This window comes from Pseudomonas sp. BNK-45, from assembly GCF_047456255.1.
Taxonomy (GTDB): Bacteria; Pseudomonadota; Gammaproteobacteria; order Pseudomonadales; family Pseudomonadaceae; genus Aquipseudomonas.
This window is the reverse complement of the sequence record NZ_CP179909.1, coordinates 2957501-3072843: the sequence shown is the minus strand read 5'-3', so window position 1 is coordinate 3072843 and position 115343 is coordinate 2957501. Positions and strand designations below refer to the sequence as shown.

At 65.5% G+C, this 115343-nt stretch carries 71 protein-coding genes, 2 tRNA genes, 3 rRNA genes and 1 pseudogene (2 of these 77 running past the window's edge); 35 read left to right on the top strand and 42 right to left on the bottom strand.

Annotated features, from left to right (window positions below; translation table 11 throughout):
* From ACMGG8_RS14240 to ACMGG8_RS14230, 3 genes are all read right to left on the bottom strand, one after another.
* Positions 1-1673, bottom strand: the 5' portion of a protein-coding gene (locus ACMGG8_RS14240) for a TonB-dependent receptor (RefSeq protein ID WP_414159771.1). It extends 496 nt beyond the left edge of the window; the window shows 1673 of its 2169 coding nt (coding positions 1-1673); its start codon is at positions 1671-1673; its stop codon lies off the left edge, out of view.
* A gap of 115 nt (positions 1674-1788) precedes the next feature.
* Complete coding sequence (locus tag ACMGG8_RS14235) at positions 1789-2175, bottom strand: DUF2946 domain-containing protein (RefSeq protein ID WP_060840257.1); 387 nt, start codon at positions 2173-2175, stop codon at positions 1789-1791.
* Between the two features lie 856 nt (positions 2176-3031).
* Positions 3032-3427 carry a DUF6124 family protein gene (locus tag ACMGG8_RS14230; protein WP_414159770.1) on the bottom strand — a complete coding sequence of 132 codons (396 nt, stop codon included), beginning with the start codon at positions 3425-3427 and terminating at the stop codon, positions 3032-3034.
* Positions 3428-4154: 727 nt separating this feature from the next.
* On the opposite strand from ACMGG8_RS14230, the gene ACMGG8_RS14225 reads away from it, so the two are divergent.
* Both ACMGG8_RS14225 and ACMGG8_RS14220 read left to right on the top strand, forming a co-directional pair.
* Positions 4155-12845 carry a GH36-type glycosyl hydrolase domain-containing protein gene (locus ACMGG8_RS14225; RefSeq protein ID WP_414159769.1) on the top strand — a complete coding sequence of 2897 codons (8691 nt, stop codon included), beginning with the start codon at positions 4155-4157 and terminating at the stop codon, positions 12843-12845.
* Between the two features lie 68 nt (positions 12846-12913).
* Positions 12914-13651, top strand: coding sequence for a Crp/Fnr family transcriptional regulator (locus ACMGG8_RS14220; RefSeq protein ID WP_108546284.1), 738 nt, complete (start codon positions 12914-12916; stop codon positions 13649-13651).
* Positions 13652-13683: 32 nt separating this feature from the next.
* On the opposite strand, the gene ACMGG8_RS14215 is transcribed toward ACMGG8_RS14220, so the two are convergent.
* The 3 genes from ACMGG8_RS14215 to ACMGG8_RS14205 all read right to left on the bottom strand — a co-directional run bounded on the left by ACMGG8_RS14215 (position 13684) and on the right by ACMGG8_RS14205 (position 17024).
* A complete protein-coding gene (locus ACMGG8_RS14215) occupies positions 13684-14595 on the bottom strand; it encodes a universal stress protein (RefSeq protein ID WP_060844181.1) in 912 nt (303 codons plus the stop codon).
* A gap of 89 nt (positions 14596-14684) precedes the next feature.
* Positions 14685-15758, bottom strand: a complete 1074-nt coding sequence (locus ACMGG8_RS14210) for an NAD(P)-dependent alcohol dehydrogenase (protein WP_060840261.1) — start codon at positions 15756-15758, stop codon at positions 14685-14687.
* A gap of 132 nt (positions 15759-15890) precedes the next feature.
* Positions 15891-17024, bottom strand: coding sequence for an MFS transporter (locus ACMGG8_RS14205; RefSeq protein ID WP_060840262.1), 1134 nt, complete (start codon positions 17022-17024; stop codon positions 15891-15893).
* 96 nt (positions 17025-17120) lie between these two features.
* Here ACMGG8_RS14205 and ACMGG8_RS14200 point away from each other — a divergent pair, with 96 nt between their 5' ends.
* On the top strand, positions 17121-17885 hold the full coding sequence (locus ACMGG8_RS14200) for an AraC family transcriptional regulator (protein WP_060840263.1): 765 nt from the start codon (positions 17121-17123) through the stop codon (positions 17883-17885).
* A 149-nt stretch (positions 17886-18034) separates the two neighbouring features.
* On the opposite strand, the gene ACMGG8_RS14195 is transcribed toward ACMGG8_RS14200, so the two are convergent.
* The 3 genes from ACMGG8_RS14195 to ACMGG8_RS14185 all read right to left on the bottom strand — a co-directional run bounded on the left by ACMGG8_RS14195 (position 18035) and on the right by ACMGG8_RS14185 (position 21374).
* On the bottom strand, positions 18035-19477 hold the full coding sequence (locus ACMGG8_RS14195; RefSeq protein ID WP_060840264.1) for a mechanosensitive ion channel family protein: 1443 nt from the start codon (positions 19475-19477) through the stop codon (positions 18035-18037).
* 248 nt (positions 19478-19725) lie between these two features.
* On the bottom strand, positions 19726-20352 hold the full coding sequence (gene ycaC / locus ACMGG8_RS14190; protein WP_060840265.1) for an isochorismate family cysteine hydrolase YcaC: 627 nt from the start codon (positions 20350-20352) through the stop codon (positions 19726-19728).
* A 146-nt stretch (positions 20353-20498) separates the two neighbouring features.
* Positions 20499-21374, bottom strand: coding sequence for a pirin family protein (locus ACMGG8_RS14185; protein WP_060840266.1), 876 nt, complete (start codon positions 21372-21374; stop codon positions 20499-20501).
* Between the two features lie 97 nt (positions 21375-21471).
* Between ACMGG8_RS14185 and ACMGG8_RS14180 the strand changes: the two genes are divergently transcribed.
* Positions 21472-22380 (top strand): LysR family transcriptional regulator, encoded by a 909-nt coding sequence (locus ACMGG8_RS14180; protein WP_060840267.1) that lies wholly within the window; start codon positions 21472-21474, stop codon positions 22378-22380.
* Between the two features lie 92 nt (positions 22381-22472).
* Here ACMGG8_RS14180 and ACMGG8_RS14175 read toward each other — a convergent pair whose 3' ends face one another.
* The 5 genes from ACMGG8_RS14175 to ACMGG8_RS14155 all read right to left on the bottom strand — a co-directional run bounded on the left by ACMGG8_RS14175 (position 22473) and on the right by ACMGG8_RS14155 (position 29621).
* The gene (locus ACMGG8_RS14175; RefSeq protein ID WP_060840268.1) at positions 22473-22928 is read right to left on the bottom strand and encodes a response regulator; all 456 of its coding nucleotides are present in this window, start codon (positions 22926-22928) and stop codon (positions 22473-22475) included.
* A gap of 324 nt (positions 22929-23252) precedes the next feature.
* Complete coding sequence (locus tag ACMGG8_RS14170; RefSeq protein ID WP_414159768.1) at positions 23253-23969, bottom strand: MgtC/SapB family protein; 717 nt, start codon at positions 23967-23969, stop codon at positions 23253-23255.
* Positions 23970-24210: 241 nt separating this feature from the next.
* The gene (gene mgtA, locus ACMGG8_RS14165; RefSeq protein WP_060840271.1) at positions 24211-26976 is read right to left on the bottom strand and encodes a magnesium-translocating P-type ATPase; all 2766 of its coding nucleotides are present in this window, start codon (positions 26974-26976) and stop codon (positions 24211-24213) included.
* A 679-nt stretch (positions 26977-27655) separates the two neighbouring features.
* Positions 27656-28993, bottom strand: coding sequence for a lysine N(6)-hydroxylase/L-ornithine N(5)-oxygenase family protein (locus ACMGG8_RS14160; RefSeq protein ID WP_108546278.1), 1338 nt, complete (start codon positions 28991-28993; stop codon positions 27656-27658).
* A 148-nt stretch (positions 28994-29141) separates the two neighbouring features.
* Complete coding sequence (locus ACMGG8_RS14155; RefSeq protein ID WP_414159767.1) at positions 29142-29621, bottom strand: sigma-70 family RNA polymerase sigma factor; 480 nt, start codon at positions 29619-29621, stop codon at positions 29142-29144.
* Between the two features lie 330 nt (positions 29622-29951).
* Between ACMGG8_RS14155 and ACMGG8_RS14150 the strand changes: the two genes are divergently transcribed.
* The 5 genes from ACMGG8_RS14150 to ACMGG8_RS14130 all read left to right on the top strand — a co-directional run bounded on the left by ACMGG8_RS14150 (position 29952) and on the right by ACMGG8_RS14130 (position 35379).
* Complete coding sequence (locus ACMGG8_RS14150) at positions 29952-31124, top strand: efflux RND transporter periplasmic adaptor subunit (protein WP_060840274.1); 1173 nt, start codon at positions 29952-29954, stop codon at positions 31122-31124.
* Complete coding sequence (locus tag ACMGG8_RS14145) at positions 31125-33098, top strand: MacB family efflux pump subunit (protein WP_414159766.1); 1974 nt, start codon at positions 31125-31127, stop codon at positions 33096-33098.
* Between the two features lie 7 nt (positions 33099-33105).
* A complete protein-coding gene (locus ACMGG8_RS14140) occupies positions 33106-34497 on the top strand; it encodes an efflux transporter outer membrane subunit (protein ID WP_414159765.1) in 1392 nt (463 codons plus the stop codon).
* Positions 34498-34613: 116 nt separating this feature from the next.
* Positions 34614-34913, top strand: a complete 300-nt coding sequence (locus ACMGG8_RS14135) for a DUF3349 domain-containing protein (protein ID WP_414159764.1) — start codon at positions 34614-34616, stop codon at positions 34911-34913.
* Between the two features lie 28 nt (positions 34914-34941).
* Entirely contained in the window at positions 34942-35379 is a 438-nt protein-coding gene (locus ACMGG8_RS14130) for an SMI1/KNR4 family protein (protein ID WP_414159763.1), read from the top strand.
* A 50-nt stretch (positions 35380-35429) separates the two neighbouring features.
* On the opposite strand, the gene ACMGG8_RS14125 is transcribed toward ACMGG8_RS14130, so the two are convergent.
* Complete coding sequence (locus ACMGG8_RS14125; protein ID WP_414159762.1) at positions 35430-37058, bottom strand: PvdJ/PvdD/PvdP-like protein; 1629 nt, start codon at positions 37056-37058, stop codon at positions 35430-35432.
* A 173-nt stretch (positions 37059-37231) separates the two neighbouring features.
* On the opposite strand from ACMGG8_RS14125, the gene pvdM reads away from it, so the two are divergent.
* From pvdM to ACMGG8_RS14095, 6 genes are all read left to right on the top strand, one after another.
* Positions 37232-38581: a pyoverdine-tailoring dipeptidase-like protein PvdM gene (gene pvdM / locus ACMGG8_RS14120; RefSeq protein ID WP_414159761.1), complete on the top strand. Its 1350-nt coding sequence runs from the start codon at positions 37232-37234 to the stop codon at positions 38579-38581.
* Between the two features lie 32 nt (positions 38582-38613).
* A complete protein-coding gene (locus ACMGG8_RS14115; protein WP_414159760.1) occupies positions 38614-39900 on the top strand; it encodes an aminotransferase class V-fold PLP-dependent enzyme in 1287 nt (428 codons plus the stop codon).
* A 47-nt stretch (positions 39901-39947) separates the two neighbouring features.
* Complete coding sequence (locus ACMGG8_RS14110; RefSeq protein WP_414159759.1) at positions 39948-40838, top strand: formylglycine-generating enzyme family protein; 891 nt, start codon at positions 39948-39950, stop codon at positions 40836-40838.
* A gap of 32 nt (positions 40839-40870) precedes the next feature.
* Positions 40871-41890, top strand: a complete 1020-nt coding sequence (locus tag ACMGG8_RS14105; protein ID WP_060840282.1) for a GNAT family N-acetyltransferase — start codon at positions 40871-40873, stop codon at positions 41888-41890.
* A 324-nt stretch (positions 41891-42214) separates the two neighbouring features.
* A complete protein-coding gene (locus ACMGG8_RS14100) occupies positions 42215-43870 on the top strand; it encodes a cyclic peptide export ABC transporter (RefSeq protein ID WP_060840283.1) in 1656 nt (551 codons plus the stop codon).
* Positions 43871-43982: 112 nt separating this feature from the next.
* The gene (locus ACMGG8_RS14095; protein ID WP_159426431.1) at positions 43983-46460 is read left to right on the top strand and encodes a TonB-dependent siderophore receptor; all 2478 of its coding nucleotides are present in this window, start codon (positions 43983-43985) and stop codon (positions 46458-46460) included.
* A 665-nt stretch (positions 46461-47125) separates the two neighbouring features.
* On the opposite strand, the gene ACMGG8_RS14090 is transcribed toward ACMGG8_RS14095, so the two are convergent.
* From ACMGG8_RS14090 to ACMGG8_RS14065, 6 genes are all read right to left on the bottom strand, one after another.
* Positions 47126-56131, bottom strand: coding sequence for an amino acid adenylation domain-containing protein (locus ACMGG8_RS14090; protein ID WP_414159758.1), 9006 nt, complete (start codon positions 56129-56131; stop codon positions 47126-47128).
* A complete protein-coding gene (locus ACMGG8_RS14085; protein ID WP_414159757.1) occupies positions 56083-57693 on the bottom strand; it encodes a condensation domain-containing protein in 1611 nt (536 codons plus the stop codon). Before ACMGG8_RS14085 ends, ACMGG8_RS14090 begins: the two co-directional genes overlap by 49 nt.
* Entirely contained in the window at positions 57693-57989 is a 297-nt protein-coding gene (locus tag ACMGG8_RS14080; RefSeq protein ID WP_414159756.1) for a phosphopantetheine-binding protein, read from the bottom strand. The genes ACMGG8_RS14085 and ACMGG8_RS14080 overlap by 1 nt, the downstream gene beginning before the upstream one ends.
* A gap of 62 nt (positions 57990-58051) precedes the next feature.
* On the bottom strand, positions 58052-60763 hold the full coding sequence (locus tag ACMGG8_RS14075; protein WP_414159755.1) for a non-ribosomal peptide synthetase: 2712 nt from the start codon (positions 60761-60763) through the stop codon (positions 58052-58054).
* Positions 60764-60773: 10 nt separating this feature from the next.
* Complete coding sequence (locus ACMGG8_RS14070; RefSeq protein WP_414159754.1) at positions 60774-61832, bottom strand: TauD/TfdA family dioxygenase; 1059 nt, start codon at positions 61830-61832, stop codon at positions 60774-60776.
* A 68-nt stretch (positions 61833-61900) separates the two neighbouring features.
* A complete protein-coding gene (locus ACMGG8_RS14065) occupies positions 61901-71197 on the bottom strand; it encodes an amino acid adenylation domain-containing protein (protein WP_414159753.1) in 9297 nt (3098 codons plus the stop codon).
* A gap of 175 nt (positions 71198-71372) precedes the next feature.
* Between ACMGG8_RS14065 and ACMGG8_RS14060 the strand changes: the two genes are divergently transcribed.
* The gene (locus tag ACMGG8_RS14060; protein ID WP_060840289.1) at positions 71373-72341 is read left to right on the top strand and encodes a siderophore-interacting protein; all 969 of its coding nucleotides are present in this window, start codon (positions 71373-71375) and stop codon (positions 72339-72341) included.
* A gap of 177 nt (positions 72342-72518) precedes the next feature.
* Here ACMGG8_RS14060 and ACMGG8_RS14055 read toward each other — a convergent pair whose 3' ends face one another.
* Positions 72519-73259, bottom strand: a complete 741-nt coding sequence (locus ACMGG8_RS14055) for a thioesterase II family protein (RefSeq protein WP_060844208.1) — start codon at positions 73257-73259, stop codon at positions 72519-72521.
* Positions 73260-73331: 72 nt separating this feature from the next.
* Entirely contained in the window at positions 73332-74504 is a 1173-nt protein-coding gene (locus ACMGG8_RS14050) for an MFS transporter (protein ID WP_414159752.1), read from the bottom strand.
* A 134-nt stretch (positions 74505-74638) separates the two neighbouring features.
* On the opposite strand from ACMGG8_RS14050, the gene ACMGG8_RS14045 reads away from it, so the two are divergent.
* The 9 genes from ACMGG8_RS14045 (at position 74639) to ACMGG8_RS14005 (ending at position 82637) form a co-directional block, all read left to right on the top strand.
* Complete coding sequence (locus tag ACMGG8_RS14045) at positions 74639-75226, top strand: TetR/AcrR family transcriptional regulator (protein ID WP_414159751.1); 588 nt, start codon at positions 74639-74641, stop codon at positions 75224-75226.
* Between the two features lie 142 nt (positions 75227-75368).
* Positions 75369-75737, top strand: coding sequence for a VOC family protein (locus ACMGG8_RS14040; RefSeq protein WP_414159750.1), 369 nt, complete (start codon positions 75369-75371; stop codon positions 75735-75737).
* A 57-nt stretch (positions 75738-75794) separates the two neighbouring features.
* Positions 75795-76256, top strand: a complete 462-nt coding sequence (locus ACMGG8_RS14035) for a cysteine hydrolase family protein (protein WP_414159749.1) — start codon at positions 75795-75797, stop codon at positions 76254-76256.
* Between the two features lie 83 nt (positions 76257-76339).
* The gene (locus ACMGG8_RS14030; RefSeq protein ID WP_414159748.1) at positions 76340-76726 is read left to right on the top strand and encodes a hypothetical protein; all 387 of its coding nucleotides are present in this window, start codon (positions 76340-76342) and stop codon (positions 76724-76726) included.
* A gap of 33 nt (positions 76727-76759) precedes the next feature.
* Entirely contained in the window at positions 76760-77212 is a 453-nt protein-coding gene (locus tag ACMGG8_RS14025; protein WP_060840296.1) for a hypothetical protein, read from the top strand.
* A gap of 57 nt (positions 77213-77269) precedes the next feature.
* A complete protein-coding gene (locus tag ACMGG8_RS14020) occupies positions 77270-78175 on the top strand; it encodes an alpha/beta fold hydrolase (RefSeq protein WP_414159747.1) in 906 nt (301 codons plus the stop codon).
* Between the two features lie 77 nt (positions 78176-78252).
* Entirely contained in the window at positions 78253-78726 is a 474-nt protein-coding gene (locus ACMGG8_RS14015; protein ID WP_060844214.1) for a hypothetical protein, read from the top strand.
* Between the two features lie 15 nt (positions 78727-78741).
* Complete coding sequence (locus ACMGG8_RS14010) at positions 78742-80184, top strand: TIGR01777 family oxidoreductase (RefSeq protein WP_060840299.1); 1443 nt, start codon at positions 78742-78744, stop codon at positions 80182-80184.
* 14 nt (positions 80185-80198) lie between these two features.
* Entirely contained in the window at positions 80199-82637 is a 2439-nt protein-coding gene (locus ACMGG8_RS14005) for an alpha/beta hydrolase (protein ID WP_414159746.1), read from the top strand.
* Positions 82638-82653: 16 nt separating this feature from the next.
* On the opposite strand, the gene ACMGG8_RS14000 is transcribed toward ACMGG8_RS14005, so the two are convergent.
* Positions 82654-83637, bottom strand: a complete 984-nt coding sequence (locus tag ACMGG8_RS14000) for a GlxA family transcriptional regulator (protein ID WP_060840301.1) — start codon at positions 83635-83637, stop codon at positions 82654-82656.
* 92 nt (positions 83638-83729) lie between these two features.
* Here ACMGG8_RS14000 and inhA point away from each other — a divergent pair, with 92 nt between their 5' ends.
* Entirely contained in the window at positions 83730-84416 is a 687-nt protein-coding gene (inhA, locus tag ACMGG8_RS13995) for an isonitrile hydratase (RefSeq protein WP_414159745.1), read from the top strand.
* A gap of 15 nt (positions 84417-84431) precedes the next feature.
* Here inhA and ACMGG8_RS13990 read toward each other — a convergent pair whose 3' ends face one another.
* The gene (locus ACMGG8_RS13990) at positions 84432-84776 is read right to left on the bottom strand and encodes an antibiotic biosynthesis monooxygenase family protein (RefSeq protein WP_414159744.1); all 345 of its coding nucleotides are present in this window, start codon (positions 84774-84776) and stop codon (positions 84432-84434) included.
* 27 nt (positions 84777-84803) lie between these two features.
* Positions 84804-85436 carry a LysE family translocator gene (locus ACMGG8_RS13985; protein ID WP_414159743.1) on the bottom strand — a complete coding sequence of 211 codons (633 nt, stop codon included), beginning with the start codon at positions 85434-85436 and terminating at the stop codon, positions 84804-84806.
* A gap of 89 nt (positions 85437-85525) precedes the next feature.
* Here ACMGG8_RS13985 and ACMGG8_RS13980 point away from each other — a divergent pair, with 89 nt between their 5' ends.
* Entirely contained in the window at positions 85526-86851 is a 1326-nt protein-coding gene (locus ACMGG8_RS13980) for a PLP-dependent aminotransferase family protein (RefSeq protein ID WP_060840305.1), read from the top strand.
* 233 nt (positions 86852-87084) lie between these two features.
* On the opposite strand, the gene ACMGG8_RS13975 is transcribed toward ACMGG8_RS13980, so the two are convergent.
* A complete protein-coding gene (locus ACMGG8_RS13975; RefSeq protein ID WP_414159742.1) occupies positions 87085-87888 on the bottom strand; it encodes an aminoglycoside phosphotransferase family protein in 804 nt (267 codons plus the stop codon).
* Between the two features lie 143 nt (positions 87889-88031).
* Positions 88032-88490 carry an SRPBCC family protein gene (locus ACMGG8_RS13970; protein ID WP_060840307.1) on the bottom strand — a complete coding sequence of 153 codons (459 nt, stop codon included), beginning with the start codon at positions 88488-88490 and terminating at the stop codon, positions 88032-88034.
* Between the two features lie 133 nt (positions 88491-88623).
* Here ACMGG8_RS13970 and ACMGG8_RS13965 point away from each other — a divergent pair.
* The 3 genes and pseudogenes from ACMGG8_RS13965 to ACMGG8_RS13955 form a co-directional block, all read left to right on the top strand.
* Positions 88624-89538 (top strand): annotated as a pseudogene (locus ACMGG8_RS13965) (ADP-ribosylglycohydrolase family protein); the annotation flags it as partial.
* Between the two features lie 36 nt (positions 89539-89574).
* Positions 89575-89946, top strand: coding sequence for a GFA family protein (locus ACMGG8_RS13960; RefSeq protein WP_414159939.1), 372 nt, complete (start codon positions 89575-89577; stop codon positions 89944-89946).
* 39 nt (positions 89947-89985) lie between these two features.
* On the top strand, positions 89986-90387 hold the full coding sequence (locus ACMGG8_RS13955) for a lysozyme inhibitor LprI family protein (protein ID WP_414159741.1): 402 nt from the start codon (positions 89986-89988) through the stop codon (positions 90385-90387).
* A gap of 639 nt (positions 90388-91026) precedes the next feature.
* Here ACMGG8_RS13955 and peaD read toward each other — a convergent pair.
* From peaD to peaA, 4 genes are all read right to left on the bottom strand, one after another.
* Entirely contained in the window at positions 91027-92145 is a 1119-nt protein-coding gene (peaD, locus tag ACMGG8_RS13950) for a quinohemoprotein amine dehydrogenase subunit beta (RefSeq protein ID WP_414159740.1), read from the bottom strand.
* 23 nt (positions 92146-92168) lie between these two features.
* Positions 92169-92492, bottom strand: a complete 324-nt coding sequence (gene qhpC / locus ACMGG8_RS13945) for a quinohemoprotein amine dehydrogenase subunit gamma (protein ID WP_060840310.1) — start codon at positions 92490-92492, stop codon at positions 92169-92171.
* A gap of 1 nt (position 92493) precedes the next feature.
* On the bottom strand, positions 92494-93927 hold the full coding sequence (gene peaB, locus ACMGG8_RS13940) for a quinohemoprotein amine dehydrogenase maturation protein (RefSeq protein ID WP_235759809.1): 1434 nt from the start codon (positions 93925-93927) through the stop codon (positions 92494-92496).
* A 79-nt stretch (positions 93928-94006) separates the two neighbouring features.
* Positions 94007-95587, bottom strand: coding sequence for a quinohemoprotein amine dehydrogenase subunit alpha (peaA, locus tag ACMGG8_RS13935; protein ID WP_414159739.1), 1581 nt, complete (start codon positions 95585-95587; stop codon positions 94007-94009).
* 413 nt (positions 95588-96000) lie between these two features.
* On the opposite strand from peaA, the gene ACMGG8_RS13930 reads away from it, so the two are divergent.
* The 5 genes from ACMGG8_RS13930 (at position 96001) to ACMGG8_RS13910 (ending at position 103324) form a co-directional block, all read left to right on the top strand.
* Complete coding sequence (locus ACMGG8_RS13930) at positions 96001-97656, top strand: WG repeat-containing protein (RefSeq protein ID WP_060844222.1); 1656 nt, start codon at positions 96001-96003, stop codon at positions 97654-97656.
* A 101-nt stretch (positions 97657-97757) separates the two neighbouring features.
* Positions 97758-98423 carry an HAD family hydrolase gene (locus ACMGG8_RS13925; RefSeq protein ID WP_060844223.1) on the top strand — a complete coding sequence of 222 codons (666 nt, stop codon included), beginning with the start codon at positions 97758-97760 and terminating at the stop codon, positions 98421-98423.
* A gap of 523 nt (positions 98424-98946) precedes the next feature.
* On the top strand, positions 98947-99525 hold the full coding sequence (locus tag ACMGG8_RS13920) for a DUF4337 domain-containing protein (protein WP_060840315.1): 579 nt from the start codon (positions 98947-98949) through the stop codon (positions 99523-99525).
* Positions 99526-99727: 202 nt separating this feature from the next.
* Positions 99728-101218: an aldehyde dehydrogenase family protein gene (locus ACMGG8_RS13915; protein ID WP_414159738.1), complete on the top strand. Its 1491-nt coding sequence runs from the start codon at positions 99728-99730 to the stop codon at positions 101216-101218.
* A 186-nt stretch (positions 101219-101404) separates the two neighbouring features.
* Positions 101405-103324, top strand: coding sequence for an amidohydrolase (locus ACMGG8_RS13910; protein ID WP_414159737.1), 1920 nt, complete (start codon positions 101405-101407; stop codon positions 103322-103324).
* Positions 103325-103469: 145 nt separating this feature from the next.
* On the opposite strand, the gene ACMGG8_RS13905 is transcribed toward ACMGG8_RS13910, so the two are convergent.
* The 10 genes from ACMGG8_RS13905 to ACMGG8_RS13860 form a co-directional block, all read right to left on the bottom strand.
* On the bottom strand, positions 103470-104789 hold the full coding sequence (locus tag ACMGG8_RS13905) for an NAD(P)/FAD-dependent oxidoreductase (RefSeq protein ID WP_414159736.1): 1320 nt from the start codon (positions 104787-104789) through the stop codon (positions 103470-103472).
* Positions 104774-105457, bottom strand: coding sequence for a S8/S53 family peptidase (locus ACMGG8_RS13900; RefSeq protein ID WP_414159735.1), 684 nt, complete (start codon positions 105455-105457; stop codon positions 104774-104776). The genes ACMGG8_RS13905 and ACMGG8_RS13900 overlap by 16 nt, the downstream gene beginning before the upstream one ends.
* Positions 105447-107165: an ABC transporter ATP-binding protein gene (locus tag ACMGG8_RS13895; RefSeq protein WP_414159734.1), complete on the bottom strand. Its 1719-nt coding sequence runs from the start codon at positions 107163-107165 to the stop codon at positions 105447-105449. The genes ACMGG8_RS13900 and ACMGG8_RS13895 overlap by 11 nt, the downstream gene beginning before the upstream one ends.
* Positions 107165-109069, bottom strand: coding sequence for a sigma-54-dependent Fis family transcriptional regulator (locus tag ACMGG8_RS13890; RefSeq protein WP_060840320.1), 1905 nt, complete (start codon positions 109067-109069; stop codon positions 107165-107167). Before ACMGG8_RS13890 ends, ACMGG8_RS13895 begins: the two co-directional genes overlap by 1 nt.
* 332 nt (positions 109070-109401) lie before the next feature.
* Positions 109402-111294 carry a penicillin-binding protein 2 gene (mrdA, locus tag ACMGG8_RS13885; protein ID WP_414159733.1) on the bottom strand — a complete coding sequence of 631 codons (1893 nt, stop codon included), beginning with the start codon at positions 111292-111294 and terminating at the stop codon, positions 109402-109404.
* A 328-nt stretch (positions 111295-111622) separates the two neighbouring features.
* A 5S ribosomal RNA gene (gene rrf / locus ACMGG8_RS13880) occupies positions 111623-111738 on the bottom strand.
* A 138-nt stretch (positions 111739-111876) separates the two neighbouring features.
* Positions 111877-114768, bottom strand: a 23S ribosomal RNA gene (locus ACMGG8_RS13875).
* 221 nt (positions 114769-114989) lie between these two features.
* Positions 114990-115065 (bottom strand) — tRNA-Ala (locus tag ACMGG8_RS13870).
* 10 nt (positions 115066-115075) lie between these two features.
* Positions 115076-115152 (bottom strand) — tRNA-Ile (locus tag ACMGG8_RS13865).
* 123 nt (positions 115153-115275) lie between these two features.
* Positions 115276-115343, bottom strand: a 16S ribosomal RNA gene (locus ACMGG8_RS13860); it runs 1471 nt beyond the window's last position.
* The 16S, 23S and 5S rRNA genes sit together here with 2 tRNA genes alongside, the layout of an rRNA operon.

Here is a 115343-nt window from a genome sequence, read left to right as displayed (position 1 = left end):
GACAGGTTCTTGCGTTCGATGCGGTAGGCAGCCAGGGTCGCCGAGCCACGGCCGTCGAGGAAGTCCAGCTTGCTGCCGATCTCCCACTGGTTGCCGGTGCTGAGATCAAAGTCGCGCACCTGCCCATAGCTGGCGGTGGTGAGGATCCCGGCGGGCGGGTCGGCAGCGGTGCTGTATTGCACGTAGACGTTGGCCGCCGGGGTCAACTCGTACACCAGCCCCAGGCGCCCGGTGGTGGGCCGGTATTTGCGCTGGAAGAACGCCGGGTTGGCTTCGGTGACGGCGCGGTAGTTGGTCACTTGCAGATCGATCTGGTCATGGCGCAGGCCGCTGAGCAGGGACAGGCGATCGGTCAGTTGCAGGCGGTTTTCCAGGAACAGCGCCCAGGTGTCCACCTGGTTGCGGCGGTTCTTTTCGAAACCGCGCCGCATGCCCGGCAGGTCCCAGAAACTGCCCGGGTCGAAGTCGCCCGGAGCAACACCGGGCAGCGAGCCCGACACCGAGCGCGGGTAGTTGCTCATCACGTTGTGGCTGTAGTCGAGGCCCGCCGACCACTGGCTGTCCAGACCGAACAGCGTGTTGTGGTGCAGCAGTTCGAAGCGATTGCCATTGAGCTCCTGGGCGTGACGCTGGAGCAGGATGCCGGAGCGCACCACCTGACTGTTGTCACTGTTGTAGGCGTAGTTTTCCAGGTTGCGGTATTCGCGATCGGCGTTGTAGTGGTACAGGGTGTTGCGCAGCGACGTGCGCTCGTCGACCTGATAATCGATGATCGAACGCAGCCACTGCACCCGCTGCTCATAGCGGCCGTCGCTGACGTTGTAGTTCTCGAAGCGCCGACTCTTGTCCACCTCCATCTTGCCCCCCAGCGGGTTCAGCGCCGGGGTGCCCCAGTAAGGGCTGTCGACGCTTTCGTTCTGGTACTCGTAGGCCAGGGTGTGGGACAGCTGGTCGTTGAAATCCGTCAACAGGGAAAACGCCGTGGTCCAGGCATCGCGCTGCTCGCGGTCGACATAACCGTTGCTGGTGGTGTGGCTGACATCGAAGCGCGCGTAGTGCCGCGGCCCGGCGCCCTCGTTCAGTGCATGGTTGAAACCGAAGGAAGTTTCGCGGCTGTCGAAGGAGCCATAGCTGACTCGCCCTTCATTGAACGACTCGGTGCGCGAAGGCAGCTTGGTGATGTAGTTGATCGAACCGCCCACCGCGCCGGTGCCATAAAGGAAGCTCGACGGCCCGCCCACCGCCTCGACCCGGTCGTAGATCCAGCTGTCCACCGGGCGCGCGGCAATGGAGTCGTATTGCACGCTGATGCCGTTGAACAACTGGGTGATCTGCGGCCCGGAGAAGCCGCGGTAGGAGACGAACCCCGGGATGCCCGGCGATGCCGCGGCGTTCATCCCCGGCACGCTGGCCAGTATGTCCTGGGTGTTGGCAGCGCCGCGCTGCTCGATCTGCTGGCGGTTGACCACATTGACCGACGCCGGGGTTTCCCGCGGGGTCAGGCCCAGGCGCGAGCCGGTGCTGGTCTGGGTATCCAGTTGCAGGCCGGGTTGAGGCAAATCGTCGGCGCTGATGCGCATCTGCGGCAATTGCAGCGGAGCATCGGCCAGGGCATTGAACGACAGCGCACAGCACAGCGCCGCGCAGCTGGAGGAGCGATAAGGGAACGTCATGGACTCGGACTCGAAAAAATCATCGAACAGCCCCCGGCCGCCGTCGCCATCGCGACCGCAGGAAAGTACCAGGGGATGAAAATGACGCGACGGCCAGGGCCGTCGCGCAGCAGCGCTAGGCGCTCAGAGGGGGAGCCCGAGGATTGAGTGACGGCCAGGAATAACGCGGTGGTGCCTTGCTGCGCTGCTCGACCCGGACTCGCGCCTGACGCCGCCCCAGCAGCAGCCAGGCCAGGCAGAACAGCAGCCCCAGGCCCAGGCTCACCGCCGAGCACAGGGGACAGACAAAGGCGCCCATGGCGCCGGGGGCGGTCTTGTCGCTGGGGCCTTCATCCAGGGTCGAGGCCGATTCGCCCAGGGCGTGACAGAACTGCCCGCCCACGCCGATGATTTCCAGCGCCGCCATCTGTCCATGACCCAGACCGCAGACGAACACGTTGAACAGCACGCAGAAATACAGCGTCCAGGCAATGTGAGGGCGATGTGAGGGGGCTTGGGTCATGGCGGCAAGATTAACAGTGAAAAAAGCACTGGAAAATCACCAAAGCATGGCGAGCAAAACTCAGGGCGCCGCCAGCGGTGAGGTTGTGCCGAGCTTTATAGCCGAAGCCCTAAGGGCCGAGGATCGGACCAGAACTAAAGTGCGGGCGCTTGGTTTTCGCAGCGGGTTGAAGATGCAGGCAGATCAAGCGCGACGGCGGCCTTGCGGCCGGTCCGCCGCTGAAGCGGTGTCTCCCTCCGTAGGAGCTGGCTTGCCAGCGAAGGCGTCAGCCCAGACGACGCACGCCTTGCGGGCCTCTTCGCCGGCAAGCCGGCTCCTGCAGCGGGTGTGCGGCAGTTGGTCCTCCGTAGGAGCTGGCTTGCCAGCGAAGGCGTCGGCCCAGACGACGCACGCCTTGCGGGCCTCTTCGCCGGCAAGCCGGCTCCTGCAGCGGGTGTGCGGCAGTTAGTCCTCCGTAGGAGCTGGCTTGCCAGCGAAGGCGTCAGTCCAGACGACGCATGCCTTGCGGGCCTCTTCGCCGGCAAGCCGGCTCCTACAGTGGGTGTGCGGCAGCTGGTCCTCCGTAGGAGCTGGCTTGCCAGCGAAGGCATCAGCCCAGACGACGCAGGCCTTGCGGGCCTCTTCGCCGGCAAGCCGGCTCCTACAGCGGGTGTGCGGCAGTTGGTCCTCCGTAGGAGCTGGCTTGCCAGCGAAGGCGTCAGCCCAGACGACGCACGCCTTGCGGGCCTCTTCGCCGGCAAGCCGGCTCCTACAGCGGGTGTGCGGCAGTTGGTCCTCCGTAGGAGCTGGCTTGCCAGCGAAGGCGTCGGCCCAGACGACGCACGCCTTGCGGGCCTCTTCGCCGGCAAGCCGGCTCCTACAAGCGGCCGGTTTCTTCCGAGATCGCGTGCTCCAGAGCGCCTCGCGGGCGGGCGTCCAGCAACGCCTCCACCACCGCCCGGGCCATCTCCACGGAATGCACCATGGACCAGATCAGCCCGCGCTCGATGCCGCTGCCCTGCTGGGTGATTTCATCGCAGACCTCTTCGGCGCATTTGAGCAACAACGCCACATGCACCAACGCCTCTTCAGCACTGACGCCTGGGCGCACGCTGAACAGCGAGTCGGCAGAAACAGGTTTGGCTTGGGTGTTGCGCTGGAACAGCGCGGGGTCCTGCGGTTGCCGGGCCAGAGCCACGCGCAAGGTGGCGTTGGCGACCTTGAGTTCAGGATCACGATAGGAAGTGGGTGGATCGGGGACGAGCTTTTTCATGGTCTAACTCCTTGCAGATAAAAGGAGCCAACACCGTTCACTTGCACACGAATAAGGTGGCAGCCGTACGCAGGTGTGCAAGACCGAGTCTGCAAGGACACCCGGCAGATCCGAAGATCTCCCACGCACGGCCGCCATAACGCAGCGGACATGAAAACGCCCCATCAGTGCAGATCGTTTGTGCGCCTTTGCAGAGTTCGGACTTGCACATCCGAGCCATCGATTGAGCGATGGCTCCAGCACCCTAGCCCGCTCACCCGGCGCATTCAAGCGGCCGGCAGTTTCTCGGATTTGCCTTACAAAAGACAGCGAATCGGCGTAGTTCCAAGCACCTTTTCAGCACTCTCTGAAACAGCCACGGCTCTGTGGCGAGGCTGTTTGTTCCCCCGGGTTAGCCTGTCAGCAACCTGCCCGCTCACCATCGCGCCGCCCTGTCTTCGTATCAGCGCTGTACCTGATGTACCGCGCCGACTGGCCGGGCGATGCTCGCCCGTTCGCAGCCTTCGGCAATGCCTACAGGCAGGCACACCCCATCCAGCCAAAAGGCAGATCGTGCGCCTATGTGCCCCAGCGCACAGACACCCTCCCCCCTGCCCGCCATCGTCAAGGTTGCAGCTTTTTGCCTGAAACGTTCGTCGCGACGGTGCATCGATTTGACCGCACGCCCCGCTCCCGGCCCTCCCTCGCACCCCGTGCCGAGGGACGGCTCTGTTATGCCAAGGAAAACATGGACAGTCATTGGACCCACGCATTCCTGAGGTTCTGGCAGCTGCCCGCCGCCAGATACGGCCAATGGAAGGCCTCGCGCAACAGCGTCGAATACCAGGCGCCGCTGCGCTCGGAACTGTTCAGCAGTGAGCAGATGGCCAGCCACGGCACCCTGCTGGCGCAACAGCACCGCCTGAGTCGCAGCCGCAACCCGGACTGGCTGCTGGCACGCCTGGCGGACAACGCCGGCGCCCTGGCCAGTTGCTGCAAGAGCCTGACCGCCGCCACCGGCAACTCGCCCCGGGCCACCCCCGCCGCCGAGTGGCTGCTGGACAACTACTACCTGCTGGAAGAGCAGATCCGCATCACCCGCACCCACCTGCCCCGGGGCTACAGCCGGCAGTTGCCGCGCCTGGCCAACGGTCAGTCGGCGGGCCTGCCCCGGGTCTACGACATTGCCCTGGAAACCATTTCCCACGGCGACGGCCGGGTCGACAGCGAAAGCCTGGGGCGTTTCGTCGACAGCTACCAGAGCGTCACCCCGCTGATGCTCGGCGAGCTGTGGGCGATCCCGATCATGCTGCGCCTGGCCCTGATCGAAAACCTGCGCCGGGTGGCCTTCCGGGTCATGGCCAACTGGAGCGAGCGCAATCTGGCCAACGACTGGGCCGACCGCCTGATGGAAACCGCCGAGCAGGACGCCAAGAGCGTGGTGCTGGCGGTGGCCGACATGGCCCGCTCGGCGCCGCCCATGAGTGCCGCCTTCGTCGCCGAACTGGCGCGCCGCCTGCAAGGGCAGAACGCCGCCCTGGTGCTGCCCCTGGCCTGGATCGAGCAACTGCTGGGGGAAACCGGGCTGAACATTGAGCGCCTGGTGCAGCTCGACGCCCAGCAGCAGGCCGCCGACCAGGTGTCCATCAGCAACAGCATTTCCAGCCTGCGCCTGCTCTCGGCCAGCAACTGGCGCGAGTTCGTCGAGCTGATGAGCCGGGTCGAACAGGAACTGCAGGAGGACCCGGCCAAGGTCTACCGGCGCATGGATTTTGCCACCCGCGACCATTACCGGCATGTGCTCGAACGCCTGGCCCGCCACTGTCCCCTGAGCGAACAGCAGGTGGCCCGGCAGTGCATCGAACTGGCCCGGGCCCACTACCGCGCCGAGGCTCCGGAAGCCGTGGCCGGCCATGTCGGGCATTACCTGATCGGCGCCGGACGCCGCACGCTTGAACAACAGATCCAGGCTCGGGTGCCCCTGGCCGAACGGGGCCGGCGCCTGCTGACCCAGGCGCCCCTGGGCTTTTTCCTGGGGCCGGTGATGCTGCTCTCGGCGCTGTTCGCCTGGCCGTTTCTCGACGCCCTGTACCAGGAAGCCGCCCCCGGCCATTACTGGCTGGCACTGTGGGCCGTGCCGGCGTTGCTGCTCTCCAGCCGCCTGGCCATCGGCCTGATCAACGGCCTGGTGACCCTGACCGTGGCCCCGGGCATTCTGCCGCGTCTGGACTACAGCGAAGGCATCGACCCTCGCGCCCGGACCCTGGTGGCCGTGCCCTGCCTGTTCGGCAGCACGGCGGATGTCGAAGAGCTGGTGGAAGGCCTGGAAGTGCGCTTTCTGGCCAACCGCGATGCCCAGCTGTACTTCGCCCTGCTCAGCGACTTTCTCGACGCCCCCAGCGAAACCCAGGACGGCGACACCGCCTTGCTGGCGCTGGCCCGACAAGGCATCGAGGCGCTGAACCTGAAGTACCCCGAAGAGGCGGTGGATCGCTTTTACCTGCTGCACCGGCCACGCCTGTGGAACCCCGGCGAACACTGCTGGATGGGCCACGAACGCAAGCGCGGCAAGCTCGAAGACCTCAACGCCCTGCTGCGGGGCCGTGGCCACCAGCGTTTCCTGCTGATCGTCGGCGATATCCAGGCGCTGCCCGAGATCACCTACGTGATCACCCTGGACAGCGACACCCAACTGCCCCGGGACGTGGCCCAGCAATGCGTGGGCGCCATGGACCACCCGCTGAACCGCCCGCAGACCGACCCGCTCAGCGGGCGCATCGTCAGTGGCTACGGGATTCTCCAGCCACGGGTCGGCATCAGCCTGTCGAGCACCGCGCGCAGCGCCTATTCCCGGCTGTTCGCCAGTGACGCCGGGATCGACCCCTATACCCGCGCGGTGTCGGACGTCTACCAGGACCTGTTTCAGGAAGGCTCCTTCGTCGGCAAGGGCATCTATGCCCTGGACACCTTCGAGCAGACCCTGGGCGGGCGCTTCGCCGACAACCGGATTCTCAGCCACGACCTGATCGAGGGCTGCTATGCCCGCTCCGGCCTGCTCAGCGATGTGCAGCTGTTCGAAGAGTACCCGGCGCGCTACAGCGCCGACGTCAAGCGCCGCCAGCGCTGGATCCGTGGCGACTGGCAACTGCTGCCCTGGCTCCTGCCCTGGTCGCCCAGGGCCGCCGGCGGCCTGGAAAGCAATCGCCTGAGCCCCCTGGCGCGCTGGAAGATCCTCGACAACCTGCGCCGCAGCCTGGAGCCCCTGGCCCTGCTGAGCATGCTGCTGTGGGGCTGGCTGGGCTCCACCCAGCCCCTGGCCTGGACCCTGGCGGTGCTGATTGTGCTGCTGGTGCTGCCGCTGTCGGCGGCCTTGCGCGAGCTGCTGCACAACACCCCGGAAGTGCCGTTGCTGCAACAACTGAACGCGGCCCTGAGCAGCGCCGGCCAGCACCTGTCCCGGGCCCTGCTGCCCCTGGCCTGGCTGCCCTATGAGGCCGCCTACAGCCTGGATGCCATGGCCCGCGCGCTGTGGCGCATGGGCATCAGCAAACGGCACCGCCTGCAATGGCAGCCCTCGCGGGAAGCCGAGCGCGGCCCGGACGACAGCCTGCTGCAGCTGTACCGGCGAATGTGGGTCGGTCCGCTGCTGGCGCTGTTGCTGACGGGGCTGCTGTGGCCGCGGCTGCAACTGCTGATGGCCGCGCCCCTGCTCCTGGCCTGGCTGGCCGGGCCGGCCCTGGCCTGGTGGCTGAGCCGCCCCGCAAGCCCGGTGGCCTTCGTCCCCAGCGCCGGCCAGCGGCGTTTTCTGCAGAGCCTGGCCCGCCGCACCTGGGGCTTCTTCGACCAGTACGTCGGCCCCGAGGACAACTGGCTGGCCCCGGACAACCTGCAGGAACAGCCCCAGCGCCGCATCGCCCATCGCACCTCGCCGACCAACCTCGGGCTGGCCCTGCTGGCGCACCTGACGGCCCACGACTTCGGCTACCTGAGCAGCCGCCGGCTGCTGCAACGCCTGGAGCAGATGCTGGCCAGCATGGGTCGCCTGGAACGCTACCGCGGGCACTTCTACAACTGGTACGACACCCAGAGCCTGCAACCTCTGCCGCCGCGCTATGTGTCCACCGTGGACAGCGGCAACCTGGCGGGCCTGCTGCTGACCCTGCGCCCCGGCCTGCAGGCGCTGGTGGACAACCCGCCGCACCTGCCGCAGATCGCCAACGGCCTGCTGGACAGCCTCGACGTGTTCCAGGACGCCCTCACCGCGGCCGGCCAGGACACCACGCCGGTGCTGCGCTGGCGCCTGGAAACCCGCGCCGTGCAGGAGCACCTGAGCCTGCACGCGGACGTTGCCCCGGATGCCTTGCTCGGGCTGCTGCAACGGATTGCCCAAGGCGCGGCCCAGGCCCCGGGTCAGAGCGCGGACGATGTCGACTACTGGCGCGCGGCACTGGCCGCGCAATGCCAGGACCTGCATGACGAACTGCAATGGCGCTGCCTGCCGCCCATGGCCGACGGCCGCCGCTTCGGCACCCTGGGCTGGCGCCAGTTGGCGCAACTGGCCGCGGAAGACTGGCCGCCGCCGCACCGCGAGCGCATCAACGCGGTGCGCGAACTGGCGCTGGAACGCGTCACCTGCGCCGACCGCCTGCAGGACAGCGTGGCCAGCATGGCGCAGATGGATTTCGGCTTTCTCTACGACACCCGGCGCCATTTGCTGGTGATCGGCTACAACGCCGAAGAGCACCGCCTGGATGCCGGCTACTACGACCTCTTGGCCTCGGAGGTGCGCCTGACCCACTTTGTCGCCATCGCCCAGGGACAACTGCCCCAGGAAAGCTGGTTCGCCCTCGGCCGCCTGCTCACCAGCAGCGCCGGAACCCCGGTGCTGCTGTCCTGGACCGGCTCGATGTTCGAGTACCTGATGCCGATGCTGGTGATGCCCAGCTACCAGGGCACCCTGCTGGACCAGACCTGCCGCGCCGCGGTGGCCCTGCAGATCGAGTACGGCCAGCAACAGGGCCTGCCCTGGGGCGTGTCCGAGTCGGGCTACAACACCCTCGACAGCCAGTTCAACTACCAGTACCGGGCGTTCGGCGTGCCGGGTCTGGGGCTCAAGCGCGGCCTCGGCGCGGAACGGGTGGTGGCGCCCTACGCCAGCGTCCTGGCGCTGATGGTGGCGCCCCAGGCGGCCTGCCAGAACCTGCAACGCCTGGCCCAGCTGGGGCTGGCGGGACGCTTTGGCCTGTATGAAGCCGTGGACTACACCGAGTCGCGCCTGCCCCGGGGCCAGGATCACGCCGTGGTGCAGTCGTTCATGGCCCACCACCAGGGCATGAGCCTGCTGGCCCTGGCCTGGTTGCTGCTGGAGCAGCCCATGCAACGGCGCTTCGAATCCGATCCGCAGTTCCAGGCCATCGCCCTGCTGCTGCAGGAACGGGTGCCGAAAACCGCCGCCCAGTACCTGCACGCCGCCGGAGCACCTGCGGCCGACGAAGCGGCCCGGGCCCACGAGAACAAACTGCGGGTGTTCGCCGACCCGGACCGCAAGCGCCCGGCGGTGCAGTTGCTGTCCAACGGTCATTACCACGTCATGCTCAGCAGCGCCGGTGGTGGCTACAGCCGCTGCAACGAACTGGCGGTGACCCGCTGGCACGAAGACCCGACCCGGGATCACTGGGGCCAGTTCTGCTACCTGCGGGACGTGGCCAGCGGCGACTTCTGGTCCGCCGCCTACCAGCCGACCCGCCGCCGGCCGCAGGGTTTCGAGGCGATCTTCACCGATGCCCGGGCCGAATTCCGGGTGCGCGAGCGGGACTTCGACAGCCACACGGAAATCGTCGTGTCCCCCGAGGACCCCATCGAACTGCGCCGCCTGCACCTGTGCAACCGGGCCCGGGTACGGCGCAGCATCGAGCTCACCAGCTACGCCGAAGTGGTCCTGGCCACGGCCCAGAGCGACGCGTCCCACCCGGCCTTCAGCAACCTGTTCATCGAGACCGAACTGCTGCCGGAGTTGCAGGCCATTGTCTGCAGCCGCCGACCGCGTTCCCAGGAACAGCCGGTGCCGTGGCTGTGCCACCTGCTGGCGGCCCACGGTGTGGACATCGACGCTATTTCCTATGAAACCGACCGCGCGCGCTTCATCGGCCGGGGCCGCGATCTGGCCGCGCCCCTGGCCCTGGACCCACAGGTCGAACGGCTGTCGGGCAGCGCCGGACCGGTGCTCGACCCGATCGTGGCGATCCGCTGCCGGATCACCCTCGAACCCGGCCAGAGCGCCACCATCGATCTGGTGACCGGAGTCGCCGACAGCCGCGAACAGTGCCTGCAACTGATCCACAAATACCGCGACCGGCACCTGGCGGACCGGGTCTTCGACCTGGCCTGGACCCACAGCCAGGTGTTGTTGCGCCAGCTCAACGCGTCCCTGGCCGAAGCCCGGCTGTACCAGCAGATGGCCGCCTCGCTGCTGTACGCCAACGCCAGCCTGCGCGCCGACAGCAGCCTACTGCTGGGCAACCGCCGCAGCCAGTCCGGGCTCTGGGGCCAGGGCATTTCCGGCGACCTGCCGATCGTCCTGCTGCAGGTGGGCGATCTGGCCAACATCGCCCTGGTGCAGCAACTGATCAAGGCCCACGCCTACTGGCGCCAGAAAGGCCTGGCTGTGGACCTGGTGATCTGGAACGAGGATCAGGTCGGTTACCGCCAGCAACTCCAGGACCTGATCATGGGCCTGGTGACCTCCGGCAGCGAAGCTAGCCTGATCGACCGCCCGGGGGGCATTTTCGTGCGCCCGGCCCAGCAGCTGTCCGGCGAAGACCGCGTGCTGATGCTGGCGGTGGCGCGCCTGGTGATCAGCGACAGCCGCGGCAGCCTCGCCGAGCAGGTCCACCGGCGCCGCGCCGATCCCTCGCTGCCACGCCTGGAGGCGCCCCTGGTGCGCCTGCCGCAACCGGCCGGCAGTGCCCCGGCAGCCGCACAACCGGAACTGATTCTGCAAACGCCCTACGGCGGTTTCAGCAGCGACGGCCGCGAGTACCTGATCACCCTCAACCCCGGGCAGCCGACCCCGGCGCCCTGGGCCAACGTCCTGGCCAACCCGCTGTTCGGCACGGTGATCTCGGAAAGCGGCGGCGCCTACAGCTGGCGCGAAAACGCCCACGAATACCGCCTCAGCCCCTGGCACGACGACCCGGTCAGCGACCCCAGCGGCGAAGCCCTGTACCTGCGCGACGAAGACAGCGGCCAGGTCTGGTCACCGACCCCGCAGCCGTGTCCCGGCAGCGGCAGCTATCGCACCCGCCACGGCTTCGGCTACAGCGTGTTCGAGCACGAGGAGAACGGCATCCACAGCGAGCTGACGGTGTATGTCGCGGTGGACGCGCCGATCAAGTTCTCGCGGCTGAAAATCGGCAACCGCAGCGGCCGGCCACGGCGCCTGACGGTCACCAGCTACGTGGAATGGGTGCTGGGGGAATTGCGCGGCCGCTCGGCCATGCACGTGGTCACTGAAAGTGATCCGGTCAGTGGCGCGCTGTTCGCCCGCAACCCTTACAACATGGAGTTCTCCGGGCATGTGGCGTTTCTCGACACCGACTCGGCGGTGCGCAGTTTTACCGGCGACCGCAGCGAGTTCATCGGCCGCAACGGCAGCCTCGCGGCACCGGCGGCCTTGACCCGGGAGCGCCTGTCCGGGCGTTCCGGCGCCGGTTTCGATCCGTGCGCGGCGATGCAGGTGGCGTTGGAGTTGGCCGACGGCCAGAGCCAGGAAGTGTTGTTCCGCCTGGGGGCCGAAACCGACGCCAAGGCAGCGACCCGCCGGGTCCTGCAATACCGCGGCAGCCAAATGGCCCAGAGCGAGCTGGCGGCGGTGCACCGGCACTGGCGACGCAGCCTGGACTGCATCCAGGTGCGCACCCCGGAACCGGCGATCGACGTCATGGCCAACGGCTGGCTGATGTACCAGACCATCGCCTGCCGCTTCTGGGCGCGCAGCGGTTTCTACCAGTCCGGCGGCGCCATCGGCTTTCGCGACCAGTTGCAGGACAGCATGGCGATGATCCACGCCGAGCCGGCCCTGGCCCGGGAACACCTGCTGCTGTGCGCCGCCCATCAATACCCCGAGGGCGACGTTCAGCACTGGTGGCACCCGCCGCAGAATCGCGGGGTGCGCACCGGCTGCTCCGACGACTTCCTCTGGCTGCCCCTGGCCACCAGCCGCTACGTGCAGATCACCGGCGATCGCAGCGTGCTGGAGGTCGAGGTGGGTTACCTGGAAGGTCGCCTGCTCAATCCCGGAGAAGAGTCCTACTACGACCTGCCGCAAACCTGCGGGCTGCGGGAGAGCCTTTACCAGCACTGCCGGCGAGCCATCGAGCACGGCAGCCGGCGCGGCGTCCACGGGCTGCCGCTGATGGGCACCGGCGACTGGAACGACGGCATGAACCGGGTCGGCGAGCGCGGCCTGGGGGAAAGCGTGTGGCTGGGGTTCTTCAGCCACCAGGTGCTGCAGCGTTTCGCCGTCACCGCCGAACAGCACGACGATCCGGACTTCGCCCGGACCTGCCGCGAGCAGGCCCTGGCCTTGCGCACGGCCCTCGACAGCCAGGCCTGGGACGGACAGTGGTATCGCCGGGCCTGGTTCGACGACGGTCAGGCCCTGGGCAGCGCCGACAATCAGGAATGCCGCATCGACTCCATCGCCCAGAGCTGGTCGGTGCTGTCGGCCGCCGCCAGTGACGCCCGCCAGCGCCAGGCCATGGAATCCCTGGACCGGCACCTGGTGCGCCGCGACAGCGGCGTGGTGTTGCTGCTGGACCCACCGTTCGCCCACAGCCCGCTGGACCCGGGCTACATCAAGGGCTACGTGCCCGGTGTGCGGGAGAACGGCGGGCAATACACCCACGCGGCCATCTGGGCCTGCATGGCCTTCGCCCGCCTGGGGGACAGCGCCCGGGCCTGGGAGCTGCTGCGCATGATCAACCCGGCAAGCCGACGCAGTGCCGAGCAGGTGGCCACCTACCGGGTCGAGCCTTATGTGATGGCCGCCGACGTCTATGGCGTGGCGCCCCATACCGGGCGTGGCGGCTGGAGCTGGTACACCGGCTCGGCGGGCTGGATGTACCGGCTGATCGTCGAGTCGCTGCTGGGGCTGCGCCGCGAAGGCCAGCAGCTGTACATCGAACCGGTGATCCCGGCCCACTGGCCGGGCTACAGCCTGGACTACCGGTTTGGCGAAACCCTGTACCAGATCGAGGTGCGGCAGAACCCCGGGGCCATCCTCAGCCTGAGCCTGGACGGCCGGCCGCTGCCGGGGCTGGCCATCGCGCTGCTGGACGACGGCCGGGCGCACCGGGTGTTGCTGACCTGGCCCGCCAGCGCCGCGCCGCCACAGGCCGGGCATTCCCTGACAGCGGCCGTCAGCGAGCCGGCGCCATGACAGACAGCGGGCCATGCCCTGGACTACCCTGAGTGAGCGCTGACGCCTTGCCATCCGGTGGTTCTGAGATGTTCGACAACCTTGGGCTCGGGCCCAACCACTTGCTCAATGCACTGCCGGCCGTGGTGCAGGAGCGCCTGCTGCCCCATCTCAAGCCGGTGGCCCTGAGCCTGGGCCAGGTGCTCTACGAATCCGGGGATATCCCGCGTCATGTGTACTTCCCCACCGACGCGGTGGTGTCGCTGCTGTACCTGATGGAAAACGGCGCCTCGGCGGAAATCGCCGTGGTGGGCAACGAAGGGCTGGTGGGGGTGTCCCTGGTCATGGGCGGCGAGAGCACCACCAGCCGGGCCATCGTGCAAAGTGCCGGGCACGCCTTGCGCCTGCCCGGGCAGCGCCTCAAGGACGAGTTCAACCGCCACGGCGAGATGCTCCTGCTGATGCTGCGCTACACCCAGTCGCTGATCACCCAGATGGCCCAGACAGCAGTGTGCAACCGCCACCACTCCATCGATCAGCAACTGTGCCGCTGGCTGCTGCTGTCCCTGGACCGCCTGCCGGGCAACCAGTTGGTGATGACCCAGGAGCTGATCGCCAACATGCTCGGGGTGCGCCGCGAAGGGGTCACCGAGGCCGCCGGCAAACTGCAGCGCCAGGGCATCATCGAGTACAGCCGCGGACGCATCAATGTCCTCGACCGGCCACGCCTGGAACAGCACAGCTGCGAGTGCTACGCGGTGGTGCGCAAGGAAACCGCGCGCCTGCTGCCGTACCTGCCGGGCAGCCAGGGCGACGAGCCGGGCTGAGGCTCGCCGCAGGCGGGGTCAAGGCGGGGATTTCAGCTCGGGCTCAGCGCCTTCACCGCCAGGATGCTGCCCGGCATCGAGTACAGGGCGCGCTCGGTGGTGCTGCCGATCAAGCGGCCAAAGCCGGTGCGGTGCACGGTGCCCATGACCACCACGTCCACCAGGTACTCGTCGACGAACTGGGCGATGCCCGGCACCGGCGGGCCCATGATGAAGTGGCGAAATTCCTGGGGCACGTTGTACTGATCGCCCAGTCGTTCGAACTCCTTGTGCAGGGAGTCGCGCAGCTCGTCCAGGCAGTTGACGCTCCAGGCGGTGGACGCCACCGGCGCCACGCCGTCAAGCATCGGCATCAGGTCGTAGGCATACAGCAGGTGCAGCTGGGCATCGCATTGCAGGGCCAGGGCGTTGGCGGTCTGGATGATCAGAGCGTTGAGGCCGCTGATCTGGGTGTCGGACTGGGCCGGGTCGACGGCGGCGACGATGCGCCGGGGCAGTTTGTGCGGCGCCTCGTTGACCAGGTGCACCGGCACCGGCGCCTCGCGCAGCAGGTGGCAGTCCAGCGGGGTGACGAAGACTCGCTTGAGGGCCGATTCCAGGGTCACGTCCTTGATCAACAGGTCGGGCCGGAACTCGTCGATGTAGACCAGCATGTCCTTGAGCACCTGGGTGCTCCAGATCACCTGGGTGGTGACCTCGACGCCCTGCTCGCGCATCCATTCGGCCTCCACTTGCAACCAGCGCTCATGGCGTTGCAGGTAGGCCTGGCGTTCGCTGTCTTCCAGGTGTTCTTCCCACAGGTAGGTGCGCGCCGGCGGTTCGACGAACACCAGGGCATGCAGCGCTGCGCCACTGGCCTGGGCCAGGGCGGCGGCGCGACGAGCCGCGGGGGATTGGTGCTGCTGGGGGTCGGCAATCAGCAACAGGCGCTGGTACTGGCTCATGGTGAACCTCCTTGGACGGTGATGGCCGAAGTGTCGAGGCAGACGGGCCCGGGCGCCTTGATATGCATCAAGGCCACCCGGTGCGCGGGTCATGGCGTGATGGCGATCTTCATCACACCGTCGCGCTGGCTGGCGAACAGCTCGTAGGCGGCTTCGATGTCATCGAGCTTGAAGCGGTGGGTGACCAGCGGCTTGAGGTCCACCTGGCCACTGGCAACCACCTCCATCAGCCGGCGCATGCGCTCCTTGCCGCCGGGGCACAGGGTGCTGAGGATGCTCAGGTCGCCGAGGCCGGCGGCGTAGGCATCCAGGGGGATGCGCAGGTCGCTGGAGTAGACCCCCAGGCTCGACAGCTTGCCCCCCGGACGCAGCACCCGCAGCGCCGATTCGAAGGTGCCCTGGGTGCCCAGGGCCTCGATCGACACATCGACCCCGCGGCCGTCGGTCAGCTCCATGATCTGCTTGACCACGTCGCCCTGCTTGAAGTCCACCACGTGGGTGGCGCCCAGCCCGCGCGCCACGCTCATGCGCGCGGCCACGGTGTCGACGCCGATGATGGTGGTGGCGCCCTTGAGCCGGGCCCCGGCCACCGCGCACAGGCCGATGGGCCCCAGGGCGAACACCGCCACGCTGTCGCCGATATTGACCTCGGCACGCTCGGCGCCGGAGAAACCGGTGGACATGATGTCCGGGCACATCAGCACTTCTTCGTCGCTCAGGCCGTCGGGGATCGGGCACAGGTTGGCCAGGGCGTCCGGCACCCGCACGTATTCGGCCTGGCAGCCGTCGATGGTGTTGCCGAACTTCCAGCCGCCGGTGGCACGAAAGCCATGGCGGGTGTCCGGGCCGTCCTGGGAGCCGCAGCCACACAGGCAGGCATAGCTCTGGCCACTGGGGGTGATGGCCCCGGCGATCACCCGCTGGCCCTCATGGAAACCGCGGACCTGGGAACCCAGGCGCTCGATCACGCCCACCGGTTCGTGACCGATGGTCAGGCCCTTGGCCACCGGGTATTCGCCGCGCAGGATGTGCACGTCGGTGCCGCAGATCGTGGTGGTGGTGATGCGCACCAGGGCGTCCAGCGGACCGATTTCGGGGATGTCCTTGTCGTCCAGCACGATGCGGTTCTTTTCGACGAAAATCGCTGCTTTCATCTTGGCCATGTTCAAGTCCTCCAGTACCGGGAAAGGTTCTGCGTGGCTGCGCAAATCTGCTGACAGGCTGCGCGGATCATGCCGACGAGGGCTTGATCATGATCAAGCAATCGGCCATTGGCCCGCTCGCGGCCGGCCGTGTCAGCCACGCCCGGCGGCGCGCCACCAGGCCAGCATCAAGGCCGCGGCGGCACACAGGGCCAGGCTCGCAGCCAGGGCCTGGGCCCAGGCCACCAGCAGCAGGCCGGCCCCAATCAGCAGGTAGTAAAGTAGTCCGAACCAGGCCCCGGCGCTGCCCAGCCGGTCGCTGTAGGCGGCCAGCGCCGAGCCGAGGATGTTCGGTATCGCCAGGCCGAAGCCGAGCACCACGCCGAACATCGGCAGCACCAGCCACAGGCTGTGCTGCAAGGCCTGGACCCCGCCCGCGCCCAGCAAAACACCGAGCGCCGCCGCCACCAGCAAGCGCCGCGCGGACCAGCCCCGGGCCAGCAAGCGCCGATTGAGCCAGGCCCCCAGGCCCGACCCCAGGGCCAGCAGCGCGCCGCTGTAGCCGAACCACTGCTCGCCCTGCCCCAGCTCGCGGAACAGGAACGGCCCGAGGCTGTAGTAGCTGAGCAAGGCAATGTTGAACACCGCCACCAGCAGCGCCGAACGCCAGATGCCCGGATCGCCGAGCATCTGCCACAGGGTCGCGACCAGGGGCGCCAGGGGCTGGGCCGGCGGGCGGGTTTCCGGCAAGGCCCGGGCGCACCAGCCAAGCAGGGCCAGGGCCAGCAGCAGCAAGCCGACCAGGGCGCCCCGGTAACCCCAGGCCTGCACCAGGGCGGAACCGCTGAACAGGCCAATCGCCGGGCTCGCCGCCAGCAGCATGCCCACCAGGGAAAACACCCGCACCAGCTCGCTGCCGCGATACCGGTCGCGCAGCAGGGTCTGGGTCACCACCGAGCCCGCCGCCGCGCCCAGGGCCGCCAGGGCCTGGCACAGCAACAGCGCGCTGAAGCTCTGCACCTGCAGCTCCATGACCAGGGCCAGGACATACAGCCCCAGCCCCCCCAGCAAGGCCGGGCGCCGGCCCCAGCGATCGCTCAGGCGCCCCCACAGCAGCACCCCCGGGGCAAAGCCCAGGACAAACAGTGAAAGGCTCTGGGCCGCTTGCCCGGGGGCCACGCCAAAGGCCTGGCCGATATCGCCCAGGGCCGGGCTGTAGAGGGTCTGGGCGATCTGCGGGAACATCAGCAGGGCCAGGGCCAGGGGCAACAGGCAACGGTTATTCATCAGGCAGGCTCGGCAAAAAAACTGCCGACGATTCTAGGCAGCGGCGCCTGGCGTATTATCGCAACCCTGCCAATAACTATCGGAAATACGTCAACCATGGCTTGGCTCGAACCACAGGCACAGTTCGACCCGGATCGCTTCAGCGCGCCGCTGATCGGCATCGCCGCGACCCTCGGCGATCACGACTCCGGCCTGCACCGGCACCGCCGCGGGCAACTGCTGTACACCCGCCAGGGCTGCACCCGGATCACCCTGGCCGACCGCGTGTGCCTGCTGCCGCCATCGAGGGCGGCGTGGATTCCCGCCGGGGTGACGCACCGTGCGCAAATGCAGCAGAGCGTGGACTACCGCTCGCTGTACTTCTGCCCGGAGCTGAGCCCGCAACTGCCCGGGGAGGTGGCGGTGATCGAGGTCAGCCCGCTGCTTCGGGCGGTGCTGGAACCCATGGCCCAGGCCGCCTTCGACTGCGACTGGAGCCAGGGCCGCTACCCGCACCTGCTGGGCCTGTGCATCGAGGAAATCCGCCTGGCCCTGCGCCAGCCGCTGTCCTTGCCCCTGCCCCGGGACAAGCGCCTGCAACCGCTGCTGGCGGACCTGCAGTCACTGCCGCCGCCCTTGCAGGTGCTGGCCACCCGAGTCGGCGCCAGCAGCCGCACCATCGGCCGGATCTTCCAGCGCGAAACCGGCCTGAGCTATCAGCAATGGCGCCAGCAGTGGCGCCTGATGCGCGCCATCGAGCTGCTGGCCACCGGCCGCAGCATCGGCTACACCGCGTTCGAGCTGGGCTTTGCCAGCGACAGCATCTTCATCGCCTTCTTCAAGGCCATGACCGGCACCACGCCGCGGGCGTATTTCCGCTAAGGGGGTAAGGCTGTTCACTTAAGCGGCAGCACGAAGCATTTCGCAGGCAAGGGGCTTGTTGTGGTGACAAGGCCTGTTGCGGCAATGCTTTGCCAAGGGGGCTTTGCCCGGCCTCGCTGGCCGGGCCGAGGTTTGCTATCGCCGGTGCCTCAGGTGCGGCTGCGCAGCCATTGCAGAAAGCCTTTCTTGGCCACCGGCTTGGGGGTCGCCTGGGCCAGGGTCTGCGCCATGTGCCGGCGAAAATCCAGAAGGTTCTTCATCGCCTCGTTGATGTCATGGCGCGCGTCCAGGCACGGCTTGAGGAACTCATTGTCGATGCGGTACAGGCTGCAGAAGGTCTTGGCCGAGAACTCGGCGATCGTGGCCTGCTCGGCCACCACCCCGGCTTCGCCAATCACTTCCCCCGGCCCCATGCGCCCGGCCTCGAAGGGCTTGCCGTCACGCTGCATGGTCACCGTCACCACGCCGGACTCGATGATGAACAGGTGGTCGCTGACGTCCCCGGCGGCCAGGATGGTTTCGCCCGCGCGGAAGGTCTGCAGGTGCATGTTCTGGCTGAAGGTGTCCTTTTCCTCCTGGCGCAGCGTGGAAAAGATGCTCGACGCGTCCAGCAGTGCCCGGGGCCGCGACAAGGTCAGCGGCTGGCTGCTCTCGCCACTGGACAGCAGGCTGATGCCGCTGGCCTGCAGATGGCGGAAAGCCAGGTCAAACAGTTGGTTCCGCACCTCGCGCTTGTGCCCCATGCTAGCGACAAAAGCACTGATCTCGTATTCCGCGCCCGTGCTGCTGGTGCTTTTCATCGCCACGCTGGCAGCCGGCGTGTTCAACAGCAGGCGACAGCCGAGGGTGGCCCGCTCCAGGGCCTCGATGACCTTCTGCGGCCGCGCGTGGGGGCTGACCTGCACGCTCACCGACAGACCGTGGACGTCCACCGGCCGGCTGAAGTTGGTGATCTTGGCCTTGGACGCCAGGGAGTTGGGAATCACCACCATGCTGCCCTGGGAGGTCTGCAACCGGGTGGCGCGCCAATCGATATCCAGCACCCGCCCTTCGGTGCCGTCGATGGCGATCCAGTCATCGATCTGATAGGGCTTGGTGGTGTTGAGAACGATCCCGGAAAACAGATCGCTGAGGGTGCTCTGCAGCGCCAGGCCGACGATGATCGCCAAGGCGCCGGAGGTGGCCAGCACCCCCTTGACCGGCAGCTCAAGCACATAGGCCAGGGCGGCGATGATGGCGATCAGGAAGATCACCGCGCCCATCAGGTCCTGCAACAGGCGCCCGGTATGCCCGACCCGCTGCATCATCAGGGTGCCCAGCAGCACCGTCAGGGTCCGTGCGCCGAACAGCCACCAGCCGATTTCCAGGCCGGTGGCGGCCAGGTGCAGGGGCACGTCGTCGGGCCAGGGCGCGGCCTGCATCGGGTTCATGCCCTGGTTGAACAGCATCAGGCTGTAGAGGGAGAAGATCAGCACCCGCACCGCCAGCTTCCAGTAGTCGCCGCGGCTGCCGATCAGGCGCCAGAGCAGCACATCCAGGAACAACAGGAACAGCGCGGCCAACAACGGATGATCGCTGAACAGGGAAGACATCGAAGCACTCCGGCAAGACGGGGACGGCAAGATCGCACGAAAGCAGCAGGAGCAGGTATAGCTGGAAAAGTCGCCGATCGAAGAGGGCCAGGGCGCTGCGGAGCACGCACAGGGCCCTGGGGCCCCGGGCGCGGCCGGTGGCAGCGGCCGTTGCCATGAATCGGTGCAGCCACTGCCGGGGCGCCGAGCGAGCGCTGCACGCTCTTCAAGCGCGTGTCGCAGCCTGCGGCAGTGGCTACAGGGGGCGCTTACTTGCCCTGGGTCAGGGTGTTGTAGCTGGTCATCAGGTTGCGGTAGTCGGGGATGTGGTTGGAGAACAGGGTCGCCAGGCCCTCGACATCATTGCGCCAGTCACGGTGCAGTTCGCAGGCCAGGCCGAACCAGGTCATCAGTTGCGCGCCGGCGTTGGACATGCGGTTCCAGGCCGAGTCGCGGGTCAGGGCGTTGAAGGTGCCGGAAGCGTCGGTGACCACGAACACTTCAAAGCCTTCCTCCAGGGCCGAGAGCGCCGGGAACGCCACGCAGACCTCGGTGACCACCCCGGCGATGATCAGTTGCTTCTTGCCGGTGGCCTTGATTGCCTTGACGAAGTCCTCGTTGTCCCAGGCATTGATCTGGCCGGGCCGGGCGATGTAGGGCGCATCGGGAAACAGCGCCTTGAGCTCCGGCACCAGCGGGCCGTTGGGGCCGGTTTCGAAACTGGTGGTGAGGATGGTCGGCAGCTTGAAGTACTTGGCCAGGTCGGCCAGGGCCAGCACGTTGTTCTTGAAACGATCGGGCTCGATATCGCGGACCAGCGACAGCAGGCCGGCCTGGTGATCCACCAGCAGCACGGCGGCGTTTTCCTTGTCGAGACGTTTGTAGGCGTTAGTCATGGTGAGTCCTCGCTAATGATCGATGCCGGATCAACCGGCTGGAATGAAACCCGTGCTGCGCGCCCTCCGGGTCATGGCGGGCATCGGGGTGTAGCGCGCGACTGGCAAAGCCTAGTTGCCGATGCAAGCCGCGCCAGTGCAGCCGGTCAGTGACCGCCTGCGTCCATCCGGCCGAAGCGTCCCGACTGATAGTCGATGAAGGCCTGATGAATTTGCGCTTCGCTGTTCATCACGAACGGACCGTGGCCGACGATGGGTTCGTCGATGGGCTCGCCGCTGAGCAGCAGCACAATGGCGTCGCTGCCGGCTTGCAGGCTGATCAGCTCGCCGTCGCGTTCCAACAGCGCCAGTTGTCCTTGCTCCACCCGCTCCCGGCCATTGACCTGCACGGTGCCGCGCAGCACCACCAGGGCGGTATTGCGCCCTGCCTGCAGGGGCAGCTCCAGGTACTTGCCGGACTGCAGGCGCAGGTCCCAGACGTCGATCGGGGTGAACGTGCGGGCCGGCCCTCGCTGACCGTCATACTCACCGGCGATCAGGCGCAGGCTGCCGGCGTTGCCCGGCAGCGGGATCTGCGCAATGTCCGCCGCGAGGATGCTCTGGTAACCGGGGGCCGCGAGCTTGTCCTTCGCCGGCAGGTTGACCCACAGCTGGACCATTTCCAGGTTGCCGCCACGCCGGGCGAACTCGCTGGAGTGGAATTCCTCATGGATGATCCCCGAGGCCGCGGTCATCCACTGCACGTCGCCCGGGCCGATCTTGCCGCCGCTGCCGGTGGAGTCGCGATGCTCCACTTCACCGTCGTAGACGATGGTCACCGTCTCGAAACCGCGATGAGGGTGCTCGCCGACGCCACGGCGGGCGGTGGTGGGGCTGAATTGTGCGGGTCCGGCATGATCCAGCAGCAGGAACGGGCTGATGTGCTGGCCCAGGTTGTCGTAGGAAAACAGGGTGCGTACCGGGAAGCCGTCGCCGACCCAATGGGGCCGGGGAGCGGTGTAGATGCCAATGATGTTTTTCATGTCGCCCTCCAGAACTTTCTGATGGGCACACCTTAAAACTCGCACCTTTGCCGCGCTAGACTGCGAAAATCGCCCTTAGCGTTCTATCTGGAGAACGATCTTGGAAGACCTGAACACCCTCTACTACTTCACCCAGGTGGTGGAGCACCGGGGATTCGCCGCGGCCGGACGGGCCCTGGACATGCCCAAGTCCAAGCTCAGCCGGCGGATCGCCCAGTTGGAGGAGCGCCTCGGCGTGCGCCTGATCCAGCGCACCAGCCGCCATTGCTCCCTGACCGAGATCGGCCAGGAGTATTACCAGCGCTGCCTGGCCATGCGGGTGGAAGCCGAGGGCGCGGCGGAAGTCATCGAACGCAATCGCTCCGAACCCCAGGGGCTGGTGCGGGTGGCCTGTCCCACGGCTTTGCTCAATTCCTGGGTCGGGCCGATGCTCACCCGCTTCATGCTCAAGTACCCCCTGGTGGAGCTGTTCATCGAAAGCACCAACCGCCGGGTCGACCTGATCCACGAAGGTTTCGACATTGCCCTGCGGGTGCGCTTCCCGCCCCTGGAAAACACCGACCTGGTGATGAAGGTCCTGGGCAACAGCACCCAATGCCTGGTGGGGCATCCAGACTTTCTCCAACGCCTGTCGAGCCCGACGACACCGGCCGATCTCAGCGGCCTGCCCAGCCTGCACTGGGGAGCGGCGCAACGGGATTACCAATGGCAGCTGCTGGGGCCCGACGGCGCCGAGGCGCTGATTCGCCACCGGCCGCGGATGGTCACCGACGATCTGCTGGCGTTGCGACATGCGGTGCTGGCGGGCATCGGTATCGTCCACCTGCCCAAGGTGGTGGTCCGCGAAGACCTGGACGCCGGACGCCTGCAGGAACTGGTGCCCGGCTGGGCGCCGCGCTGCGGGATCGTGCACGCGATCTTCCCGTCACGCCGCGGCCTGCTGCCGTCGGTGCGTAGCCTGATCGACTTTCTTGGCGAGGAGTTCAGCCACAGCGACATGGCCTGAACCCGACGCCGCCTGCATCGGCGGCGCCTTGTCCGCAGCGCAACGTAAAACGGCATCCCTGGGGATGCCGTTTTGCATAGAGCGCGATTGAATCAATTGGCACTGGCACGCCAACCGCCGTGCTGCAGTTCCGGCAGCCACTGAATGCCGCCCGACCTGGAGGTCCGGAACACGGGCGGATCGATCTGCTGCATCAGACGCCGGATCGCCTCGCTGTCCGGCAACTCGGCGCGGCTGGCCTGGATCCGGTGCCGCAGGCTGCTGGGGATGGGTGGAAAGCGCTGGCTGTCATAGATCAGGGCGTGGCCGAGCTGGGGGTTGTCCAGGCAGAAGTCCAGCAGATCGAAACCGCTGTGGGTGGCCAGGGTGCCGTTGATGATCAGCAGATCGAACGGATCACAGGCATACTCCACCAGCGAAAGCAGTTCCTCCAATGTGTGCACGGGGGCAATGCGGTAGTAATTGAGTTGATTCAAGGTTCGTTCGATCTGCATCCGATGAAAATGTTGATCATCGGCAATCAGTATGCGCAGCGCTCTATTGGACATTTCTGGATCCTGCTTTTGAGACTACGACCGGCGACTGCCGGCCTTCCTCCTAGATCGGTAGAAGGCTAGGGAAGTGTCGGAGGGTTTTCTCTAGGATTAATCTGAAAACCACGCCCAGAACGGGCTTGCCGACGTTTTTTTCGGACAAGTCAGCTGTCACTCAGTTCCGATCGCCATCTCGGTAAAAGGTTGCCGACTACCTTAAATCGCCACCCGCTTTTTGCAGACGGGCAGGGTCTTGTTTTGATGTAAGGCTTTTCCTGTAAACCGGCACACGCCTCTGAAAACCGAGAAAGACCGCGTAAGGCCGTCAGCGGGCAACGCTCACTCGGTGGTGCTCGGGCTCCAGAACGCCTGCTGCACCAGGGCCGAGGTGGACAGCCGCGCCACCAGCGCATCCAGTTCTTCACCGTCCACCGAGGTGGTGGCCAGGGTCGCCTCGATCTCCACTTCATCGCTGCCAAAGGCATGCACGTCGACATCGCTGGCCGGGTAGTTGCTGCGTTCCAGCTCGGCTTCCAGCAAGGCGAACACGGCCTTCTGTTTCGAACGGTGGGCAATCACATAGACGATGTTGGTGACCTCGGCGGAGATCACGTCCAGCGGCTGGCGGTTGATGTTGTTGACGATGGGCCGCAACAGGGTATTGGCGGCCAGCACGAACAGGGTGCCCAGCAACGCCTCGAGGATCAGGTCGGCACCGGCGCAGGCCCCCACCGCCGCCGAAGCCCAGAGGGTAGCGGCGGTGTTCAGGCCGCGGACGTTGCCCTCCTCGCGCATGATCACCCCGGCCCCGAGAAAGCCGATGCCCGACACCACGTAGGCCACCACCCGCACCGCGCCGTCGGCACCGCCCAGACGGTTGGCCATGTCGACGAAGATCGCCGCGCCCACCGCCACCAGCACGTTGGTGCGCAAGCCCGCGGTGCGCTGCCGGTACTGGCGTTCGAAACCGATCAGGCCACCCAGGATGAAGGCCGCGCTGAGGCTGACCAGGGTATCGATCAGCGAGTCCAGGTTGATGTTGTTCAGGGCTTGCATGGCGACTGTCCTTGAGCGAAGGGCATGAATGGCACCAGAGGACTCTAGCAGCGGTCCATGAACGTCTCATGGCCTGCCGCGGACGCACGGGCGACCGTAGGAGCTGGCTTGCCAGCGAAGCGGCCCGTGAGGGCGCCTTCGCCAGCAGGGTAACTTTCGCGGGCAGAGACGCGTTCGCCTGCGGGGTAACTCTCGCTGGCAAGAAAGCCTTCGCCAGCAAGCTGGCTCCTACAGGGCAGCATTACTGCCAGCCGAAGCGGCGCACATAGAAGCCCTTCACCGCCTGGGTCAGGGTCATGTAGGCCAGCAGGATCAGTGGCAGGAACACGAAGTACAGCGACGGCAGCGCCTGCAGCTTGAAGTAGTGCGCCAAAGGCCCCATCGGCAGGAAGATCCCCACCGCCATGATGATCCCGGTCATCACCAGCAACGGCGTGGCCGCCCGGCTCTGCAGGAACGGAATCTTCGGTGTGCGGATCATGTGCACGATCAGGGTCTGGGTCAGCAGCCCCACCACGAACCAGCCGGACTGGAACAGGGTCTGGTGATCCGGGGTGTTGGCGTCGAACACGTACCACATCAAGGCAAAGGTGGTGATGTCGAAGATCGAGCTGATCGGCCCGAAGAACACCATGAAGCGCCCGACATCCGCCGGCTGCCAGCGCTGGGGTTGCTTGAGCATGTCCTCGTCGACGTTGTCGAAGGGAATGGCGATCTGGGAAATGTCATAGAGCAGGTTCTGCACCAGCAGGTGCATGGGCAGCATCGGCAGGAACGGGATGAAGGCGCTGGCCACCAGTACCGAGAACACGTTGCCGAAGTTCGAGCTGGCGGTCATCTTGATGTACTTGAGCATGTTGGCGAAGGTCCGGCGCCCTTCCAGCACGCCCTCCTCCAGCACCATCAGGCTCTTTTCCAGCAGGATGATGTCCGCCGCTTCCTTGGCGATGTCCACCGCGCTGTCCACCGAAATACCGATGTCGGCGGTGCGCAGCGCCGGCGCATCGTTGATCCCGTCGCCCATGAAGCCCACCACATGGCCGTTGGCCTTGAGCAGGCGGACGATCCGCTCCTTGTGGGTCGGGGTCAGCTTGGCGAAGACGTTGGTGGTTTCCACTGCCTTGGCCAGCTGCTCGTCGCTCATGCGTTCGATGTCGTTGCCCATCAACAGGCCCTGCTGCTCCAGGCCGACTTCACGGCAGATCTTCGCCGTCACCAGTTCGTTGTCGCCGGTCAGCACCTTGACCGCCACGCCATGCTCGGCCAGGGCCTTGAGGGCCGGGGCGGTGCTTTCCTTGGGCGGATCGAGGAACGCCACGTAACCGATCAGGGTCAGCTCGCGCTCGTCCGCCAGGCTGTAGGTGTCGCGCCCTTCGAGCATCGGCCGGGCCGCCACCGCCACCACCCGCAGGCCCTCTTCGTTGAGGTCGGCAGTGACCTGGCGAATCCGCGCCAGCAGGCTCTCGGTCAAGGCTTCCTCGGCCTCGCCATGGCGCACGTTGCGGCATACCGCCAGCACTTCTTCCACCGCGCCCTTGCAGATCAGCAGGTGCGGCCGATCCTTTTCCGCCACCACCACCGACATGCGCCGCCGGGTGAAGTCGAAGGGAATTTCATCGACCTTCTGGAACGCCGTCGCGACCTTGAGCTCGCGGTGCACCTCGACGTGCTCCAGCACCGCCACGTCCAGCAGGTTCTTCAGCCCGGTCTGGTAGTAGCTGTTGAGGTAGGCCATTTCCAGCACGTCGTCGGAGTCCTCGCCCCAGACGTCCACGTGCCGCGACAGGAAGATCTTGTCCTGGGTCAGGGTGCCGGTCTTGTCGGTACACAGCACGTCCATGGCGCCGAAGTTCTGGATCGCGTCCAGGCGCTTGACGATGACCTTCTTGCGCGAGAGGAACACCGCGCCCTTGGCCAGGGTCGAGGTGACGATCATCGGCAGCATTTCCGGGGTCAGGCCGACGGCGATCGACAGCGCGAACAGCAGCGCCTCCATCCAGTCGCCCTTGGTGAAGCCGTTGATGAACAGCACCAGCGGCGCCATGACGAACATGAAGCGGATCAGCAGCCAGCTGACCTTGTTGACCCCGCTCTGGAACGAAGTCGGGGCGCGGTCGGTGGCGCTCACCCGCTGGGCCAGGGCACCGAAATAGGTGCTGTTGCCGGTGGTCAGGATCACCGCCGTGGCCGAGCCCGAGACCACGTTGGTGCCCATGAACAGGATGTTGTCCAGGTCCAGGGGATTGCTGGTATCGGCGTCCTGCTGGCGCGGGAACTTCTCCACCGGCATGGATTCACCGGTCATCGCCGCCTGGCTGACAAACAGGTCCTTGGCGCTGAGCACCCGGCAGTCGGCGGGAATCATGTCGCCGGCCGAGAGCACGATCAGGTCGCCGGGCACCAGTTGCTTGATCGGCAGTTCGATCCGCTGTGCGCCCGTGGCCTCGGCAGCGGCTCCCAGCAGACGCCCGAGCATGGGCGCCGCCTGGGGCGCCGAACCGGGGCGCATCACCGTGGCGGTGTTGCTGACCATGGCCTTGAGGGCATCGGCGGCCTTGTTCGACTTGGCCTCCTGCCAGAACCGCAGCAGGGTCGAGAGCACCACCATGGAGAAAATCACCGTGGCCGCCTTCATGTCCTCGGTCAGCCAGGAGATCACCGCCAGCAGGGTCAGCAGCAGGTTGAAGGGGTTCTTGTAGCAGTGCCACAGGTGGGTCCACCAGGGCAGCGCCTGCTCGTGCTCCACCTCGTTGAGGCCATAGCGCTCACGCAGGGCTTCGGCCTCCTCGGTGCTCAGGCCATCGGTGTGGCTGCCGAGCTGGTCCAGCAGTTGCGCGGCGTCGCTGTTGGCCGCGGCCACCAGGGTCTGCCCCAGGGTCGGCGGCACATCGCGGCTGACGCTGGCGTCGCGAATACTGTCCAGCAGCGCCAGGCGGCGGAAATGCCGGGAAAAGTGCCGGGTACGGAGAAATCCGGCGAAAAATTCTTTCAACAGGCTGAGCTTCATGGTGATGACTCCTGCACAGACGTCCGGCCAGCGGCACGGGGACGTCAGTGATGCAACTAAACAGTCAGGGTAGTGGGCAAAGGCACGGGACAGGGCTCACGCCCGGGGCCATCGCACCGACAGGGACGGACGATGTTGCTGGCGATGATGACGCTGACTGATGTAACCCATGACGGCTCCCCCGCAAGGACGACACAGGACAACCACAGGCAGGTACTGCCGGGCCTGACGCAACGCTTCAAGCGTCCGCGCACGGCCAGCCCGCAGGTCGCAGGACCCACGCGTCGATGCCACCACGAGCGGCGCGAGGCCGAACCGGGGGCGAAACAGAGTCGTCAAGAAGGGACGTCGGGAAGCGGGCCACAAAGGGGCCGCGATCGGGATGCCGCCTCTCGCTGTACGGCGAGACAGCGGCAGGAAAAAGGCTGCGCGCTATCTTGCCGGGACTGCGCCGGTGGTCAAGACCGGCCGACTCCTGTCACTCGAACAAGTACCCACACTGGGCCTCCAATGGTTGAAAACGCGCGCAGCTTACGCCGCGCCCTATGCAGAGTAAACCGGGGAAAAACCCTGGCTCGGGGAAATGAAAAGTTCTTCAGCCAAGGTTCAGGAACAGGCAGAAAATGACGTTTTTGTGGCAGCGGCCGCCGCTGCCGACAGCAGCGGCAGCGGCGCGCCATCAGCTGGCGGTAGCCAGCAGCAGGTCCCGTACCGAACGGCTGTGGCCGCGGGTCTTGCCGTGTTCGTACAGCGAATCGGCGATCTCCTGGGCGCGGATCGGCAACACCGACAGCAGGGTATCGCTCAGGCCGTGGCTGGCCTGGCTGAAGCCCTGCATGTAGATGCCGGCTTTGCAGCGTTCGTCGCTGATCACCCGATAGTTGCGGTCCACTTCGAAATCGCCCAGGTACTCCTGCAGCGGTGCCAGCAGTTGGCGATGCATCTGCCGCTCGTAGCCGGTGGCCAGGACCACGGCATCGTAATGCCGCACTTCGCGCTCGCCCGTGGCGTTGTTGCGCAGGATCAGCTCGATGCCCAGGTCAGTGGCCGTGGCCTTCTCCACCGTGGTCATGGTGCGCAAGCTGTGGCGCGCCACACCGGAGACTTTCTGCCGGTAGAAGATGCCGTAGATGCGCTCGATCAGGTCGACATCCACCACCGAGTAATTGGTGTTGTGGTACTCGTTGACCAGACGCTCACGCTCGTTGCGGGTCTGCTGGAATACCAGGTCGGTGAAGGCCGGGGCGAACACTTCGTTGACGAACGGGCTGTCATCCGCCGGCTTGAGGGCCGAGCCACGCATGATGATGTCGGCCTGCGCCGAAGGAAAACTGTCGTTGAGGTCGATGAAGGCTTCCGCCGCGCTCTGCCCGCCGCCGATGATCGCGATGCGCATCGGCTGGCCATTGACACAGGGCTGGCTGGCCATGCGCTCCAGATACTGGGAATGGTGGAACACCCGCGCATCGTCCTTGAGCCCCTTGAAGGTCTCCGGAACCCGCGCCGTGCCGCCGGCGCTGACCACCACCGCACGACTGGTGCGCACCAACTCGGCGCCCTGGGCATCCCGGGAAATCACCCGCAATGCCTCGACTTGCTGGTTGTGCAGCAGCGGTTCGATGGCCAGCACCTCTTCACCGTAGCGGCTGTGCTCCTGGAAGTGGCCGGCCACCCAGCGCAGGTAGTCGTTGAACTCCATGCGGCACGGATAGAAGGTGCCCAGGTTGATGAAGTCCACCAGGCGCCCGTGATGCTTGAGGTAGTTGACGAAGGAATAGGGGCTGGTGGGATTGCGCAGGGTCACCAGGTCCTTGAGGAAGGAAATCTGCAGTTCGCTCTGGGTCACCAGGGTATTGCCATGCCAGCGATAGTCCGCCTGCTTGTCGAGAAACAGCGCATCCAGCGGACCGTGCTCCTGCCCGCGCTCTTCCAGCGCAATGGCCAGCGCCAGGTTCGAGGGGCCGAAACCGATACCGATCAAATCGTGAACGTGGGCCGATGCAATTGCCTGTGTCATTTCCAGTGTCCTCTGGATAAACCGCCTCAACGCGGGAGATAAAGTGTCACGGTGACCCGACTGGCCCATGCAGGACAGCGGATCGTCTGTTGAGTAGGGACGAGGACAATGAAAAAAAATTTAACTAAATGCGTCGCAATGGCAACGCCTATTGAGCGTCCCACTGCCGCAACCGCACCCGGCAATGCTTCATGGCATTGACGATGTGCTTCTCCACCAGACTGCGGGAAATGCCCAACTGCTCGGAGATCTGCGGATGGGACAGGCCTTCGAGCTTGCGCAGGAGAAAACTCTCGCGACACAGCCGCGGCAGTTCCGCCAGGGCCCGTTGCAGCATCTCCAGGCGCTGGCCGTGGTCGAGGCTGGTCTGCGGTGAAGGGTTGAAGTAGCGCTCCTCGTTGTCCAGCACCTCCAGGGGCTCGGACTGGCGCAGGGCATTGCGCCGATGGCCGTCGATCACCAGGTTCAGCGCCGTGCGATAGAGAAACGCCCGCGGCTGCTCGATGGGCGTATCGCTGGAGCGCTCCAGGACCCGCACATAAGCGTCGTGCACCACATCCTCGGCCACCTGGCGATTGCCCAGCTTGGCGTTGAGGAAGCACATCAGCTCGCGATAGTAGTTTTCCAACTGGGCTCCCGACCGCCCGGGGGGGCGATTCTGTCCTTGAACAAGGCCGTCAATGGCCACTTGCACCCGGTAATTCGTGATGGCTGTTTAGCAGCAGCGTAATTTATAGTAATTCTCATATAGATTTAAAGTGGCGCCGCGCCACAGCGGTTGATTTATCAGCCTGGCGACAGCTGTAACTCCATGTGTCGGCAGTTAAATTCCCCCTGTGGCAGCTCGTTTACCTGACAGCTCCCCGTCTTCGCCGTTCCCGCGGTGGCCGCAAGCCTTGCCGCCCGCCCCGCGGCCGGCTGCTGTGACGGGCCGATTTCCCCCTGGCCGGAACCCTGCATGAAACGTCCCCGACATACCCGGCGCGCCCTGCTGGCAGCGCTGTGCCTGATTCCCGTTGTCGCCATCAGCGCCTGGACCTTCATTCCCCCCGGACGCGACCAGCTCGCCACGGTACAAGTCAGCCGGGGCGATATCGAAAGCAGCGTCACCGCCCTGGGCACCCTGCAACCCAGACGCTATGTGGATGTCGGCGCCCAGGCTTCCGGGCAGATCCGCAAGATCCACGTCGAGGCCGGCGACACGGTCAAGGAAGGCCAACTGCTGGTGGAGATCGACCCCGCCACCCAGCAGGCCAAGCTCGACGCCAGCCGCTTCTCCATCGAAAACCTCCAGGCCCAGCTGCAAGAGCAATACGCCCAGAACCAGCTGGCCCGGCAGAAATACCAACGCCAGCAGCATCTCAACGCCGGCGGCGCCACCCGCGAAGAAGACGTGCAGACCGCCCTGGCCGAACTCAAGGCCACCCAGGCGCGCATCGACATGTACAAGGCGCAGATCCGCCAGGCCCAGGCCAGCCTGCGCAGCGACCAGGCCGAGCTGGGCTACACCCGCATCTATGCGCCGATGTCCGGCACCGTGGTGGCGGTAGACGCCCGCGAAGGCCAGACCCTCAACGCCCAGCAGCAGACCCCGCTGATCCTGCGCATCGCCAGACTTTCGCCGATGACCGTCTGGGCCGAAGTCTCGGAAGCCGACATCGGCCACGTCAAACCCGGCATGCAGGCCTACTTCACCACCTTGAGCGGCGGCAACCGGCGCTGGACCAGCACCGTGCGCCAGATCCTGCCGATCCCGCCCAAGCCGTTGAACGAAACCAGCCAGGGCGGAGGCAGCCCCACCAGCACCAGCAAGAGCGGCAGCGGCCGGGTGGTGCTGTACACCGTGCTGCTGGACGTGGACAACGCCGACAACGCGTTGATGGCGGAAATGACCACCCAGGTGTTCTTTGTCGCCAGCCAGGCGAAAAATGTCCTCACCGCGCCCATCGCCGCCCTGCAGGGCAGCAGCGAGCCGGACCGGCAGATTGCCCGGGTGGTGGCCAAGAACGGCTCGATCGACGAGCGCAAGGTCCGGGTCGGCATCAGCGACCGCCTGCGCATCCAGGTCCTGGACGGCCTGGACGAGGGCGAGCACCTGCTGATCGGCCCGGCCAACAGCAGCGGGGGTTGAATGCAGACCCCGCTGATCGACCTCAGAGACATCCGCAAATCCTACGGTGGCGGCGACAGCCCGCAAGTCGACGTCCTGCGCGGCATCGACCTGTCGATCCACGCCGGGGAATTCGTCGCCATCGTCGGCGCCTCCGGCTCCGGCAAGTCGACCCTGATGAACATCCTCGGCTGCCTGGACCGCCCGACGTCCGGGGAATACCTGTTCGCCGGGGAGAACGTCGCCCAACTGGACAGCGACGAACTGGCCTGGCTGCGCCGCGAAGCCTTTGGCTTCGTGTTCCAGGGCTACCACCTGATCCCCTCGGCCTCGGCCCAGGAAAACGTCGAGATGCCGGCCATCTACGCCGGCACCCCGACCGCCGAACGCCACGCCCGCGCCGCCGCCCTGCTGGAGCGCCTGGGCCTGGCCAGCCGCAGCGGCAACCGCCCGCATCAACTGTCCGGCGGCCAGCAGCAACGGGTGTCCATCGCCCGCGCGTTGATGAACGGCGGCCACATCATCCTCGCCGACGAACCCACCGGCGCCCTGGACAGCCAGAGCGGCGCCGAAGTCATGGCCCTGCTGGACGAACTGGCCGGCCAGGGCCACGTGGTGATCCTCATCACCCACGACCGCGAAGTGGCGGCCCGGGCCAAGCGCATCATCGAGATCCGCGACGGCGAGATCATCAGCGACACCGCCCAGCGCGACCCGTCGGTACAGACCAGCACCAACCCCGGCGCCCTGCAGGCGGTGGACCTGCGCCAGCGCCTGGCCGACGGCAGCGACGCCAGCGGCGCCTGGAAAGGCGAACTGCTGGATGCGGTGCAGGCCGCCTGGCGAGTGATGTGGATCAACCGCTTCCGCACCGCCCTGACCCTGCTGGGCATCGTCATCGGCGTGGCCTCGGTGGTGGTGATGCTGGCCGTGGGCGAAGGCAGCAAGCGCCAGGTGATGGCGCAGATGGGGGCGTTCGGTTCGAACATTCTTTATCTGAGCGGACACGCACCCAATCCCCGGGCGCCCCTGGGCATCATCACCCTGAGCGACGTCGCCGCCGTGGCCACCCTGCCCCAGGTCAAGCGCATCATGCCGGTCAACGGCGCCGAAGCCGTGGTGCGCTTCGGCAACGCCGATCACATGAGCTACGTGGGCGGCAACGACACCAACTTCCCGCACATCTTCAACTGGCCAGTGGTCGAAGGCAGCTACTTCACCGAGGCCGACGAACAGGCCGGCGCCGCGGTGGCGGTGATCGGCAAGAAGGTCCGGGAAAAACTCCTCAAGGACGTCGCCAACCCCATCGGCCAATACATCCTCATCGAAAACGCGCCGTTCCAGGTGGTCGGCGTGCTGATGGGCAAAGGCGCCAGCTCCGGCGACCAGGACAGCGACAATCGCATCGCCGTGCCCTACTCCGCCGCCAGCACCCGCCTGTTCGGCAGCCGCAATCCGGAGTACGTGGCCATCGCCGCGGCGGACGCGAGCAAGGTCAAGGAAACCGAACAAGCCATCGACCAACTGATGCTGCGCCTGCACAACGGCAAGCGCGACTATGAGCTGACCAACAACGCGGCGATGATCCAGGCCGAGGCCCGCACCCAGAACACCCTGTCCTTGATGCTTGGCGCCATTGCCGCGATCTCGCTGCTGGTGGGCGGTATCGGGGTGATGAACATCATGCTCATGACCGTGCGCGAACGCACCCGGGAGATCGGCATCCGCATGGCCACCGGTGCTCGCCAGCGCGACATCCTGCGCCAGTTCCTCACCGAAGCGGTGATGCTCTCGGTGGTCGGTGGCCTGACCGGCATCGCCCTGGCCCTGCTGATCGGCGGCGTGCTGATCCTCAGTGAAGTAGCGGTCGCCTTCTCCCTGGTCGCCGTCCTCGGCGCCTTCGGCTGCGCCCTGGTCACCGGCGTCATCTTCGGCTTCATGCCGGCCCGCAAAGCTGCCCGGCTCGACCCGGTCACGGCCCTTACCAGTGAATGATCGATCGATGAAAACACCCTTGAGCCTCCTGGCCGCCTGCCTCCTGCTGACCGCCTGCAACAGCCCCGCGCCACGCCCGGACAGCGGGCTGCAAGCCCCCGCCACCTGGCAAACCGCCGATACCCCCGCCGCCCAGGCCGACAACCGGCACTGGTGGAGCCAGTTCGCCAGCCCGGAGCTGGACCGTTTGATCGCCCAGGCCCGCGAGAGCAGCTTCGATCTGGCCGCAGCGGTGGCCCGGGTGCGCCAGGCCCAGGCCAGCGCGGTGATCGCCGGCGCGCCACTGCTGCCCGAGCTCAAGGGCGGGCTCAACGCCAACCGGCAGAAACTGCTGCGCGGCAAGGGCTACAGCCAGTTGGACGCCACCCGCGATAACCAGGCCGTGGACTATTTCGACGCCAGCCTCAGCGCCAGCTACGAGGTCGACTTCTGGGGCGGCCGGCGAGCCGCCCGCGACAGCGCCCTGCTGGGCGTCAAGGCCAGCGAGTTCGACCGCGCTACCGTGGAGCTGACCCTGCTCAGCGGCGTCGCCAACAGCTACACCCAGGCCCTGGCGCTGAGCGAACAAAGCCGCATCGCCCGGCTGAATCTGGACAACGCCCTGAACGTGCTCAAGCTGGTACAGACCCGCTACGACTCGGGCTCGGCCACGGCTCTGGAGCTGGCCCAGCAACGCAGCCTGGTCGCCGCCCAGCAACGCCAGTTGCCCCTGCTGCAACAACAGGCCGAGGAAGCCCGGATCACCCTCGCCGCCCTGCTCGGGCAACCGGTGCAGGGGCTCAACCTGGGCCAACAGGACTTCGCCCAACTGCAATGGCCGAGCATCAACGCCGGCGTCCCCAGCGACCTGCTGACCCGGCGCCCGGACATTGCCAGCGCCGAAGCCAGACTGGCCGCAGCCCAGGCCGACGTCAAAGTGGCGCGCGCAGCGATGCTGCCCAGCGTGACCCTGACCGCCAGCCTCGGCTCCGGCGCCAGCCACGCCCCGGACCTGCTGCGCAGTCCCTTCTACAACCTCGGCGCCGGGCTGGTGGCGCCGATCTTCAACGCCGGGCGCCTGAGCGCCGAACGGGACAAGGCCACGGCCCGCCAAGCAGAACTGCTGGAAAGCTATCGCGGGGCGATCATCAACGGTTTTGCCGACGTGGAAAAAGCCCTCAACAGCATTCGCGGCCTGGACCAGCAACGTCAGTGGCAGAGCGAGGAGTTGAACCAGGCGCAACGGGCCTTCGAGATCGCCCAGAGCCGCTACCAGGCCGGCGCCGAAGACCTGCTGACGGTGCTCGATACCCAACGCACCCTGTACGCCGCCCAGGATCAGCACGTGCAACTGCGGCTGGCGCGGCTGCAGTCGAGCATTGCCCTGTACAAGGCCCTGGGTGGCGGCTGGAATCACTGAATCACCAAAGGCTCGCATAGCCAGCGGCATCACCACTGGCCATCGTCGCAGCGACGGCCAGGGTCCTGATGACCTAGAATCGTGCGCCCACCAACGACGCGAGCAACACCCCTACCATGCCCATCGGAACCGAGCTGGACGCCGCCCTGGCAGACGTGCTGTCGATGCTGAAAAGAGCATTCCCGAACGGAGTCAGCCCAACCGATTACCGCCCTCTTCTGGCAGCGCTATATGAACATCTGTCAGATCGAAACCTGGCGAATGTCATCTCACAGCTCACCCACAAGGATCCGGATCTGGTCCTCAACGAGATCTACGAGGCCGTGACCAGCAAGAAACCGAAAGCTCAGGAGATAGCATCGCTAACTCGGCTCCTGAACCATCACGGAGCGTCTGAAACCCTGGCCGACACCTGATGCCTCGCCCCTCAAGAAGACCAGGACAATGAACTTCAGTGAATTTGAACAACTGCTGGATGCCAAGAAGAGCCTCCATCCGATCTGGTTTGAGATCCCTGCGGACAGGACTGCCACCGAGGAGGACATCATTGAGGCTCAAAATGACCTGGATCTGAGACTTCCTGCCGAGTACAGCCAGTTCCTGCAGAAGCATGGGGGCGGCTACTTTGCCTTGGGAATCGTTTACTCACTGGACAGAGACAGCGATTTCAACCTGGCCAGAATCAATCGACAACACCCACTGATTGGCAAGTGTCATCTGTTGTTTTCAGAAAACGGCTGCGGCGACTTCTACGGCTTCCGGATTGAAAATAACCAATGCCTGGCAGAGGTGTACTTTTTTGATCATGAAACCCAAGCATGGCAGCAGACCGGATACCCAGAACTGTTCAGCTTCCTGGCCGAAGTCGCCCTTTCGATCTGACCCCCTAGCAACGACCTCCAGATTCGAAGTTCACGATCAGTCCGGCGCCGCTATAGCAGCCGCTGCCTGACCTTCAAATGCCGCGCATACCAGGGCCGGCGCGGCACCTTGCGCAGCAGATCGGCCAGCTGCTTTTCATCCTCGATAAAGGTGATGCGCAGTGCCAGCTTCATGGTTTCCGGGTCCATCTCCACGGTCTTGCCGGTCTGCAATCCAGGGATAGTGCTGCAACCGTGAGTCACCGGCCCCAGCCAGGGATCGCCGGCCTCGACCCAGCGCCCCGGGGCGAACCAGGGCACACCGTTGACTTCCAGGCGCTTGAGTTCGCCGGGATGGAAACGCTCATGGGCGCGGAACCAGTCCTCCAGGCGGTCGTCGATCCAGCCATGAAAACGCCAGAACACCGGGCTGACATGGGAGGAGAACGGATCGCCGAGAAAGTCGTTTTCCGGCTGGTACCAGCGCGGGGAAAAGTCCGCCGGATCGCGGGCCATGGGCACCGGCGCACCGCTGGAAGGGTCCCGCGGCACCGAGGCCCAGCGCATGTGCAGCCAGTCGTGCAGGCCCAGTTCGATTTCCGAGCCGAACTGACCCAAGGTCAGCTTCGCCAGGTAGCGCGGGTCACGGTATTGCGATTCCCAGACCTGGAAGTTGCTGTGGTAGGTCTCGCCGGCCTTGATGTCGCTGACCCACTGGCTGTACTCGTCATCGTCATGGGCCAGCCAGGTCGGCGGCAGGGAGCCACCGTCATGGTTGTCGAAGTAGCGGGCGAACCCCGGGCGATCGCGCAGCAGTTCCGGCTGCGGCAGGGGGAAATGCTGCCAGGACGGCAAGTCCTGCATGGAGCGCGCGGTACCGAGCATGTGCCGGTGCATGAAGAAAAAATCGATGCCCGAGCCGTTGCGGTCCTTCTTCGGACCGCGCGCATCGCGCTCCTGGCCCCGGGGGCCGGGCTGCCAGCCGATGCCGCGCAGGGCGTCGCGCTTCTCTTCGGACAGCCGGTGCCACTTGTCCCGGGTCGCGTGCCATAGCTGGTGGAACAACCGATGCTCGGGGGACACCAGCCAGGCCAGCAAGGTGGGATTGAGGCCGATACGCTGGCGGGCCTCGGGAAACATCTGCTTGGTGGCGACAAAGCGATTGTCCAGGGCCGGCAGCGCCAGGGGCCGGTCCAAGCGCTCGACACGACCACTGAGGGTGCCGCTGCCGGCATTGGCGAAGTCGGCCCAGACCTCATCCAGGCTCATCTTGAATTCATAAGCGGCAGCACCGTCCAGCGCGCTGGCCGGGATCAGCCGCCAGTACAGTTCAGCCGGCTGCGGGTTCACCAGGTCGCCGACGATCCGATAGCGCGGCTCGGCCTCAGCACGCAGCGCCTCGGCACTATCCAGGTAGCCGCACAGGCCGCGACCGCGCTGGGCGACATCGAGGAACAGCTCCAGGCCCTGTGACGGCAAGCCGTCAAGCCCGGCATCGGCGCCCTCGAAGCGAATGCTCCAGATGCCCCGCAACTGGTCCGCCAAGCGTTGTCCGGCGGTATCCGCCAGGTCCACCGTGGCCTCGCCCGGGGTGACCGGGAATTCCTCGCGCGTCAACTCGCGATGCACGTAAAACGCCGCCGGCACCGCAGCGCCAGTCAGCGCCAGGCCCGCCATGAACCCTCGTCGAGAAATCGTCATTGCCCTACCTGTGTCAGCCCTGATGCAGGCTTTATCCAAGCTAGGACGTTTGTTGCCCAAGGAAATTTAGCGCCCGCGCGGGGCGGTTAAATTTCCTCGCCACTGGCTCGTCCTTCCCAGATAGCAAAGGCCCCCGTGCCTGCACCTTGACGGCGAATCCGACTGAGATGGCAATGACAAAACCACGTTCGAAGAAGGCTCTTTACATCGGCCTGCCGCTGGCACTGGCGATTGGCGCCGGCGCCGGCTTCCTGGCCTGGGACTATTGGTTCAGGGACAACCCGGGCTACCCGGTCAAGGTGATGAAACAGGCCGAAGAACTGCAGGAGCGCATCCTCTCCTTCGACAGCCACATCACCGTGCCCCTGGATTTCGGCAGCACCGGCAACGAGGCCGACAAGGACGGCAGCGGCCAGTTCGACCTGGCCAAGGCCGGACGCGGACGCCTGTCCGGCGCAGCCCTGACGATCTTCGGCTGGCCGGAAATCTGGAACGGGCCCAATGCCCCCCATCGCCCCACGGCGGGGTTTGTCGACGCCGCGCGCAACGAGCAGGAAGCGCGCTACAAGATCCTCACCGGCATGGTCCGCGACTTCCCCAACCAGGTGGGCATTGCCTATACCCCGGACGACTTCCGCCGCCTCAACGGTGAAGGCAAGTTCGCGGTGTTCCTCAGCATGCTCAACGCCTACCCCCTGGGCACCGATCTCGACCAGCTCGATCACTGGGCGGCCCGGGGCATGCGCATGTTCGGCTTCAGCTACGTGGGCAACAACGCCTGGTCCGACTCCTCGCGTCCACTGCCGTTCTTCAACGACACCCCGGACGCCCTCGGCGGCCTGTCCGAGCTGGGCCGGCAGGCCGTGCACCGACTCAACGACCTGGGGGTGATCATCGACGTCTCGCAGATGTCGACCCATGCCCTGGAGCAGGTCAGCCAACTCAGCCGCGCGCCCTTCGTCGCTTCGCACTCGGCGCCCCGGGCCCTGGTGGATATCCCGCGCAACCTCAGCGACAAGGAAATGCAGCTGATCAAGGACAGCGGCGGCGTGGTGCAGATCGTCGGTTTCCCCACCTACATCCGTCCCCTGAGCCAAGCGACCCGGGACAAGCTCAACGCCCTGCGCGCGCGTTTCGACCTGCAACCCTTGACCGGGCTGGAAATGGCCCTGATGCCCGGCGACGCCATCATCACCGTGTGGCCCGAACAGCGTTTCGGCGAATACGCCGGCGAGCTGTACAGCATTGTCGAAGCAGAACCCAAGGCCACCCTCAAGGACTTCGGCGACGCCATCGACTACGCCGTGAAGAAGATCGGCATCGACCACGTCGGCATCAGTTCGGACTTCAACGACGGGGGCGGCCTGGACGGCTGGAAGGATGTCAGCGAGGGCCGCAACGTCACCGCCGAACTGCTGCAGCGCGGCTACAGCGAAGCGGATATCGCCAAGCTCTGGGGCGGCAACTTCCTGCGGGTCTGGGAGCAGGTGCAGAAATCCGCCAAGCCCCTGGCCCATCGCTGATCCCCCCTTTTGCCAACCAGTGAAATGAGCTCATGACCGATCGCCGTACATTTCTCAAACAGGCCGGCATCCTCGCCGCCGGCCTGCCTCTGGGCGCCGGCGCCCTGGCCGCGTCCGGCACCAGCACTAGCGCCCCGTCCCCTGCGCCCAAGGACCCATGGGCGCAACTGCGCCTGCTGTTCGACCAGGACCCGGACTCCATTCACTTTTCCAACTTCCTGGTGACCTCGCACCCAAGGCCCGTGCGTGAAGCCATCGAACGGCATCGCGCCAATATCGACCGCAACCCGGGGCTGGCCATGGACTGGGACCTGCAGGAACCCTGGAAACGCGAGGCCGAGGTGCGTCGATGGGCGGGCCGCTACCTGCAAGCCAAGCCCGGCCAGATCGCCCTCACCGGCAGCACCAGCGAAGGCTTGGCGATGATTTACGGCGGCCTTCACGTGAGGCCCGATCAAGAGATCCTGACCACGGTCCACGAACACTACGCCACCGAATACAGCCTGAATTTCCGCGTGGCCAAACAAGGCACCCAGGTGCGCAAGATCAGCCTGTTCAAGGACCCGCACCGGGTGTCCAAGGATGAAATCCTGGGCTCGATCAAGCGCAGCATCCGCCCCAATACCCGAGTCCTGGGCATGACCTGGGTGCAGTCGGGCAGTGGCGTGAAGCTGCCGATCGGCGAGATCGGCCAGTTGGTGGATGAGTTCAACCGCAACCGCGACGACAAAGACCGAATCATCTATGTGGTGGATGGGGTCCACGGGTTTGGCGTGGACAACCTGGACTTCCCCGACATGCACTGCGACTACTTCATTTCCGGCACTCACAAGTGGATGTTCGGCCCTCGCGGCACCGGGATCATCTGCGCCCGCTCCGAAGAGCTCAAGGACGTTACCCCCAGCGTGCCGACCTTTTCCGAGGACAACAATTTCGCTACCAGCATGACCCCCGGCGGCTACCACGCCTTTGAACACCGCTGGGCCCTGGATGAAGCCTTCAAGCTGCACTTGCAACTGGGCAAGGCCCAGGTCCAGGCGCGCATCCACGCCCTCAACAGCTACCTCAAGCAACGTCTGCAGGAGCTGCCCCAAGTGGAGCTGGTCACCCCCCTGAGCCCCGAGCTGTCAGCGGGCTTCACCTTCTTCCGGATCAAGAATCAGGACTGCGACCAGTTCGCCGCCTACCTGATGGCCAATCGGGTGGTGGTCGACGCCGTGGAACGGGACGTCGGTCCGGTGATCCGTACCGCGCCTGGCCTGCTCAACGACGAACAACAGATCGATCGCTTCATGGACCTGCTGCGCAAAAAGGTCTGAAACCGCTCCTCCTTGCGCCCTGCGTCACTTTTAAAAAGAGAGTCATGATGAAACAGCATTCACTGAGCACCGCCCTCCGCCCGCCCCTGGCCAGCCTCTCCCTGGCCTTGCTGCTGAGCCTGTTGCTGCCGACCGCCGCCCAGGCCGCCGCCTCGCCCCAGCCGGGCAAGGTGTTCAAGGACTGCAAGGACTGTCCGGAAATGGTGGTGCTACCCGCCGGCACCTTCACCATGGGTACCCCCGCTGACGAGGTCGGCCGCCAGGAGGACGAAGGTCCGATGCATGAAGTGACCTTCGCCAAGTCATTCGCCATCGGACGCTTCCAGGTCCTGGCCGGCGAATGGGCCACCTACCTGAAGGAAACCGGCTACCAGATGCCCGACGGCGACACGCGCCCCGGTCGCGAATGCAAGGCCGGCAAACCCCGCTACCCAGTCGGCCCGCGCCAACCGGCGGTGTGCATGGACTTCAACGAAGCCCAGGCCTACACCGCCTGGCTGTCCAAGCGCACCGGCCAGCACTACTACATCGTCAGCGAAGCCATGCGCGAATACGCGGCCCGCGCCGGCAGCACCGGCCCCTTCCCCTTCCCTTTCGACGAGGGCAAGGAATACAGCATTGCCAAGCACGCCAACACCTACGGCCCGGAAGACGGCTTCAGCTTCACTTCGCCCGCCGGCTCCTTCCCCCCTAACGCCTTTGGCGTCTACGACATGCACGGCAATGTCTACGAGTTCACCCCCGACTGCTGGCATGACAGCTATGTCGGCGCCCCCACCGACGGTAGCGCCTGGACCGAGCCCAACTGCAGCGTCCTGCAGATGCGCGGCAACGACTGGACCGAAGCGCCGATTTTTTCCCGCTCAGGCAACCGCAACAACATCTACCCCACCGATCGTGGTGACTGGCTGGGGTTCCGGGTTGCCCGCGACCTTTGACCCTTCCCCTCATCGACTGACGGAGACACACCATGAAAGCAGCTTTGTTCACCCTGTCGCTGAGCGACGGTTCCACCGCCAGCGTGCATGACGCCGAAGAGAACCAGGGCAGCCTGCACACCGAGGGCTTCGCGGCACTGACCTTTCGCAGCGATGGCGAACTGATCGAGATCGCCGGCGAGATTGCCCCCAACTACCCGGCCAGCGCGCTGCTGGCCTTGTTGGGCGGGCATTTCTGCTACAAGAAAAAGTCCGCCCAGGTGCGGGTTCGCCTGCGTGCCAGCCGCGACTTTGCCGTGTCAGCCATCCGCCAGGGGGTCTTTGACACCTTGCTCGCCGTCGATGCCCACCAAGTGGAGCTACAGTGCCGACGCAGTACCTTCTGGCAGCACCCGCTGCCCTGGCTCAGCGCTCCGGCCAGCGCCCACACCGCGCCCTTCTACCAGTTCAGCGGCGAGAAACGTCACCCGCAACGCCCGCCACTGCCCCAGGGCGAGGTGTACCGCCGTCGTCTGCCGGGGCTCAACACCGAGTTCAGCCTGCGCACCATCGATCCGGACCGTGACCTGCAAGCCTTCAATCGCTGGATGAACCTGGAACAGGTGGCGTTCTTCTGGGAGCAGGCCGGCAGCCTCGACGAGCACGCCGCCTATCTGCAAGACATGCTCGCCGACCCGCGGGTCCATCCGCTGATCGGCTGCTACGACGACGAGCCCTTCGCCTACTTCGAAGTCTACTGGTGCAAGGAAGACCGCATCGCCCCCTACTACGACGTGCAGGACCACGACCGCGGCTGGCACGTGGTGGTGGGCGAGAACAAGCACCAGGGCATCGGCAAGCTCAAGGGCTGGTTCAATTCGCTGATGCACTACATGTTCCTGGATGATCCACGTACCCAGCGCATCCTTGGCGAACCGCGCATCGACCATGACCGGCAGATCGACTTCCTCAAGTCCCAGGGCTTCGGTCACTTGAAGGACATCCAACTGGCCCACAAGAAAGCCGCTCTGCTGCGCCTGGAACGCGAGTTCTTCTTCGATCGGCCACTTTGAGCTGATCCAGCGGTCGCTGCAGCCTCCCGGCAGCGACCGGCGCACGGCGCGACGCCGGGCCTGCGCTAAATCCCCCCAGTGCCACTTCGTCTTCTCTGCAACGGTCTTGAGTCAAGCCCCGTCCCGAACGCGACAGCCTCCTCAAGCCCGGCATTGCAGCGCACTGCACGCCGCGTCGCGCTGTGCACCCCGGACCCTTGCCCGTATGTCGATCCATTTCAGAGGAAGCGCACCAGATGAACCCGACGGCTGCACCCCGGCCCCCATGCCCCAACGCAAACCGCCTCTCACCCGCCCTTATCCGTGCTTGAACCAGGAGTCATCATGAACAGCCCTCCGCGTAGCCGCAGCGCCATCCGTGACCTGCTGGGCCTGCTCAAACCTTTCTGGCCCACCGTGGCCGTCTCGATCGTGCTGGGCATCATCGGCGGCCTGAGCATCACCGTCCTGCTGGCGACCATCAACCAGGCCCTGAACGGCGCCGACGGCCTCAGTCGCGGCGTGGTCCTGACCTTCGCCGGGCTGTGCCTGCTGGCGCTGCTGTGTTCGATACTGTCGGACATCGGCAGCAACTACGTCGGCCAGCACATCATCAGCAAGCTGCGCAAAGACCTGGGGGAAAAAGTCCTCAGCGCGCCCATCGAGCAGATCGAACGCTATCGCAGCCATCGCCTGATCCCGGTACTGACCCACGACATCGACACCATCAGCGACTTCGCCTTCGCCTTTGCGCCACTGGCCATTTCCCTGACCGTGACCCTGGGCTGCCTGGGTTACCTGGCCCTGCTCTCATGGCCGATGTTCCTGCTGATGCTGGTGGCCATCGTGATTGGTTGCAGCGTGCAGTTTGTTGCGCAAACCAAGGGCATCAAGGGCTTCATGGACGCCCGGGATGAAGAGGACAACCTGCAAAAGCACTACAACGCCATTGCCGACGGCGCCAAGGAACTGCGCATCCACCGGCCGCGCCGCAACCGCATGTTCAACCAGCGGATCAAGCACAGCGCCGAGCACATCTGCAACAAACAGATCGAGTCGGTGAACATTTTCATCGTCGCCAAGACCTTCGGCTCCATGCTGTTTTTCGTGGTCATCGGCCTGGCCCTGGCCCTGCAGTCCTTCTGGCCCAACAACGACCGCGCAGTGATGAGCGGCTTCGTCCTGGTGCTGCTGTACATGAAGGGCCCCCTGGAATTGCTGATCGGCAACCTGCCGATTGTCAGCCGCGCCCAGGTGGCCTTCCGCCGTATCGCCGAACTGTCCGAGCGCTTCTCCTCCCCCGAACCGCACCTGCTGCTCAGTGAAACCGCAAGCCAACCCCAGACCGTGCACAGCCTGGAACTGCACGATGTGCGCTACGCCTTCCCGGCCGTCGAAGGCAGCGCGCCCTTTGCCCTGGGCCCGGTGAACCTGCGGATCAAGCAGGGCGACATCGTCTTCATCGTTGGCGAGAACGGCTGCGGCAAGACCACCCTGATCAAGCTGCTACTGGGCCTGTACCGACCCCAGGAAGGCGAGATCCGCCTCAACGGCCGCCCTGTCACCGCCGAGACCCGCGACGACTATCGACAACTGTTCACCACCATCTTTGCCGACTACTACCTGTTCGATGACCTGGTCCAGGGTGGCGAACAACTGCCCGAAGAGGCCGAACAGTATCTGCGCCGCCTGGAGATCGGGCACAAGGTGAGCATCCGCGACGGGGCCTTCACCACCACCGATCTGTCCACCGGACAACGCAAGCGACTGGCGCTGGTCAACGCCTGGATCGAGGAACGCCCGGTGCTGGTGTTCGACGAATGGGCCGCCGACCAGGACCCGACCTTCCGGCGGATTTTCTACACCGAGCTGCTGCCGGACCTCAAACGCCTGGGCAAGACCATCATCGTCATCTCCCACGACGATCGCTATTTCGACATTGCCGACCAGTTGGTGCGCATGGAAGCGGGCAAGGTCAGTTGCGAACTCGAACCGGCCTGATTTTTTCGTATCGGCTTTCCGGTTTTCGGGAAGTCGAACGTCTCATAACAAGTTTGAGAAACATTCACATTTAAAACGAATTCCCATTGCCGCTTAATAAGAGCAAATGAACATGCCAGCACCTCTTGGACTCACCCCCCTGAAGAAAGCCCTGCTCATGCGCCATGCGCTGCGGCCGAGCTTGCGTCCCTATCTGCTTGGGGCCGTATTGGCGCTGCCCTGTGCCGCCCAGGTACAAGCCCAGCAAGCCAATTTCGATATTCCTGCACAGTCCCTGGGCAGCGCCTTGCAGACATTCGGCCAGCAAGCCGACCTGCAAGTGCTCTACAACCAGGACAGCGTCCAGGGCAAGCGCAGCACGGCGATCAAGGGCGCCTTGCAGCCCGACCAGGCCCTGTCGCAACTGCTGCGCGGGACCGGGGTGAGTTATCAGCGCCAAGGCAACACCGTGACCCTGGTGCAAAGCAGTGGGGCTGTGGAGCTGGGGACCATGAACATTTCCACTCAGGGGCTGGGGAGCACCACTGAGGGGACCGGTTCCTACACCACCGGGCAAAGCAACTCGGCCACGCGCATGGACCTGTCGCTGCGTGAAACGCCGCAGTCGGTGAGCGTCATCACCCGCCAGCAGATGGATGACCAAGGGTTGACCGAACTGGCGCACGTCATGCAGCAGACCCCCGGGATCACGGTCAACCGCGAGAGCTCCGAAGGCTACGTGTATTACTCGCGGGGCTTTGAAATCCAGAACTTCCAGTACGACGGCATTCCCAGCCTGGGCACCGACGGCGGCAACATCCGCGACAACTACAGCATCGGCAACACCCTGATCTACGACCGTATCGAAGTGCTCAAGGGCGCTACCGGCCTGGTCAACGGCATCGGCTATCCGTCCGGGGTGATCAACATGGTGCGCAAGCGCCCCACCCGGGAATTCCAGGGCCACGTCGCCGCCGGCGCCGGTTCCTGGGACCGCTACACCAGCGAAGTGGACGTTTCCGGCCCGCTGGTGGAAGGCGGTGCGATACGCGGACGGATGGTGGCCGGCACCGGCAAGCGCAACAGCTTCATCGACTACCAGAAAGGTGAACAGAACGTCTTCTACGGCATTCTCGAAGGCGACCTGAGCGATTCCACCACCCTCAGCGTCGGCTACGACTACCAGAAGAACAACAACGACGCCACGACCAACACCAGTTTGCCGGTGTTCTACAAGAACGGTAATCGGATCAAGTTCTCCCGTTCCACCAACCCGGCGGACAAGTTCGCCTACCGCAACCAGGAAACCCAGCACGCCTTTGTCGGCCTAGATCACCAGTTCGACAACGACTGGACCTTCAAGGCGACAGTCAATACGCGCAAGTACACCTCGCGGGAAATCATCGCCGGCATGTCCAGCGAGCACGTCAATCTCGACAACAGCCAGGACTATGGCTACCTGCCGCCGGGCGGCGTGGCCAACTTCGGCTCCAACAGCGACGAGAAATCCTTCGATGCCTACGCCAAGGGTCCGTTCGCGCTGTTTGGGCGCACCCACGAACTGGTGCTGGGCTACAACTATTCCCACGCCACCACCCGCTCCAAGCGTATCGACGGCACCACCACTGGAGTCATCGACGACGTGCTGAACTGGAACAACAGCATGCCCTACCCGACCGACTGGGCCTGGTGGTCGACCTTCGACATCAAGAGCACCCAGAAAGTCTCCTACGCAGCGGTGATCCTCAAGCCCACCGATGCCCTGAACTTCATACTCGGTGCCCGGGTCACCGACTACGACTGGCAGATCGATCGGGTCAACGCCCTGCGCCAACTGCCGAGCATCTCCACCACCAACTCCGGGGAAGTCATTCCCTATGCCGGCATCACCTATGACCTGGACGACTACCACACGGTCTACGCCAGCTACACCGACATCTTCAAACCGCAGCCCTACAGCCTGGACGTCAGCGGCAAGTCCCTGGAGCCGCTCACTGGTCAGAGCTACGAAGTGGGGGTCAAGGGTGAATACTTCGACCGTCGCCTGAACGCCAGCCTGGCGCTGTTCCAGCTCAAGCAGGACAACCTGGGCGAGAATACAGGCGTCATGGGCGTTGACGGCTTCGAGGCCATGCGCGCGATCAAGGGCGCCACCACCAACGGCGTCGAACTGGAAATGGCCGGTGAAGTACTGCCGGACTGGAACGTCAACGCCGGCTACGTCTACCAGGAGTCCTACGACGCCAAGAACAAGCGCGTGGCCACCACCCAGCCACAGCACTTGTTCAAGGTAGCCACCACCTATCGCCTGCCTGGCGAACTGAACAAAGTCACCGTAGGCGGCAACATGCAATGGCAGAGCTCGACCTCCTTCGTCGACAACAGCTTCGTCGATGCCGCCTACAACCAACTGCCCAGCCACAAATTCACCCGTGCCAGCTACGCCGTGGTGGGCCTGATGAGCAGCTACGACTTCAACCAGAACCTCAAGGCCACGGTCAACCTGAACAACGTCTTCGACCGCAACTACTACAGCGGTATCGGCACCTACAACTCGATCTACTACGGCGACCCGCGCAACGTCATGTTCAACGTCAAATACAGCTTCTGATTCCCCCTAGTTGAACCCCTCCCTGCCCCGGTCACCGGGGCGGGGATTTTTTTGCCCGAGGCGCCAGCATCGACCCGACGTTTCGCCCCCAGTCTTCGGCATTGCCATTGGATTTGCGCTCCGGCGAAGAGGCCCGCAAGCCATACAGCGCCCGAGCCAAAGCCTTGTTGGCAAGCCAGCTTCAGGGGGAATGAGTGCGCGCGTTCAGCTTCAGGCCGGCCGCAAGGCCGCCGTCTGGCTCTTGATTTTGATCTTGATCTGAACGCCCCGTTAACCACGATGGCCGAACGCAGGCATTGAGCCGTGGGTAACCCGGCAGGGATGCCGGGTTAGCCGCCACCCGGCCAGGGATGGCCGGTGGCGGCGGCCCACGGATCAATGCCGGAGTTCGGGCATGCCTCGCTATGCGAGGCACCGAGTGGAGGGGCAAAGCCCTTTGGTTACTTTGGGGCCCCAAAGTGACTCGCCGTAAGGGCGAAACCTCCATCCGCCGCACCCGCAGCAATGGATATGCCCCCTCCCAACCGCCAGCGGCCAGCCCCGCAGCAATGGAGCTGTACTCCAACCCACGCCGCAAAAGCCCAACCACCACCAGATTTCCCCCATCCAAAAAAAACGGGAGAACAGTCACCTGTCCTCCCGCCCATCACACCAATCAACGATACCTAAACCCCTAACAGCACCTCCCGCCTAACCGGCGTCCCGCCCTGCTGCGCCAACGCCAACACCTGCGCCAGCGACCGCACCGCCGAACCATCGGCCAACAGCCAGAGCATCTGCACCAACTGCAGATTCAGCGCCTCTACCGCCGCCTCGCTGAAGGCATTGAGACGATGGTCATAGTGGAACTGCAACTGCCCCTTGAGCTCGACATACAAAGTCAACGCCGAACTGGTCTGCTCGAAGCTGTGCATGCTCTCCAGACGCAAATCACCGACATCCCCACCCGCCGACGCCGCACTGACCGGATAGTTCTCGAACACGATCACCGTGTCGCTCAACTCCCCGCCCGGCAACCCGGCCCAGCGTTCGATATCGCTCAAGGCACTGTAGCCATGCTCACGCATCAGCAGGTTGCGTCCTTGCAGCGCCTGCAGCCAGTCACCCACGCTCTGCTCTGGCTCGATACTGGCCACCAGCGGCACATCGTTGATGTACAGCCCCAACTGCTGCTCGATGCCCTTGAGCTGTGGCGGGCGTCCGGCGATGGTGGCGCCGCAGGCCACCGTCGACTGACCGCAATGCACATGCAGGAGCAACAGCCAGGCCGCCTGCACCAGGGTGTTGGCGGTGATCTTCTGCTGCCGGGCGAAACGGGTCAGTTGCTCGGTCTGGGCCTCGTCGAACTCGAAGTAATGCTGACGATGCCCACCCCGCTGCCGATCGCCCTGGGCCATCGCGCAGGCACTGAGCAAGGTCGGCACCTTCAGTGGCTTGAGCTGTTCACGCCAGAAGCGTTCGTCGGCCTGCTGGTCACGGGCCTGCAGCCAGGCAATGTAGTCATGGTAGCCAGCCGGTCGGTGACTGATGGCCTGCCCGGTGTAGGCCGCCAACACATCGTTGAACAACTGGAACCCGCTCCAGCCGTCCAACAGGATGTGATGGTTGGTACAGATCAGCCGGTAGCGTCCCTCCCCCAGCTTGATCGCCTGCAGACGCAGCAACGGCGCCTGGGACAGGTCGAAGCCCTTGAGCCGGTCAGCCAGGGCCAGACGCTCCAGCGCAGCGCTACTCAACACAGTGCCGTCGAGCTCCTGGAACGGCACCTCGACCTGCTTGTGGACCACCTGCAGCGGCTGCACCAGGGACCCGCCCCAGACAAAACGGCTGCGCAGGATCTCATGGGTATCCATGGCCTGCTGCCAGGCCTGACGCAGTCGCTGCGGGTCGACGCCTTGCACATCCATGCACATCTGGTTGACGAAATCCCCCGCCTCATGGTCCTGCAACTCATACTGCAACAAGGCCTGCTGCATCGGCGCCAATGGGTAGATGTCCTCGATCTGCGCCGGCACCAGCGTCAGGGCGTCGAGCTGTTCCTGGGTCAGCCGCGCCAGCGGGAAGTCCGATGGCGTAACGCCGCCGCGGGCCTGGCAGCAATGCTCCACCAGTGCCTGCAGCGCCTGGACATAGTCCTGGGCCAAAGACTCGATCTGCGCACTGTCGAACATGCGCTGACTGAAGCTCCAGTCCAGGCGCAACTGGCCGTCGTACACCTTGCCGCTGATGGACAGCCAGTTGCCCAGGGGCGCATCGATGCTGGCATCCGCGCCATGGGCCTCGGGCGCCGGAATGAATAGCGCCTGAGGATCATCGAAACTGCCGTCGAACTGCCCCAGGTAGTTGAAGGTGACCCGAGGCTGGGCAAGCCCCTGCAACGCCTCGCGACTGGCGGTATCCCCCAGGTAACGCAGGGCACCGTAGCCGATCCCCTTGTTGGGAATGGCCCGCAGCTGTTCCTTGATCCGCTTGATCGAAGACTCGGCGCTATCCCCGGCGCTCAGGCGCACCGGGAACACCGAGGTGAACCAGCCCACGGTGCGGCTCAGGTCCAGGTCCTCGAAGAGTTGCTCACGCCCGTGGCCTTCCAGCTGGATCAGGGTCGAAGGCTGTCCGGTCCACTGCCCCATGACCTGGGCCAGGGCCGCCAGCAACAGGTCGTTGACCTGGGTCCGGTAGGCGGCTGGAGCGCGTTGCAGCAAGCGTTGGGTGGTCGCGGCATCGAGCTGGACCTGCACGCTGCCAGCGTCACGGCTCAAGGCCTGGGTGCCAGGTTCGACCCCAGGCAACGATGCCTGTGCGCCCGCAAGTTGCGCGCGCCAGTAGGCCAGTTCGGCCCGGGCCTCGGGCCCATGGGCATAGGCTTGCAGGCGTCGGCCAAAGGCCTGATAAGAACTGCTCTTGGCAGGCAACTGCAGCGCTTGCCCGGCCAGCGCCTGGGTGTAGGCGCTTTGCAGGTCCTCGAACAACAGGCGCCAGGACACGCCATCCACCACCAGGTGATGGGCCACCAGCAACAAGCGCTGAGTGGAGTCCGCCAGGGTCACCAACAGCGCCCGCAACAAAGGCCCGCGCTGCAGGTCGAGACTGCACTGGACCTTCTCGCAGAGCTGCTCCAGCTCGGCGGCGTTGGCGGCTTCGGCCTGCCACAACAGGTCCGGACCGGGCCCGGACTGATCCAGCGGACCATGGCTGGCACTCCAGCCTGCGCTCCCCTGCTGGAACTGCAGACGCAATCCGTCGTGATGTTCAAGCAAGGCTCGCAAGCCCTGCTTCAGGGCCAGCGGGTTCAAGGGCGTGGCCGGAATCAGCAGCACCGACTGATTGAAATGGTGCCGCTGGGGAATCGGCTCGGCAAAGAACAGACGCTGGATCGGCAGCAGCGGCATGTCGCCGCTCACCGGTCCCTGGTCGATGTCGTCCTGCACCCCGCACTGCGCCACCGCCGCCAGCCCTCCGATGGTCTGTTGCTCGAACAGGTCCTTGGGGGTAAAGCGGATCGAGGCCTGACGCGCTCGACTGACCAACTGCAGGGAGATGATCGAGTCCCCGCCCAGCTCGAAGAAGTTGTCGGTCAGACCGACCTGCGCCAGCTTCAGCACGTCCTGCCAGATCTGTGCGAGGCGCTTCTCCAGATCGCTGCGCGGCGCCACATAGGCGTGGCTGGCCTGGACCATTTCCGGCACGGGCAGCGCCTTGCGATCCAGCTTGCCATTGGGCGACAGCGGCAAGCGTTCGAGAAACAGCCAATAGGACGGCACCATGTAGTCGGGCAGGCAGGCCTTCAACGTCTGGCGCAGGGTTTCACGCAACCTTTCCTGGTCTTGCTCGTCCTCACGCGCGGTCGCGGCCGGCACCAGATAAGCCACCAGCCGCCGGCCATGGGCGGTGTCCTGGGCCAGAACCACCGCCTCGCTGACCTGTTCGTGGGCCATCAACCGCGCTTCGATTTCGCCCAGCTCGATGCGGAAGCCACGGATCTTCACCTGGTTGTCGATACGCCCCAGGTACTCGAACACCCCGTCACTGCCCTGGCGCACCACATCCCCGGTGCGATACAGACGTCCCCCCAAGGGGCTGTAGGGATCGGGAACAAAGCGTTCGGCGGTCTGCGCGAAACGCTGCAGATAACCTCGCGCCAAGCCATTGCCGCCGATGTACAGCTCTCCGGCGACCCCCACTGGCAAGGGATTGAGATCGGCATCCAGGACATAGGCGCTGCGCTCGCCGACGCAATGGCCGATGGGCGCATAAGCAGCCTTGCAAGGCTCACCGGCAGCGGTTTTCCACACCAGCGGCGTGACCACGGTTTCGGTGGGCCCGTAACCGTTGATCATGTACTGGGGACGCAACACCTGCTGGACCAGCTCGAAGCTGGCCTGCGGCATGGCATCGCCGCCAAAGCTGTAGAGGCGCATGGGCGGCGGGTTGCCGACCCGCTGCACATGTTCCGCCAACTGATGCAGGTACGCCGGAGGAAAACCGGCCATGGTCACGCCATGGCGGCGAATCGCTTCACAGGTCTGCTGCGGGGTCCACAGGCTGTCGTCACGCAGCAGCAGGCTGGCGCCGCAGACAAAGGCGGTCAGCCAGCGTTCATGAGCGCCGTCGAAGGAAAACGACAGGAAGTGCAGTTCACAGTCCTCGGGCGTCATGCCATAGCGTTCGCCGGTGGTGCGACAGTGCATCGCCAGCGGACCATGGGCCACGGTCACGCCCTTGGGCTGACCGGTGGAACCCGAGGTGTAGATCACATAGGCCAGGCTCTCTGGCGCCACTGTTACCGCAGGCGCGGTCAGCGGATGCTGCCCGACCTCCAGGCGCGACAGATCGAGCACCGCCAGACCGGCGGCCGAAGGCAGGCGCTGCAACGACTCGGTGTCACTGAGCAACAGGGCCATGCCGGAATCCGCCATGAGGTAGGCCAGGCGGTCGGCTGGGTAGCTCAGATCCAGCGGCACGAAGGCGCCGCCGGCCTTGAGCACCGCCAGCAAGGCCACCAGCAGCCCCTCGCCCCGGGGCAATGCCACGCCGACCCGGACCTCCTGGCCGACCCCGCGGGCTACCAGTTCATGGGCCAGGCGGTTGGCTCGCTGGTCCAGTTCTGCGTAAGTGAAGCGCTGCCCGGCAAACAGCACCGCCTGACGCTCCGGCCAGCGTTGTGCGAGGGCACCGATGCTCTCGTGTACCGCCGGCTCGATCCCCGGCGCGACGGGCGCTATGCATTGGCTCGCCGTCTCGGCCGGGGTCAGCAGCTCGATGGCGCCCAGTTGCAACTGGGGGTTATCAATCAGTTGCGCCAGCAGGTGTAGCAGATGGCCGTTGAGGCGCTCGATCACCGCCGCGCTGAAGGCCTCCCGGGCATAGCCGTAGCTGATGCTCAGGCGCTGCTCCAGCGCCACCGCCACCGACAACGGATAGTTGGTGCGTTCACGACTGTACACGGCACCGAAGCGCACGCTGGAAGCCTCCTCCTGCTCCAGGGCCTGGGCCACCGGGTAGTTGTCGAAGACCAGCAGGGTATCGAACAGCGCTTCACCGCTGCTGCCGGCCCAGCGCTGGATATCGTTGAGCGGCGTATGTTCGTATTCGCGCAGTTGCAGATTGTGCGCCTGCACCTGTTGCAGCCACTGCGCCACGCTCATCTGCGCATCGGGGGTGGCGATCACCGGCAAGGTATTGATGAACAGACCGATCTGCTGCTCGATCCCCGGCAGCTCCGAAGGACGCCCCGCCACCGTCGCGCCAAAGGCCACGGTGCTCTGTCCGGTATAGCGCTGCAACAGCAGGAGCCAGGCCGCCTGCAACAGGGTGTTGGCGGTGATTTTCTGCTGCCGGGCGAAGGCCACCAGGCGCTCGGTCCACGGCTGGGTCCAATCATGGTGGAGCTCGCCATGGCCGGCATCCGCGCCCGGGTTTTCCAGGGCGATGCTGCCTGCCAGCCGGGTCGGGGTCGACAAACGCCCCAGTTGCTCGCGCCAGAAACTTTCACAGGCGCTCAGATCCTGGCGTTGCAGCCACTGGATGTAGTCGCGATAACGCCCCGGAGCCTGTGGCGGCACCACCCCGGCGTAGCGTTGCAGGACCTCGTTCATCAACTGCGAACTGCTCCAGCCATCCATCAGGATGTGGTGGTTGGTGTAGATCAGTTGGTAGTCCTGGGCCGTGGTCTGCACCAGGCACAGACGCAACAACGGTGCACGGTCGAAATGCGCACACAGGCTGCGTTCTTCGCCGGCCAGCGCGTCAAGGGCAAGCTCGCTGGCCTGCCCGTCCGACCAGTCGAGCACCCGGAACGGCAGCACCAGCTGACGCTGGACAATCTGCACCGGTTGCTCCAGCTCCGCTTGCCAGTGGAAAGAGGTACGCAGGATGTCGTGGGCCTGCAGGGCATCTTCCCAGGCCCGGCGGAAACGCTGCGGGTCCAGGCCCTGCACCGACACCCGGAGCTGATTGACGTAATCGTCGCTGGCCTGCTCGTAGAGGGTGTGGAACAGCATGCCCTGCTGCATCGGCGACAAGGGGTACAAGTCGGCGATGGTACGTGGGGCCACCGGCAGCGCATCCAGCTGAGCCTGGTTCAACCCGGCCAGGGGGAAGTCCGATGGCGAGACGCCCGCCGAGGTATCCAGGGTGCAATGCTCGATCAGCGCCTGCAGTTCCAGCAGGTAATCATCGGCCAGGCGCTGAACCGTCTGCGGCTTGAACAACTGATGGCTGAAGCTCCAGCTCAGGGACAGTTCGCCCCCATAGACCTGGCTGTTGACCGTCAACCAATTGCTCAGTGGCGCCTCGTGGTGACGTTCGTCACCGGCCGCTTCCGGCGCCGGAGCCAAGAGTGACTGCGAGTCGAAGCTCTGGTCGAACTGCCCCAGGTAGTTGAAGGTGATCCTCGGCTGCGCAAGCCCCTGCAGGCGTTCGCGGACCGCGTCCGGCCCCAGGTAACGCAACGCGCCATAACCCAGGCCATTGGCCGGGACCCGACGCAAGTCCTCCTTGACCGCCTTGATCGAATCTGCGAGTAGCTGCGCCGGAGTCAGGCACAGCGGATAGAGACTGGTGAACCAGCCCACCGAACGCGACAGGTCGACATCGGCAAACAGTTCCTCGCGCCCGTGACCTTCCAACTGCACCAGCATCTGCGAATGCCCGGTCCAACGGCAGATCACGCGCGCCAGGGCGGCCAGCAACAGGTCGTTGATCTGTGTGCGATAGGCCTTGGGGACTTCCTGCAACAGCTGGCTGGTCAGCTCCCGAGGCAGCCGGGCATTGATCGCCGTGCCATGGCACGCCAGGTTCGCCCCGGCGGGATAGTCCAGGGGCAGGCCCTGAGGCGCCTGCTCCAGTTGCCGGCACCAGTAATCCAGTTCGTCGGTGTGCCCAAGGCGCTGCGCCCAGTCTTGCAGGTGCACGGCCCAATCCTGGAAAGCACTGGTCTTGGACGGCAGGACCGGCACCGCCCCCTCGGCCAACTGCCGATAAAGGCTTTGCAGATCCTCAAGCAGAATCCGCCAGGACACGCCGTCCACCACCAGGTGATGGATGACCAGCAGCAAACGCTGGCTGCCATCGTCCAGGTCCATCAGCACCGCGCGCAACAGCGGCCCCTGTTCCAGGTCGAGACTGCTCTGGGCCTGTTGGCCCAGTGCCTGAATAGCTGCGGCATCCGCCACCCACTGCCGCCAGAGGCTGACCGGCTCGGGATGCTCCTGGTGTTCGGCCTGCCAGAGGCCGGCGTGCTGTCGGTACCTCAGGCGCAACGCATCGTGCTGCACCAGCAGTTGGTTCAGGGCGCGCTCCAGCAGCGGCACCTGCAACGGCTCGCGAGGGGTCAGCAGCAGCGACTGGTTCCAGTGCCGGCGCTGGGGAATGTCGCTGGCAAAAAATACCTGCTGGATCGGCGTCAGCGGCATCGGGCCACGCACCGGCCCCTGATCGATGAACAAGGCCGTGCCTTGCTTGGCCACCGCTGCCAGCTCAAGAATGCTCTGGCTGCGGAACACGTCCCGGGAGGAAATCTGCAAGCCCGCCTGGCGTGCGCGGCTGACCATTTGGATGGCGATGATCGAGTCGCCACCGAGTTCGAAGAAGTTGTCGTTGATACCGATTCGCGGCTGGTTCAAGACCTCCTGCCAGATATCCACCAGTGTCTGTTGCACGGGGTTCTGTGCCGCACGGTAGAGGTCCTGCGGACGGCCCTGCTCAGGGCGCGGCAAAGCCTGGCGATCCAGCTTGCCGTTGGGGCTCAGGGGCAGCGCCGGCAGCAACAGCAGATGGCTGGGCACCTGATGGGCCGACAGGTGCGCGTTCATGTGCTGCTTGAGCCCTTCCTTGCACTGATCCGGGTCGAGCCCGGACTGGCACACCAGATAGGCCACCAACTGCTTGCCCTGGGGTCCATCCAGGGCCAGTACCGCACACTCGCGCACCCAGGGATGACTGTGCAGGCAGGCCTGGATTTCTCCCGGCTCGACCCGGAAGCCACGAATCTTGATCTGCTGGTCGATGCGCCCGCAGAACTCGATGCTGCCGTCGCGGCGGTAGCGCACCTGATCGCCAGTGCGGTACAGGCGGGCGCCGCCCTGCGGGTCGAAAGGATCGGGGATGAAGCTGGCAGCGGTCAGCTCAGGGCGCCGATGGTAATCACGGGCCAGTCCGGCACCGGCCAGATACAGTTCGCCCAGGCTGCCGACGGCGGCCGGCTGGCCTTCGCTGTCCAGCACATAGGCGCGGACATTGGCCAGTGGCCGGCCCAGGGGAATCGACGCAGCCTGGGACCAGTCGCCCTCCACGGCCTGGGTCAGGGCGCCCACGGTGCTTTCGGTCGGCCCGTAGTGGTTGACGATCCGGCACTGCGGCGCCAGGCGCTGGATGCGCTCAACCAGGCTCACCGGGCAGGCTTCGCCACCCAGCACCAGGCACTGACGTGGCAGCACCGCGCCATTGTCCTCACCCAACAGCGCCGCCAGGTGCGAGGGGACAATTTTCAGCACATCGATCTGTTGCTGTTGCAGGTACTGGCCCAGGCCCGCACCGTCCACCGCCAGATCGGCGCTGATCACATGCAGCGCCTGGCCGCCGCACAGGGCACCGAACAGCACCGTGTGCCCAAGGTCCGCCGCCGGCGTGGACACCAGCGCCATGCTGCGGGCCGACGCCAGCGGCAGACGCTGATGAATGGCCGCCACGTAGTTGGCCAGGGCGCCGTGGCTGATGGTCACGCCCTTGGCCCGACCCGTTGAGCCGGACGTGAAGATCACGTACGCCAGGTGTCCGGGAGCCGTCAGGGGTTCGAGGTTGTCGGCACTCAGGGCCTGGCGTGCCGGCGAATCCTCAAGGGGCTCGATACAGAGCCCGGGCAGATCGGCAAAACGCCCGATCAGCTGCTGTTGGGCCAGCAACTGGGTAATCCCGCTGTCCTCGATCATGCCGTTGAGGCGTTCCTGCGGGTATTCGGGGTCCAGAGGCACGTAGGCGCCGCCGGCCTTGAGCACCGCCAGCAGGCCCACGATCATCTCGATCGAGCGTTGCGCGGCAATGCCCACCAGCACATCCGGCCCCACGCCGCACTCGCGCAACTGACGCGCCAGGCGGTTGGCCTGCGCATTGAGCTGTTGATACGTCAGTTGCTGCCCGGCGCAGACCACGGCCAGCGCATCGGGGCTGCGCACTGCATGCGCCTCGACACAGGCCGGTACCGACAGGGGGGACGCTCAAAGGCGCTGCCGAGGTTCCACTGCTCCAGTATCTGCGTGCGCTCTGCCGCATCGAGCATCGGCAGTTCGCCCAGGCGACGCTGCGGTTCGCGCACCACCGCCTGCAACAGGTTGTGCCAATGCCGGGCCATCTGCTCGATGGTCTGCGGGTCGAACAGGTCGCTAGCGTAGACCAGCGCTCCCTGCAGGCGCCCGCCTTCTTCATGGGTGTTGAAGGTCAGGTCGAAGCGCACGGATTCGCTGTCGCTGGCCAGGGCCTCGATCTTCAGCCCGGGAATCTCCACCCGCGCGCCTTCGTTGTCCCCCGCCAGGTGGTTGTAGAGCACCTGGAACAAGGGGCTCTGGTTCAAGCTGCGCTCAGGCTGCAGGGCATCGACCAGTTGCTCGAACGGCAAGTCCTGATGCGCCTGGGCCTCCAGCACCCGGGTCTTGACCTGGGCCAGCAACGCACTGAATGACTGCTGCGGGTCGATCTCGGCCTGCAGCACCTGGGTGTTGACGAAGAAGCCGATCAGCCCCTCGACTTCGGCCCGCGTGCGGTTGGCCACCGGCGTGCCCACGCGAATGCTGCGGGCACCGCTGTAGCGCTGCAGCAGCACCTGCAGGGACGCCAGCAGCACCATGAACAGGGTGCAGCCGGTACTCGCGGCCAGTTCGCGCACACCGCGGTCCAGGTCCTGATCGAAGACCATGGCGTGGCGCCCGCCCCGGGCACTGCGCAGCGACGGGCGCGGCCGGTCCAGAGGCAGTTCCAGGGTCAAGGGTTCGCTGCCCAGGCGCTCGCGCCAGTACTGCAACTGCCGCTCGGCTTCACCGGCTTCCAGCCACAGGCGCTGCCAAACGGCGAAGTCGGCGTACTGCACTGCCAGCGGCGCCAGGTCCGGCGCGCGCTGGTATTGGCGCCAGTGCACATAGGCGCTGGTCACCTCGCCCACCAGGATCGGCAGCGACCAGGCATCACTGATGATGTGATGGGTACAGAACAGCAGCACATGTTCCTGGGGCCCGAGCTTGATCAGGGTCGCCCGCAACAGCAGGTCGTGCTCCAGGTCGAAGGGGCGTTCGCCCTGCTCCGTCACCTGTTCGGCCACCTGTGGGCCGGCGTCCTCAAGGTGGCTGTAATCCAGCCGTTGCAGGAGGAATTCGCGCTGCGGATGAATCACCTGCATCACTTGCTGGCCGTGCAGGCTGAAGGTGCTGCGCAGCACCTCATGGCGGTCGATCAGGTACTGGATACTGCGTTGCAGATCGGCGTCCTGCAGGTCGCCCTGCAAGCGCAGCACCGCCAATTGGTTGTAGGCGCTGGAGGTGGGCTCCAGTTGCCAGAGAAACCACAGGCGCTGCTGGGCATAGGACGCGCACATCAGCGTCTGGTCCTGGCTGCGCCCAGGGATCGGCAACAGGTCCAGGGACAGCCCCTGCTCGATCATCTTGCGCTGCAAGGCGCTACGCTCCTGGGGGCTGAACGCGGCGAACCGCTTGGACAGCGCCAGCATGCGCTCGGGTAACGGATTCATCACTCCTGGGCCTCCGCAAACAGGGCTTCCAAGGCATCGACCTTGTCCCCTGTCACCCCGGAATCACGATGCAGCTCGACCTGTCGGGCCAGCAGCTCCACCGTTTCGCCCTCGAAGAACACCCGCAGCGGCAAGGACAGGTTGAGCTCGCTTTGCACCTTGGAGCGAATGCGCGTGGCCAGCAGCGAGTGACCGCCCAGGGCAAAGAAGTTGTCATGCACACCGACCCGCTCCAGTTGCAGCGCCTCTTGCCAGATGGCGGCCAGGGTGGCCTCCAGCTCGTTGCGCGGCGCCACATAGGCGCTGCCTTGCAGCTCCAGAGCGCTCAGGGCGTTACGGTCCAGCTTGCCGTTGGGGGTCAGGGGAAACGCTCCAGGACACTGAGGAACGACGGCACCATGTACTCGGGCAACTGCTCGCGCAGCTGGGCCAGCAGGACCTGCTCCTGGGCCTCGCGGTCGTCGACCTGGGCCAGCACCACATACGCCACCAACTGTTTGCCGGCCGCCGTGTCCCGGGCCACGACAGCGGCTTCGCGCACATTGGCAGCTTGCCCGAGCAGGCTTTCGATCTCGCCCAGCTCAATGCGAAAGCCTCGGATCTTCAGTTGGAAGTCAATCCGACCGAGGTAGTCGAGCGTGCCCTGGGGCAAGCTGCTGACCCGGTCCCCGGTGCGATACAGGCGCGCGCCGGGGGTGCTGGCGAACGGGTCCGGGAGGAAGCGACTGGCGGTCAGGGCCGGACGCTTGAGGTAGCCACGGGCCAGGCCCGGACCTCCGATGAACAGCTCGCCCTCGCGACCGATACCGGCCAGTCCGGCTTCTTCATCCAGCACCCGCAGTCGCGTACCAGCGATAGCGCCACCGATGGCCACCCGCTCATCCACAGGCGACTGCTCCACGGCGAAAGCCGAACACCAGACCGCACTTTCCGAAGGGCCGTATTCATTCACCAGCAAGGTCTCGGGCAGCCGTTCCCGGTGCCGCAGGGCCAGCTCCACCGGACAGGCTTCGCCGGCCACGATCACACAGCGCAGTGACGGCTGCTGCAGGGCTTCGAGGATTTGCACATAGAACGATGGCAGGGCCAGAAAGTGGGAAATCCGCTGCGCGTCGATGAGCTCGGCGACCTGCTGCGGGTCCTTGTGCTGTTCTTCGCTGGGCAGGTACAAGGTCGCGCCCTGGCTCAGGGTCCAGAAGATCCCCGCCACGGAGCTGTCGAAGGAGAACGAGGACAGCATCAGGAAACGTTCCAGGGGCGCCTGGTAGAACGCGCCGCGGGCCAGGGTCGAGGTGCTGGCATTGGCGTGGGACACCATCACGCCCTTGGGTTTGCCGGTGGAGCCCGAGGTATAGATGACATACGCCAGGTTGTCGCCCGTGCTGCGGCTGGGCAGCGCTTGGGCGTTGCCGCTCAACAGTTGAGGGTCCAGGCTGATCTGGGGCAGGTCGGCCGGCAGGACGATGTCCGGATGCAGGGGTTGCAGGCTGATCAGGCAGCGCACCGCTGCGTCCTCGAGCATGAAGGACAGGCGCTCGCTGGGATAGGCCGGGTCCAGCGGCAGGTAGGCGCCACCGGCCTTGAGAATCCCCAGCAGGGCCACCACGATCTCGATGGAACGCGCCCCATAGACCCCGACGATGGCGTCGCTGTCGACCCCTTGCTGGCGCAAGCTGTGGGCCAGCTGATTGGCCTGACGGTCGAGCTCGGCGTAAGTGATTTCCCGGCCATCGACATGGATCGCGGCACGCTCGGGAAAGGCCCGGGCGGCCTCTTCGAACAGCTGGTGCAGCAGCGGTGCATCGGCGGCGTTCAGGTCCGCGCTGCGATCGAAATCCTGCAACAGGCGCTGCGCCTGATCAGCGCTGACCAACGGCAATTGCTCAAGGGCCAGGCTGCTGTCCGCGGCGGCCGCTTTGAGCCACTGGGCGAACTGTTCGAGCCAGGCGGCAGGCAGGCCGTCGGGCAGCAGACGGGGCTGCCAGCTCAGTTGCAGCGACAGCTGGTCGGCCTCGGCCCGGGCCTGCAGGTGCAGCTTCTCGAAGTACGCCCGATCGAGGAGCAGCTCCTGCACCTCGGCGCCTTCGCTGTAGGAGCAACCCAGGTCCAGGGGACGGGGCTGCTCGGCGCCGAACGCTTCCAGCTCGTTCAGGCAATCCTGCCAAGAGCGGCTCAGGTCCAGCTGATGACGGAACGCCTGCAGGTTGTCCTGCAAGGTGGCTTGGGGCTGCAACGTGACGGCCACGGGCAGGCGCCGGCTGAAATGACCCAGGGTCTGCTGCAACTGGTCGCTGCGACCGTCCATGGTCAGCGCCACCAACAGCGAGTCCTGCTGGCTCAGCCCGGCGAGGAAACCGGCCCAGAGGAACAGCAGGCTGTCCTCGACACTCAGCTCGGCCGCACTGGCCAATTGGCGCAATGCCGGTGCCAGATCGGTGTCCAGGCGGCATTCCTGCAACTGCGGCGCAAAGTCCAGGCGGCGCTCGAACGGCAGGCGCACGCCCGGCTGCTGTCCGGCATACAGAGTGCGCCAGAACTGCAGGCCTTCGCGACCGATCGCCTCCTCCCCCAGCTCGCTCTGCCAGGCGGCGTAATCGGCGTACTGCAGGCTGTCGAACGCTGGCAACTGCCGTCCCGCGCACAGTTGCTGCAGTTCGGTCATCAGCAATGCCAGAGACTGGCGGTCACAGCTGGCCAGGGTCACGCTGATCAACAACTGACGATCCAGCAGCGAGGCCACCAGGGGCACTTCGGCCAGGGCCAGGCGATCCTCGGCACGGGCCTGTTGCAGGCTGCGCCCCGCTTCCAGCGACAGGCGCAGGCGCACCTGGGGGGTGATTTCCTGCACCGGTTGCTTGAAGCCGGGCACCTGCCGGTAGCGGGTGCGCAGGATTTCGTGGCGCTGGCACACCTCGTTCAGTGCGGCCTCCAGCACAGCACGCTCGGGCGGCGTGTCGAAGGACAGGAGCGCCTGCGCCGCCAGCGGCTGGCCCAGGTACTGCTGCTGGGAAAGAATCGCGGCCTGCTGGGCCGAAATCTGAAACGTCTCTGCTTGGGAAAAGTCGGTCATGCTGATGTCCTTAACCAATGGCCACGTCGGTGCTTTTCAGCGGGACGGCCATGGCTGTGAGTATTTTGCGCGGGCCTGAATATTCGTTGCGGGCGTGCAGGGTGAGGATGTTGTCGAGCATCACGACGTCGCCCTTCTCCCAGGGAAACTCCACCATCACCTCGCGATAGAGCTGTTGCAGATGGGTGATGTAGTCATCGGGGATCGGGCTGCCATCGCCAAAGAAGGTGTTTTGCGGCAGGTCCTCGGGCGCGAACTCCGCCAGCAGGCTGTCGCGGATGCTCTCTGGCAGGGTCAGGGCATTGAAGAACGTCGCATGGTTGAACCACACGCTCTCGCCGGTACGCGGATGCCGGACCATGGCCGGGCCCTGTTGCCGGGTGCGCAGGCGGTTGCCGGATTTCCACTCCGGGGTCACGCCGATCTTCGCGCAATAGGCCTCGACCTCGGCGCGGTTGTCAGTCTGGAACACGGTCTGCCAGGGCAGCCCCATGCCGTCGCCATAGTTGCGCACATAGAGCACGCGCTTGCGCTTGAACTCTTCGCGCACCTGTGGATCGATCCGCGCCAGCAAATGCCGGGTGTCGCCAAATGGCGTCTCGCCGCCGGTGGTCGACGGCACGTCGCAGTAGAAATACAGGTGCAGCGGAAACACCGGGGAATAGGAGTGCTCGTTGTGGGGAAAGATCTTTTCCACGGCCGGGTAGTCGGTGGAGCTGTAGACGTTGAGTTTCTTGGTGATCTGGGTCCGCGGCGAGGCCCGGAACAGGTACTCCAGGGCACCACCGGAAATCGAATCGACGCACTGGTTGAATTCGTTGATGTCCTGCACCGCGAAGCCGCGGAACAACAACGTTGCGTGCCGGTCGAGCTTTTCCTGGAGCAGCTCGCGGTTTTCCCCGGCCCACTGCGCCAGCCCCACGCCAGGAACGTTCGGCGTGCACAGCAGGGGAATCGAGCTGTTCTCGAACAGCGGCGTGAACGTCACCAGGCTGGATTGGTCCAGGCTCAAGCTCTTGCGCCGTCCCTTGCCCAATGCCGGTATGGCTTGAGACTCGAATTTCGACATGACCCACCTCCGATTCGCGGTATCAGGCGCGGCGATCGCACGCGCCTGCATGATTGTTCAATATGGCTTCACTCGACCGGCACCCGTCCTGGACGGCGCCGCTGAATCGGGTGCTGTTGCTTGAGCAGGGCCTGGCGCTGTTGCAACTGGTCTCGCTCGCGCAGGTATTGGATATCCCGTGCCTGGTTCAGCAACGCCGCCAACGGCGCCTGGGTATCGACCACCATCAGCTCGAACACCGCCTGCAACTGCTCGAACAGGCACGCCATGTCCGCGGCGGTGTAGAGCCCGGCATCGCACTTCAGGCCGAGGTAGATGCCCTGGGGCGCATTGACGAACTCGGCCACCAGGTCCAGCTCCGCGGCAGCCCTGCCGGCAGCCACCGGCTGCACGTCCAGGCCGTCGATCGACAAGGGCTGATCAAGGCTTTCCTGATAGATGAACTTGATGCTGAACAACGGTGAACGACCGGCGCGCCGGACCACCCGCAGCGCCTCCACCAGGCGCTCGAAAGGCAGGTCCTGGTGATCCGAAGCACCGATGACCGTGCTCCGTGTCACCTGCAGCAAGTCGCTGACGCACTGTTGTTCCTCGACACTTATCTGCAACACCAGTTGGTTAACGAAGAAGCCCACCAGATCTTCAACGCCGGCGTGATTGCGGTTAGCGATATCGGTCCCCAGACGCACCCGCGAACTGTCGCTGCGCTGCCCCACCACCAGGGCAAAACCTGCCAGCAGCATCATGTACAAGGTCACCCCCTGGGCACTGGCAAAGGCGCGCAGCGCCTGGCTCTGAGCCGCCGAAAAATGGAATTCGTGGAGATCGCACAAGGGTGACGGCGCCTGCCCTGGCTGCACCGTGGCACTGGCGGGCAAGCGCGTGAGGTGATGGTCATCGCCCAGGACATCACGCCAGTAATCGAGCTGACGCTGCAGCTCACCGCCTTCGAGCCATTGGCGCTGCCAGACAGCAAAGTCCACGTAGTGCAGGGCCGGCTCCGGCAACGGGCTGGCCGTGGCGGTCCGATGGGCGTGATACAGGCTTACGAACTCGGTCGGCAGAATGCCGAACGACCAATGGTCGGCGACGATGTGGTGCAGGGTCATGAGCAGCAGGTGCCGTTGCGGCTCCAGCCGCAGCAGGCGTACACGCATCGGCGGACCGGCGATCAGGTCGAAGGGCTCCGCGGCCTGTTGCTGCAACTGCTGCTGGGCCATGGTCTCGCGCTCGGCCAAAGGCAAGGCGCACAGGTCATCGAACACGAACGACAGCGGCAGGTGGCGATGGACGTGCTGCCAGCTCTCGCCTTCGACCTCGCTGTAGGTGGTACGCAATACCGAATGCCGCTGCATCAGCGATTCGAAGGCTTGCCGCACCGCCTCGATGTCCACCTCGCCACGCAACTCCAGGGCCCGGGCGATGTTGTACATCGAGCTCTGCGGCTCCAACTGCCAGAGGAACCACAAGCGCTGCTGGGCAAAGGACAACGGCTGTGGCCGCGAGTCATCCACCCGGCACAAGGCCGGGGCCGCCTCCGGAGCCTCAGTGGCGCCCAGGGCGGTGACAAAGGCCTGCAGGTCGGGCGCATCGAACAGGGTCCGCAGCGCGGCCTGCAAGCCCAGCTCATGCCGCACCCGGCTGATGACCTGGGTGGCCAGCAACGAGTGCCCGCCCAGGGCGAAGAAGTTGTCCTGCAGGCCGACCCGCTCGACTTCGAGCACGCTCTGCCAGATCGCCGCCACCTGCTGCTGCAGTTTGCTGTGCGGGGCCACATAGGCTTGTTGCAAGGCACTCAAGTCCGGCTTGGGCAGGGCCTTGCGGTCCAGCTTGCCGTTCGGGTTGAGGGGCAGGCGCGGCAACAGCAGCACGTGGCTGGGCAACATGTAATCCGGCAGCGTTTCCTTGAGCCCGGCCTTGATCAGCGCGCAACGCTCGGCCTGTGCCTGAGCATCGCCCAGGCCGTCGTCGGTATCCCCAGGCAACGCAGAGGGCACCACATAGGCCACCAGTTGCATGCCGTTGTTGGCCGGCACGGCCAGCACCACCGCCTCACGCACATCTGGCCGAGCCGACAGGCGCGCCTCGATTTCCCCCAGTTCGATGCGGAAGCCGCGGATCTTCACCTGATGATCGATGCGGCCGATGTACTCGATCGCCCCTTGCGGGTTGTAACGCGCCAGGTCGCCACTGCGATACAGCCGGGCGCCGGGCTGACCGGCAAAGGGGTCGGGAATGAAGCGCTCGGCGGTCAGTCCCGGCCGGTCAAAATACCCCTGGGCCAGGCTCGACGCAGAACCGATGCACAGCTCTCCGGTGCCGCCTTCGGGCAGCAGATTGAGGTCGCCGTCGATGATCCGCAGGGCGCGGCCGATGATCGGCTGGCCGATCGGGATGCCGTAGACCTCGCTGGCATCCTGCTCCCGGCAGTCGTGGACACTGGAGACCACGGTGGCCTCGGTCGGGCCGTAGGTATTGAGCAGGCGTACCCCCCCAAGCCCGGCGGCGTGCCACAGGCGCAAGCCCTCCACCGACATCGCCTCGCCGCCGACATGCACCTGGCGCAGGCGCCCCAGGCTGCGGATACCGTCGGCCATGCACTGCTTGGCCAGCAAGTGCCAGTAAGCCGCCGGCAGGTCGGCCAGGGTCACGCCCTGGCTGACGATCACCGCCGCCAGTTGCTCGACGGCCCAGGGCTCGTCGCCGCGCATCACCAGGGCCGCGCCGAGGCAAAGGGTTGGGTAACACTGCTCGACGAAACCGTCGAAGCTGAAGGTGGCGAATTGCAGCACCTTGTCGGTGGCGGTGAGCGCCGAATAATCCGCCGCTGCTTCGCAGAACGCCGACAAGGCCCGGTGATCGATGGCCACGCCCTTGGGGACCCCGGTGGAGCCCGAGGTGTAGATCACATAGGCCAGGTCTTGCGGGCAGGCGCGGTTCTGCGGATCGGCGCTGGAGCAATGGCTCAAGCGTTGCGCCAGGCTCGGCAGATCCCAATGCAGCACGCTGTCGGGCAGCAGCGGCGCGGCCCAGATGCCGGTGTCGCTGAGCAGCAGGCTCAGGCGGCTGTCGGCAATCATGAACGCCAGACGCTCTTGCGGGTATTGCGGGTCCAGGGGCACATAGGCCGCGCCACTCTTGAGCACCGCCAGCAGGCTGACGATCAGTTGCGGGCCGCGCTTGAGTGCCAGGCCGACCCGATCCCCCGGGCCAATCCCCTGGGCTTGCAGACAATGGGCCAGGCGGTTGGCCTGGGCGTTCAACTGGCCATAGTCCAGTTGCTCGCCATCGACCACCAGCGCCAGCGCCTCGGGCGTGGCCGCCGCCTGCGCGGCGATCCGCTGGTGCACCAGCGGCGCCTGGGCGGGTACCACCTCGGCCAGCTGGCTGTGCTGCAGCAAGTCCTGGCGCGCCTGTTCGCTCAACAACTGCAAGCCCCCCAGGGCCGCGTCGGGATCGGCCATGAACTGCAGCAGCAAATGCCGCAACTGGGCACAGAAGCCCTGGACCTGATCGGCACTGAAACGACTGCGGTCATAGCTGAAGTCCAGGCTCAGGTGCTCGCCCAACTCGATGCCCAGGGTCAGCGGATAGCTGGTCTGCTCGTGGTTGGCCAGGCCGGAGAACTGCAGCCCGGCCGGAGCCCCCTCCTTGAGGGCCTGGGCCACGGGGAAGTTCTCGAACACCAGCAGGCTGTCGAACAAGGGGGCGCCCTGGTGCCCGGCCCAACCCTGGATCTCGTAGAGCGGCACGTGCTCGTGTTCGCGCAGGCCCAGATTGAGCGCCTGCATCTGCTCCAGCCATTGCCCCACGCTGCACTGCGAACGTGGCTGGCAAATGATCGGCAAGGTATTGATGAACAGCCCCAACTGCTGCTCGATACCCGGCAGCGGCGCCGAACGCCCCGCCACGGTGGCACCGAAGATCACGCACTGCTGCGCGCAATAACGCTGCAGCAACAGCGCCCAGGCGGCTTGCAGCACGGTGTTGAGGGTGACCTTCTGCTGCCGGGCAAAGCTGCCCAGGCGTTGTGTCAGCGCCTGGTCGAACCCTTCCAGGTGCTGCCCATGGCCGCTGCCCGACACCGGCTTGCGCACCCCGTCGGCGAGCAAGGTCGGCGAGTCCATGGCGTGCAGGCGCTCGCTCCAGAACTGTTGTGCAGCCGGGGCCGACTGCTGCTGCAACCAGCCCAGGTAGTCGCGATAGCGGCCTTGGGGCGCCGGCAAGCGAGCGCCGCCGTACAACTGGATCACTTCGGCCAGCAGGCTGGCATTGCTCCAGCCATCGAGCAGCAGGTGGTGGCAGGTGTAGATCAGGTGCCAGTGGTTGTCGGCGATGGGCACCAGCAGCAGGCGCAGCAAGGGCGCCCGGTCCAGCTCGAACCCCCGGGAACGCTCTTGCGCGGCCAGTAGATCGAGATCCGCCGGGGCCGATGCCAAGACCTGCAACGGCACCTTGACCCGGTTCCTGACCAACTGATGGGCGCTGTCCAACCCTTCCCAGTGCACGCTGCTGCGCAGGATCGGGTGGCGATCCAAGGCACTCTGCCAGGCATCGGCAAAGCGCTGGGGATCAAGGCCATGGATGTCCAGGCGCAACTGGTTGATGTAGGCCTGTTCCTGGGGCTCGTAGAGGGTATGGAACAGCATGCCCTGCTGCATCGGCGTCAGCGGATACAGGTCCTCGATGGCAGCCGCCAGCACCGGCAGCGCGTCGAGCTGTTGCTGGGAGATCCGTGCCAGCGGGAAGTCCGAAGGCGTAGCTTGGGCCTGATCCAGCCCACAGCAGTGCTCGATCAGCAGGCGCAGCTCGGCGAGGTAGTCATCGGCCAGCCGCTGGATGCTGGAGTCGCTGAACATTTCCTCGCTGTAGCCCCACTGCAACGCCAGTTCGCCGCCATAGACCTGGCCTTCCAGGGTCAGCCAGTTGGCCAGGGGTGCCTGTGGGTCCTGAGCCTGCCCGCTGCTCTGGCTGGCCGGCGTCCACAACGCCTGCTCATCGAACTGGCGATCGAACTGGCCCAGGTAGTTGAAGGTGATCCGTGGCTGCGGCAATGCCGCCAGCGCCTGACGCTGGGCCGGGCTGCCCAGGTAGCGCAGCAAGCCGTAGCCCAGCCCCTTGCCGGGGATCGCGCGCAGTTGCTCCTTGATCCCCTTGATTGCAGCCCCAGCTTGCTCGGCCGGCTGCAGGCGCACCGGGTACAGGCTGGTGAACCAGCCCAGGGTGCGGGTCAGGTCCAGATCGTCGAACAGGTCCTCGCGACCATGCCCTTCCAACTGGATCAGGGCCGAAGCCTGCCCGGTCCAGCGGCACAGTACGCGAGCCAGGGCGGTCAACAGCAGGTCGTTGACCTGGGTGCGATAGGCGCTCACAGCCTGTTGCAGCAGTTTGCGGGTCAGCCCCACATCCAGTCGCGACTCGATCTTGCGGCCATGACGGTTCTGCAGGCCGCCCGCTGGGTTGTCACAGGGCAAGTCGCCGGCTCCGCTCTGCTGCGCCAGCCAGTACGCCAGTTCGGTCTCGCGCTGCGGCGCATGCTCCCGCAAGCGCCGGGCCCAGGCCTGATAGGCACTGGTCTTGGGTGGCAGTTGCACCGTCTGAGCCTCCGCCAACTGCCGGTAGGCCTGTTGCAAGTCCTCCAGCAGCACCCGCCAGGACACCCCATCCACCACCAGGTGGTGGATCACCAGCAACAGTTGCTGGCGACCCGACTCGTGCTCCACCAGGACCGCGCGTACCAGGGGGCCGGCTTGCAGGTCCAGGCTGCGCTGGGCCTCGTCGCACACTGCCGCCAGGGCCTGGTCATGCTCGACCCGGCACTGCCACAGGTCGAAGTGGCTGGCAGGCTCGGCATAGGCCTGCTGCCAACCCTGCTGCGTGCCGACAAAGCGCAGGCGCAAGGCATCGTGATGATTGACCACCTGCAACAACGCCACCTGCAACAGCGCTGGCTGCAAGGGCTGGCGCGGGTCCAGCAGCAACGACTGGTTCCAGTGCCCCGGTCGAGGCACCTCCTGAGACAGGAACCAGTGCTGTACCGGGGTCAACGGCACCTCACCGGTCACTGGTCCCTGGTCGATCTGCGGCTGATCGTCGAGGACCGCGACCTGGGCCAGGCTGCGCACGCTCTGGTACTGGAACAGGTCCCGGGGCGCCAGACGGACCCCGGCCTGACGGGCGCGACTGACCACCTGGATCGAGATGATCGAATCACCGCCAAGCTCGAAAAAGTTATCGTCCAGGCCTACCTGAGCGAGCCCCAGCACATCGCACCAGATGCCCGCCAGGGCCTTCTGCATGGCGTTCTCCGGGGCCACATAGGCCAGTTGCGGCGCCGTCTCGGGCAGCGGCAAGGCCTTGCGGTCGAGCTTGCCGTTGGCGGTCACCGGCAAGCGATCCAGGGCCAGCAGGTGATGGGGCACCATGTACTCCGGCAGGCTGCTGGCCAGCCAGGCCTTGAGTTCGTCGGTCCACCCCTGGGCCTGGGCGCCCTCTTGCAACACCAGATACGCCACCAGGTGCTTGGCGTTCTGCACCAGCACCACGGCCTCGCGCACGCTCGGGTGCTGCATCAGCCGGGCTTCGATTTCACCCAGCTCGATACGCAGGCCCCGCAACTTGACCTGATGATCCAGGCGCCCCAGGTACTCGATCACGCCATCGGCGCGCTGGCGCACCCGGTCGCCGGTGCGATACAGCCGCGCGCCCTGGTGGAACGGGCAAGGTACAAAGCGCTCGGCGGTCAGGGCCGGGCGCCGGTGGTAGCTGCGCGCCAGGCCGCTGCCGCCCAGGTAGAGTTCGCCGGCGACGCCGGCCGGCACCGGTTGCAGCTGAGCATCCAGCACATGGGTGCGCAGGTTGGCGATCGGCCGGCCGATCGGCACGCTGCTCGCGCCTTCGTCGACACAGGTCCAGTGGGTGACATCGATTGCGGCTTCGGTCGGGCCGTACAGGTTGTACAGGGCCGCACCGGGCAGTCGGGCAAAGACCTGCTGCTGGGCTTCCAGGGGCAGGGCCTCGCCACTGCAGACAATGCGCGTGAGGCTGCTGCAGGCCGATACCCCACTGTCATGGATAAAGGCCTGGAGCATCGACGGCACAAAGTGCAGGGTGCTGATCCGCTGTTCGGTAATGATGCGGATCAGTTGCGCCGGTTCCCGGTGGGCGCCCGGGGCCGCCACCACCAGCCGCGCGCCGGTCATCAGCGGCCAGAAAAACTCCCAGACCGAGACGTCGAAGCTGAACGGGGTTTTCTGCAGCACCGCATCACTGGCGTCCAGGCCGTAGGCCTGCTGCATCCAGTACAGGCGGTTGACCAGCGCCGCGTGGCTGTTGCCTGCGCCCTTGGGCTTGCCGGTGGAACCCGAGGTGTAGATCACATAGGCCAGGTTCAGCGGGTCGACCAGCGTCTCCAGCGGGCCGCTGTCATAAGCCAGCAGCGCGTCCTGATCCTGGTCCAGGACGATGACCTTGAGCGCCTGCGCATCGGCTTGGAAATCCAGCAGCGGCAGCAGCGAACGCTGGCTCAGCAAGAGGCGGATGCCGCTGTCCTCGATCATGTAGGCCAAGCGGTCCCGGGGGTATTCCGGGTCCAGGGGCACGTAAGCGCCACCGGCCTTGTGGATCGCCAGCAGGCCCACGACCATTTCGATGGAGCGTTCGATGCAGATGCCCACCAGCACATCCGCCGCCACACCCTGCTCACGCAGCAAGCGGGCCAGGCGGTTGGCTCGGGCATCCAGTTCGGCGTAGCTCAGTTGCTGCTCGCCGAACACCAAGGCGCAGGCGTCGGGGGTACGCCGGGCCTGAGCTTCGATCAGTTGCGGCATGCTCAACCCGGTGGGGTAAGCCTGCGCCGTGGCGTTCCAGTCGTGCACCAGGGTCTGCTGCTCACGGGCATCGAGCAGCGGCAACTCGCCTATGCGCTGCTCGGCATCCCCCAGCATGGCCTGCAGCAGGCCGAGCCAGTGGCGCGCCATGCGGGCAATGGTGGCGGCCTCGAACAGATCGTCGGCGTAGGTCAGGGCGGCGTGCAGCGTGCCGGACTTCTCGTAGGTGTCCAGGGTCAGGTCGAACTGGGTGGTGCGGCTCTGCCACTGCACCAGGCCCAGCTCCAGGCCGGACGCGGTCTGCACCGTGCTGATATCCGCCACTTGCGGCTGGTGGTTGTACATCACCTGGAACAGCGCCGTGTGGCTCAGGTTGCGCTCCAGCTTGAGCGCCTCGACCAGTTGCTCGAACGGCAGGTCCTGGTGGGCCTGGGCCCCCAGCGCTGCATCCTTGACCGCCTGCAGCAGCTCGCCGACCCGGGTCTGGCCGGTGAGCCGGGTGCGCAGTACTTGAGTGTTGACGAAGAAACCGATCAGCCCTTCGACTTCGGCGCGATTGCGGTTGGCGATGGGCACGCCGACGCGGATATCGCCCTGGCCGGTGTAGCGGTGCAGCAGCACATTGAAGGCGCCGAGCAACAGCATGAACAGGGTGACGTTGTGCTGCCTGGCCAGGGTCCGCAACTGTTCGGCCAGCTCCGGCGCCACGGCAAAGTCATAGCGGGTGCCGCGGTAACTGGGCACCGCCGGCCGCGGATGATCGGTGGGCAGTTCCAGCACCGGATGCTCGTCGCCCAACTGCGCCTGCCAGTACTCCAACTGCCGCGCCTGCTCCCCCGCTTCCAGCCAGCGGCGCTGCCACAGGGCGTAGTCGCTGTACTGGATCGGCAGCGGCGGCAGTTGCGGCGCCTCGCCCCGCTCGAAGGCGTCGTAGCAGCGGATGAACTCGTCGATCAGCACGTTCATCGACCAGCCATCGGAGACGATGTGGTGCAGGGTCAGCAGCAACACATGCTCCTGCTCATCGAGTTGCAGCAGCTTGACCCGCAGCAGCGGACCGCGGTCCAGGTCGAACGGTAGCAGCGACTGGCGCTGGGCCTCGGCCGCCACCGCCTGCTCGCGGCCGGGGGCGTCGATGGCGCCGAGATCGAGAAACTCCACCGACAGCGAGCCCGTCGCCGGCGCCTGCTCCAGGCGGTCGTCGGCATGGCGCTTGAACACCGTGCGCAGGGTTTCGTGGCGCGCCACCAGGGCGGCGAACGCCTGCTCCAGCGCCTGGCAATCCAGCGCTCCGTTCAGGCGCACCGCCCCCGGCAGGTTGTAGGCGCCGCTCTGCGGGTCCAACTGCCAGAGAAACCACATGCGCCGCTGGGCGTAGGACAGTTCCTGACGGTCCTCGACGGCCACCTCGGCCGGAATTGGAAACAACGAAAAGTCGATGTTTTCCGCTCGCAGGCTATCGAGGAATAACCGGCGCTTCTCCAGCGGCAGCTCGATAAACCGGCGTGCGAGTTTCAGGGACTTTTCAGCGTTCATCGGGGGTTCATCCGTACATGTTGGGTATCGAGCAATGGCTCGGCTATCCCTACGAAACGGATGGCCCAGGAGAAAAATTAACCCCGCCCAGCGCGGACGCTGGGGCATCGCCACGGTAAATTGCGCAGGCCGCGGCTCGTCAAATCAGGACCTTCTCCTGAACAAGGTCGCGATCATGTCCTCAGCCACTTCTCTGGCCAGCTCCCTGGCCCAAGGCCTGCGCAAACTGGTAGGCGCCGGCGCCCAGTCACCCCGGGGTTACCGGCTGATCAACGTCGAGCTCAAGCAACGCATCGACCTCAGCCCCTCCATGACCCGCCTGGTGTTCGGCGGCGCCGACATCGCCCAGGCCCGCACCCTGGCCCCGGACCAGCGCATCAAGCTGCTGTTTCCCGGGGCCGACGGCACGCCTGCGCAATTGCCGGTGGAAGGCGACTGGCAAGCAGCCCGGCGCCAGTTGCCGGCCGAGCGCCAGCCGCCGATGCGCACCTACACCATCCGCGCCTTGCGCTTGCATCCGGCGGAGCTGGATGTGGATTTCGTCCTGCACGGGGTCAATGGCCCGGCCTCGGCCTGGGCCACCCATGCCCGGCCCGGCGACTGTCTGCAGATGGTGGTGCCGAACAAGGCCTACAGCGGCGACCCCGGCGGCTATGAATGGCTGCCGCCGGCGGGGATTGGCAAGGTGCTGCTGATGGGCGATGAAACCGCCCTGCCCGCCATCGCCGGGATTCTGGAGGAGTTGCAGGATTACCCGGATTACCCGGACGTGCAGGTGTTCATCGAAGTGCCCCATGAGAGCGACTGCATCGACCTGCGCTGCCATCCGCAGACCCGGCTCAGTTGGCTGCCCCGGGACGTGCTGGGGGCGCAACATGGCGAACCGCTGATCCATGCCGCCCGGGAGCTGGCCGAGCTGCCGCCGCCCAGCACCGGGCGTCGGCCGCTCAAGGTCGCCGATCGCGACCTTGAGCAACGTCCCTGGGAAACCGCCAAGCCGGCGGACAACCGCTTCTACGCCTGGGTCGCCGGAGAATCGGCGACGGTGATGAGCATCCGCCGCCACCTGATCAACGAGCGCGGCCAGGAACGTCGCAACCTGACCCTGATGGGTTACTGGCGCCTGGGTATGTCCCTGGGTTGAGCCCACCAACCGCCCCCTATTCCCTATAGCCGCTGCCGAGCCCGCCAAGCTGCGCAAAGGCCCGAAGGGCCTTGCTTGGCGATCGCCAGTCGAACCTTTGGAGCCCTCAGGTTTTTTGCGTCCCTGCGGGCCGTGCGCAGCCTGCGGCAGCGGCTACAGGGAGCATGTCTGTAGCCGCTAGGAAAGCGCGGCTACCGGTTGCAGGTGGCGGCGGCGATGCACTTCCAGGTGGCCCTTGATCAGGCTCAGCACCTTGGTTTCCTGTTCGTGGATGAAGAAGTGCCCGCCCGCGAGCATGTCCACGGAGAAGCTGCCGCAGGTTTCCTGGCTCCAGCCAATCAGTTGTTCGCGGGTGGCGCGGTCGGTCGTGCCCCCCAGCACATGCACCGGGCAATTGAGCAACGGGCGCTGCAGCGGGCGAAAACGGCCGCACAGCAGGAAGTCGGCCCGCAGGATCGGCAAGGTCAGGCTCATCAGTTCCTGGTTGGCCAGCACCTCTTCGCTGGTGCCATTGAGGGTGCGCAGCTGCTCGATCAGCTGTGGGTCAGTCTTGGCCTCGGCAAACCCTCGGTCGTATTCGCTGCGCAAGGTCGGTGCCGCCGTCCCGGAAGCGAACAGCGCCACCGGTTCCGGACAGCCCAGGGCGCGCAGGGCATGGGCCAGTTCGCAGGCCAGCAAGGCCCCCAGGCTGTGGCCGAACAGGGCATAGGGCGCGCGCAACGTGCTCTGGAGTTCCCGGGCAAGCTGCATCGCCAGCACCCGCATGTCGGTGTGCAGGGGTTCGGCGTAGCGGCTGCCTCGTCCGGGCAACTCCACCGGTTGCAGGTGCAGCCAGCTCGGCAGCTTGCGCCGCCAGCGGCTGTAGACCATGGCGCTGGCGCCGGAGTACGGCAGGCACAGCAGGTTCAACTGAGTCACGGTTTATCCCTCGACAGATCATCTGTTAGGAACAACGCGGCAGCAGGCGGAGAAATTAGTCCGGCACGGGCCTCAGCGCAGGCGTCGATAGCTCTGCAACGCCGCCCCCAGCACCACCGCGCCGCCGGCCAGGGCCAGCCAGAAGCCGCTGCGGGCACCGAAATGGTCCACCAGCGCACCGGAGCCGGCGGCCCCCAGGGCCACGCCGATGCTCAGGCCGGTGACCAGCCAGGTCAGGCCCTCGGTGAGCTTGGCCGGCGGCACGATGCGCTCCACCAGGGCCATGGCGACGATCAGGGTCGGGGAGAAAAACAGCCCGGCGACGAACACCGCCAGGGACAGGCCGAAGATGTTGCTCGCCCACAGCAGCGGCAAGGTGGCCAGGGCCGTGGCGATACCGCCATACATGAACAACCGGGGCAAGGGCGTGGCCAGTTTCAGGGCTCCGAAGGCAATGCCTGCCAGGCACGAACCGATGGCGTACACCGAAAGCACGATGCTCGCCGCCGCCGGCTGTCCCTGCTGCTGGGCGAAGGCCACGCTGACCACGTCCACCACCCCGACAATGGTGCCCATGGCGGTCATCAGCAGCATCAGCAGGCGGATCTCCCCGGAGCGGATGATCGAGCCGCCGCCCCCCTGCTCATGGGGATGCACCGGGGGCTCGGTGCTCTTTTGCATGACGAACACCCCCACCCCCACGGCCAGCGTCAGCAGCGCCCCCAGCGGCCCGGCCTCGGGAAACAGGCCGACGCACAGGCCCACCGACAACGGCGGACCGATGATGAAGCAGACTTCGTCGAGCACCGATTCCAGGGCGTAGGCGGTCTGCAGTTGCGGCTGGCCGCGGTACAGCTCGGTCCAGCGGGCACGGACCATGGCCGACATGCTGGGCATGCAGCCGGCCAGGGCGGCACAGATGAACAGGGTCCAGTGCGGGGCCTGCAAGCGCGTGCACAGCAACAGGGCCAGCAATGCACCGCCCCCCAGGGTCGCGGCCAGGGGCAGTACCCGTCCCTGGCCGAAACGGTCCACCAGCCGCGAAACCTGGGGCGCGCAGAACGCCGTGGCCAGGGCGAAGGTCGCCGCCACCGAGCCGGCCAGGGCGTAGCCGCCGTGCAACTGGGCGAGCATGGTGATCAGGCCGATGCCGGTCATGGAGATCGGCATGCGCGCCAGCATCCCGGCCAGGACGAAGGCCCGGCTGCCGGGGGCCTTGAACAATTCGCGGTAGGGGTTTGCCATTGAAACGACTCCTTGGGGGGCTGCAACTTGCCATAAAGTGGCCAGGCAGTAGAAACACATACGCCTCGTATGTTAAAAAGCATGGGAACATACGCCGCGTATGTCAACCCGTCATTTGTTGGAGAAGCGTCTTCATGAGCAGCCGTCCCCGCGCCGAGATGATCGAAGAAACCCGCGCCAAGTTGATTGCCAGTGCACGCCAGGCCTTTGCCCGGCTGGGCTACGCCCGGACCTCGATGGACGACCTGACCGCCGAAGCCGGGCTGACCCGGGGCGCGCTGTACCACCATTTTGGTGACAAGCAAGGATTGCTGGCGGCGGTGGTGGAGCAGATCGACAGTGAAATGGATGAGCGCCTGGAGGCCATCTCCGCCGCGTCCGACGACCCGTGGCACGGCTTTGCCCAGCGCTGCCGGGCCTACCTGGAAATGGCCCAGGAAACGGAGATCCAGCGCATCGTCCTGCAGGATGCCCGGGCAGTGCTGGGGGAACGGCGGCCGGCGCAGGAGCATTGCATCGACTCCCTGAGCCAACGCTTGCAGGCCCTGAGCGCCGCCGGGCTGATCGAGCCCGCGCCGAGCCACGCCCTGGCGCGCCTGATCAACGGCAGCCTGGTGGACGCGGCGCTGTGGATTGCCGCCGCCGAGCCCGGCGAGCAGCGCCTGCAAGCGTCCCTGCAGGGGCTTGAACTGCTGCTGCGCGGGCTGCGGCCGGGGCACTGAACGGCGCTTGCCGCCGCTGCTGCTCCGCACCGCCCGTGTGCTCGAACGACCCTTGAATGGCGACAAGAGCCTCTGGCAACCTTGCGCCCGCCCCCGGTGCCGACTGGGGCCCTTTGTGCCTGACCGCCATGGAAGTCGCCCCATGCCCGATTCGCCGATCATTGCCGTGATGATCCACGCCGCCGACTGGCGCGCCGCCACCTTGTGGTACGCCCAGGCCTTCTCCCGGGCCCGCCGGGTCGTGCATGAGCCGGATGATTTCGGCCATTTGCAGCTCGACGGCCTGTCCCTGGAAATCGTTCCCTGTGACGCCAAGGTCGGCCAGGGCCCGGCGGGCACGGTGGTGTATTGGCACGTCAGCGACCTGCCCGGCGAAGTGCAGCGCCTGAGCGCCCTGGGCGGGCACCTGTATCGCGGCCCCCTGGCCATCGAAGGCGGCGAATGGATCTGCCAGGTGCAAGACCCCTGGGGCAACTGCATCGGCCTGCGCCAGCCGGCGACGCTCGCCTGACGCGGTATCTGGCGGCACACTGACGAGCTTTTCACCCGAGCCCCAAGGAGAAACGGCATGCATCAGGTGCTGCTGATCATCGACGTACAACCCTGCTTCAACCCGCCGCCATGGCTGGTGGAGGGCATCAACCGCTTGCTCGGGCGCATGCCCTCGGTGGCCACGGTGGAACGCCATGATGAAAGCCGCACGCCCTTCGCCCGGCAACTGGGTTGGCAACCGCCGGTGGACGACCAGAGCCTGGTGGCGGCCGACAAGGTCTTTATCAAGCACGGCTACGGGCCGACGACGGAACTCCTCGATTACCTGAAAAGCCTCACTCCCCAGCGGGTGCTGGTGTGCGGCATCCAGACCGACACCTGCGTCCTGGCCGCGGGTTTTGCCCTGTTCGATGCCGGCCTGCAGCCGACCCTGCTCACCGACCTGACGGTGGGCTCATCCCTGGACCGCAGCGGCGGCCTGGGCATTGACCTGTGGCGGCATCACTTCAAGCACCTGATCCGCAGCGACGAACTGTAGAAGCCGGCGTACCGGAAGCGATCTTGCGAGCGACACCGCGCTAGCATCCGCACCTCGCCCCATCGTCTCGACAAGGAATCCCCATGAGCCTGGACCTGCACCTTGAAGCCGACCAATGCCTGACTTCGGCGCTGCTCGGCCGTTTACTGCAAGGCTTCCCGGGCACCGAGGTGCACTACCTGCCCGGCGCGGTCCAGGCCTGGTTCCCCTCAGGCCTGAGCCTGCAAAGCGAAGACTCCAGCCTGGAACCCGAGATCCGCGCCGAAGACCGCAAGGGCTGCGACTTCGCAGTCGGCCTGCGCTGCTACCTGCGGATCAAGGGCCCCGAGCCCGAAGACCATCGCTCTCTGGATGACATCCGCCGCTTACTGGAAACCATCGCCCAGCACTGCGAGGCGCGATTCATCCTCTCGTTCCAATACGAATCCACCCTTTACTGGCGCGATGCTGACGGACTGTGTGAAGCCTGAGCCGCGAAAACACATTGGAGTGATTGCAGCCCGATGAAAAAACTCTTCGCCCTGCTGGCCCTGCTGTTCAGCACCCCGGCCTTGAGCGCCTCGTTCAGCGACTCACCCGAAGCGCTGGTACGGCAATTCATTGCCGACTATCAGCAGTGGAGCGACAGGGCCAGCGCCCGCCAAGCGGACAACGCGCCCCTGCAATCGATGGATCTGGCACAGCAGGAGTACGCCCGGTTGCTGGCCAAGTTCTGCCTGCCGGGCTTTCAGGGCCAGCCCATTGCCTTCAGCTCCCCGGCCAGCCACGGCACGGCGTACGAGCAGATCCTCTCCAGCAGTCGAACCGCGGATCGCGCGCTAGTGAAAACCCGGGCAATCAGCCCCGGCGAGGGCTTTGCCGCCGATTACCACTACCACCTGATCTTCAGCGGCCAGCGCTGGTACCTCAGCGAAGTGTTCTACGTCGACCAGGACGGCCAGTACGAGTCGCTCTAGATCAGCCGTAATCGTTTTGAGCTAGGGTGTTTCAAGTCACCGAACCCCGGAGCCACCATGCCCAGCTCAGACGCCCTGCATCAGGTCACGACCCCCAGCCTGCACCTTGCCTACGAAGCTCACGGCCCGGCCACTGGTGAGCCGGTGATCCTGCTCCACGGTTTTCCCTACGACGTGCGGGCCTACGACGAGATCGCCCCGCCCCTGGCCGAACGCGGCTACCGGGTCATCGTTCCCTACCTGCGGGGCTACGGCCCGACGCGCTTTGTCAGCGAGCAGATCATGCGCTCCGGGCAGCAGGCCGCCCTGGCCCGGGACCTGCTGGAGCTGATGGACGCGCTGCACCTGCCCCGGGCCACTCTCGCCGGCTACGACTGGGGCGGTCGCGCCGCGTGCATCGTCGCCGCCCTGTGGCCGCAGCGGGTCAAGGGCCTGATGAGCGCTGACGGCTACAACATCCAGGACATCCCCAAGGCCTGCGAACCCAGGGCGCCGGAGACCGAGCACCGGTTGTGGTACCAGTACTACTTCAATACCCAGCGCGGGGTGGATGGGCTGACGGCCAATCGCCGGGCGTTCTGCGAGCTGTTGTGGCGCCAGTGGTCGCCGACCTGGAAGCAGGGGCCGCAGTGCTATGGCCTTACCGCGCCGTCCTTCGACAACCCGGATTTCGTCGACGTGGTGATCCATTCCTACCGCCATCGCTTCGGCTACGTACCCGGCGACCCCAGCCTGGAAAGCATCGAGCAGGCCTTGCAGGCGCAACCGCCGATCCAGGTGCCGACCATCGCCCTCTGTGGCGCCGACGACGGGGTCGGCCCGGCCACCGAGCCCGACCCCGATATCGGCCTGTTCAGCGGGCCCTATCAACGCCGGATCCTGCCCGGGGTCGGCCACAACCTGCCCCAGGAGGCCCCGCAAGCCACCCTCGACGCGCTGCTGGAGTTGCTTCAGAACAGGTGAGAAGTGGCAACCGGCACACGCCACGCGGGGGGAAAAATCGGTACACTCCGCGGCTTTGATCCTCCACAGGACATGGAATGTTACCCGCCGCGACCTCTCCCCGCCCCGGCCTGCGCCGGGCCCTGGTGCTCTGGCTCTACGCCGTCGGCACCGGCCACTTGCTGGCCGGGCTGCTGCTGACCTGGGCCGGCCACAGCGGCCTGTTCAACGACTACCTCGGCGGCATCGAACAGGCCTTCTGGGGCGCCGCCGCGCCGGCACCGGCCCGGGCCCAGCAGGTCTGGTGGCTGGGCCTGTTCGGCGCCACCCTGCAAAGCTACTCGCTGTACCTGCTGGGCCTGGTGCACCTGGGCAACCGCCTGCGGGCACCGGCGGCCTGGACCTGGCTGATGGCCGGGATCGTGCTGTGGGCGCCCCAGGACATGTGGCTGTCCTGGCAGATGAACATGACCGCGCACCTGTGGATCGACAGCTTCGCCCTGCTGGTGCTGCTGCCACCGTTACTGTGGCTGCAGCGCCACGACCGCCGTACCTCTCGTCTTCCCTCGTAAAAGGACTTCACCATCGTGGCTGATTTGCCAATCCTGCAGTGGGCCATCGCCCTGTTGCTCGCCCAGGGCGTGCTCGGCGCCCTGGATACGATCTACCATCACGAACTCACCGTGGCCCTGCCGCAACGCCATGGCGCGCGCAAGGAGCTGGCGATCCATGCCCTGCGCTCGTGCTTCTACGGCGTGCTGTTCATGGGCATCGCCCACCTGGCGTTCCAGGGCATCTGGGCGCTGGTGATCGCGGTGCTGTTCGCCCTGGAAATCGGCCTGACCCTGTGGGACTTCGTGGTCGAGGACCGCAGCCGCAAGCTGCCGGCCATCGAACGCATCATGCACACGGTGCTGGCGATCAATGCCGGGGCCTTCTTCGCCCTGTACGGCCTGCAACTGCTGGAGTGGTCGCGCCTGCCCAGCGCCTTGAGCCCTATCGACCTGGGTTGGCAAGGCTGGGCCCTGAGCCTGTTCGCCGTCGGTGTGACGGCCTCGGGGATTCGTGACGGCCTGGCGGCGTTGCGCCTGCAACGCCAGGGCCAGGGCGCCAATCCCTTTGCCGGCGGCCGCGGCAAGCGCGTGCTGGTCACCGGCGGCACCGGTTTTATCGGTGAAACCCTGGTCAACCAACTGCTGGATGCCGGGCACACGGTCAGCGTGCTGGCCCGCGACCCGCTGCGCGCCGCCTACCTGTTCGACGGCCGCGCCCGCTGCTTGCGCTCGTTGAGCAAGCTGGGCCATGGCGAAGCCTTCGACGTGATCATCAACCTGGCCGGCGCCCCGGTGGCCGGACCACGCTGGACCGCCAAGCGCCAGGCGCAACTGCTGGCCAGCCGGGTCGGCACCACCGAAGCCCTGCTCAACTGGCTGCAACACGCCCAGCACAAGCCGGAGCTGTGGATCCAGGCGTCGGCCATCGGTTTCTACGGGGTGCGCGACGCCAGCCAGAGCCTGGATGAAAACGCCGAGCGCGGCGAAGGCTTCATGGCCGACCTGTGCGCGCGCTGGGAATCCTCGGCGGAGCCGGCGACCCGCTTCGGCGTGCGGCAGGTGGTGCTGCGCCTGGGCATCGTGTTCGGTCCCGGCGGCGCCCTGAAGCCGCTGCTGCTGCCCTTCCATTTCGGCTTTGGCGGACGCATGGGCGATGGTCGGCAGATCATGAGCTGGGTGCACCGCGACGACGTGTTGCAGGTGATGGCCCGGGCGATCAACGACACGTCGCTGTCCGGCACCTACAACATGGTGGCGCCGGAAGCGGTGAGCCAGGGCACCTTCGCCGCCACCGCCGGCAAGGTGCTCAAGCGCCCGGTGTGGCTGCATGTGCCGGCCGCGCCGGTGCGGGCCCTGGCCGGGGAAATGGCCGAGCTGTTCTTCGACGGCCAGAAGGTGGTGCCCGCGCGCCTGCTGCAGGCCGGCTACCGCTTCCGTTACCCGACCCTGGACGCGGCCCTGCGCGACCTGACCTGAGCTGAGGAATGCCCATGAGCAAGCCCCTGTTGTACCTGCTGGCGGGCAATGGCAGCGCCGCCGACTGGTGGGACGATGCCCTGCCGCACTTCCAGCGCTATCAGGTGCAACCCCTGGAGCTGCCGGGGTTTGGCGACAACCCGCTGCCGCCCTGCCAGGACCTGGGTGAATACGCCGAGGCCCTGCTGGGCATGACGGCGCCGGGCAACGCGATTGTCGCGGTGGGGGTCAGCGCGCTGATCGTGCTGCACGCCCTGCAACGCCGCCCCGGGCATTTCTGCCGCAGCGTGCTGCTGTCGCCGGTGGGGGCCTTTCTCTGGCAACGGCGCTTGCCGGCGCTGATGTCGCCGCTGCCGGCGCGCCTGCTGATTCATGGCCTGCTGAGCCATAAACCGACCCTGTTCGCCGGCAAGTTCTCGCGCCAGCCATGGACCCAGGAGCAATACCGGCGCATGGGTTCGGGCTATGCCCGCTGCCGGGCGTTCGTGCCGCTGTGGCAACAGCTGCGGGCCGACACCGCGCTGCCGCTGCTGGAGTGGATCAAGGACCCGGTGCACCTGGTCTGGGGCGATCAGGACCGGCTGCTGGGAGTGGCCCAGGCCGCGGCCTGGTCGGCGATCCTGGCCCGGGCCGACCTGCGGGTCAGCCTGCAGCCGGGTTGGGGCCATTACCCCTGGATCGATGCACCGGCCCAGTTCGTCGCCTGGCTGGAGTCCGCCGATCCGGGCTTTGTCGCCCACACCAAGGGCGGCCGCCTGCACCTGGCGCAACTGGCCGGCCAGCCGGTGCCCAGCGCCCTGTCCCTGGACAGCGCCGGCGACCCGCGCCTGCCGGCCCTGCTCGCCAGCCAGCCCGCGGCGCTGTGGGCGGTGCGTTCCTCCAGCTACGGCGAGGATCAGGCCGACTCGGCCAACGCCGGCCTGAGCACCACTTACCTGCGGGTCGCCAGCGCGGACGTGCCGGCGCGCATCAGCGAGCTGCGCGACGCCGGGGTCGAGGAAGTGGTGGTGCAGCGTTTCATCCAGCCGACCCTTTCGGGGATCGCCTTCGTGCGCCATCTCTCGGTGGAACTGGAATGGGTCGAAGGCCATCTGGAACGCCTCGCCGACGGCCAGGTCAGCCCGCAGCGGGCGATTCTTTCGCGCCTGGGCCCGGCCTGGGAAAGCGGCGCCTTCGCCAGCACCCAGGGCCTGAGCGCCAGGGCCTTGTGGGACTTCCTGCAAGGGGTGCTGAAGACCTTTCACTACGTGCCCGGCGATGTCGAATGGGCCTGGGACGGCCAGCGACTGTGGCTGCTGCAGTACCGCCCGATCAGCGACTACGGCTGGCGCCGGCACCTGACCGCGGCCAACATCGCCGAGATCCTGCCGCCCCAGCCCAGCCGTTTCGTCGAGTACGGCCAGCGCCGCGCGGCGGCGAGCATTCCGGCGATCATGGCCCGCTGGGACAGCCGGGTGCTGCAGGACAACGAACCTTTCACCGCGGTGTTCGGCGGTGCTTCCTACATCAACAACGACCTGTTCCTGGCGCGCCTGGCCGACTGGGGCCTGCCCTCCTCCAGCTACGCCGGGGAAGTCGGTGGCGCCACCCCGGAGCTGCCTTTGCGCCCGCTGCGGCTGCTGCGTTCGCTGCCGCGTTTCCTGCGCATGCAGCACATCGCCCGCGGCCATCTGCTGACCCTGGAACGCGGCCTGCGGCGCTTCGATGACGAGTTGGCGCAGTTGCACCAGGGTGCTGCCGACGGCCAGCAACTGGCGGACTGGTTCAGCCGTTTCTACGTGTTCGTGGTGCAGGGCAACCTGTGCATCGCCACCGCCCTGGCCAGCAGCGGCGGCGCATTGCTGGGGCGCCCGCCCACCGCCTACGACAACCTGGACCACAGCCCCCATCGCCTGCCCTGGGAAACCGACCCCGGCACCCCGCGCCCGGCCTGCACCGAGTTGCCGCTGCAAGCCTTCCCGCAGTGGCGCCCGGCCATTGCCCTGGCCCACCGCCTGGGCCTGCCGGGCATGCGCGGCTACTACCTGCAAGTGCGCGAGTGGTACCGGGACAACCTGATGCGGATCTTTTTCCGCCTGCACCACGCCGTGCCCGAGGCCGATCGCGACTACTGGTTCGCCCCCCACGAGCAGGTGCGCAGCCGCGGCGGCAGCTTCTGGCAGGACGGCCGCGAAGGCAGCGAACAGGCCGCGGGCTTCATGATCTATCCGGGGCAGGTCCAGGGCGTATTGGGGGTCGACATTCTCCTGGAGGACACCCTCGACCCCGGGCGCCATGCCCACTACCAACAGGCCCGGGCGGTGATCGCGCGCATGGGCGGGCGCCTGTCCCACGGCTCGACCCTGCTGCGCGAGCTGCGCAAGCCCTCGGCGGTGCTGCCCCAGGTCGACCCGGCCTGGGTCGGCCGCGAAGTGCTGTATGCCGACGGCCAGCTGAGCCTGGTCGAAGGCTGACCCCCGCGCCCCAGGCTCAGGCCTGCTCGGTGGCGGCGAAACGTTCGCGGTAGGCCTGGGGCGTCACCCCCAGGGCTCGCAGCAGGCTGCGGCGCAAGGTTTCCTCACTGCCAAAACCGCATTGCGCGGCGATGCGCTTGATCGGCAGGCCGGTGTCGGCCAGCAGGCGTCGCGCGGTTTCCACCCGGATCTGCTCGATCGCCCGGGCCGGGGTCCGGCCGGTGTCGGCGCGGTAGTGGCGAACGAAACTGCGCTCGCTCATGCCCGCCTGCTGGGCCAGCACCGGCAGCGTCAGCTCGCGACCGAGATTCTCGGCGATCCAGGCGTGCAGCCCATCGAAACGCCCGCCCTGGTTTTGCAGCGACAGGGTCACGCTGAACTGCGACTGGCCGCCCGGACGCTTGAGAAACACCACCAGTTGCCGGGCCACCTCCAGCGCCGCCTCGCGGCCCAGGTCGGCCTCCACCAGGGCCAGGGCCAGGTCGATGCCGGCGGTGACCCCAGCCGAGGTCCACACCGGGCCGTCGTTGATGAAGATCGGGTTGGGCTCCACCTGCAGCTGCGGGTATTGCTCGGCCAACTGCTCGCAGCGGGTCCAGTGGGTGACCACCCGGCGCCCGTCCAGCCAGCCGCTGGCCGCCAGCAGAAAGGCCCCGGTGCAGACCGAGGCCACGCGCCGCGAGGTCGCCGCGCGCTGAGCGACCCAGGCCACCAACTGCGGGTCCCGAGCCGCCTCGTAGACGCCCCAACCGCCGGCAACGATCAAGGTGTCGCAGGCCACTTCCGGCGCTGGCAAGGCATCGGCCAGCAGCGCCAGCCCCGATGAACTCAGGGTCGCCCCACCCGGGCTGGCGATCACCCGCGGATGGTAGGGCAAGGGCAGGCCCAGGCCGCGGGCCCGGTCATTGGCCGATGCGAACACCTGCAAGGGGCCGGTGACATCCAGCAACTGGTGATTGGCAAAAGCCAGGACAAAGACGTTTTTCGGCGCAGTGGACATGATTGGCGTAAATCGAGGGCAGGTTGGCGAATACGCCAAAGCCTAGAGCGCTAGAGTCAGGCCGTCCACTTCATCGACACAAGGAACAGGCCATGGCGTTACAGATAGGTTTTCTGTTGTTTCCAGAGGTCCAGCAGCTGGATCTGACCGGTCCCCACGACGTGCTGGCCTCGCTGCCGGATGTGCAGGTGCATCTGATCTGGAAGGAGCCGGGGCCGGTGGTGACCAGCTCCGGGCTGGTGCTGCAGGCCAGCACCGGTTTTGCCGACTGCCCGCCGCTGGATGTGCTCTGCGTTCCCGGTGGCGCCGGGGTCGGGGCGCTGATGGAAGACCCGCAGACCCTGGCCTTCATCCGCCAGCAGGCGGCCCGGGTGCGCTACCTGACCTCGGTGTGCACCGGCGCCCTGGTGCTCGGCGCCGCCGGCCTGCTGCAGGGCAAGCGCGCCACCACCCACTGGGCCTACCACGACCTGCTGGCGCCGCTGGGGGCGATCCCGGTGCGCGAACGGGTGGTGCGCGACGGCAACCTGCTGACCGGCGGCGGCATCACCGCCGGCATCGACTTCGCCCTGACCCTGGCCGCCGAACTGTTCGACGCCGCCACCGCGCAACTGGTGCAGTTGCAACTGGAATACGCCCCGGCGCCGCCGTTCGAGGCCGGCAGCCCGGACACCGCGCCGGCCAGCGTGGTGCAGCTCGCCCGCCAGCGCACCACAGAGTCGCTGCACAAGCGCCGGGAAATCACCCTGCGCGCGGCGGCCAGGTTGCACGCCGGCTGAGGCTCCGGGCACGGCTCAGGCACTCAGCACCGGGCCCTGGCGGGCATTGCCGAGCAACTGGGTAATGGCGCCATCGCCATAGGTGCGCTCGACCCTGGAAATCACCACCTGATAACCGGCGTACCAGCGCCGGTACTGGCGCTTGGCCTCGATGTGCCTGGGGTGGCTGGCGAAGGCCTGGATCGAGGCTTCGTCCTCCCAGTAGTAGCTGGCGTTGATCAGCCCCTGGTCGGCGCTGGTCCAGGATTGGGCGCCGACGAAGCCCGGCAGGCTGATGGCAATTTCATCGATCAGCGCGCTGAGGCGGTGGAACTCCTCGTCGCGCTGGCCCGGCTGGTAGATAAAGGCGGCGATGTACATGGGCAAACTCCTTGGGGGGGTGATGGATCAGACCGGGCGCGCCAGCAGCGCCAGGCGCAGGGCCAGGGCCAGCAGCACCGCCGCCAGCAGCCAGGATTGCCAGCGGGCCAGCCGCGAATCGCCGCTGGGCAGGCCCCGACCCAGGGCCGCGCCGAAGATCCCCAGGCTGGTGTGAAAGACCCCGCTGACCAGGGTCAGCAGCAAGCCCAGGACCACCAGTTGCACGGCGATGCTGCCGCGCTCGGGGCGTACGAACTGCGGCAGGAAGACCATGAAGAACAACAGCGCCTTGGGGTTCAGCAGGCTGTTGCACAGGGCCCGGACAAACACCGTTGACAGCGGCACCCGCGCCGGCTCGGCCAGGTGCAGGGCGCCGCGCTTGCCCAGGGCCTTCCAGGCCAGCCACAGCAGGTAGGCGACCCCGGCATAGCGGATCAGCTCGAACGCTGGGGGCCAGCTGGCCACCACGGCGGTCACCCCGGTGGCCGTGAGCAGGGTCAGGCCGATATCCGCCGCGCCGATGCCCAGCCCCGAAGCCACGCCACCGCGCCAGCCGTAGGCCACGCCGTGGCTGATGACAAACGCCATGTTCGGTCCCGGCGACAGCAGCAACAGCAGCACCGCGCCCAGGAAGATCGACAGGGTGGTCAGGTCCGGCATGCCCGTGTGCTCCTGCGCAAAAGTCGCTAGATTAGAGCCCCTATCTGATACAAACAAAAAAGTGTTCTAGATACATAAGGTGGTCGAACATGCGCCGAACCCGCTACAAAACCATCGTCGATCACTTCGCCCAGCGCATCCGCAGCGGTCAGCTGTGCCCCGGCACCCAACTGCCCACGGTGCGTGCGCTGATGGCCAGCGAGCAGGTGGCCCTGGCCACGGCGCTGCGGGTCTATCACGAGCTGGAGGCCATCGGCCTGGTGGTCGGCGAGCCCGGGCGCGGCACCTTTGTCCGCGACACCAGCCTGCCGCGGGGCATGGGCCTGGAGCAGCACCCGGCCAGCGCCGCCTCGGTGGACCTGGCGTTCAACTACCCGTCCCTGCCCGGCCAGGCAGAAAGCCTGCGCGAGGGGCTGCGGGCGATGGCCGCCTCCGGCGACCTGGATGCGCTGCTGCACTCGGCGCCCCAGGGCGGTCGCCCCCACGAACGGCAGACCGCGGCGCGCCACCTGCGCAACCGTGAGATCCGTGTCGCGGGCGAACAGGTGCTGATCGTCAATGGCGCCCAGCAAGGACTGGCGGTGAGCTTGCTGGCGCAGCTGCAGCCTGGGGACATCCTGGCGGTGGACGCCCTGACCTACCCGGGGCTCAAGGCCCTGGCCCAGGTCCAGCGCCTGGATCTGGAGCCGCTGCCCCAGCACAACGGGCAGATGGACCTCGACGCCCTGCAGGCCCTGTGCCGCCGGCGCCCGGTGCGGGCGCTGTACTGCATGCCGACCCTGCACAACCCGCTGGGCACGGTGATGCCCCTGGCCGAACGTCGGCGCCTGGTGCAACTGGCTCGCGAGCATGACCTGCTGCTGATCGAGGACGGCGCCTATGCCTTTCTCGCCGAACCGGCGCCGGTGCCGCTGCAGACCCTGGCCCCGGAACGCACGCTGTACATTTCCGGGCTGTCGAAAAGCGTGGCGTCGGGATTGCGCCTGGGGTTCATCGTCGCGCCGCTGGAGATGATCCCGGCCCTGGAGCGGGCGATTCGCGTGTCGACCTGGAGCACGCCATCGCTGACCGTGACCCTGGGCTGCCGCTGGATCGAGTCGGGGCTGGTGGACAGCCTGGAAGAGCAGAAACGCAACGACGCCCGGCGCCGCCAGCAACTGGCCGCGCGGGTGCTCAAGGGCTGCGACTACCAGGCCTACCCTTCATCGTATTTTCTCTGGCTGAAACTGCCGGAAGGGCTGCGGGCCGATGGGGTCGTGACGGCCCTGGAGCAGCAGGGAATCACCGTGACCTCGGCCGAACCCTTCGCCACCACCGCCCACGTGCCCCAGGCGTTGCGCCTGGCCCTGGGCTCCATCGGCCTGCCGCTGCTGCAGCAGGCCCTGGAGAAGGTCCGTAACGAAATCACCCGCTGAAGGGCGTCAATGGCCGGACGAAAAAAAACCCGCCGAAGCGGGTTTTTTCCAAGACCATCATGACTTCCTGTCTGCAGCATCCGTGCTAATGGTCGACCTTCCCTGATCCTGAGCGCTTCCTGCGCTGCAGTTGTGGGAAAGAAGATTAAACACAAAGCCGGGGGCGCAGAAGGCGCATTGAATTACAGCGCGTGTAGGAAATTCGCCATACCGCACCTACGCAAACCCCTAGCTCAGCCCTCCAGTGCCTGTGCGGCCAACGCCGCGAGCTTGAGCTGGTGCTGCGCCCCGGGCTGATGATCGTCCTGGAGAAACCAGGCAGCGGACAGACCACTGAAGGCCAGCACCCATTGCACCAGGCGTCGCGGCTCCAGCTGCGCGGCCCGGGCAATCACCTGCACCTGGCGGGCAAAGCGCGCCGGGTCGGTGGCGCTGGGCAAATCCGGGTTGCAGATCAGGTTGGCGAAATCGAAGGTGCGTTCGCCATGGACCCGCTTGGGGTCGATCACCCGCCAGCCGCCCTCGGCGAAATCCAGCACATTGTCGTGGTGTACATCTCCGTGCAGCACCACCGGTTCCCGGGGCGTGGCCAGCAGTTGATCGGCTTGCGCCAGGCAGCGCCGGAACAACCCGCCCTGCTGCGCCGCCGCCTCGCGCAGGTCGCTAAACCAGCGATCCAGCGGCACCAGCGATGGCTGGGGTTGCGCCCGTGGCTGGTGCAGCTTCTGCAGGGTGGCGCAGACGATTTGGCTGACCTCATCGTGCTGGCCGGCCAGGGCCATGCGCATCAATGACGCCGTGCCCATGGCGCGCTCCATCAACAGTGCATCGTCCTCCTGGGCATGGACCCGCGCAGCGCCCTCCCCGGCCCACCAGACCATCAAGCGATTGCCGGCCCGCTCATCTTCGTCCAGGGCAATCTTCAACATGGCCGGCGCACCGTCTTGCAGACGCACCGGCAACAGCCGGCTGCCCGGGGTGACGATGGGCTCGCCATCCGCCGTCAGGCGCCAGCGGTCTACATAGGTTGCAAACAAGGGGACAGCTCCAGGCGATAAGCGGCAAGCGGCAAGCGGCAAGCGGCAAGCGGCAAGCGGCAAGCGGCAAGCGGCAAGCGGCAAGTTTCAAGCTGTGCGGCCTGATCTGCAACCCGCCAGTTGCGGCTGAATGCGGCTGTACTTCAGCCCTGCTGCAGGTAGTTCTCGATATTGCCCATCTGTTCGTCCCAGCCCCGGCTGTTCATGCGAAAGGCCTTGAGCCGGCGCTCACCGGGAATGCCGTCGAAGCCCGACTCGATGACCCGCAGCAAGGTGCCGCCGCCATGCTCCTCCAGTTCGAACTGCACCAGGGTGGTGGGCTCGGCCGAGTAGTCATGCGTCGGGTCGATGGCGTAAGGGTGCCAGCGGAAGGAGAACAACTCCTCGGGCAGCATCTGTTCCACCTGCGCATCCCAGGTCAGGTGTTCGTAGCCTTGGTAAGTGACGGCACCGCGGACACGCTGGCCGGGGATGAAATGCTGGCCCTGCAGGGCCACGCCGAACCAGCGGCCAAATTGCTCGGCCTCGCTCAGCGCCGCCCACACCTGCGCCGGACGGGCATGCAGCAGGATCTTGCGTTCAATGCGATCTGAAGCGTTCATAAGTCACCTCCAGTGATGAACACTAGACCGCTCTGCTTCGAGCGCAACCTTTATCCGGCCGAAGGCACGCCTGATCGCGCGCCATGAAAAATGCTACTGTCGCCGGCGCACCTGTCTCTGCAAAGGATTTGCCATGCCCCTCTCTCTTATCGACCGCTACCGCGGCAGCCTCCTGGGCCTGGCCTGTGGTGACGCCGTCGGCACCAGCGTCGAATTCAAGCCCCGCGGCAGCTTCGCGCCGCTCACCGATCTGCTGGGTGGCGGGCCGTTCAACCTCAAGCCCGGACAGTGGACCGACGACACCTCCATGGCCCTGTGCCTGGGTGAGAGCCTGCTGCACAAGAACGGCTTCGACCCGGCCGACCAGATGGGCCGCTACCTCAACTGGTGGCAATGGGGCTACCTGAGCGCCACCGGCGAATGCTTCGACATCGGCATGACCGTGCGCCAGGCCCTGATCGACTTTCAGGAGCACGGCCGGCCCTTTGCCGGTTCCACCGACCCGCAGACCGCGGGCAATGGGTCGTTGATGCGCCTGACGCCGGTGGTGCTGTTCCACTACCCCGATCTGCAGCGGGTGCGCGAATTGGCCGGCGCCAGTTCGCGCACCACCCATGGCGCCGCCGAAGCCGTCGAATGCTGCCAGTTGCTGGCCGGGTTGATCGCCAAGGCCCTGGGCGGCGCCAGCAAGCTTGAACTGCAACGGCTCGATACCACGGGGTTGAGCCAGAGCAAGGTCGTGGCCCTGGCCCAGGGCGGTTATCTGCACAAAACCCGTGAGCAGATCCGTGGCAACGGTTATTGCGTCGACTCCCTGGAGGCGGCGCTGTGGTGCTTCCAGCACAGCGACAGCTTCGCCGACGCAGTGCTCGCCGCCGCCAACCTGGGGGAGGACGCCGACACCACCGCGGCCATCGTCGGCCAGTTGGCAGGCGCCTTCTACGGGGTCCAGGGCATACCGCCGCACTGGCTGGCCTGCCTGCACATGGCCGAGGAGATCCAGGCCATGGCCGATCAATTGCTGCAGGCCGCCCAGCGCCAACAACCGGCCCGGCCCCTCAACGGCAGTTGCCTGTGCCGGGGCGTGCAATACCAGGTCGAGCGCCTGGACATGCCCATCGGTCATTGTCACTGCCAGACCTGCCGCAAGGCCCATGCTGCGGCCTTCGCCTCCACCGCCGGGGTCATGCGCGAACATTTTCGCTGGACCCGGGGCCAGGAGCTGCTGCGTGCGTTCGAGTCGTCGCCGGGCAAGCTGCGGCACTTCTGCTCGGTGTGCGGCTCTCATCTGCTGGCCGAGCGACCGGGCCAGCCCCATGTGATCCTGCGGGTGGCGACCCTGGACGATGATCCGGGGCAAATCCCGCAGGTGCATATCTGGACCGCCCACGATGTGCCCTGGCTGGCCCACGAGGCGCTGGAGCGCTGGCCCGAATGGCAACCCAGCCGCGACTAGGCTGTATGTCCCCCCCTTGACCCGATAGCGAGATGTTCCATGCGTGCGATCCTGTTCCTGGCCCTTGCGCCGCTGCTGCTCGCCCCGTTGGCCCAGGCCGGCGAGTGCGACAGTGCCACCACCCAGACCGACATGAACCAGTGCGCCGGCCGGCAATTCCAGGCGGCCGACAAGCAACTGAACAACCTCTACCAGCAGATCAACCTGCGCCTGAAAGACCAGCCACAGGCCAAGAAACTGCTGGTCAGTGCACAACGGGCCTGGGTGGCGTTCCGGGATGCCGAGTGCGAATTCTCGTCCTCGGGGGTCGAAGGCGGCAGCGTTTATCCGCTGGTCCATAGCAACTGCGTCACGGCCTTGACCAAGGCCCGGGTGGAAAACTTCAAGACCTACCTCAAGTGCCAGGAAGGCGATTTGAGCTGCCCGGTACCGGGCCTCTAGGAACGGGCGGGCCCGCGAAGGCGTTGGTGGGGGCGCTGCATGGCTTGCCGGCCCATTCGCCGGCAAGCCGGCTCCTACGGATACCTATTGCTCGCCCCCCTTGTAGGAGCGGGCTGGCCCGCGAAGGCGTCAGCGGGGGCGCTGCATGGCTTGCCGGCCCATTCGCCGGCAAGCCGGCTCCTACGGATACCTATTGCTCGCCCCCCTTGTAGGAGCGGGCTGGCCCGCGAAGGCGTCAGCGGGGGCGCTGCATGGCTTGCCGGCCCATTCGCCGGCAAGCCGGCTCCTACGGATACCTATTGCTCGCCTCCCTTGTAGGAGCGGGCTGGCCCGCGAAGGCGTTGGTGGGGGCGCTGCATGGCTTGCCGGCCCATTCGCCGGCAAGCCGGCTCCTACGGATACCTATTGCTCGCCTCCCTTGTAGGAGCGGGCGGGCCCGCGAAGGCGTCAGCGGGGACGCTGCCTGACTTGCCGGCCCATTCGCCGGCAAGCCGGCTCCTACGGATACCTATTGCTCGCCACCCTTGTAGGAGCGGGCTGGCCCGCGAAGGCGTCAGCGGGGGCGCTGCACGGCTTGCCGGCCTGCTCGCCGGCAAGCCGGCTCCTGCATAAGGAGCCGGGCAGGCCGATGGAGGCGGGTCAGCGGATGAAGATCTGCGTCGTGGTGGCCGCCATGTCGCCACCGGGCAAGGTGATCTTGCCCACCTGCTTGAGGCTCTCGGCGTCGAAGATCGCCACGTCGTTGAAGGTCCCCGTCAGGTAGATCTTGCTCCCGGCCTTGTTGAACGACAGGCAGTAGTAGGAATGGTCCAGGGTCGCGGCCTGGAGCAGTTTCTTCTGCTTGATGTCGTACTTGGCCAGGCGGTTGAGCACGCCGAACATCAGGTTCGGGTCCTTGGGCGAGCGCATGCCGCTGAAGTAGATCTCGGTCAGGGGGCCGAAGTCGGTGGTTTCCGTCTTGCCGGTCTTCAAGTCAATGCTGAACAGCCCATACAGCGGCTCGGCGGTCGCCGGGTCCTGCTGCTTGTCCTTGAATTTCGCCGCGGTGTAGAGCAGCGAGAAGTCGTGGCGGTAGGTCTGCTGGTTCCAGATGTAGAGCACGTCCGGGGCGCTGTAGTTGGGGCGTTTCCAGTGCCGGCTGGGGATCAGCACGTCGAACTTGCCGGTCTGCACGTTGACCTTGTACAGGTCCGGCCCGGCCACATACAGGGTGCCGTCGTCGCCGCTCTGCATGATGGTCAGCTGGCGTGGCGCGGGGAAGCTGCGCACCGGCTTGGCATTGAGCCCGGCATCGGTGGCGTAGACATCCAGCCGCGGCTCCTTGACCTCGTAGCGATCATTGAGCAGCAGGGTCGGGTTGGCCACGGTGTACAGCTCCTTGCCGTCGTGGCTGACGGTGAAGGCGAACATCGAGCGCGCCTTCTCCCCCGGGTGCTGGGTGATGCTGGCGTGGAACACCTGCTTGCAGCTGTCGAGCTCGACGCCGTAGACATCCGCGTAGTGGTTGTTCAACACGTAGGCGATCTTGCGGTCCGGCGACAGTTGCACGGTGCCGGGGCCGAAGGCGTCGGGCATCTTGCAGGTCTTGTACAGGCTGTCGCTGGCCAGATCGATGACGTGCAGGTTGTTCGGGTAGTTGGTGGTCACCAGGTACTCGTGGCCAGTGTTGAGGGCCAGCCCCTCATCGGCCAGAACGCTGAACGAGCAGGCGCCGAGAACCGCGAGTGCGACCAGGCCGCAGGCTTTGATGCTGTGCATGCTGGAATCCTTCTTGTTGTTCATCACTTGTCTTTCGGGAAGACAGTGCCGAGGTTGCGCCAGTTGTCGTTGGAGGCCTGGGCGTCCTTGTTCCAGTCGGGGTAGGTGCTCATCATGTCGGGCACCTGGGCCGGCCACCAGCACGGGTCGGAGCAGCCGTAGAGGTCGGCCTCCATCGGCTGGCACAGCGACGAGACCCCGCCAAAGGCGTCGATTTCCCAGCCCGGGTCGGTGGTCGAGGCACAGCCGGCCACGGAGTTCATCGCCAGCACTTCTTCGATCCGATCCTCGGCGGCCGCCGCGGTCAGTTTCTGAGCTTTGTTGTTGATTGGCTTGAGATGTTTCATGTCAGTGAGCCTTGCGCGGAGTGATGTAAGTGCTGATGAACGCAGGGTTGTGCGCCATGATCCGGCTGTAGACTTCGATGCCGAAATCCACCCAGTCACGCATCAGTTCGCAGTAGTGATAGGTCGGGTGCGCCGGGTCGCCGTAGCGGGCGTAGCTCTCGTGGTAGCAGCCCCCGGAACACAGGTTGCGGATGCGACAGCTGTCGCAACCTGTGTTGGTCCGGTCCAGGCGTTGGGACAGGAAGTCGTTGAGCTGCACCTGCTTGACCCCGCCGTCATGCACGTTGCCGAAGGTCGGCAAGGACGAGCCGGTAAAGCGGTGGCACAGGTTCAGCTCGCCCTTGTGGTCCACCGCCAGCATCTTCAGCCCGGCGCCGCAGGGCAGCGCTTTCTTGTGGCCTTCGTGGATGTCGGTGATCAACTGGTGCAGGTTGGAGAAACCGATGTTGCGGTGCTCCAGCGCCGCGTCCAGGTAACGCCGCCCCAGGCGTTTCATGCTGGCGAAGACTTCGATCAGCTCATCGCTGCTGAGGTTGAAGCTGCTGATGTCCCCGGAGGTCACCGGGGCGAACCCCACCTCGGCAAACCCCAGCTCGTTGAACAGGTGATCCCAGATGGTCTCAAGGTCGGTGACGCCGGTGGTCAGGGTCACCCGGGCGCCCACCGGGCGGCTGTTGTAGCGCGCCAGGAGCATCTGCGCCTTGCGCCGCACCACGTCATAGGTGCCCTGCCCGCCCACGGTGATGCGGTTGCGGTCGTGCACGGTCTTGGGCCCGTCGATGCTCACCGAGAGCCCGAAGCGGTGGGCGTTGAGGTAGTCCACCACCTCCTCGGTCAACAGCGTGGCGTTGGTGGTCATGACGAACTCGACGAACTTGCCGGCAGCGGCAAAGCGCTGTTCGCAGTAGTCCACCATGGCCTCGATCAGCGGCCGGTTGCTCAGCGGCTCGCCGCCGAAGAACACCACGGTGTAGCGCTCCTCGTCGGGGGATTCCTGCAGCAGCATTTCCACCGAGGCGATGGCCGTGTCCAGGCCCATCTTCTTGCCCGCCGAGGGCTTGTCCAGGTCTTCCTTGTAGCAGTAGGTGCAGCTCAGGTTGCAGCCGGTATTGACGTTGAGCACCACGGTATTGATCGCCGTGCGCTCGACCCGCTTGACGCCGATTTCCGGGGTCAGGGGCGAGCCGTCGCTGACCAGCTCCAGGGCGATCAGCTCGCGCAGGGTGTCGCTGATTTCGGCACCGTCATAGCGGCCGCCCAGGCGCTGGATCAGCTCTTGCGGGGTACAGCCCGGGCCGCGCAGGGCATCGATGATGCTGCCGGTCAAGGCATCGCTGGCGAACAGCGAACTGCTGGGGATATGGAACAGCATGCGGTCGGCGTCGACCTGCACTTCATGCAGGTTGCGCTCCACCAGATTGAGAATTGCGCCCATTACAACCTCCTGTGCACGCCCCGCTGTCGGGGCCTGCGGTCATTGCCTGAAAGTGTCTGTCGCTATCGCTCGACGCCCCTCAGGGAATGGGTGGATTGTTCCAGCGTTGCACGGTGACGATCAGCTGGCCTTCACCGGTCAGGGCCTTGCCCCCCTCCTCTACGGCGGCGATCACCTTGAGGTTGCCGGCGTTGTTGGTGGACATCTTGCGCTGCGGGTTGGGCCCGGCGTCGCCCGGGGTGAATACGCCGCTGTCGGCCTGCATGCTGCCGGCGTACTTGACGTCTTCATCCTTGGCCGCCTGCTCGTCGAAGGCCTCGACCTTCCACTGCGCCGGCATCACGCCGATGCGATAGGCCTTGCCGTCGGCGCCCTGGCCCCAGGCTTCGGCATCGAAGCGACCCTGGACCTTGGGCGTCGAACCGCCCCCGTCGCCAATCCGCGCCACCGAGAACGCCGGCACCACCTTGACCTCGGCGATGCGCTGGTACACCGCCAGCGTGGCGCCCTTGAGGCTGCCGACACTGACTTCGCGCAGCCCCGGCTGGGCGCTGGCCGCGGCCTTGAGCTTGAGGCGGATGCGCTCCGGGCTCTGCTCCAGCACCTGCAGCACCTCGACGTCCTTGCCGAAGCTCGGGGTGCCGGTGAGGCCGGCGCCCACCAGGGTCACTTCGGCCTCTGCGCCGGCCTTCAGGTAACCCGGCTGCACCGCCAGCAGACGCTGGCTGCCCTGTTTGGCGGCGATGAAATCCAGGCCGCGCTCATCGTGCTCGGCCTCGAACATCCGCCCTTGCAGGGCGTTGCCCTGGGCCGCCAGCACCTGGCGCATGACCACGCCGTCGACCGTGACATTGCCGCGCCATTCATAACCGTTGTAGAGAATCGCGCTGCCCTGGCCATTGAACGGGCTGCCATCGGCGTACTGGCCCTTGACGCTGACCTTGAACTGATCGCCCTCGCCGGCGCTGACGCTCATCACCCCGGCCAGCTCGCCCTTGCCCGGCAGGTGGCCGCTGAAACTCCAGTCCCCGACCAGCGACGCCGCTGAAGGACGCGCTTGCTGCCAGGCCTTCCAGGCCGGGTTGTCGAGGGGATAACGCTGGGCCAGCAACGGCACCATGTCCTTGAGCGCGGTGGGCAGCCATTCGCGGTCGCGGGACAGCGCCTGGTACTCCAGGGACGGCCATTGCCCGAGGTGGAAGTTCACCAGCCGCTCCCATTCCTGGGCCGGGCGGCGTTGCAGGGCGATCCGCGCGCCGGAGTGGCACCGGGCGCACATCTGGGTGGTCTGCTCGTCGAAGTGCTCGACGGTGTTCAAGCGCCGCTCCAGGGCATAGCGCACGCCGTCGGTCTCGCTGGGGGCCAGGCCCTGGGTGTCGGCCAGGTACTTGACCAGGGTGCGGCGGTCCTCATCGCTGATCTTCAGGCCGTGCATGGTCTGCATGCGGGCAATGCTCATCAGCCAGCCTTCCGGGGTCTTGCGCTGGTGGCTGATGCGGCTCAGGGCATCCCCGGCCTCGGGGGTGTGACAGCCCTGGCAGGTTTCCTTGAGGATGCTGCCGGCATCCCGGGCGGCAAAACTCGATGGCGCGTGCAAGGCGGTACAGGTGGCGATGGCCAGCAGGCTGGCGCTGAGCCTCAGGCGGAGTTTTCTCTTCATCAGGGTCGAACCTCCCTCGGTGCTTTCTTATTGTTAGCGAGTCGTTTTTATGGTTTCTGCCATGCCCGGGGATACCGGGCATGGAGGCAGGAGAAACGTCTGAGGGTAAGCAATACACGGAGCGTGCCAGCTTATTAAAAGACTCCGAATCAATGACTTAGGTGAAAACCCCAGGCATTGGCCAGCGCCAGGGTGTTACCCGACGTTCAATTTCGCGACAGACGTCTCAGTCTGAGACATCCCACCGCGGGGCGCAGATCGCCGCGCTGGCGCCCGCCCTCACCTGTATCGGTGGTTTTCTTTGCAATTGGATCTTGCATTTATCCGGCGCCGCCGCAAAATCACCCGCGCTTTGCCCACCCCGCTGTGCGGGGCGCTCTGCACTCCCCCTCATTACAAGGAACCTGAAGTTCATGGATAGAAGCGCCTGTGCCCGTCTCGGCTCGCTGATCCTCTCGTTGTCTGCCCTGACCCTGGTCGGTTGCAAGGAAGAAACCAGCCCCAAGACGGCCGCCATCGCACCGGCCCCGGCGCCTGCGGCCATGATCATGCCGATCTGCGCCAACGGCGAATGCGCCGTGCTGGACCAGGACGGCAAGGTGCTGGTCAGCGCCGACAACGACTACGACGCCGTGGTCGCCCTGCCCCTGGACAAGACCTTCCTGTTCGCCAAGGACGGCACCTGGAACCTCGCCAGCGCCGACGGCAAGCAGATCCTCAAGGCCGCCTTCACCGACGACCTGCGCCTCTTGACCCCGGGCTATTTCGGCTTCGGCCAGGACGGCAAGCTGGGCATCATCGACCAGAGCGGCAAGCAGATTCAGCCCCCGCGCTTCGACGACCTGTATGTCGGCGGCGCCGATGAGTTCATCGTCTACGAGATCGGCGGCAAGCGCGGCATCCTCAGCGCCAAGGGCGAAGTGATCACCGAAGCGCTGTATGACAGCAGCGTGGTGCGCGACGACTTCGCCAAGCGCGGCGGCTGGATGGGCGCCGAGCGCGGCGATCAGAAGTGGGCGCTCAACCTCAAGACCGGCGAGCAGAAGAAGGTCGAGTTCGACAGCATCGACTACTTTGCCAACCAGCATCTGGTGGTCAACACCGAACAGGGCAAGGCCCTGGCCGATGCCAATGCGCAGTTGATCAGCGCCGCCACCTACAACTGGATGGGCGAGCCGGGAGACGGCCTGGTGGCCTTCCGCGAAAAATATGACAGCCCCTGCGGCTACATGGACTTCCAGGGCAAGACCGTGATCCAGGCCCAGTTCGGCACCTGCCAGGTCTTCGGCAAGCAGGGCGCGCTGGTCACCGCCAAGAATGCCGACGGCAGCTCCGGCAAGGCCGGGTTCATTGACCGTCAGGGCCAGTGGAAGGTGCAGCCGGTCTATGACTCGGCGGACCCGGCAGGCTTCAGCCCCCTGGGGATGTTCAAGCAGGTATCGGGGCTGAACCAGGTCGCGGTGCTGCAGAACGTGTTCAGCGCCACCTTCGGCATCTTCGATGTGGACAAGGGCGTGGAGCTGTTCAAGCCGACCTACGCGCAGATCGGCGCGCTCAACGCCGACCTGTTCGTGTTCAGCACCGCCAACAGCCCGACCAAGCAGGCCACCCTGTTCGGCCAGGCCACGCAGATGCACACCGTGGGCCTGATGGACGCCAGCGGCAAGGTGCTGCTGGAGCCGGGCCAGTACGTCGACATTCGCCTGGATGCCAGCGGCCACTACCTGCTGGCCACCGACGACACTTCGCCCCTGGCCACCTCGGCGCTGTATGACCTCAAGGGCAAGCGCCTGATTGCCAGCAAATGGCAGGAACTGGTGGTGGACGAAGCCCGTGGCGCGATCTTCGGCTACGCCGTGGAAGGCGTCGGCGACGATCAGTCCCGCAGCCTCAAGGCCCTGTACCGCCTGGACGGCACCCCGAGTTTCCAGGTCAGCCAGGTGGAATGTGGCGCCGAGCAGGTGCGTGACGGCCAGGACAAGGTGCTGTGGCCGGCCAACCCGCAGGACCACTGCCCGCAACCGGACGAAGAAGAAGACCAGGGCGAAGGCGACAACGCACAGGGCTAAGGCCCTGGGCGAGCCGGTCACGGTAGCGATCAAGCCTGCTAGGATGCGGGCTTGATCGATTCAGCCAACCGGCCCGGATGGGGCCCGACAGGAACTGTCCCATGCTCAACGCTCTGCTTTTCGACCTCGACGGCACCCTGACCGACACCGACGCCCTGCACCTGCTGGCCCTGCAACAACTGTTGTGGGAAGAAGACCGCCGGACCTTCACCGAGGCAGAGTTTGCCGCCCACGTCAGTGGCCAGGCCAACGCCAACATGTGCCGCTACCTGTTTCCCGAACGCAGCGTGGCCGAACATCTGGCCTTTGCCGAACGCAAGGAAGTGCGTTTTCGCCAACTCTCCCCGCAACTCAAGCCCCTGCCCGGCCTGCCGCGCCTGCTGGACTTCGCTGCCGAGCACGGCATCGGCGTGTGCGTGGTGACCAACGCGCCACGGGCCAACGCCGAGCACATGCTCAAGGCGCTGGGCCTGCAGGAGCGCTTCCAGACGGTGCTGGTGGCCGAGGAGTTGCCCCGGGCCAAGCCCGATCCCCTGCCCTATCTCAGCGGCCTGGAATGCCTGCACGCCACGGCCGAACAGGCCCTGGCCTTCGAGGACTCGGTGCCCGGGCTGACCGCCGCGGTCAACGCCGGCATCAGCACCTTCGGCCTGGCCACCAGCCAGCAACCGCACACCCTGCTCGATGCCGGCGCCCACCGGGTGATCCGCGACTTCGACGACCCGCAGCTGTGGGCCGAGATCCAGCGCCGGCTCGGGCGAGCCTGAACCATCGGAAGCCGGCCGCGGATCCGCCGGGGCCCTGAGCACCGTTGCAGCCTGAGTTGAAAGGAATGTCGCTGGCGATTGCAGCGGGACGGTGGGCGCAAACCTCACCGGGAGAAAACAGCAGAAGGGAAAAAGTGCTCGCCCATCACTTCGGCAGTGGCACCTAAGCCGAAGTACCCCCTTTGGCTGGGCGAGCAGGGAGGAATATACGTGGCTGCCGAGGGCGGTCCTATCGGACAGATCCTAAAAGCCAGTGCGATTCGGACAAATACCTTTGCGCTTTTTCCTCAGGACCACCTTTTTTTCACAGGTCTTTCACCTCGCCCCCCTTAGATTGATAGTCACTCCTGAACGAATCCCATTTGGCCCGCCTTGTTGCGGGCTTTTTTTTGCCAGAGCAAGCGCCTTGCAGGGGCACGAGCCCCAGACTGTCGGCCAGCTGAACGAAGTCGCACCAGCCCTGCCGCCGCCCATGGCCATAGATACAATTTGAAACCTTTACCCCCCTCTCCAGATCGACGCCATGACTGAAGACTTCGAAGTGCCCAGCCCCCACGAAAAGCACCTGGAACACGTGACCGAACACGCCCACCGCCGCAATGACAACTTCGCCAGCAAGATCGCGGTGATGACCGCAATCATGGCCACCCTGGGGGCACTCCTGAGCTATCAGGCCGGCTCCACGGAGAGCCAGGCGGCGATGGACAAGAACAACGCGGCGATGAAGAAGACCGAAGCCGCCAACCAGTGGAGCTACTACCAGGCCAAGTCCAGCCGACAGAACCTGGCGGAGCTGGCGACCCACATTCCCGGGGTCGATGCCGGGCACTACAGCATCGAGGCCCAGCGCTACCAGAAAGAGAAGGAAGCCGTGCGCCTGAAAGCCGAAGCCCTGGAAGCCGAGGCCCGGGATTGGGACGAACAGTCCGAAGTCGAGCTGCACCAGCACCATCGCTGGGCCCAGGCGATGATGGCGATCCAGATTGCCATCTCGATGGCCGCCATCACCCTGCTGACCCGCAAGGAATGGCTGAAGAAACTCGCCTACGGCGCGGCCGGCGGCAGTGTGCTGCTGGGCACCCTGGCCTGGCTGCACATCTAGAACCCCCTGCGCAGCAACCCGCAGCGCCCTGCGTCGCAGCGTCCGCGGATTCTCACCGGCTGTCGCAGTTTGCGAAACCGTCCGGCCCGGATGATCCCGCCAGCGACGGCCAGAGCCCCGGATCCCGGGGCTGCGCGACTTCTGCAGATCTGGCACAGCCATTGCGAAAGCCCCTGCCTCACCTACAACAAGAGGCTTCGTCATGGCTATTGCCCCCCTGCTCGCCGCTACCACGGCGTTTATCCAGCGCGTTCCGCGCATGTTGATCGGCGCCCACTGGGTCGAGGCCGCCGACGGCCAGACCATGCCCCTGCGCAACCCCGCCACCGGCGAACAGCTGTGCCTGGTACCCCGGGCCACGGTGGATGACGTCGACCGCGCCGTATTGGCGGCGCGCCAGGCGTTCGATGATTCGCCCTGGAGCCGCACCCGCCCCCGGGAGCGGCAGAACCTGCTGTGGAAGCTCGCCGACCTGATGCAGCGCGACGCCGAACTGCTGGCCCAGCTGGAATGCCTGAACAACGGCAAGAGCGCCGCCGTGGCCCAGGCCATGGACGTGCAGCTGTCCATCGACTTCTTGCGCTACATGGCCGGCTGGGCGACCAAGATCGAAGGCGCCAGCGTCGAGGTGTCGCTGCCGCTGATGCCCAACGATCAGTTCCACAGTTTCATCCGCCGCGAGGCGGTAGGCGTGGTCGGCGCCATCGTCGCCTGGAACTTCCCCCTGCTGCTGGCCTGCTGGAAGCTCGGCCCGGCCCTGGCCACCGGCTGCACCCTGGTGCTCAAGCCGGCCGACGAAACCCCGCTCAGCGCCCTGAAGCTGGCGGAACTGGTGCAGGAAGCCGGCTACCCCGACGGCGTGTTCAACGTGGTCACCGGCACCGGCATCACCGCCGGCAGCGCCCTGACCCGCAACCCCCTGGTGGACAAGCTGACCTTCACCGGCTCCACCGCGGTGGGCAAGGAAATCGGCAAGATCGCCATGGACTCCATGACCCGGGTGACCCTGGAACTGGGGGGCAAGTCGCCGACCATCGTCATGGCCGACGCCGACCTGGCCAGCGCCGCCGCCGGGGCCGCCAGCGCGATCTTCTTCAACCAGGGCCAGGTGTGCTGCGCCGGTTCGCGGCTGTATGTGCAGCGCAAGCATTTTGACAACGTGGTGGCCGACATTGCCGGCATCGCCAACGCCATGAAGCTGGGCAACGGCCTGGACAGCAGCGTCGACATGGGCCCGCTGATTTCCGCGCGCCAGCAGGAGCGGGTCTATCGCTACATCGAGATGGGCCGCGACAGCGGCGCCACCATTGCCTGCGGCGGCGAACAGTTCGGCCCGGGGTATTTCGTCCAGCCGACGGTGATCGCCGATGTCGACCAGCAGCATGCCCTGGTTCAGGAAGAAATCTTCGGCCCGGTGCTGGTGGCGATTCCCTTCGACGATGAAGCCGACGCCCTGCGCCTGGCCAACGACAGCCCCTACGGCCTGGGCGCGAGCATCTGGTCCAACGACCTGGCGGCGGTGCACCGGATGATTCCGAAGATCAAGTCCGGTTCGGTGTGGGTCAACTGCCACAGCGCCCTGGACCCGGCGCTGCCGTTTGGCGGCTACAAGATGTCCGGGGTCGGCCGGGAAATGGGCCATGCCGCCATCGAGCACTACACCGAGCTGAAATCGGTGCTGATCAAGCTCTGATCCGCACCCCGGCCAACCGCCCCGCTCCGGGGCGCCGGAGGGGGTCCGGCGCCCCCGACGACCGCCCTGTTCAGCGGGCCAAGCGCTGCTACGCTGAGCCCGAGCCGGCTCGCGGCCCAGCGTCAAGGGCCCGGGCTCGCCTTCCCCACAACGCCTCATCACCCCCGAAAACCTGAGGAATGCATCATGGGATCAAATGGAAATGATCACGATTACATCCAGTGCGGCTGCCACAATCCCGTCTGGGAAGCCCTGAAAGACACCCTCGACCCCGCCAGCTATATCGCCAGTCATGCCAACGCCGCGCATGGCCCCGCCAAGGATCCGAGCGGCGAGTCCCTGGTTTTTCATGACGGCATCATCTACCCCTTGCGCGACGGCAACATGGAGGACCGGGTCGAAGCCCTGGGCATCCATGCCGGCGACGTGGTCGCGTTGGGCACCCTGGCCGCCGTCGAAGCCCGCATGCAGGCCCTGGGCATCGAGTACAAAAAGCAGTCGCTGCATGGCAAGACCCTGCTGCCCGGCCTGGTCGAGCCACACGCCCACATCGTGCAAAGCTGCGCCATGGACGGCTGGCTGAACCTGGGCGCCATCGAGCCCGACCCGCTCGACAGCGATCCGCAGCAAGACCATCGCAGCCAGCGGCTGCGACCTGTCTACAACTGGACCTGGCTGAAGGAAACCATCCAGAGCAACCTGCCCGAGGACAGTTCCAGCTGGATTCTCGGGCATCTGGTCGATCCGGCGCTGATGCCCTTCAAAGTGGTGCCGGGTGGCCTGAACCAGCTCATGACCCTGCAATGTGGCGACGGGCCCGAAGAAGGCTACCTGGACAGCATCGAGGCCAAGCGGCCGATGCTGCTGATCAGCGCGTCCATGCACACCGCCTACATGAACACGGCGGCCAGGGATCTGGTGCATGAAAAAACCGGGATCATGGTCGAGAACGGTGTTCTGCAGGAAACCCAGATAGTGGCCGGGATCCTGTCGATTCCCGCCAAGCAGAAGCTGGAGATGCTGAAGATCTTCAAGCGCCTCGACACCTTCTTCGAGACCGCTGTCAGCCGCGGGATCACCCTGCTCTACGACGCGATGATGGATCCCCTGTCAAAACTGGTTTTGAACGCCTACTTCCTGACCCACCCCAGAAAGCTGCGGATCGGCTACGCCGCCGCCTGCAACAACTCGCTCGAAGCCCTCAAACGGTTGCCGGACTATCGGCCGGCCACACGGGAAGAGGCCAAGCACCTGTATCAGGGCTCGATCAAGGTGATCTCGGACGGGTCCAACCAGGGCCTGACCGGCTATCAGGTCGAGGACTACTGCTGCAAGACAGACCGCCCCGTGGGCAACTTCAACCTCTGCGACGAGGGCAACGACAGCCCGCAACAGCTTCCGGATCGCTACAAGGACTTCATCCACGCGGCGGTGAAAAAGGGTTGGCCGCTGATGATCCATGCCAACGGCGATCGGGCCATCGAATTCACTCTGCAAGCCTATGACCTGGCCCTGCAGGGCCAGAGCGGCCTGGACAAGCGCCATCGCATCGAACACTGCTCCCTGCTCACCCCGAACACCCTGGAAACCATGCAGCGCCTGGGTCTGTCACCGAGCTTCCTGATTGGTCATGTCGGCTACTGGGGCTATGCCTTCGATAAAGCCATTTTCGAGAGCAAGGCCCAGAAGATGCTCGACCTGTGCAAGTCGGCCCTGGACCACAAGCTGCGGATTTCCCTGCACAGCGACTATTCGGTGACCCCATTGGGGCCCCTGCGCTCGATGGAACAGGCGGTGACCCGCAAGATGGAGGGCATCCGCAATCACGACCAGCAGTTCGTCAACGACCCACGCCTGCAACCCATTCTCAATGAAGCCGAATGCCTGACCCGCCAGCAGGCGCTGAAGGCCATCACCTACGACGCCGCCTGGCAGTGTCATGCCGAGGCCTGGACCGGGTCGCTGCAGGACGGGAATTTCGCCGACTTGGTGATCCTCGATCAGGACCCGTTGGACGAGAAGGTCCCGGCTACCCAGATTCGCGACATCCAGATCCGCGAAACCTGGAAAGGCGGCCAACGGGTGTACCTCAACCCCCGAAACTGACCGCGGCCAATGCAAGCCGGGGGTTGCTCAAGCCCCCGGCGCACCTTGTAGGAGCCGGCTTGCCGGCGAAAAGGGCCTGATGTCGTGGATGGCCGCTGCGCGGTTCGCGAGCAAGCTCGCTTCTACAGTTCCTGTTGGGGGACAGTTAGGGTCGGTATCCCTGGGCCAGTAACCAGCCCCGCACGCCCCGCCCCTGCTCCGGGCCGAGGTCCGCCAGGGCCTGGGCCGCCGGTTGCTGTTGCAAGCGCCGCAACAGCGGTGCCAGTTCCACGCCCTGCACATGCCAGATGCCCAGGGGCTGGTCCGGGGTGATCACCACGTCGGCTTCATCCACCAGGCCATCGCGCAATACCGGGGCGCGCTCGATGCGCAAGGCTGCAAAGTCCGCGGCGGCGTGCGCCGGCTGCGGGTCCGGCCAGCATCGCCGGGCCTGCCAGAACGGCTGTTCGGGCCAGCGCTGCTCAGCGGCGTAGAAATCCCGGCCAATGCGCGCAAAACGCAGGAACAGCTGCTCCACCCGCTGCCCATGGAAGCGCTGCGCCAGCGCTGCACGCTGTGGCCGCTGCAACAGGGTGTTGATCACCGCCGGGGCCTGCAGGGCCGAGGACAGGGACTGGAAAATGCCGTTGCCGGACAAGGGGTCCACCGCCATCGCCGCATCGCCGACCCGCAGCCAGTTGGCGCCACACACCTGGGGGCTGAGAATCGCCGTGCTGCTGCGGGCATGCAGGTGCAGTTGCCGTTCCTCGCCACCGGCAAAGAACTCCCGGGCCAGGGCCGACGCCTGGCGGCGCTGGCGACAGTAGGCCAGCAACTGCGCCTTGCCCGGCAGCCCGGCGCTGGCTACATCCAGGGTCAGTTGCCAGTAGCACTGGCCATCTTCGCGCCGGGCCATCCAGGCCCAGCCGTCTTCCAGGCTGTACACCGCGCTGGCGGCGCTGCCGCCGGGGCCCTGCCAGCGGTTGAGCAGGCTCAGGGTTGGCGCCCCGCGCAGTGCCTGGCCGTCGCCATGGCGCAGCGTTTTCCCCAGCGCCGGCGCCTGGCGCCCGCGGGCCTCGACCAGGAACTCGCCGACCAGCTCCGCCTGTCCCTGCACCTGGACCCGGTGCCCGGCCTCGCTGGACTGTACCCCCAGCACCCGGCCCTCGATCAGCTGCACCCCGGCCTCGCGCAGGGCCTCGCGCAGACCACGGTCGAAGGCCGGGCGGTCCAGCAGGTACTCGATGTTCTGTGCATGCTCCTCGCCGTTCCACGCCACCCGTCGCTGGGACGCTTGCAGGGCCTGGGCCAGCGCCTGTTCCAGGCCGGCCCCGCGCAGTGCTTCCAGCACCCGCAGCGAAACCCCTTCCAGGGCCGCAAAGCGCCGCCAGTCGCTGACCAGGGTCACCGGGTAGCCGAGGCGTCGCAGCCCCAGCGCCACCGCGGCCCCCGCCGGGCCCGCCCCCAGGATCAGGATGCCGTGCATGGCCACTGCCGCCGTTCCGGGCCCTGGTACCGGGCGTTGTCTTGCAGCCACTGCTGGACCTGGGTGTTGCTGGCGTCCGGGTGGGCGCCCAGGTAGGCGGCGATGTGCCCGCTCAGGGCCGCGCAGCCCAGGCTGGCGCCGGATTGCCCCGGGCTGCTGCCACGCACGCAGGCGGCAAAATCCGCCTGCGCGGTGTTCAGCCATGACCACTGCTGCGCGCTGCATCGCGCATCGCCCGTGACCCGCCACACCCCGGGGTAGCTGGCCGGAAACACGGGCTCGCCCTGGGCCGGGCTGGACGCGCACAACAGCACTCCACGGGCTGCGGCCGCGGCACAGGCCTGGCGCAGCAGGTCACGATCCTGGCGCAGGCCCAGGCTCAGGTTGATCAGCCGCACCTGCTGTTCCAGCAGCCAGTACAAGGCGGCGCTGACCTGCGCGGCGCTGGTGACCCCACGGGCATCGAACACCTGGGCCACATAGAGCCGGGCCGCCGGCGCGCGCTGGCCGATGGCCTGGATGATCGCGCGGCCGTGGCCGAGGGCGTCCTCCTGCAACGGCCCCTCGCTCACCCCTTCGGCTTGCAGGAAGAATCGGCGCCCGGCCGCTATCCGCTGGTGGGCGGCATGGCCGCTGTCGATCACGCCAATGCGCAGTTCAGGTTTCATGGGTTGCCTCCAGCACGTGCAGTACACCCTCGCGCAACTCGAATCGCAGCTCGGCGTCGGCCAGGGTCGAAGGCCGGTGGCTGATGAGGATGCGCGTGCGCCCGGCGAACAGTCGGTCGATGGCCTCGATCACCTCGCGCTCGGTGGCCTCGTCCACCGCCGAAGTAGCTTCGTCCAGCACCAGGATCATCGGGTCCTGAAGCAGGGCCCGGGCGATGGCGATGCGTTGTTTCTGCCCGCCGGACAACTGCTGGCCGCGCTCGCCCAGGGGGCTGTCCAGGCCTTCGGGCAGGGCCTCGATCAGGCTCTGCAGTTGCGCCAGCCGCGCCACTTCGGCCACGGCCTCGCGGCTGGCGTCGGGCACGCTGTAGGCCAGGTTGTCCGCCAGGCTGCCGCGAAACAGCACGATGTCCTGGCTGACCACCGCCACCCGCCGTCGCAGTTGCGTCAGGTCCAGTTGGCGCAGGTCGACGCCGCCCAGCAGCACCTGCCCGGATTGCGGGTCGTGGTGGCGCTGCAGCAGGTCGATCAGGGTGCTCTTGCCCGCCCCCGAGCTGCCGCTGAGCGCCACTTTGCGGCCGTAGGGAATCCGCGCTTCGATGCCCTGCAAGGTCATGCCGCGCCCCGGATGGCAAAAGTGCACGGCGTGCAAATGCAGCTCGCCCTGCTCCGGCACCGGCAGCGGCGCCTCGGGGTTGGTGATGCCCGGCTCTTCACCGCGCAGCTCCATGACCCGGCCCAGGCTCACGGTCATGCGCTGGATCGCCACGTACAGCCCGAGCAGGCTCTGCACCGGGCCCACCGCCATGCCCAGGTAAGTGGAAAAGGCAATCAGCGCCCCCAGTTGCCAGGTGCCCTGCACCACCCAGTAGCCGCCGATCAGGAAGGCGCAGGCCCGGGACAATGAGGTCAGGGTGCCGGGCACCGCCTGGGTGAAGAACTCGGTGACTTGCAGCTTCAGCAACTGGTTCAGGTAGCCCTGGCCGAGGCGGTCCAGGCGCTGTGCTTCGCGCTGCTGCTGGCCGGCACTCTGGATGAATTTCATCACCGGCAGGGTTTCCACCAAGAACGAGGACATGTCCGCCGAACGCTCGCGCAACTGGCGCACATCGCGCTCGACCTTGCGCCGCATCCAGCGCAGCCAGAGCACGTCCAGGGGGATCAGCAGCAGGGCCAGGAGCGAGAGTTGCCAGGACAGGGTCAGCAGCATGGCCAGCGCCACCACCAGTCCGATCACGCTGGACACCGCGGAGAACAGCGAGTCCACGGCAAAGCGCTGGATCTCCGCGACGTCACCGTCCAGGCGCGACATCAGGTCACCGATCCGCCTTTGCCCGTAGAAGCCCGGCGACAGGCGCTGCAAGTGCCGGTAGAGATCGTCGCGCAGGGCGAACAGGATGCGCCCGGACAACCGCGTATGCAGGTAGCGATTGACTCCGGAGAGCAGCGTGCCCAGCAGCCCGGCGCCGATCATCAGGCCGGCGATCAGCACCAGCCGGGGAAAGTCCCGGGCCAGCAGGCCGTCGTCGATCAGCAGCTTGGTCAGCCAGGGTTGCACCAGCACCAGCAGGGAGGCGCACACCGACAGCCCCAGCAGCCCGCCAATGGCCAGCCGATGCGGCCGGACGAAGCCGTAGAGCCAGCCCAGGGCCGCACTCAGTGCCTGGGGATCGCGGCTGTCCACCAGCCGGGTGATCAGGCGCCGCATCAGGCGCGCAACTGTTTGAGCTTGCGGTACAGGGTCGCGCGGCTGATGCCCAGGGCGTCCGCCGCCGCCGAGACATTGCCCTGGTGGTTGTCCAGGGCGCTGCGGATCAGCTCCAGCTCGTTCTCGCGGATGCTTCCGGTGGGCGGTCGTGCATGGGCGTTGAGGTCGTCGAGCATGCTGTCGGGCAGGTGCTCCAGGCCGATCTGCCGTTCGCCCTCTTCGCGCAGGGCCAGGGCGGTGCGCAGGACCATCTCCAACTGACGGATATTGCCCGGCCAGTGGTAGTCCGCCAGCAACCGGCGCAGCTCGCCGCTAAGGCTCACGTCGGCGCCGCCGAGCCTGGCCAGCAGGCTGTCCACCAGCGGCTGCAGGTCTTCGCGTTCACGCAGGGCCGGCAGCAGCACGCTGATGCCGTTGACCCGGTAGAACAGGTCTTCGCGAAAGGCCTTGTCCTGCACTTGCTGCTTGAGGTCACGGTGGGTGGCGCAGATCAGCGCGATGTCGATGTCCTGTTCTTCGCCGGCCCCCAGAGGCGCCACCTTGCGGTCTTGCAGGACCCGTAGCAGCCGGGCTTGCAGGGCCAGGGGCATGTCGCCGATCTCATCGAGGAACAGGGTGCCGCCATGGGCCTGTTGCAGGCGCCCGATCATGCCGCCGCGACGTGAGCCGGTAAAGGCGCCTTCGCGGTAGCCGAACAGTTCCGACTCGATCAGGCCTTCGGGGATGGCCGCGCAGTTGACCGCGACAAAGGGTTTTTCAGCCCGGCTGCCGGCGCGGTGCAGGGCCCGGGCCAGCACCTCCTTGCCGGTGCCGGTCTCGCCCAGCAGCAACACCGGCAAGCCATTGGCCAGGCCCTGGCGGGCCATGCGCAAGGTGCGGGCGTAGCGGCTGTTGCCGCCGGCCAGGGCTTCCAGGTCCTGGGGCAGCGGCGCGGTTTTCGCGGCGCTGCGCCGCGCCCGATGCAGGTTCAGCGACGGTTGCGGCGCCCGCAGGGCCTTGTAGAACAGCTCGCCCTTGGCGGTCTGCAGGCTACCTACCGCCCCTTGTTGCAGGCGTGCCAGCAATTGCAGGCCATCGACCCCGAGGAACTCTTCGCAGCGCCGCCCCACCAGGGCCGCGCGCGGGGTGTTGAGCAACTGGCAGGCCTGGCCGCTGACCGCGAGGATCTGCCCGCCCAGGCTCAGGGCCAACAGCCCCTGCCACGGCGATTCGAGGTATTGCCGACGATTGTGGAAGGCCAGGACGATCTGCTCCGGGTAGGAGGCATGGAACACCCGCGCCTCGATCTGGCTGACCGCCATGGACAACAACGCGGTGCTGTCCTGGGCCCGCCCCAGGGGGCCTTCGCGGGTCAGGTCGAGCACCCCGATCATCTCGCCCTGGGGGCACTGGATCGGCACCGAGGTACAGGAAAAATGGCTGAGGCGGTCCAGGTAATGCTCACCGCAATCGATCAGGGTCGGCCGCGCTTCCACCAGGGCCGTGCCCAGGGCGTTGGTGCCACGGGTGGCCTCGCTCCAGCAGGCGCCGAGGGTGATGTCCTGCACGCCGCTGTCCTTGAGCCGGTCGGCGCGGCCTTCGATGGCCAGGATGGTGGCGTCGGCATTGGCCAGGATGATCAGGCCGTCCTTGCCTTGATGCTGGTTCAGGTAATCGATGGCCGGGAGCGCCGCGTCCAGCAACAGGCGGTTGCTGGCCAGCAGCACGTCGAGGCTGGCGCCAGATTCCAGGGTCAGTTGATGCTGGCTGCCAAAGTGCACGCCATGGCTCAGGCTGCGCCGCCATGAAGCATCGATTTCCGCACGCAGGACCCCGTCGGGGATCTCGCCTTCCAGGTGCAGCCGCTCCCGGGCCAGCCGGGCTTCGTGTTGCTGCTCACCCTTTATTGTTTTTATAAGAGTCATCAAGCGCTCCGAATCGGTCCGCCCGCCGTACCCGCTCCACTCCCTTGGATTGCGCGAGGCACGCAAGCCGTGGTCAATGTCTACACCGGGTTCAGGGGGCAGTAAAGGGGTCTGACCCGGATCAGCGGGTCGCCCTGCATTGCTCTGCCGTTCCTTCAAGATCAAGCAAAACCTGCGCCAGTCGGTGTTGGCGCTCGGGCATCTTGACGTTTACGTCAAGCAAATGGCAAGTACCGTATGGTCCGACCATCCTCCGGCCACGGCCATGCCATGGATGCTGGAGCGGCACAGGAAGCTTGCGACAGATCGCGGATCGCCGGAGGTGAAATGACTCAGACGTGGGGATCACCGGGAGCCTTGGCCGGGGCGGCGTATTGCGGCTTGAGGTGGCCGTTCTGGTCCAGCAGCCAGGCGTCCATGATCTGTCGCACCACGGGGCCGGCGACCCGGCCGCCGGCTTCGCCATTCTCGATCATCACCGAGATCACGATCTGCGGGTGTTCGGCGGGGGCGAAGCCGACGAACAGGGCGTTGTCGCGATTGCGCTCGCGGGTCTTGAGGCGGTCGTAGCGTTCGCCCTGCTTGATCGCCACCACCTGGGCGGTGCCACTCTTGCCGGCAATGCGGTATTGCGCTCCGGCGGCTGCGGCGCGGGCAATGCCGCGCGGGTCGTGCATGACCATTTGCATGCCGTGGTTGACCTGATCCCAGTCGCGGGGGTTCTTCAGCAGGATGTTGGGCATCGGGTGCTCATCCACCGGGGCCACGCCGTCGATGGTCTTGGCCAGGTGCGGGCGGTTCCACACGCCCTTGTTGGCAATCAGCGCGGTGGCCTGGGCCAGTTGCAGCGGGGTGACCTGCATGTAGCCCTGGCCGATGCCGAGGATCACGGTTTCCCCCGGGAACCAGGGCTGGCGGCGAGTGGCGCGCTTCCAGGCCTGGGACGGCATCAGGCCGGGGGATTCTTCGAACATGTCCAGGGAGACTTTTTCGCCGAGGCCGAACATCGCCATGTAGTCGTGCAGGCGGTCGATGCCGAGCTTGTGCGCCAGGTCGTAGAAGTAGGTGTCGTTGGAGCGCATGATCGCGGCGTCCATGTCCACCCAGCCATCGCCGCTGTGGTTCCAGTTGCGGTATTTGTGGTCGAAGTCCGGCAGTTGGTAGTAGCCCGGGTCGAAGACGCGGGTCGATGCGGTGACTACGCCGGTATCAAGGCCGGCAATCGCCACTTCCGGCTTGATGGTGGAGCCTGGGGCATAGAGGCCGCGCAGCACCCGGTTGAACAAGGGGCGGTCAATGGAATCGTGCAGCGCCGCGTATTCCTTGAAGCTGATGCCGGTGACGAACAGGTTGGGGTCGAAGCTGGGCTTGCTGACCATGGCCAGCACTTCACCGGTGGCCGGATCGAGGGCGACCACGGAGCCGCGGCGATCCCCGAGGGCTTCTTCGGCGGCTTCCTGGAGCTTGATGTCCAGGCTCAGGACGATGTTCTTGCCGGGGATCGGATCGGTGTGCCTGAGCACGCGCATCACCCGGCCCTGGGCGTTGGTTTCGACTTCTTCGTAGCCCACGTGGCCGTGCAGTTCGGACTCGTAGAACTTCTCGATGCCGGTCTTGCCGATGGATTGGGTGCCACGGTACTCCACCGAATCCAGGGTCTTGGCTTCCTTTTCGTTGATCCGTCCGACGTAGCCGATGGAGTGGGCAAAGTGCGCGCCCATGGGGTAGTGGCGAACGAACTGGGCTTCGACATCCAGGCCCGGCAGGCGGTATTCGTTGACTGCCAATACGGCGATCTGCTCTTCAGTGAGCTCGTAGAACAGGGTCACGGGAACGAAGGGGTGGCGGGCCTGCTTCATTTCCTTGTCGAACAGGGTGCGGTCTTCTGGCGGCAGGTGCAGCAGGTCGACCACGGTGTCCAGCTCGCCCTTGAGGTCGGTGGTGCGTTCGCGGGTGATGGTCAGGTTGAAGCTGGGGCGGTTGTCGGCCAGGACCACGCCATTGCGGTCATAGATCAACCCGCGGGTTGGGGTGATCGGCAGCACGTGGACGCGGTTGTTTTCCGAGATGGTGGAGTGATAGTCGAACTCAACCACCTGGAGGAAATACATGCGCCCTACCAGAGCACAGGTGATGGCCACCACCAGCGCAGCGCAGGCCAGCAGGCGCTTATTGACCAGGCGGTTTTCTTTTTCATGGTCCTTGATCGGAATCGCTTCGGGCATTGCTACAGCTTCTCGTTGAATAGAGGTCGACGCTGATCCGTGCGGATGAACTCAAGTCCCTAAAAAAGAGCTGCACCATACCAAAAACTGCCCATCGATTTTGAGGGGATTTCCCTCGTCACTGATCAGTGGTGCCGGTCCTCCAGCCCCAGGGTATAAGCCGATGGCGGTAGAGCCCGCTACAGCGGGGGTAGGCCGCAACCCAGGCACTGTCGCGGGGTGCTGGCAGCCGCAGCCGAGCGGTCATGGCCGGCTGCAGCAGCGCAGCTTTTCTGCAGCGCAAAAACAAAACCCCAACTGCTTTCGCAATTGGGGTTTCGGAATTTAATCTTGACGATGACCTACTCTCACATGGGGAAACCCCACACTACCATCGGCGATGCATCGTTTCACTTCTGAGTTCGGGATGGGATCAGGTGGTTCCAACGCTCTATGGTCGTCAAGAAATTCGGTAGCCAGTCCGTTGCTTGTGCAACGTGCCAGCGAATGGGTATGTAATAGGCTTGTGTGTTTGCAAACTTTCGGTTCGTTTCGTCTTCACACACCGCAACTCGCTTCTTAAGCAAATTGCTTGGGTGTTATATGGTCAAGCCTCACGGGCAATTAGTATTGGTTAGCTCAACGCCTCACAGCGCTTACACACCCAACCTATCAACGTCGTAGTCTTCGACGGCCCTTTAGGGGATTCAAGATCCCAGTGAGATCTCATCTTGAGGCAAGTTTCCCGCTTAGATGCTTTCAGCGGTTATCTTTTCCGAACATAGCTACCCGGCAATGCCACTGGCGTGACAACCGGAACACCAGAGGTTCGTCCACTCCGGTCCTCTCGTACTAGGAGCAGCCCCTCTCAAATCTCAAACGTCCACGGCAGATAGGGACCGAACTGTCTCACGACGTTCTAAACCCAGCTCGCGTACCACTTTAAATGGCGAACAGCCATACCCTTGGGACCGGCTTCAGCCCCAGGATGTGATGAGCCGACATCGAGGTGCCAAACACCGCCGTCGATATGAACTCTTGGGCGGTATCAGCCTGTTATCCCCGGAGTACCTTTTATCCGTTGAGCGATGGCCCTTCCATACAGAACCACCGGATCACTAAGACCTACTTTCGTACCTGCTCGACGTGTCTGTCTCGCAGTCAAGCGCGCTTTTGCCTTTATACTCTACGACCGATTTCCGACCGGTCTGAGCGCACCTTCGTACTCCTCCGTTACTCTTTAGGAGGAGACCGCCCCAGTCAAACTACCCACCATACACTGTCCTCGATCCGGATAACGGACCTGAGTTAGAACCTCAAAGTTGCCAGGGTGGTATTTCAAGGATGGCTCCACGCAAACTGGCGTTCACGCTTCAAAGCCTCCCACCTATCCTACACAAGCAAATTCAAAGTCCAGTGCAAAGCTATAGTAAAGGTTCACGGGGTCTTTCCGTCTAGCCGCGGATACACTGCATCTTCACAGCGATTTCAATTTCACTGAGTCTCGGGTGGAGACAGCGCCGCCATCGTTACGCCATTCGTGCAGGTCGGAACTTACCCGACAAGGAATTTCGCTACCTTAGGACCGTTATAGTTACGGCCGCCGTTTACCGGGGCTTCGATCAAGAGCTTCGCGTTAGCTAACCCCATCAATTAACCTTCCGGCACCGGGCAGGCGTCACACCCTATACGTCCACTTTCGTGTTTGCAGAGTGCTGTGTTTTTAATAAACAGTCGCAGCGGCCTGGTATCTTCGACCGGCATGAGCTTACGGAGCAAGTCCTTCACCCTCACCGGCGCACCTTCTCCCGAAGTTACGGTGCCATTTTGCCTAGTTCCTTCACCCGAGTTCTCTCAAGCGCCTTGGTATTCTCTACCCAACCACCTGTGTCGGTTTGGGGTACGGTTCCTAGTTATCTGAAGCTTAGAAGCTTTTCTTGGAAGCATGGCATCAACCACTTCGTCACCTAAAAGGTAACTCGTCATCAGCTCTCGGCCTTAGAACCCCGGATTTACCTAAGATTCCAGCCTACCACCTTAAACTTGGACAACCAACGCCAAGCTGGCCTAGCCTTCTCCGTCCCTCCATCGCAATAACTAGAAGTACAGGAATATTAACCTGTTTTCCATCGACTACGCTTTTCAGCCTCGCCTTAGGGACCGACTAACCCTGCGTCGATTAACGTTGCGCAGGAAACCTTGGTCTTTCGGCGTGGGTGTTTTTCACACCCATTGTCGTTACTCATGTCAGCATTCGCACTTCTGATACCTCCAGCAAGCTTCTCAACTCACCTTCACAGGCTTACAGAACGCTCCTCTACCGCATCACTTACGTGATACCCGTAGCTTCGGTGTATGGTTTGAGCCCCGTTACATCTTCCGCGCAGGCCGACTCGACTAGTGAGCTATTACGCTTTCTTTAAAGGGTGGCTGCTTCTAAGCCAACCTCCTAGCTGTCTAAGCCTTCCCACATCGTTTCCCACTTAACCATAACTTTGGGACCTTAGCTGACGGTCTGGGTTGTTTCCCTTTTCACGACGGACGTTAGCACCCGCCGTGTGTCTCCCATGCTCGGCACTTGTAGGTATTCGGAGTTTGCATCGGTTTGGTAAGTCGGGATGACCCCCTAGCCGAAACAGTGCTCTACCCCCTACAGTGATACATGAGGCGCTACCTAAATAGCTTTCGAGGAGAACCAGCTATCTCCGAGCTTGATTAGCCTTTCACTCCGATCCACAGGTCATCCGCTAACTTTTCAACGGTAGTCGGTTCGGTCCTCCAGTCAGTGTTACCTAACCTTCAACCTGCCCATGGATAGATCGCCCGGTTTCGGGTCTATTCCCAGCGACTAGACGCCCTATTAAGACTCGCTTTCGCTACGCCTCCCCTATTCGGTTAAGCTCGCCACTGAAAATAAGTCGCTGACCCATTATACAAAAGGTACGCAGTCACAGAACAAAGTCTGCTCCCACTGCTTGTACGCATACGGTTTCAGGATCTATTTCACTCCCCTCTCCGGGGTTCTTTTCGCCTTTCCCTCACGGTACTAGTTCACTATCGGTCAGTCAGTAGTATTTAGCCTTGGAGGATGGTCCCCCCATATTCAGACAAGGTTTCTCGTGCCCCGTCCTACTCGATTTCATGACTAAGAGATTTTCGCGTACAGGGCTATCACCCACTATGGCCGCACTTTCCAGAGCGTTCCGCTAATCTCAAAGCCACTTAAGGGCTAGTCCCCGTTCGCTCGCCACTACTAAGGGAATCTCGGTTGATTTCTTTTCCTCAGGGTACTTAGATGTTTCAGTTCCCCTGGTTCGCCTCTTGCACCTATGTATTCAGTACAAGATAACCATCTTATGATGGCTGGGTTCCCCCATTCAGAGATCTCCGGATCAAAGTCTGTTTGCCGACTCCCCGAAGCTTATCGCAGGCTACCACGTCTTTCATCGCCTCTGACTGCCAAGGCATCCACCGTATGCGCTTCTTCACTTGACCATATAACCCCAAGCAATCTGGTTATACTATGAAGACGACATTCGCCGAAAATTTGCAATTTAACTCACAAATTTTACCTTAGCCTGATCCGTTACCAGTGAAAGTAACGTTCAGTCTATCTTTCTATCACATACCCAAATTTTTAAAGAACGATCTAATCAAAAGACTAGAAATCAACATTCAATGTGAATGCTCATTTCTAAGCTTTCAGAAGCAGTTTATGGTGGAGCCAAGCGGGATCGAACCGCTGACCTCCTGCGTGCAAGGCAGGCGCTCTCCCAGCTGAGCTATGGCCCCATAACAAAATTGGTGGGTCTGGGCAGATTCGAACTGCCGACCTCACCCTTATCAGGGGTGCGCTCTAACCAACTGAGCTACAGACCCAATTTCGAGCTTGTAACTGTTAGCTTGGAGCTATCAGCTTGGAGCTTAAAGCTGCTTCTATCGTCTTCTTCAATGAATCAAGCAATTCGTGTGGGAGCTTATGAAGCAGCTGATGTCGTCGATTAAGGAGGTGATCCAGCCGCAGGTTCCCCTACGGCTACCTTGTTACGACTTCACCCCAGTCATGAATC

Bases quoted from the DNA above. Each gene is read 5' to 3' on its own strand.
- ACMGG8_RS14235 (WP_060840257.1), bottom strand. From the start codon at position 2,175: ATGACCCAAGCCCCCTCACATCGCCCTCACATTGCCTGGACGCTGTAT.
- ACMGG8_RS14230 (WP_414159770.1), bottom strand. From the start codon at position 3,427: ATGAAAAAGCTCGTCCCCGATCCACCCACTTCCTATCGTGATCCTGAA.
- ACMGG8_RS14225 (WP_414159769.1), top strand. From the start codon at position 4,155: ATGGACAGTCATTGGACCCACGCATTCCTGAGGTTCTGGCAGCTGCCC.
- ACMGG8_RS14220 (WP_108546284.1), top strand. From the start codon at position 12,914: ATGTTCGACAACCTTGGGCTCGGGCCCAACCACTTGCTCAATGCACTG.
- ACMGG8_RS14215 (WP_060844181.1), bottom strand. From the start codon at position 14,595: ATGAGCCAGTACCAGCGCCTGTTGCTGATTGCCGACCCCCAGCAGCAC.
- ACMGG8_RS14210 (WP_060840261.1), bottom strand. From the start codon at position 15,758: ATGGCCAAGATGAAAGCAGCGATTTTCGTCGAAAAGAACCGCATCGTG.
- ACMGG8_RS14205 (WP_060840262.1), bottom strand. From the start codon at position 17,024: ATGAATAACCGTTGCCTGTTGCCCCTGGCCCTGGCCCTGCTGATGTTC.
- ACMGG8_RS14200 (WP_060840263.1), top strand. From the start codon at position 17,121: ATGGCTTGGCTCGAACCACAGGCACAGTTCGACCCGGATCGCTTCAGC.
- ACMGG8_RS14195 (WP_060840264.1), bottom strand. From the start codon at position 19,477: ATGTCTTCCCTGTTCAGCGATCATCCGTTGTTGGCCGCGCTGTTCCTG.
- ycaC (WP_060840265.1), bottom strand. From the start codon at position 20,352: ATGACTAACGCCTACAAACGTCTCGACAAGGAAAACGCCGCCGTGCTG.
- ACMGG8_RS14185 (WP_060840266.1), bottom strand. From the start codon at position 21,374: ATGAAAAACATCATTGGCATCTACACCGCTCCCCGGCCCCATTGGGTC.
- ACMGG8_RS14175 (WP_060840268.1), bottom strand. From the start codon at position 22,928: ATGTCCAATAGAGCGCTGCGCATACTGATTGCCGATGATCAACATTTT.
- ACMGG8_RS14170 (WP_414159768.1), bottom strand. From the start codon at position 23,969: ATGCAAGCCCTGAACAACATCAACCTGGACTCGCTGATCGATACCCTG.
- mgtA (WP_060840271.1), bottom strand. From the start codon at position 26,976: ATGAAGCTCAGCCTGTTGAAAGAATTTTTCGCCGGATTTCTCCGTACC.
- ACMGG8_RS14160 (WP_108546278.1), bottom strand. From the start codon at position 28,993: ATGACACAGGCAATTGCATCGGCCCACGTTCACGATTTGATCGGTATC.
- ACMGG8_RS14150 (WP_060840274.1), top strand. From the start codon at position 29,952: ATGAAACGTCCCCGACATACCCGGCGCGCCCTGCTGGCAGCGCTGTGC.
- ACMGG8_RS14145 (WP_414159766.1), top strand. From the start codon at position 31,125: ATGCAGACCCCGCTGATCGACCTCAGAGACATCCGCAAATCCTACGGT.
- ACMGG8_RS14140 (WP_414159765.1), top strand. From the start codon at position 33,106: ATGAAAACACCCTTGAGCCTCCTGGCCGCCTGCCTCCTGCTGACCGCC.
- ACMGG8_RS14135 (WP_414159764.1), top strand. From the start codon at position 34,614: ATGCCCATCGGAACCGAGCTGGACGCCGCCCTGGCAGACGTGCTGTCG.
- ACMGG8_RS14130 (WP_414159763.1), top strand. From the start codon at position 34,942: ATGAACTTCAGTGAATTTGAACAACTGCTGGATGCCAAGAAGAGCCTC.
- ACMGG8_RS14125 (WP_414159762.1), bottom strand. From the start codon at position 37,058: ATGACGATTTCTCGACGAGGGTTCATGGCGGGCCTGGCGCTGACTGGC.
- pvdM (WP_414159761.1), top strand. From the start codon at position 37,232: ATGACAAAACCACGTTCGAAGAAGGCTCTTTACATCGGCCTGCCGCTG.
- ACMGG8_RS14115 (WP_414159760.1), top strand. From the start codon at position 38,614: ATGACCGATCGCCGTACATTTCTCAAACAGGCCGGCATCCTCGCCGCC.
- ACMGG8_RS14110 (WP_414159759.1), top strand. From the start codon at position 39,948: ATGAAACAGCATTCACTGAGCACCGCCCTCCGCCCGCCCCTGGCCAGC.
- ACMGG8_RS14105 (WP_060840282.1), top strand. From the start codon at position 40,871: ATGAAAGCAGCTTTGTTCACCCTGTCGCTGAGCGACGGTTCCACCGCC.
- ACMGG8_RS14100 (WP_060840283.1), top strand. From the start codon at position 42,215: ATGAACAGCCCTCCGCGTAGCCGCAGCGCCATCCGTGACCTGCTGGGC.
- ACMGG8_RS14095 (WP_159426431.1), top strand. From the start codon at position 43,983: ATGCCAGCACCTCTTGGACTCACCCCCCTGAAGAAAGCCCTGCTCATG.
- ACMGG8_RS14085 (WP_414159757.1), bottom strand. From the start codon at position 57,693: ATGAATCCGTTACCCGAGCGCATGCTGGCGCTGTCCAAGCGGTTCGCC.
- ACMGG8_RS14075 (WP_414159755.1), bottom strand. From the start codon at position 60,763: ATGACCGACTTTTCCCAAGCAGAGACGTTTCAGATTTCGGCCCAGCAG.
- ACMGG8_RS14070 (WP_414159754.1), bottom strand. From the start codon at position 61,832: ATGTCGAAATTCGAGTCTCAAGCCATACCGGCATTGGGCAAGGGACGG.
- ACMGG8_RS14065 (WP_414159753.1), bottom strand. From the start codon at position 71,197: ATGAACGCTGAAAAGTCCCTGAAACTCGCACGCCGGTTTATCGAGCTG.
- ACMGG8_RS14060 (WP_060840289.1), top strand. From the start codon at position 71,373: ATGTCCTCAGCCACTTCTCTGGCCAGCTCCCTGGCCCAAGGCCTGCGC.
- ACMGG8_RS14050 (WP_414159752.1), bottom strand. From the start codon at position 74,504: ATGGCAAACCCCTACCGCGAATTGTTCAAGGCCCCCGGCAGCCGGGCC.
- ACMGG8_RS14045 (WP_414159751.1), top strand. From the start codon at position 74,639: ATGAGCAGCCGTCCCCGCGCCGAGATGATCGAAGAAACCCGCGCCAAG.
- ACMGG8_RS14040 (WP_414159750.1), top strand. From the start codon at position 75,369: ATGCCCGATTCGCCGATCATTGCCGTGATGATCCACGCCGCCGACTGG.
- ACMGG8_RS14035 (WP_414159749.1), top strand. From the start codon at position 75,795: ATGCATCAGGTGCTGCTGATCATCGACGTACAACCCTGCTTCAACCCG.
- ACMGG8_RS14030 (WP_414159748.1), top strand. From the start codon at position 76,340: ATGAGCCTGGACCTGCACCTTGAAGCCGACCAATGCCTGACTTCGGCG.
- ACMGG8_RS14025 (WP_060840296.1), top strand. From the start codon at position 76,760: ATGAAAAAACTCTTCGCCCTGCTGGCCCTGCTGTTCAGCACCCCGGCC.
- ACMGG8_RS14020 (WP_414159747.1), top strand. From the start codon at position 77,270: ATGCCCAGCTCAGACGCCCTGCATCAGGTCACGACCCCCAGCCTGCAC.
- ACMGG8_RS14015 (WP_060844214.1), top strand. From the start codon at position 78,253: ATGTTACCCGCCGCGACCTCTCCCCGCCCCGGCCTGCGCCGGGCCCTG.
- ACMGG8_RS14005 (WP_414159746.1), top strand. From the start codon at position 80,199: ATGAGCAAGCCCCTGTTGTACCTGCTGGCGGGCAATGGCAGCGCCGCC.
- ACMGG8_RS14000 (WP_060840301.1), bottom strand. From the start codon at position 83,637: ATGTCCACTGCGCCGAAAAACGTCTTTGTCCTGGCTTTTGCCAATCAC.
- inhA (WP_414159745.1), top strand. From the start codon at position 83,730: ATGGCGTTACAGATAGGTTTTCTGTTGTTTCCAGAGGTCCAGCAGCTG.
- ACMGG8_RS13990 (WP_414159744.1), bottom strand. From the start codon at position 84,776: ATGTACATCGCCGCCTTTATCTACCAGCCGGGCCAGCGCGACGAGGAG.
- ACMGG8_RS13985 (WP_414159743.1), bottom strand. From the start codon at position 85,436: ATGCCGGACCTGACCACCCTGTCGATCTTCCTGGGCGCGGTGCTGCTG.
- ACMGG8_RS13980 (WP_060840305.1), top strand. From the start codon at position 85,526: ATGCGCCGAACCCGCTACAAAACCATCGTCGATCACTTCGCCCAGCGC.
- ACMGG8_RS13970 (WP_060840307.1), bottom strand. From the start codon at position 88,490: ATGAACGCTTCAGATCGCATTGAACGCAAGATCCTGCTGCATGCCCGT.
- ACMGG8_RS13955 (WP_414159741.1), top strand. From the start codon at position 89,986: ATGCGTGCGATCCTGTTCCTGGCCCTTGCGCCGCTGCTGCTCGCCCCG.
- peaD (WP_414159740.1), bottom strand. From the start codon at position 92,145: ATGCACAGCATCAAAGCCTGCGGCCTGGTCGCACTCGCGGTTCTCGGC.
- qhpC (WP_060840310.1), bottom strand. From the start codon at position 92,492: ATGAAACATCTCAAGCCAATCAACAACAAAGCTCAGAAACTGACCGCG.
- peaB (WP_235759809.1), bottom strand. From the start codon at position 93,927: ATGGGCGCAATTCTCAATCTGGTGGAGCGCAACCTGCATGAAGTGCAG.
- peaA (WP_414159739.1), bottom strand. From the start codon at position 95,587: ATGAAGAGAAAACTCCGCCTGAGGCTCAGCGCCAGCCTGCTGGCCATC.
- ACMGG8_RS13930 (WP_060844222.1), top strand. From the start codon at position 96,001: ATGGATAGAAGCGCCTGTGCCCGTCTCGGCTCGCTGATCCTCTCGTTG.
- ACMGG8_RS13925 (WP_060844223.1), top strand. From the start codon at position 97,758: ATGCTCAACGCTCTGCTTTTCGACCTCGACGGCACCCTGACCGACACC.
- ACMGG8_RS13920 (WP_060840315.1), top strand. From the start codon at position 98,947: ATGACTGAAGACTTCGAAGTGCCCAGCCCCCACGAAAAGCACCTGGAA.
- ACMGG8_RS13915 (WP_414159738.1), top strand. From the start codon at position 99,728: ATGGCTATTGCCCCCCTGCTCGCCGCTACCACGGCGTTTATCCAGCGC.
- ACMGG8_RS13910 (WP_414159737.1), top strand. From the start codon at position 101,405: ATGGGATCAAATGGAAATGATCACGATTACATCCAGTGCGGCTGCCAC.
- ACMGG8_RS13905 (WP_414159736.1), bottom strand. From the start codon at position 104,789: ATGCACGGCATCCTGATCCTGGGGGCGGGCCCGGCGGGGGCCGCGGTG.
- ACMGG8_RS13900 (WP_414159735.1), bottom strand. From the start codon at position 105,457: ATGAAACCTGAACTGCGCATTGGCGTGATCGACAGCGGCCATGCCGCC.
- ACMGG8_RS13895 (WP_414159734.1), bottom strand. From the start codon at position 107,165: ATGCGGCGCCTGATCACCCGGCTGGTGGACAGCCGCGATCCCCAGGCA.
- ACMGG8_RS13890 (WP_060840320.1), bottom strand. From the start codon at position 109,069: ATGACTCTTATAAAAACAATAAAGGGTGAGCAGCAACACGAAGCCCGG.
- mrdA (WP_414159733.1), bottom strand. From the start codon at position 111,294: ATGCCCGAAGCGATTCCGATCAAGGACCATGAAAAAGAAAACCGCCTG.